Annotated in this window: 109 protein-coding genes (2 of these 109 only partly in view); 26 read left to right on the top strand and 83 right to left on the bottom strand. The window is 44.3% G+C overall.

Going from position 1 to position 115,343, the window contains the following annotated elements:
* The 4 genes from LT679_RS14535 to LT679_RS14520 all read right to left on the bottom strand — a co-directional run.
* Positions 1 to 314 carry the 5' end (the start) of an MFS transporter gene (locus LT679_RS14535; protein ID WP_232178330.1) on the bottom strand. 838 nt of this gene lie to the left of the window's left edge, so the window shows 314 of its 1,152 coding nt (coding positions 1-314); it begins with the start codon at positions 312 to 314; the stop codon falls past the left edge of the window.
* Between the two features lie 92 nt (positions 315 to 406).
* On the bottom strand, positions 407 to 1,891 hold the full coding sequence (locus tag LT679_RS14530; protein ID WP_232178329.1) for an amino acid permease: 1,485 nt from the start codon (positions 1,889 to 1,891) through the stop codon (positions 407 to 409).
* 138 nt (positions 1,892 to 2,029) lie between these two features.
* Positions 2,030 to 2,428: a response regulator gene (locus LT679_RS14525; RefSeq protein WP_232178328.1), complete on the bottom strand. Its 399-nt coding sequence runs from the start codon at positions 2,426 to 2,428 to the stop codon at positions 2,030 to 2,032.
* Positions 2,429 to 2,628: 200 nt separating this feature from the next.
* Positions 2,629 to 4,863, bottom strand: a complete 2,235-nt coding sequence (locus tag LT679_RS14520; RefSeq protein ID WP_232178327.1) for a sodium-translocating pyrophosphatase — start codon at positions 4,861 to 4,863, stop codon at positions 2,629 to 2,631.
* Between the two features lie 253 nt (positions 4,864 to 5,116).
* Here LT679_RS14520 and LT679_RS14515 point away from each other — a divergent pair, with 253 nt between their 5' ends.
* Positions 5,117 to 6,571 (top strand): APC family permease, encoded by a 1,455-nt coding sequence (locus tag LT679_RS14515; protein ID WP_232178326.1) that lies wholly within the window; start codon positions 5,117 to 5,119, stop codon positions 6,569 to 6,571.
* Positions 6,543 to 7,955 carry a D-alanyl-D-alanine carboxypeptidase/D-alanyl-D-alanine endopeptidase gene (gene dacB / locus LT679_RS14510; RefSeq protein ID WP_232178325.1) on the top strand — a complete coding sequence of 471 codons (1,413 nt, stop codon included), beginning with the start codon at positions 6,543 to 6,545 and terminating at the stop codon, positions 7,953 to 7,955. Before LT679_RS14515 ends, dacB begins: the two co-directional genes overlap by 29 nt.
* Before the next feature lie 3 nt (positions 7,956 to 7,958).
* Here the strand turns inward: dacB and LT679_RS14505 are convergent, their stop codons facing one another.
* From LT679_RS14505 to atpD, 16 genes are all read right to left on the bottom strand, one after another.
* On the bottom strand, positions 7,959 to 8,546 hold the full coding sequence (locus tag LT679_RS14505) for a DUF4230 domain-containing protein (protein ID WP_232178324.1): 588 nt from the start codon (positions 8,544 to 8,546) through the stop codon (positions 7,959 to 7,961).
* A gap of 174 nt (positions 8,547 to 8,720) precedes the next feature.
* A complete protein-coding gene (locus tag LT679_RS14500; RefSeq protein ID WP_232178323.1) occupies positions 8,721 to 9,140 on the bottom strand; it encodes an OsmC family peroxiredoxin in 420 nt (139 codons plus the stop codon).
* Between the two features lie 166 nt (positions 9,141 to 9,306).
* Positions 9,307 to 10,377, bottom strand: coding sequence for an NADPH dehydrogenase NamA (gene namA / locus LT679_RS14495; RefSeq protein ID WP_232178322.1), 1,071 nt, complete (start codon positions 10,375 to 10,377; stop codon positions 9,307 to 9,309).
* Positions 10,378 to 10,507: 130 nt separating this feature from the next.
* A complete protein-coding gene (gene ilvA / locus LT679_RS14490; RefSeq protein ID WP_232178321.1) occupies positions 10,508 to 11,758 on the bottom strand; it encodes a threonine ammonia-lyase IlvA in 1,251 nt (416 codons plus the stop codon).
* Positions 11,759 to 11,764: 6 nt separating this feature from the next.
* The gene (locus LT679_RS14485) at positions 11,765 to 12,928 is read right to left on the bottom strand and encodes a 2-isopropylmalate synthase (protein WP_232178320.1); all 1,164 of its coding nucleotides are present in this window, start codon (positions 12,926 to 12,928) and stop codon (positions 11,765 to 11,767) included.
* A 136-nt stretch (positions 12,929 to 13,064) separates the two neighbouring features.
* Positions 13,065 to 13,823 carry a methyltransferase domain-containing protein gene (locus LT679_RS14480; protein WP_232178319.1) on the bottom strand — a complete coding sequence of 253 codons (759 nt, stop codon included), beginning with the start codon at positions 13,821 to 13,823 and terminating at the stop codon, positions 13,065 to 13,067.
* A 100-nt stretch (positions 13,824 to 13,923) separates the two neighbouring features.
* Positions 13,924 to 14,994 (bottom strand): 3-isopropylmalate dehydrogenase, encoded by a 1,071-nt coding sequence (leuB, locus tag LT679_RS14475; protein ID WP_232178318.1) that lies wholly within the window; start codon positions 14,992 to 14,994, stop codon positions 13,924 to 13,926.
* Between the two features lie 80 nt (positions 14,995 to 15,074).
* Entirely contained in the window at positions 15,075 to 15,668 is a 594-nt protein-coding gene (gene leuD / locus LT679_RS14470; RefSeq protein ID WP_232178317.1) for a 3-isopropylmalate dehydratase small subunit, read from the bottom strand.
* Between the two features lie 19 nt (positions 15,669 to 15,687).
* Positions 15,688 to 16,125, bottom strand: a complete 438-nt coding sequence (locus LT679_RS14465) for a GxxExxY protein (RefSeq protein ID WP_232178316.1) — start codon at positions 16,123 to 16,125, stop codon at positions 15,688 to 15,690.
* Positions 16,126 to 16,139: 14 nt separating this feature from the next.
* Positions 16,140 to 17,558: a 3-isopropylmalate dehydratase large subunit gene (gene leuC, locus LT679_RS14460; RefSeq protein ID WP_232178315.1), complete on the bottom strand. Its 1,419-nt coding sequence runs from the start codon at positions 17,556 to 17,558 to the stop codon at positions 16,140 to 16,142.
* A gap of 162 nt (positions 17,559 to 17,720) precedes the next feature.
* Positions 17,721 to 18,779 (bottom strand): ketol-acid reductoisomerase, encoded by a 1,059-nt coding sequence (gene ilvC, locus LT679_RS14455; RefSeq protein ID WP_232178314.1) that lies wholly within the window; start codon positions 18,777 to 18,779, stop codon positions 17,721 to 17,723.
* A 181-nt stretch (positions 18,780 to 18,960) separates the two neighbouring features.
* Positions 18,961 to 19,608, bottom strand: coding sequence for an acetolactate synthase small subunit (gene ilvN / locus LT679_RS14450; protein WP_232178313.1), 648 nt, complete (start codon positions 19,606 to 19,608; stop codon positions 18,961 to 18,963).
* Positions 19,609 to 19,668: 60 nt separating this feature from the next.
* Positions 19,669 to 21,408 (bottom strand): biosynthetic-type acetolactate synthase large subunit, encoded by a 1,740-nt coding sequence (gene ilvB, locus LT679_RS14445; RefSeq protein WP_232178312.1) that lies wholly within the window; start codon positions 21,406 to 21,408, stop codon positions 19,669 to 19,671.
* A gap of 111 nt (positions 21,409 to 21,519) precedes the next feature.
* Positions 21,520 to 23,226 (bottom strand): dihydroxy-acid dehydratase, encoded by a 1,707-nt coding sequence (gene ilvD / locus LT679_RS14440; RefSeq protein ID WP_232178311.1) that lies wholly within the window; start codon positions 23,224 to 23,226, stop codon positions 21,520 to 21,522.
* A gap of 341 nt (positions 23,227 to 23,567) precedes the next feature.
* Complete coding sequence (gene atpC / locus LT679_RS14435) at positions 23,568 to 23,816, bottom strand: ATP synthase F1 subunit epsilon (protein WP_228950203.1); 249 nt, start codon at positions 23,814 to 23,816, stop codon at positions 23,568 to 23,570.
* Positions 23,817 to 23,903: 87 nt separating this feature from the next.
* Positions 23,904 to 25,409, bottom strand: coding sequence for a F0F1 ATP synthase subunit beta (atpD, locus tag LT679_RS14430; RefSeq protein WP_232178310.1), 1,506 nt, complete (start codon positions 25,407 to 25,409; stop codon positions 23,904 to 23,906).
* Positions 25,410 to 25,856: 447 nt separating this feature from the next.
* Here atpD and dapA point away from each other — a divergent pair, with 447 nt between their 5' ends.
* On the top strand, positions 25,857 to 26,738 hold the full coding sequence (gene dapA, locus LT679_RS14425) for a 4-hydroxy-tetrahydrodipicolinate synthase (RefSeq protein ID WP_232178480.1): 882 nt from the start codon (positions 25,857 to 25,859) through the stop codon (positions 26,736 to 26,738).
* Positions 26,739 to 26,799: 61 nt separating this feature from the next.
* On the opposite strand, the gene LT679_RS14420 is transcribed toward dapA, so the two are convergent.
* The 14 genes from LT679_RS14420 to mraZ all read right to left on the bottom strand — a co-directional run bounded on the left by LT679_RS14420 (position 26,800) and on the right by mraZ (position 43,153).
* Complete coding sequence (locus LT679_RS14420; RefSeq protein ID WP_194101056.1) at positions 26,800 to 26,976, bottom strand: histone H1; 177 nt, start codon at positions 26,974 to 26,976, stop codon at positions 26,800 to 26,802.
* A 320-nt stretch (positions 26,977 to 27,296) separates the two neighbouring features.
* Complete coding sequence (ftsZ, locus tag LT679_RS14415) at positions 27,297 to 28,892, bottom strand: cell division protein FtsZ (RefSeq protein WP_232178309.1); 1,596 nt, start codon at positions 28,890 to 28,892, stop codon at positions 27,297 to 27,299.
* Between the two features lie 126 nt (positions 28,893 to 29,018).
* Complete coding sequence (gene ftsA, locus LT679_RS14410; protein WP_232178308.1) at positions 29,019 to 30,374, bottom strand: cell division protein FtsA; 1,356 nt, start codon at positions 30,372 to 30,374, stop codon at positions 29,019 to 29,021.
* A 1-nt stretch (position 30,375) separates the two neighbouring features.
* Positions 30,376 to 31,248: a cell division protein FtsQ/DivIB gene (locus LT679_RS14405; protein WP_232178307.1), complete on the bottom strand. Its 873-nt coding sequence runs from the start codon at positions 31,246 to 31,248 to the stop codon at positions 30,376 to 30,378.
* Positions 31,238 to 32,596 (bottom strand): UDP-N-acetylmuramate--L-alanine ligase, encoded by a 1,359-nt coding sequence (gene murC, locus LT679_RS14400; RefSeq protein ID WP_232178479.1) that lies wholly within the window; start codon positions 32,594 to 32,596, stop codon positions 31,238 to 31,240. Before murC ends, LT679_RS14405 begins: the two co-directional genes overlap by 11 nt.
* A 49-nt stretch (positions 32,597 to 32,645) precedes the next feature.
* A complete protein-coding gene (gene murG / locus LT679_RS14395; protein WP_232178478.1) occupies positions 32,646 to 33,800 on the bottom strand; it encodes an undecaprenyldiphospho-muramoylpentapeptide beta-N-acetylglucosaminyltransferase in 1,155 nt (384 codons plus the stop codon).
* Positions 33,801 to 33,842: 42 nt separating this feature from the next.
* Positions 33,843 to 34,994: an FtsW/RodA/SpoVE family cell cycle protein gene (locus LT679_RS14390; RefSeq protein ID WP_232178306.1), complete on the bottom strand. Its 1,152-nt coding sequence runs from the start codon at positions 34,992 to 34,994 to the stop codon at positions 33,843 to 33,845.
* 85 nt (positions 34,995 to 35,079) lie between these two features.
* Positions 35,080 to 36,450 (bottom strand): UDP-N-acetylmuramoyl-L-alanine--D-glutamate ligase, encoded by a 1,371-nt coding sequence (gene murD / locus LT679_RS14385; protein WP_232178305.1) that lies wholly within the window; start codon positions 36,448 to 36,450, stop codon positions 35,080 to 35,082.
* A 131-nt stretch (positions 36,451 to 36,581) separates the two neighbouring features.
* Positions 36,582 to 37,823 (bottom strand): phospho-N-acetylmuramoyl-pentapeptide-transferase, encoded by a 1,242-nt coding sequence (mraY, locus tag LT679_RS14380; protein ID WP_232178304.1) that lies wholly within the window; start codon positions 37,821 to 37,823, stop codon positions 36,582 to 36,584.
* Between the two features lie 11 nt (positions 37,824 to 37,834).
* Positions 37,835 to 39,295 (bottom strand): UDP-N-acetylmuramoyl-L-alanyl-D-glutamate--2,6-diaminopimelate ligase, encoded by a 1,461-nt coding sequence (locus tag LT679_RS14375; RefSeq protein WP_232178303.1) that lies wholly within the window; start codon positions 39,293 to 39,295, stop codon positions 37,835 to 37,837.
* Positions 39,292 to 41,394: a penicillin-binding protein gene (locus LT679_RS14370; protein ID WP_232178302.1), complete on the bottom strand. Its 2,103-nt coding sequence runs from the start codon at positions 41,392 to 41,394 to the stop codon at positions 39,292 to 39,294. The genes LT679_RS14375 and LT679_RS14370 overlap by 4 nt, the downstream gene beginning before the upstream one ends.
* A complete protein-coding gene (locus tag LT679_RS14365) occupies positions 41,384 to 41,794 on the bottom strand; it encodes an FtsL-like putative cell division protein (RefSeq protein WP_232178301.1) in 411 nt (136 codons plus the stop codon). The genes LT679_RS14370 and LT679_RS14365 overlap by 11 nt, the downstream gene beginning before the upstream one ends.
* Entirely contained in the window at positions 41,791 to 42,696 is a 906-nt protein-coding gene (rsmH, locus tag LT679_RS14360) for a 16S rRNA (cytosine(1402)-N(4))-methyltransferase RsmH (protein WP_232178300.1), read from the bottom strand. The genes LT679_RS14365 and rsmH overlap by 4 nt, the downstream gene beginning before the upstream one ends.
* The gene (gene mraZ, locus LT679_RS14355; RefSeq protein ID WP_232178299.1) at positions 42,689 to 43,153 is read right to left on the bottom strand and encodes a division/cell wall cluster transcriptional repressor MraZ; all 465 of its coding nucleotides are present in this window, start codon (positions 43,151 to 43,153) and stop codon (positions 42,689 to 42,691) included. Before mraZ ends, rsmH begins: the two co-directional genes overlap by 8 nt.
* Before the next feature lie 333 nt (positions 43,154 to 43,486).
* On the opposite strand from mraZ, the gene LT679_RS14350 reads away from it, so the two are divergent.
* The 3 genes from LT679_RS14350 to LT679_RS14340 all read left to right on the top strand — a co-directional run bounded on the left by LT679_RS14350 (position 43,487) and on the right by LT679_RS14340 (position 45,128).
* Positions 43,487 to 44,029 (top strand): glycosyl-4,4'-diaponeurosporenoate acyltransferase CrtO family protein, encoded by a 543-nt coding sequence (locus LT679_RS14350; RefSeq protein WP_232178298.1) that lies wholly within the window; start codon positions 43,487 to 43,489, stop codon positions 44,027 to 44,029.
* Positions 44,030 to 44,112: 83 nt separating this feature from the next.
* Complete coding sequence (locus LT679_RS14345; RefSeq protein WP_232178297.1) at positions 44,113 to 44,367, top strand: hypothetical protein; 255 nt, start codon at positions 44,113 to 44,115, stop codon at positions 44,365 to 44,367.
* Positions 44,368 to 44,393: 26 nt separating this feature from the next.
* A complete protein-coding gene (locus tag LT679_RS14340) occupies positions 44,394 to 45,128 on the top strand; it encodes a DUF3667 domain-containing protein (protein ID WP_232178296.1) in 735 nt (244 codons plus the stop codon).
* Positions 45,129 to 45,179: 51 nt separating this feature from the next.
* Here the strand turns inward: LT679_RS14340 and LT679_RS14335 are convergent, their stop codons facing one another.
* The 8 genes from LT679_RS14335 to gcvH all read right to left on the bottom strand — a co-directional run bounded on the left by LT679_RS14335 (position 45,180) and on the right by gcvH (position 51,383).
* A complete protein-coding gene (locus LT679_RS14335) occupies positions 45,180 to 46,349 on the bottom strand; it encodes a glycoside hydrolase family 172 protein (protein ID WP_232178295.1) in 1,170 nt (389 codons plus the stop codon).
* 100 nt (positions 46,350 to 46,449) lie between these two features.
* On the bottom strand, positions 46,450 to 46,833 hold the full coding sequence (locus tag LT679_RS14330; RefSeq protein WP_232178294.1) for a hypothetical protein: 384 nt from the start codon (positions 46,831 to 46,833) through the stop codon (positions 46,450 to 46,452).
* Between the two features lie 87 nt (positions 46,834 to 46,920).
* Positions 46,921 to 47,340, bottom strand: a complete 420-nt coding sequence (locus tag LT679_RS14325; protein ID WP_232178293.1) for a hypothetical protein — start codon at positions 47,338 to 47,340, stop codon at positions 46,921 to 46,923.
* 60 nt (positions 47,341 to 47,400) lie between these two features.
* The gene (locus tag LT679_RS14320) at positions 47,401 to 48,018 is read right to left on the bottom strand and encodes a SprT-like domain-containing protein (protein ID WP_232178292.1); all 618 of its coding nucleotides are present in this window, start codon (positions 48,016 to 48,018) and stop codon (positions 47,401 to 47,403) included.
* A gap of 36 nt (positions 48,019 to 48,054) precedes the next feature.
* Complete coding sequence (gene feoB / locus LT679_RS14315; RefSeq protein WP_232178291.1) at positions 48,055 to 50,169, bottom strand: ferrous iron transport protein B; 2,115 nt, start codon at positions 50,167 to 50,169, stop codon at positions 48,055 to 48,057.
* Positions 50,170 to 50,178: 9 nt separating this feature from the next.
* Positions 50,179 to 50,394, bottom strand: coding sequence for a FeoA family protein (locus LT679_RS14310; RefSeq protein WP_232178477.1), 216 nt, complete (start codon positions 50,392 to 50,394; stop codon positions 50,179 to 50,181).
* Positions 50,395 to 50,607: 213 nt separating this feature from the next.
* Complete coding sequence (locus tag LT679_RS14305) at positions 50,608 to 51,003, bottom strand: VanZ family protein (RefSeq protein ID WP_232178290.1); 396 nt, start codon at positions 51,001 to 51,003, stop codon at positions 50,608 to 50,610.
* Positions 51,003 to 51,383 carry a glycine cleavage system protein GcvH gene (gene gcvH / locus LT679_RS14300; RefSeq protein ID WP_232178289.1) on the bottom strand — a complete coding sequence of 127 codons (381 nt, stop codon included), beginning with the start codon at positions 51,381 to 51,383 and terminating at the stop codon, positions 51,003 to 51,005. The genes LT679_RS14305 and gcvH overlap by 1 nt, the downstream gene beginning before the upstream one ends.
* A gap of 144 nt (positions 51,384 to 51,527) precedes the next feature.
* On the opposite strand from gcvH, the gene LT679_RS14295 reads away from it, so the two are divergent.
* From LT679_RS14295 to LT679_RS14285, 3 genes are all read left to right on the top strand, one after another.
* Positions 51,528 to 52,118 carry a DUF4142 domain-containing protein gene (locus LT679_RS14295; RefSeq protein ID WP_232178288.1) on the top strand — a complete coding sequence of 197 codons (591 nt, stop codon included), beginning with the start codon at positions 51,528 to 51,530 and terminating at the stop codon, positions 52,116 to 52,118.
* Positions 52,119 to 52,223: 105 nt separating this feature from the next.
* Positions 52,224 to 53,240, top strand: coding sequence for a Gfo/Idh/MocA family oxidoreductase (locus LT679_RS14290; protein ID WP_232178287.1), 1,017 nt, complete (start codon positions 52,224 to 52,226; stop codon positions 53,238 to 53,240).
* A gap of 15 nt (positions 53,241 to 53,255) precedes the next feature.
* Entirely contained in the window at positions 53,256 to 53,789 is a 534-nt protein-coding gene (locus LT679_RS14285; RefSeq protein WP_232178286.1) for a TlpA family protein disulfide reductase, read from the top strand.
* A 13-nt stretch (positions 53,790 to 53,802) separates the two neighbouring features.
* Here LT679_RS14285 and LT679_RS14280 read toward each other — a convergent pair whose 3' ends face one another.
* From LT679_RS14280 to LT679_RS14250, 7 genes are all read right to left on the bottom strand, one after another.
* Positions 53,803 to 54,798, bottom strand: a complete 996-nt coding sequence (locus LT679_RS14280) for a transglutaminase family protein (RefSeq protein ID WP_232178285.1) — start codon at positions 54,796 to 54,798, stop codon at positions 53,803 to 53,805.
* Between the two features lie 11 nt (positions 54,799 to 54,809).
* A complete protein-coding gene (locus LT679_RS14275; protein WP_232178284.1) occupies positions 54,810 to 55,745 on the bottom strand; it encodes an alpha-E domain-containing protein in 936 nt (311 codons plus the stop codon).
* Between the two features lie 77 nt (positions 55,746 to 55,822).
* Positions 55,823 to 57,283 carry a circularly permuted type 2 ATP-grasp protein gene (locus tag LT679_RS14270; protein WP_232178283.1) on the bottom strand — a complete coding sequence of 487 codons (1,461 nt, stop codon included), beginning with the start codon at positions 57,281 to 57,283 and terminating at the stop codon, positions 55,823 to 55,825.
* 205 nt (positions 57,284 to 57,488) lie between these two features.
* Positions 57,489 to 58,127, bottom strand: a complete 639-nt coding sequence (locus LT679_RS14265) for a DUF4397 domain-containing protein (RefSeq protein ID WP_232178282.1) — start codon at positions 58,125 to 58,127, stop codon at positions 57,489 to 57,491.
* Between the two features lie 287 nt (positions 58,128 to 58,414).
* Positions 58,415 to 59,200: a succinate dehydrogenase/fumarate reductase iron-sulfur subunit gene (locus tag LT679_RS14260; RefSeq protein ID WP_232178281.1), complete on the bottom strand. Its 786-nt coding sequence runs from the start codon at positions 59,198 to 59,200 to the stop codon at positions 58,415 to 58,417.
* Positions 59,201 to 59,288: 88 nt separating this feature from the next.
* Entirely contained in the window at positions 59,289 to 61,223 is a 1,935-nt protein-coding gene (locus LT679_RS14255; protein ID WP_232178280.1) for a fumarate reductase/succinate dehydrogenase flavoprotein subunit, read from the bottom strand.
* Positions 61,224 to 61,279: 56 nt separating this feature from the next.
* Positions 61,280 to 62,074 (bottom strand): succinate dehydrogenase cytochrome b subunit, encoded by a 795-nt coding sequence (locus LT679_RS14250; protein WP_232178279.1) that lies wholly within the window; start codon positions 62,072 to 62,074, stop codon positions 61,280 to 61,282.
* Positions 62,075 to 62,241: 167 nt separating this feature from the next.
* On the opposite strand from LT679_RS14250, the gene LT679_RS14245 reads away from it, so the two are divergent.
* Together LT679_RS14245 and LT679_RS14240 are read left to right on the top strand one after the other, a co-directional pair.
* Positions 62,242 to 63,387, top strand: a complete 1,146-nt coding sequence (locus LT679_RS14245; protein WP_232178278.1) for a TlpA family protein disulfide reductase — start codon at positions 62,242 to 62,244, stop codon at positions 63,385 to 63,387.
* 1 nt (position 63,388) lies between these two features.
* The gene (locus LT679_RS14240) at positions 63,389 to 63,883 is read left to right on the top strand and encodes a GNAT family N-acetyltransferase (RefSeq protein WP_232178277.1); all 495 of its coding nucleotides are present in this window, start codon (positions 63,389 to 63,391) and stop codon (positions 63,881 to 63,883) included.
* 77 nt (positions 63,884 to 63,960) lie between these two features.
* On the opposite strand, the gene LT679_RS14235 is transcribed toward LT679_RS14240, so the two are convergent.
* A complete protein-coding gene (locus tag LT679_RS14235; protein WP_232178276.1) occupies positions 63,961 to 66,393 on the bottom strand; it encodes an ABC transporter permease in 2,433 nt (810 codons plus the stop codon).
* 270 nt (positions 66,394 to 66,663) lie between these two features.
* Between LT679_RS14235 and LT679_RS14230 the strand changes: the two genes are divergently transcribed.
* Positions 66,664 to 67,218, top strand: a complete 555-nt coding sequence (locus LT679_RS14230) for a hypothetical protein (RefSeq protein ID WP_232178275.1) — start codon at positions 66,664 to 66,666, stop codon at positions 67,216 to 67,218.
* Here LT679_RS14230 and LT679_RS14225 read toward each other — a convergent pair whose 3' ends face one another.
* The 3 genes from LT679_RS14225 to LT679_RS14215 form a co-directional block, all read right to left on the bottom strand.
* Complete coding sequence (locus LT679_RS14225; protein ID WP_232178274.1) at positions 67,219 to 68,175, bottom strand: MBL fold metallo-hydrolase; 957 nt, start codon at positions 68,173 to 68,175, stop codon at positions 67,219 to 67,221. It lies immediately after the preceding gene.
* A gap of 44 nt (positions 68,176 to 68,219) precedes the next feature.
* Positions 68,220 to 69,311, bottom strand: coding sequence for an AI-2E family transporter (locus LT679_RS14220; protein WP_232178273.1), 1,092 nt, complete (start codon positions 69,309 to 69,311; stop codon positions 68,220 to 68,222).
* Between the two features lie 91 nt (positions 69,312 to 69,402).
* The gene (locus LT679_RS14215; protein ID WP_232178272.1) at positions 69,403 to 70,107 is read right to left on the bottom strand and encodes an SGNH/GDSL hydrolase family protein; all 705 of its coding nucleotides are present in this window, start codon (positions 70,105 to 70,107) and stop codon (positions 69,403 to 69,405) included.
* Between the two features lie 46 nt (positions 70,108 to 70,153).
* Here LT679_RS14215 and LT679_RS14210 point away from each other — a divergent pair, with 46 nt between their 5' ends.
* The 3 genes from LT679_RS14210 to LT679_RS14200 all read left to right on the top strand — a co-directional run bounded on the left by LT679_RS14210 (position 70,154) and on the right by LT679_RS14200 (position 75,339).
* Positions 70,154 to 70,324, top strand: a complete 171-nt coding sequence (locus LT679_RS14210) for a DUF6496 domain-containing protein (RefSeq protein WP_232178271.1) — start codon at positions 70,154 to 70,156, stop codon at positions 70,322 to 70,324.
* 398 nt (positions 70,325 to 70,722) lie between these two features.
* Positions 70,723 to 73,665, top strand: a complete 2,943-nt coding sequence (locus tag LT679_RS14205) for a SusC/RagA family TonB-linked outer membrane protein (protein WP_232178270.1) — start codon at positions 70,723 to 70,725, stop codon at positions 73,663 to 73,665.
* Between the two features lie 12 nt (positions 73,666 to 73,677).
* Positions 73,678 to 75,339 (top strand): RagB/SusD family nutrient uptake outer membrane protein, encoded by a 1,662-nt coding sequence (locus tag LT679_RS14200; RefSeq protein ID WP_232178269.1) that lies wholly within the window; start codon positions 73,678 to 73,680, stop codon positions 75,337 to 75,339.
* Between the two features lie 30 nt (positions 75,340 to 75,369).
* Here the strand turns inward: LT679_RS14200 and LT679_RS14195 are convergent, their stop codons facing one another.
* From LT679_RS14195 to LT679_RS14130, 14 genes are all read right to left on the bottom strand, one after another.
* Entirely contained in the window at positions 75,370 to 77,466 is a 2,097-nt protein-coding gene (locus LT679_RS14195) for a M48 family metalloprotease (protein ID WP_232178268.1), read from the bottom strand.
* 103 nt (positions 77,467 to 77,569) lie between these two features.
* A complete protein-coding gene (gene mgrA, locus LT679_RS14190) occupies positions 77,570 to 78,559 on the bottom strand; it encodes an L-glyceraldehyde 3-phosphate reductase (RefSeq protein ID WP_232178267.1) in 990 nt (329 codons plus the stop codon).
* 68 nt (positions 78,560 to 78,627) lie between these two features.
* A complete protein-coding gene (locus LT679_RS14185) occupies positions 78,628 to 79,923 on the bottom strand; it encodes a bifunctional folylpolyglutamate synthase/dihydrofolate synthase (RefSeq protein WP_232178266.1) in 1,296 nt (431 codons plus the stop codon).
* A gap of 173 nt (positions 79,924 to 80,096) precedes the next feature.
* Positions 80,097 to 80,906, bottom strand: coding sequence for an energy transducer TonB family protein (locus LT679_RS14180; protein ID WP_232178265.1), 810 nt, complete (start codon positions 80,904 to 80,906; stop codon positions 80,097 to 80,099).
* 134 nt (positions 80,907 to 81,040) lie between these two features.
* The gene (locus LT679_RS14175) at positions 81,041 to 81,442 is read right to left on the bottom strand and encodes an ExbD/TolR family protein (protein ID WP_232178264.1); all 402 of its coding nucleotides are present in this window, start codon (positions 81,440 to 81,442) and stop codon (positions 81,041 to 81,043) included.
* Complete coding sequence (locus tag LT679_RS14170) at positions 81,439 to 82,143, bottom strand: MotA/TolQ/ExbB proton channel family protein (RefSeq protein ID WP_232178263.1); 705 nt, start codon at positions 82,141 to 82,143, stop codon at positions 81,439 to 81,441. The genes LT679_RS14175 and LT679_RS14170 overlap by 4 nt, the downstream gene beginning before the upstream one ends.
* Positions 82,140 to 83,420, bottom strand: coding sequence for an HU domain-containing protein (locus LT679_RS14165; RefSeq protein WP_232178262.1), 1,281 nt, complete (start codon positions 83,418 to 83,420; stop codon positions 82,140 to 82,142). The genes LT679_RS14170 and LT679_RS14165 overlap by 4 nt, the downstream gene beginning before the upstream one ends.
* 21 nt (positions 83,421 to 83,441) lie before the next feature.
* Positions 83,442 to 85,235: a porin family protein gene (locus LT679_RS14160; protein WP_232178261.1), complete on the bottom strand. Its 1,794-nt coding sequence runs from the start codon at positions 85,233 to 85,235 to the stop codon at positions 83,442 to 83,444.
* 37 nt (positions 85,236 to 85,272) lie between these two features.
* Positions 85,273 to 88,377, bottom strand: coding sequence for a tetratricopeptide repeat protein (locus LT679_RS14155; RefSeq protein WP_232178260.1), 3,105 nt, complete (start codon positions 88,375 to 88,377; stop codon positions 85,273 to 85,275).
* Between the two features lie 148 nt (positions 88,378 to 88,525).
* Complete coding sequence (locus LT679_RS14150) at positions 88,526 to 88,894, bottom strand: response regulator (RefSeq protein WP_232178259.1); 369 nt, start codon at positions 88,892 to 88,894, stop codon at positions 88,526 to 88,528.
* Between the two features lie 816 nt (positions 88,895 to 89,710).
* Complete coding sequence (locus LT679_RS14145) at positions 89,711 to 90,064, bottom strand: response regulator (RefSeq protein ID WP_232178258.1); 354 nt, start codon at positions 90,062 to 90,064, stop codon at positions 89,711 to 89,713.
* A gap of 220 nt (positions 90,065 to 90,284) precedes the next feature.
* Positions 90,285 to 91,502: a BamA/TamA family outer membrane protein gene (locus tag LT679_RS14140; RefSeq protein ID WP_232178257.1), complete on the bottom strand. Its 1,218-nt coding sequence runs from the start codon at positions 91,500 to 91,502 to the stop codon at positions 90,285 to 90,287.
* A gap of 113 nt (positions 91,503 to 91,615) precedes the next feature.
* Positions 91,616 to 91,915, bottom strand: a complete 300-nt coding sequence (locus LT679_RS14135) for a YMGG-like glycine zipper-containing protein (RefSeq protein ID WP_228950259.1) — start codon at positions 91,913 to 91,915, stop codon at positions 91,616 to 91,618.
* A 56-nt stretch (positions 91,916 to 91,971) separates the two neighbouring features.
* The gene (locus tag LT679_RS14130; RefSeq protein ID WP_232178256.1) at positions 91,972 to 92,946 is read right to left on the bottom strand and encodes a GlxA family transcriptional regulator; all 975 of its coding nucleotides are present in this window, start codon (positions 92,944 to 92,946) and stop codon (positions 91,972 to 91,974) included.
* Positions 92,947 to 93,089: 143 nt separating this feature from the next.
* Here LT679_RS14130 and LT679_RS14125 point away from each other — a divergent pair, with 143 nt between their 5' ends.
* Complete coding sequence (locus LT679_RS14125; protein WP_232178255.1) at positions 93,090 to 93,518, top strand: nuclear transport factor 2 family protein; 429 nt, start codon at positions 93,090 to 93,092, stop codon at positions 93,516 to 93,518.
* 77 nt (positions 93,519 to 93,595) lie between these two features.
* The gene (locus LT679_RS14120; RefSeq protein ID WP_232178254.1) at positions 93,596 to 94,825 is read left to right on the top strand and encodes a multidrug effflux MFS transporter; all 1,230 of its coding nucleotides are present in this window, start codon (positions 93,596 to 93,598) and stop codon (positions 94,823 to 94,825) included.
* 106 nt (positions 94,826 to 94,931) lie between these two features.
* Here LT679_RS14120 and LT679_RS14115 read toward each other — a convergent pair whose 3' ends face one another.
* A complete protein-coding gene (locus LT679_RS14115; protein ID WP_232178253.1) occupies positions 94,932 to 95,333 on the bottom strand; it encodes a hypothetical protein in 402 nt (133 codons plus the stop codon).
* A 249-nt stretch (positions 95,334 to 95,582) separates the two neighbouring features.
* On the opposite strand from LT679_RS14115, the gene LT679_RS14110 reads away from it, so the two are divergent.
* On the top strand, positions 95,583 to 97,457 hold the full coding sequence (locus tag LT679_RS14110) for an SPFH domain-containing protein (protein ID WP_232178252.1): 1,875 nt from the start codon (positions 95,583 to 95,585) through the stop codon (positions 97,455 to 97,457).
* Between the two features lie 61 nt (positions 97,458 to 97,518).
* On the opposite strand, the gene LT679_RS14105 is transcribed toward LT679_RS14110, so the two are convergent.
* The 4 genes from LT679_RS14105 to LT679_RS14090 form a co-directional block, all read right to left on the bottom strand.
* Positions 97,519 to 98,013, bottom strand: coding sequence for a hypothetical protein (locus LT679_RS14105; RefSeq protein ID WP_232178251.1), 495 nt, complete (start codon positions 98,011 to 98,013; stop codon positions 97,519 to 97,521).
* Positions 98,014 to 98,015: 2 nt separating this feature from the next.
* Complete coding sequence (locus LT679_RS14100; protein WP_232178250.1) at positions 98,016 to 98,483, bottom strand: sigma-70 RNA polymerase sigma factor region 4 domain-containing protein; 468 nt, start codon at positions 98,481 to 98,483, stop codon at positions 98,016 to 98,018.
* A gap of 78 nt (positions 98,484 to 98,561) precedes the next feature.
* Positions 98,562 to 99,449 carry a DUF6263 family protein gene (locus LT679_RS14095; RefSeq protein ID WP_232178249.1) on the bottom strand — a complete coding sequence of 296 codons (888 nt, stop codon included), beginning with the start codon at positions 99,447 to 99,449 and terminating at the stop codon, positions 98,562 to 98,564.
* Between the two features lie 70 nt (positions 99,450 to 99,519).
* A complete protein-coding gene (locus LT679_RS14090) occupies positions 99,520 to 99,987 on the bottom strand; it encodes a DUF4126 family protein (RefSeq protein ID WP_232178248.1) in 468 nt (155 codons plus the stop codon).
* Positions 99,988 to 100,325: 338 nt separating this feature from the next.
* Here LT679_RS14090 and LT679_RS14085 point away from each other — a divergent pair, with 338 nt between their 5' ends.
* Positions 100,326 to 100,799, top strand: coding sequence for a hypothetical protein (locus tag LT679_RS14085; RefSeq protein ID WP_232178247.1), 474 nt, complete (start codon positions 100,326 to 100,328; stop codon positions 100,797 to 100,799).
* Between the two features lie 73 nt (positions 100,800 to 100,872).
* On the opposite strand, the gene LT679_RS14080 is transcribed toward LT679_RS14085, so the two are convergent.
* The 3 genes from LT679_RS14080 to LT679_RS14070 are packed head-to-tail and all read right to left on the bottom strand — an operon-like array spanning position 100,873 to position 103,456.
* Positions 100,873 to 101,859, bottom strand: coding sequence for an MlaD family protein (locus tag LT679_RS14080; protein ID WP_232178246.1), 987 nt, complete (start codon positions 101,857 to 101,859; stop codon positions 100,873 to 100,875).
* 15 nt (positions 101,860 to 101,874) lie between these two features.
* On the bottom strand, positions 101,875 to 102,648 hold the full coding sequence (locus tag LT679_RS14075) for an ABC transporter ATP-binding protein (RefSeq protein WP_232178245.1): 774 nt from the start codon (positions 102,646 to 102,648) through the stop codon (positions 101,875 to 101,877).
* 1 nt (position 102,649) lies between these two features.
* Positions 102,650 to 103,456 carry an MlaE family ABC transporter permease gene (locus LT679_RS14070; RefSeq protein WP_232178244.1) on the bottom strand — a complete coding sequence of 269 codons (807 nt, stop codon included), beginning with the start codon at positions 103,454 to 103,456 and terminating at the stop codon, positions 102,650 to 102,652.
* A gap of 191 nt (positions 103,457 to 103,647) precedes the next feature.
* On the opposite strand from LT679_RS14070, the gene LT679_RS14065 reads away from it, so the two are divergent.
* A complete protein-coding gene (locus LT679_RS14065; protein WP_232178243.1) occupies positions 103,648 to 103,917 on the top strand; it encodes a hypothetical protein in 270 nt (89 codons plus the stop codon).
* Here LT679_RS14065 and LT679_RS14060 read toward each other — a convergent pair.
* From LT679_RS14060 to LT679_RS14050, 3 genes are all read right to left on the bottom strand, one after another.
* On the bottom strand, positions 103,914 to 104,822 hold the full coding sequence (locus LT679_RS14060; protein ID WP_232178242.1) for a hypothetical protein: 909 nt from the start codon (positions 104,820 to 104,822) through the stop codon (positions 103,914 to 103,916). The two genes, LT679_RS14065 and LT679_RS14060, sit on opposite strands and share 4 nt — an antisense overlap.
* A 45-nt stretch (positions 104,823 to 104,867) precedes the next feature.
* Entirely contained in the window at positions 104,868 to 105,338 is a 471-nt protein-coding gene (locus tag LT679_RS14055) for a hypothetical protein (protein WP_232178241.1), read from the bottom strand.
* A gap of 99 nt (positions 105,339 to 105,437) precedes the next feature.
* A complete protein-coding gene (locus LT679_RS14050) occupies positions 105,438 to 106,457 on the bottom strand; it encodes a fatty acid desaturase (protein ID WP_232178240.1) in 1,020 nt (339 codons plus the stop codon).
* A gap of 199 nt (positions 106,458 to 106,656) precedes the next feature.
* Here LT679_RS14050 and LT679_RS14045 point away from each other — a divergent pair, with 199 nt between their 5' ends.
* The 5 genes from LT679_RS14045 (at position 106,657) to LT679_RS14025 (ending at position 109,485) form a co-directional block, all read left to right on the top strand.
* Positions 106,657 to 106,905: a hypothetical protein gene (locus LT679_RS14045; RefSeq protein WP_232178239.1), complete on the top strand. Its 249-nt coding sequence runs from the start codon at positions 106,657 to 106,659 to the stop codon at positions 106,903 to 106,905.
* 48 nt (positions 106,906 to 106,953) lie between these two features.
* Positions 106,954 to 107,145, top strand: a complete 192-nt coding sequence (locus LT679_RS14040; RefSeq protein ID WP_232178238.1) for a hypothetical protein — start codon at positions 106,954 to 106,956, stop codon at positions 107,143 to 107,145.
* A gap of 98 nt (positions 107,146 to 107,243) precedes the next feature.
* Entirely contained in the window at positions 107,244 to 107,765 is a 522-nt protein-coding gene (locus LT679_RS14035; protein ID WP_232178237.1) for a DUF2911 domain-containing protein, read from the top strand.
* Positions 107,766 to 107,849: 84 nt separating this feature from the next.
* Entirely contained in the window at positions 107,850 to 108,941 is a 1,092-nt protein-coding gene (locus LT679_RS14030) for a DUF3810 domain-containing protein (RefSeq protein WP_232178236.1), read from the top strand.
* A gap of 58 nt (positions 108,942 to 108,999) precedes the next feature.
* On the top strand, positions 109,000 to 109,485 hold the full coding sequence (locus tag LT679_RS14025; protein WP_232178235.1) for a hypothetical protein: 486 nt from the start codon (positions 109,000 to 109,002) through the stop codon (positions 109,483 to 109,485).
* 4 nt (positions 109,486 to 109,489) lie between these two features.
* Here LT679_RS14025 and LT679_RS14020 read toward each other — a convergent pair whose 3' ends face one another.
* Positions 109,490 to 110,299, bottom strand: a complete 810-nt coding sequence (locus LT679_RS14020) for an alpha/beta hydrolase (RefSeq protein WP_232178234.1) — start codon at positions 110,297 to 110,299, stop codon at positions 109,490 to 109,492.
* Between the two features lie 103 nt (positions 110,300 to 110,402).
* Between LT679_RS14020 and LT679_RS14015 the strand changes: the two genes are divergently transcribed.
* Entirely contained in the window at positions 110,403 to 112,073 is a 1,671-nt protein-coding gene (locus LT679_RS14015) for an ArnT family glycosyltransferase (RefSeq protein ID WP_232178233.1), read from the top strand.
* A 78-nt stretch (positions 112,074 to 112,151) separates the two neighbouring features.
* On the opposite strand, the gene rfbA is transcribed toward LT679_RS14015, so the two are convergent.
* The 4 genes in view from rfbA to rfbB are tightly spaced (at most 44 nt apart) and all read right to left on the bottom strand, a layout consistent with a single transcriptional unit that may run on beyond the window.
* Positions 112,152 to 113,012, bottom strand: a complete 861-nt coding sequence (gene rfbA, locus LT679_RS14010) for a glucose-1-phosphate thymidylyltransferase RfbA (protein WP_232178232.1) — start codon at positions 113,010 to 113,012, stop codon at positions 112,152 to 112,154.
* Between the two features lie 44 nt (positions 113,013 to 113,056).
* Positions 113,057 to 113,917: a dTDP-4-dehydrorhamnose reductase gene (rfbD, locus tag LT679_RS14005; protein WP_232178231.1), complete on the bottom strand. Its 861-nt coding sequence runs from the start codon at positions 113,915 to 113,917 to the stop codon at positions 113,057 to 113,059.
* 16 nt (positions 113,918 to 113,933) lie between these two features.
* On the bottom strand, positions 113,934 to 114,488 hold the full coding sequence (gene rfbC / locus LT679_RS14000) for a dTDP-4-dehydrorhamnose 3,5-epimerase (RefSeq protein WP_232178230.1): 555 nt from the start codon (positions 114,486 to 114,488) through the stop codon (positions 113,934 to 113,936).
* A 9-nt stretch (positions 114,489 to 114,497) separates the two neighbouring features.
* Positions 114,498 to 115,343 carry the 3' portion of a dTDP-glucose 4,6-dehydratase gene (gene rfbB / locus LT679_RS13995; protein ID WP_232178229.1) on the bottom strand. Its footprint extends 207 nt past the window's final position, so 846 of the gene's 1,053 nt are visible here — the last part of the coding sequence; its start codon lies off the right edge, out of view; its stop codon occupies positions 114,498 to 114,500.

Raw genomic sequence — 115,343 nt, 5'->3', positions numbered from 1 at the left:
CCGGTTAAACCATCCAATATCCGCGCGGCAAAAAGCATGATAACGCTGCGCGCCTGGGCAAACAATATGAAGGATATACAAGTGCCTATTAAGCTGATGACTAATACCGGCTTGCGGCCCCACTTGTCAGACAGGGAACCAAGCAACGGCGTGGCGAAGAACTGCGCAATGGAAAATGCCGCCGTAAGCAAACCCAAAGTTTCGCTGGTGATGCCAAACTTTTTACCGTAGCTGTACAGCAATGGCACCACAATGCCAAAGCCCATGGAGTTGATAACGCAAATAACGGCCAGTATCCACAGGCTTTTCTTCATTCAGTTTAGTTTATGGTTAATGTACAAGCATTTAAAAACAAAAAAGGTTCTGAAATTTTTCAGAACCTTTTTATATAAGCTTTTAATAAAAATTATTCGGTGTAATGTGGGTTTGGCGGATCGTTAGGGATACTTACTTTACCGTTACGGATAAGCGAATGCTTTTTACCGTAAACTGCATAAATAATTAAGCCTAACAACATCCAGATTGCTAAACGTAACCATGTATCGCCAGGTAATGAAACCATCATGGAAATACAGATCAAAATACCTGCGATTGGTACAAAGGGAACCCAAGGCGTACGGAACGGACGCGGAGTATTAGGGTCGCTTTTACGCATCACCATAACACCAACGCAAACCAGTACGAACGCGAACAGGGTACCGATTGATACCATTTCGCCCACAACGTGTACCGGTACAAATGCAGCGAATAAGCTCACAAACACCGCGAATAGTAAGTTTGATTTGTACGGAGTTTGGAACTTTTTATGAACCTGACCAAATACCTGCGGAATAAGACCGTCTTTTGACATGGTATAAAATATGCGCGACTGGCCCATCAGCATCACCAGGATAACTGAGGTATAACCAGCAAGGATAGCCAGGATGATAGCTTTTTGCAACCAGGCGTAAGGGGTTTTAGCAATAGCTACTGCAACCGGTGCAGCGCTGTCTTTAAACTCCTTATAGTTGGCAACACCTGTCATTACGTGCGAGAACAATACATATAATAAAGTACAGGCCAATAATGAACCGATGATACCGATTGGCATACCGCGTTTAGGATCTTTAGCTTCCTGAGCGGCGGTTGATACGGCATCAAAACCGATGAAGGCGAAGAATACTACACCTGCTCCGCGCAATACGCCCGACCAGCCGAACTCGCCGAATTTGCCGGTGTTTTCAGGAATGTAAGGAACGTGGTTTGATGGGTTGATATAGCTCCAGCCCACTGCGATGAATACCAATACTACAGCTACTTTTAATATTACCAGGATGTTGTTTACAAAAGCTGATTCTTTAGTACCCCTGATAAGGAGCAAAGAAAGGCAAACGATAATAAATACCGCAGGTAAGTTGAAATAGCCGTTAACTATGCTGCCATCAGCAAGGGTTACGCTTTCCCATGGCGACATGGTAAACTGCGGCGGTATATGTATATCATATAAATGGAGAAACTTTGTAAGGTATTGCGACCAACTGATAGATACTGTTGCCGCGCCGAGGGCATACTCCAACACCAAATCCCAACCGATTATCCATGCCATAAATTCGCCCATTGTTGCGTATGAATATGTATACGCCGAACCCGCAATGGGGATCATACTGGCAAATTCTGCATAGCACAAACCGGCAAAAGCACAGCCAATAGCGCCAATAACAAATGAAATGGTTACCGCGGGGCCTGCGTTATTAGCAGCGGCTAAACCGGTTAGCGAGAATAGGCCCGCGCCGATAATAGCACCAATACCCATGGTTACCAGGTTGAAGCTGCTAAGTGTTCGGCGTAATGTGCCTTCGCCGCTTGCTGATGCTTCTTTTAGTAATACATCAAGTGGTTTTTTAAATCTCATATATAATGTCAGTTAATATATCAAGTCCAAACCTACTTAATTTTATTGATATGATAAAGTGCTGATTATATCATCAAAACAAAACATTAATTTTTGTGTATGTTGATGCAAATATTTCAAAATTGTTACCGCAAAGTGTTAGGCTTTGGCGCGGTCGTTATAAATTTTGATCAGGATATCGGTGCTCAATGGCTTCACCAGGTACGATTTTACAAATGGGTATTTTTTTGAACGTAGCATATCATCCGCATCAATTGATGAGCTTACAATATAGATATCTATAGGTTTGCCGATTCTTTGATGCATTTGCTTATACTGATCTAAAAAACCCCAGGCATTAATATCAGGCATGTTAATATCGAGTAGGATCACGTCGGGCAATTCTTCGGTATTAGTGAGGTTTTGCTCAAGAAATTTTAAGGTTTCCAGTCCGTTGGTTACGTGCTTGGTATTATCAAAAAGGCCGGTATTTTTAAGCAGCTTCAACGCGATGAAGTGCTCCATCGGGTTATCATCTATCATTAATATTCTGTTCATGTTATCGTAATTAATATAAGTATTAATCCAATTACCATACCCGCCTTGTTAATATCACCGTTTGAAGCTAAAACTTGCTATCTGACATCCTGATTACAAAAAACAATGGGGAAACAGCTATACCCATTGTGGGGAATGCAGCAAACATTGCCTCGTAAAAAAATTGGCACAACCGTTTGCAGTTGTGCCAATTCATGTATTTAAAGCCGGTGCTTTTGCGGGCTGGTTATCGTTTTTTCTAATGATTGTTCTTTAATTTGTTTTTGTATGCGTTCATTGGTGTTTACTTCGTGATGCAGGTGCGGCGCGATAACCAGGGACACGATAGACATCAGCTTGATCAGGATGTTCATGGATGGGCCAGAGGTGTCCTTGAACGGATCACCTACGGTATCGCCGGTAACGGATGCCTTATGCGGTTCTGATTTTTTGTAATGCACCTCGCCGTTGATCTCCACACCTTTTTCAAATGATTTTTTAGCATTATCCCATGCGCCGCCCGCGTTGCTTTGAAAGATGCCCATCAGCACACCAGATACGGTAACACCCGCCAGCAGGCCACCCAATACTTCGGGGCCAAAAGCAAAACCGATGATAATAGGTGTGATTAGGGCGATAAGGCCGGGGGCAACCATCTCACGGATGGATGCTTTGGTGGATATAGCTACGCACTTCTCGTATTCTGGTTTCGCTTTATATTCCATAATACCCGGTATCTCCCTAAACTGACGGCGAACTTCCTCAACCATTGACATAGCCGCCCGCCCTACAGCCGATATAGCTAATGCCGAAAATATAAAAGGGATCATGCCACCTACAAACAAACCTGCCAGTACGTCGGCCTTATAAATATCAATATGCTCAATGCCCGCTACACCCACAAATGCCGCAAACAACGCCAGCGAGGTAAGCGCTGCCGATGCTATGGCGAAGCCTTTACCTGTGGCAGCTGTAGTGTTACCTACCGCGTCGAGGTTATCGGTTCGGTGCCGTACTTCTTCAGGCAGGCGGCTCATTTCGGCAATACCACCGGCATTATCGGCAATTGGCCCGAACGCGTCAATAGCCAGCTGCATGGCTGTAGTAGCCATCATGCCGGCCGCGGCGATAGCTACGCCGTATAACCCAGCAAAATGATAGGAGCCAAATATACCAGCTGCCAGTACGATTATCGGCAATACGGTTGATTCCATCCCGATAGCTAAACCGCCAATGATGTTGGTGGCATGCCCGGTTGATGATTGTTTAATAATGCTCAATACGGGGCGTTTGCCCATGGCGGTATAGTATTCGGTGATGATTGACATCAGCGTGCCTACTATTAAACCGACTATAATTGAAAGGAACACACCGGTTTTATCAAATACCTTAGCCCCCTCTTTAATGGTTTCGGTACCGGGTACCAAATCGCGTGTGAGGTGCAGGTTACCGTCGGGCAGCATCCAGTTCACTATAAAAAAAGTGGCTATAGCAGTAAGTATGATAGATGCCCAGTTGCCTATGTTAAGCGCGCTTTGTACGCTATCGTTTTCATTTTTAATTTTTACAAATGATGCTCCCACGATGGAGAAGATGAGGCCTAGACCTGCGATCACCATTGGTAGCAGTACCGGGGCAATGCCACCAAATGCGTCAATAGATACAATCTCTCTTCCCAATACCATTGTTGCCAGCATGGTGGCCACGTATGATCCAAACAAATCGGCGCCCATACCGGCTACGTCGCCCACGTTGTCGCCTACGTTGTCGGCAATAGTGGCAGGGTTACGTACATCATCCTCAGGAATACCCGCTTCAACCTTGCCCACCAGGTCGGCACCCACATCGGCAGCCTTAGTATATATACCGCCACCTACACGGGCAAATAAAGCGATAGACTCGGCACCCAGCGAAAAACCGGCAAGCACTTCAAGCGCTTTTTCCATATCCTCGCCGTTAACTTGGGTGCCAACGTACATTTTATAAAATACGATGAACAGCGATCCTAAACCTAAAATAGCTAAACCGGCAACGCCAAGGCCCATCACGGTGCCGCCGGTAAATGATACTTTAAGTGCTTTTGCCAAGCTGGTGCGCGCTGCTTCGGTAGTGCGCACGTTGGCTTTGGTGGCAATGCGCATACCAATGTAACCCGCAAAGGCTGAAAGCAACGCGCCGATAACAAATGAAATAGCGATTACCGGGCTTGAGGTACTAACCGTAGTGCCCGACCATGCCAGCAATATTACCGCGATGATTACAAAATAGCTGAGCACCTTCCACTCGGCACGTAAAAACGCCATGGCGCCCTGGGCAATGTAACCGGCAAGTTCAGTCATGTTGGCATCGCCGGTAGGTTGCTTGCTAACCCAGGCCGCTTTTCCGGCCATTACTATTATACCCACAATGCCTAATAGTGGGATCAGATAGATCAAGTAATTGTTTAAGAACTCCATAAAAAATTGGTTATAATTTGGTTTATAATACCCCGTAGAAGAAGAAGTGGGGTTAAATGCAAATTAGTAAAAATTATATTACAAAGGCATGATATTAAACTTTTTAAAAAGTGGATTCAGGCACTTGTTATCAATAATATAGTCGATGATCATCGGGTTAATTTCGGGGATTAAATGGCTAATTTAGGTGCTTTTGGTTACTGAAATTTATACTTATCTTAACCCACATATTAACTAACCTCAAAACAATTGTATGAAAGAAAACACTTCTTCCTCCGGAATGAAGCACGAACTTGGCCTGCTTGACGGCACCATGCTGGTTGCCGGTTCCATGATCGGGTCGGGCATTTTTATTGTAAGCGCTGACATTATACGTAATGTTGGCTCGGCAGGCTGGCTGATCGCCGTATGGCTGATAACCGGCTTTATGACGCTTACCGCCGCCGTGAGCTACGGCGAGCTGAGCGCCATGTTCCCGAAAGCGGGCGGGCAATATGTTTACCTTAAAGAGGCATACAATAAGCTGATCGGTTTTTTATATGGATGGAGCTTTTTTGCCGTGATACAAACCGGAACCATTGCAGCGGTTGGGGTTGCGTTCTCCAAATTCTTTGCCTATCTGTGGCCTGCAGTTAGTGAGGATAATATATTGTTCAGCTTTAATTACTGGGGCGATAAAACGTTCAACTTTAGCGCAGCGCAACTGGTATCTATCATACTCATAATCTTACTTACCTACATCAACACTAAAGGGGTTAAGGGCGGGAAGATCATACAAACTACCTTTACTATCACCAAGCTGGTGAGCTTATTCGGCTTAATCATCTTCGGTTTTATTATGGCCAAAGGCGATGTGTGGACGGCTAACTGGACTAACGCCTGGGATTTGCATAACCTGAATAAGGATGGATCTACCGTTAACCTGACTATGGTTGCCGGTTTAGGTGCAATTGCGGCATCGCTTGTAGGCTCCATATTCAGCAGCGACTCGTGGAACAGCGTAACCTTTATTGCCGGGGAGATGAAAAATCCGCAGCGTAATGTAGGATTAAGTTTGTTTTTAGGTACGCTGATAGTAACTATTATATATGTTGCGGCGAATGTGATGTACACATCTGTATTGCCACTGCAGGAAATTGCTAATGCCGAAAAAGACCGTGTGGCTGTGGCGGCCTCTACTGTAATTTTTGGTAACATAGGCACGCTGCTTATAGCGCTTATGATTATGATATCAACCTTCGGCTGCAATAACGGATTGATCCTGGCCGGTGCGCGTGTATATTATACCATGGCTAAGGATGGGTTATTCTTTAAAAAAACAGGTACGCTTAATAAGTTTTCGGTGCCTGAATATGGCCTGTGGCTGCAATGCGGTTTAGCTTGTATATTGTGTTTGAGTGGCACTTATGGTAACCTGCTGGATATGATATCGCTGGTGGTTGTAATATTTTATGTACTAACCATTATTGGGATTTATATTCTTCGCGTAAAACGCCCGGAAGCGCCTCGCCCATACAAAGCTTTTGGTTATCCGGTGTTGCCTGCTATTTATGTGGTGATGGGTATTGCGTTTTGTGTATTACTATTGATATATAAACCTGAGTATTCATTACCCGGGCTTATTATAGTTTTAATTGGCATACCTATCTACTATATTGCGAAGCGAAACATAAAAGAGGATGATGAGAAAACGGAGCTGGTTAGTTAGCTTTTTATTAATAACAGGATATGCCCATGCCCAAACGCTACAGCAGCAATTGCAAACAGCGTTTGGTAAGTTACAGCAGGACAGCCAATGTCGCTATGCATCGGTATCATTAACCGTACTGGATGCTAAAACCGGCGAACAGGTTTTCACCGCCAACCCAAACATGGGGCTGGCTACAGCGTCAACCTTAAAAACCATTACCTCGATAACTGCCTTTAACCTGTTAGGAGCCGATTATCAGTACCAAACCACTATTGGTTATACGGGCAGCATTACCACAGATGGAACACTTAACGGCAACATCATTATAAAAGGCGGCGGCGACCCAACCCTCGGTAGCTGGCGCTGGAATACTACTAAAGAAAATTATATTCTCAACCTACTGGTGGCCGCCGTGCAAAAGGCGGGCATAAAAAAAATAAGTGGTAGCGTTATTGGCGATGACAGCGCCTACGGCACACAAGCCATACCCGATGGTTGGATATGGCAGGATGTCGGCAACTATTACGGCGCCGGTATTAACGCCCTATGCTGGCACGAAAACCAGTTTGACATTAAGCTGAAAACAGGTGCAGTAGGTTCGGCTATCTCGGTTGACCGTACCATACCGCTGATGCCTTACCTCAACTTTAAAAGTGAATTAACTAATGCCCCTGCCGGTACCGGCGACCGCGCCTTTATTTATTTGCCCGTAGGCGGTAAGCTGATGTACCTGCGCGGTACTTACGCGGTCGATCAAACCAAGAAAACCGTATCCGGCGCTATGCCCGATCCAGCTTTTGATGTAGCTTTGAGATTAACCGATACCATGAACCGCCTCGGCTTAAAGGTAAGCGGCGAACCGCAATCAACCCTGACGCTTGCTGTTAAAGGGGAAACCGCACCTGCAATAGCTAAAACGCTGACCGTTATTGAATCGCCGGAGCTGAACAAAATCATTTACTGGCTCAATCAAAAAAGCCTTAACCTTTACGCAGAGCAACTACTGAAAACCATTGCCTTCAAGGCAGGCAAAGAGCCGACCACACCCAATGGTATTACTGTACTGCAGGATTTTTGGAAAGCTAAAGGTATCGACATAAAAACACTGAATATTTATGATGGCAGCGGCCTGTCGCCGGGGAACCGGGTAACTACGCTAACTATGGCGCGCATACTGCAATCGGCCAAAGGCCAAGCCTGGTACAAGTATTTTTATGACAGCTTGCCGATATATAACGATATGAAAATGAAAAGCGGCAGCATTGCCGATGTGCTGGCATACACCGGTTATCAAACCTATAAAGGTCGCGAGCTATGCTTTTCTATTATTGTAAATAATTACAACGGCACCACTAAGGGCATTAAGGAAAAGATGTTCCGGGTGCTGAATGTAATGAAATAACGTCTATTTGAATTTAAGTACCACCTTTTTGCCGGAGATACCTTCGAGCAAGGGTTTAAATATGAGTTGGGCATTATCGCGCGCTTTGCCGGTAATGTTCATCTTTTTGCTTTCGTCAAGTATCTTTTTCTCGGCTATCTTATAAACATCCTCCACCATATCCCTCGCGTTGCTCGGGAACCAGGCTCCGGTAATATCATACACCTTTGATTGCTGATGATCTAATTTGGCATAGCAGATCTCAGGTTGGGGTAGTGTTACTGTAACACTGTCCTTACTCTGGATAATATCACTTTCTTTTACTTTGGTCAGGTCGATACAAGCAGTAACCTCGCCAACAGCCAGGAACAATACTTTCTCGTCGGGCAAAAAAGTATGTACTTCTTTCTTCTCCACAATATCTTTCATGGCGTATTTAACCAGTTCGAGCTTACCCATGCTGGTAATTTTTTGCACCATTACCACTTGGCTTACCTCGGTTTTGGTTTCGGTAAACTGGCGCTTGATGTAGAAGAAAAGGTAAGCCAAAAAGCCAACGATCACTAAAAGGATAATCAGGCTAATGGATACACGACTGCGGGTACTTGACATTTTTTTATTGTTTTATACTAACGTGAATTCGGGTGCCCACCCAAACCTCCCGAGGGGAAGGCTTCAAAAAAAGTCCTTCCCTTCGGGGAGGATTTAGGAGGGGTTCCAAACTTTTGTTAAACTAAAAGAGCAGACCTGAATCTGCTCCTTTAGTTTAATTACGGTATTCAAAGATTACGCGTAAGTTACATTCAGGCTGATAGGCACGCTCAAAGCTTTTGAGATGATACAGTTTGCTTTGGCACCTTCGGCAACTTCTTTAAATTGCTCTTCAGATACACCCTCAATTACTGATGCTTTCAACTCCAGGTGGATGGCGGTAACTTCAAGTTTAGCCATATCCAGCTCAAGGATTGCCTCAGTGTTCAGGTCACCGGCGGTGATGCCTTGCTGGGTTAAGGTAGCGCTAACAGCCATGGTGAAGCAGCCAGCATGAGCGGCAGCTAAAAGTTCCTCCGGGTTGGTACCCACGCCACTCTCAAAACGGGTTTTAAATGAATATTGGGTTTGGCTTAGGGTAGTGCTTTGGGTGCTTAATTCACCTTTGCCTTCTTTTAAATTTCCGGCCCAATGGGCGGTTGCTGTACGTTTCATAGTAATTGATTTATGTTTAGTTTGTATGTAAAGTTAGATATTTTAGACCATAGACGATAGTCCATAGGCCATAGTATTTGTTTTAAGTTTTGATAGTTTATAGTCCATTGTCGATGGTAAGAAATAATTTTCACAATAAACTATGGACCATGGACAATCGACTAAATCAACTCCATTTCGCGCGCTCATATTGCAGTGGCCATGTTATCTCCTGGCCAAGCTCGTGGGCGGCACGTAGCGGGAAATGCGGATCGCGTAGTAATTCGCGTGCTAAAAGTACAATATCGGCCTGTCCGCTTTCAATAATAGCGTTTGCCTGTGCCGGTTCGGTTATCATACCTACGGCACCGGTAAGTATGCCGGCTTCTTTTTTAATGGCTTGGGCAAACTCAACCTGGTAGCCGGGCTTTACCGGTATTGACGCGCGCGGCACATTACCGCCGGTTGAGGTATCGATCAGGTCGACACCGGCTTCTTTTAATTTTTTAGCCAGCGCTACAGAGTCCTCAATTGTCCAGCCGCCATCGGTCCAGTCGGTAGCCGAAATGCGTACAAATAGGGGCAGGCTGGCAGGCCAAACCTCCTTAACAGCCTCAACCACTTCAATTAACAAGCGAATGCGGTTTTCAAAGCTGCCGCCGTATTCATCGGTACGGTGATTACTTAATGGGGAGTAAAATTGGTGCAGCAGGTAGCCGTGTGCGGCGTGTATCTCTACCACTTTAAATCCCGCGTTCAATGCCCGCACCGTAGCTGCTTTAAAATCAGCTTTTACTTTTTCGATACCTGCTTTATCCAGTTCGGTAGGGGCTTCGGTACCCTCAGCAAAAGGCAGGGCACTGGGCGCTACCGTTGGCCAGCCGTTAGGCTGATCGGAAGGAATAAGCTTACCGCCTTCCCAGGGGCGCTGATGGCTTGCCTTACGGCCGGCGTGTGCCAGTTGTATACCGGTTACCGTGCCTTGCTCATGTATAAAGTCAGTGATTTCTTTTAGTTTTTCGATGTGTTCATCTTTCCAGATGCCCAGGTCGGCAGGGGAGATGCGGCCTTCTGGCGATACCGCCGTAGCCTCGGTGATCAGCAGGCCTGCGCCGCCAATAGCACGGCTGCCCAAGTGTACCAGGTGCCAGTTATTGGCAAAGCCATCGGTGCTTGAATACTCGCACATTGGCGATACGGCGATGCGGTTACGCAGGGTAACCTCTTTTATAGTTATAGGTGAAAAAAGTGTGCTCATTATTTAAATGTTTCAACAAATATGAACACTCAGGTTTTGGTATTGTTCAGCGGATTGTAAAATGCAAAGCCGGATCATGGCAGTGATCCGGCTTAAAATGTATACTTTAATTAAGGTTGACTAAAAATGCTTACACCAAATACTCAAACAAAGTTCGATCGCGGTTTATCTCAATAACATCAAAACGATGAGCCGCCATACGTTGCAGCAGGGCAGGGTAGTCTTCGGCAGCTTTTAGTTCGATACCTACCAGCGCCGGACCATTCTCCTTAGCGGTTTTTTTGATGAACTCGAAACGGGTAATATCATCACCTGGGCCAAGCACATTGTTTACAAACAATTTTAGCGCGCCCGGGCGTTGCGGAAAGCGAACGATGAAGTAATGTTTAAGCCCTTCGTACAGCAGCGATTTTTCCTTGATCTCGGCCATGCGGTCAATATCATTATTACCACCACTGATAACGCAAACTACCTTTTTACCTTTTATCTGCTCCTTACACAAATCAAGCACAGCGACAGACAGCGCACCCGCCGGTTCAACCACAATCGCATCCTCGTTATATAATTTCAGGATGGTGGTACATACCTTACCTTCAGGTACAAGCAGCATATCATCCAGTACTTCGCGGCAGATCTGATAAGTCAGTGCACCCACACGTTTTACCGCGGCGCCATCCACAAAACGATCAATTTCGTCCAGTGTTACCGGCTCGTTGTGTGTAAAAGCCCCTACCATTGAGGGGGCACCTTCCGGTTCAACACCTATAAGGGTGATGCCGGGCTTTTGCTGTTTCAAGTAAGTGCCTACACCGGCAGCTAAACCGCCGCCGCCAACGGGCATTATTACCGCCTCAACATCGGGTAGTTTATCCAGTATCTCAACGCCTACGGTACCCTGTCCCTCAATAACCCGTTGGGTATCAAAAGGGGGGATGAAGGTCATGTTATTGGCCTCGGTGTAGGCTAATGCTTCGCGCAAGCAATCATCAAAGGTATCGCCGGTAAGCACGATCTCTACATTGTCGCCGCCAAACATTTGGGTTTGTTTAACCTTTTGCTTGGGGGTAATTTCGGGCATAAAAATAACGCCCTTGGTGCCCAGCTTACTGCATGAAAATGCTACACCCTGCGCATGGTTACCCGCGCTGGCGCAAACTACGCCACGGCTTAACTGCTCAGCATTTAACTGGCTGATCATGTTATAAGCGCCACGCAGTTTGTATGAGCGTACTACTTGCAGGTCCTCACGTTTGAGGTATATCTCACACTCGTATTTTGCCGACAAGCCGGCATTGTATTGCAGAGGGGTATGGTTAACCACCCCGTCAAGCCGTTGGTAGGCTTGTTCAAAATCAAGCTGATGTTCGGTTTCCGTACTCATCAATAATTATTTTACTAAGCGATAAGCCATCAAACCTTGCAGGTCGGTATCATTTATATCCAGTTTGCTATCCGCCAGCGTTAAAAAGTTTTTGTAAACATCGGCCAGTTCTTCTTTATCTAACTGGAAACCCAAGCGCTCCAGGTGGAATTTCAACGCGTGCCTGCCGCTGCGAGCTGTTAATACGATGCTCGCGCTCGGGAAACCTACATCTTCCGGACGTATGATCTCGTAATTCTCACGCATTTTCAGAAAACCATCCTGATGTATGCCTGAGCTGTGCGCAAAGGCATTAGCGCCAACAATCGCCTTATTTGGCTGAACCGGCATGCGCATTTGAGTGCTCACCATGCGGCTCATTTCATAGAACTTGGTGCTGTTGATATTGGTATGCAAGCCCAGCGTTTGGTGCGTTTTCAGGATCATTACCACTTCCTCGATAGAAGTGTTACCTGCACGCTCGCCAATACCGTTAATGGTACCCTCAATTTGGCGGGCACCGTTTTGCAAACCGGCGATGGAGTTAGCCGTTGCCAAACCTAAGTCGTTATGGCAATGTACGGATATAATGGCTTGATCAATGTTACGTACATTTTCTTTCAGGAAACGGATCTTGCTGCCGTACTGATCGGGCAGGCAATAGCCGTTAGTATCGGGGATGTTTACTACCGTTGCACCGGCAGCAATAACGGCCTCAACCATTTTGGCCAGGTACTCAATATCAGCACGACCGGCATCCTCGGCATAAAACTCAATATCTTCAACAGATTTTTTGGCGTATTTAACGGCTTCAACAGCGCGTTCTAAAATCTCTTCGCGCGTGCTGTTAAATTTATGCTTGATGTGCATATCACTTGAGCCGATGCCTGTATGTATACGTGGGCGTTTGGCATATTTAAGCGACTCGACCGCTGCATCAATATCACCTTTATTGGCGCGGGTAAGTGCGCACACGGTAGGCTCTTTTACGGCTTTTGATATTTCAACAACGCTTTGAAAATCGCCTGGGCTCGAGATAGGGAAGCCCGCTTCAATAACATCCACGCCGAGCGCTTCCAGTTCGCGTGCTATCTCAATTTTTTCGGGGGTTGTTAACTGGCAACCCGGTACCTGCTCGCCATCGCGCAGCGTGGTATCAAAGATGTAGACTCGGTTGGGATCGTGTAACATGTTTTCTTTAGATTTTAGATGTCAGATCTGAGATGTGAGAGCCTTTCACTTACATATCCCATTCTTACACCGGTTTTATTCTATATTTTTATTAATCTCTGTGAGATAGATCATTTCACGTCTCACATTTCAATACTCAAATCTCTTTTACCGCTATAAACCTTAAACGCTTATAGTCAGCATACCATTGGCCGCCTTCGTTGTAATGCGGTTCAAGCAGGGCGGTAACTTCCTGCAACATTTGTTTTTTCTCGTCTTCAGGCACGCCAACTAAATACAGCGGCGCAAACATGGTAATCCATTTGGCTACACCCTGGTCGCCATCCTGCAATGGAGTCTTTCGGTCAAAATGCGCCGCGAACGATACCCTGAAACCATGTGCTTCCAGTTTTGATGTGTATTCACCTAACGATGGGAAATACCATATCTCGCTTTTGGCCTGCTGGTGATATCCGTGCTGCTGCAATACCTGTTTGGTAGCGGCAATCAGGTGCTGTACGTTGCCTTTACCACCCATTTCGGCTACGAAACGACCGCCGGGTTTGAGGCTTTTGTAAACGCAATCCATCATGGCATCGGCATTTTTTACCCAGTGCAAAACGGCATTGCTAAAAACGGCATCATACTTTTCGGTAGACTTGAATTTAGTGGCATCCTCAACCGCGAAATCAACATCAGGGTAATTGGCTTTTGCCTGGCGGATCATTTCCACCGAGCTGTCTGTACCCTTAACTATAGCGCCCAGATCATGCAGTTGTTGCGTAAGATAGCCGGTACCGCAGCCCAGGTCGAGTATATGCTCACCGGGTTGGGCATCAAGCAGTTCCAATACATTTTCTCCGTATTGAAATACGAAGGCGTGTTTCTGGTCGTATAATTCAGCGTTCCATTTCATTGGTACCCCTCTCTTATCTCCCCAAAGGGGAGAGGTCTTTTTTAATTTTTAACAATAACCCTTCTCAATATCTCCTCCCCAGTGGGGAGGCCGGGAGGGGTTACAAATATTCCAGCACCTTTTGCCCCATGGCGGTGGTGCCTAATATTTTGGCTTTGTCGGTATTGGCATCGGCAATGTCGCCGGTGCGGTAGCCGTCTTTTAATACTTTGTCGATAGCGTCGGTTATCTTTGTGGCTTCCTCTTTCAGGCCGAAGCTGATCTCGAACATCAGGGCAACGGATAAGATAGAGGCCAGCGGGTTGGCTTTGTCCTGCCCGGCAATATCATGCGCCGAACCATGGATAGGCTCAAAAAAGCCGGTACCATCACCCACAGAGGCCGAAGCCAGCATACCCATTGAGCCTGCGATTTGCGAAGCCTCGTCGGTTAGGATATCACCAAAAAGGTTAGCGGTAAGTACCACATCAAACTTTTTAGGGTTTTTAACCAATTGCATGGCGGCATTATCAATAAACATGTGTTCGGTTTCAACGTCGGGGTAGTTTTTGGCTACTTCCTGCACTACCTCACGCCACAGGCGCGATGCCTCTAACACGTTAGCCTTGTCAACAGAGCACAGGCGTTTACCGCGTGCGCTTGCAGCTTCATAAGCCTTGGTGGCAATGCGCTCTACCTCATAACGGTGATAGATCATCAGATCCGATGCGGTGTTACGGTCTTCGCTACGTTTTTTCTCGCCGAAGTAAACATCGCCGGTCAGTTCGCGGAAGAATAAGATATCCGTTCCCCTTAAAATCTCAGGCTTCAGGCTCGAAGCGTCCAGCAGCTCATCAAACAGCATGATAGGGCGCAGGTTGGCATACAGGCCAAGCTCCTTGCGTATCTTCAGCAATCCCTGCTCCGGGCGTACCTTTGCCGATGGATCGTTATCATATTTTATATGGCCGATAGCGCCAAACAGGATGGCATCACTGGCTTTAGCTTTTTCTAAAGTTTCATCAGGCAGCGGGTTGCCGGTTGCCTCAATGGCAGCATGGCCCATCAGCGCTTCGTCAAACGTAAATTCATGACCGCCTGCAGCGCCAACCTTCTCCAATACCGCCTTACCCCAGGTAGTAACCTCCGGCCCGATGCCGTCGCCTGGTATTACTAAAATGTGTTTTTTCATTTGCCCCCTAACCCCCTAAAGGGGGAATAAGTGTTTATTATGTATGTTGTAATTAATTGAATCGGCTCTTTGGTTCCCCTTTAGGGGTTAGGGGCCTTTTCGTATTCCTCTACTGCTTGCCTGTTGCTCAGTATATAATCAATGTCATCGTACCCGTTTATTAAGCAGGCCTTTTTGTATGGATTGATCTCAAAATTTTCCTTTTCGCCGGTTGATGATATGCGGATAAACTGATTCTCCAGGTCAATCTCCACCTCAGTGGTGTGATCGGCAAAAACAGCATCGAATATTTTTTTCAGGAAATCGTCGCTCACCTGTACCGGCAATAAGCCATTGTTTAGGGCGTTGCCTTTAAATATATCAGCAAAAAAACTGCTTACTACGGCATCAAAACCATAATCAGATATGGCCCACGCCGCATGCTCGCGACTGCTGCCGCAACCAAAGTTTTTACCCGCAACCAATACCTTGCCGCTATAGGTAGGGTGGTTGAGTACGAAATCGGCTTTCGGCTGATCGTTCTCGTCAAAGCGCCAATCGCGAAACAGATTATTGCCAAATCCCTCGCGGGTAGTGGCCTTTAAAAAACGCGCGGGAATGATCTGATCCGTATCAATATTCTCGATAGGCAGAGGCACCACGCTGGTTTGTATATGTTTGAATATTTTTGTCATGGACTCGATTTTTTAGAATTTAAGAATTCACAGAATTTTGGTACTGCGAACTACTCAGTAAATTGTATTTCTTGTTTAACAAGCGCTTAAATTGCAAGCTTTTGCTGCCAAAATTTATCAGTAATCCTGTTTTTAAATTATAGGCTTCCAGGTAATTTATTCCTTGAGCAAGATGAACATCCTCCAGGTTGATCAGTGCCTTTAATTCGACCATGATCTCATTGTTAACAAAAAAGTCAACGCGCCTGCTGCCGATCAGGATACCTTTATAAAAAATCGGCATATCCATCTCTCTTTTATGATCAAGCCCTGCTTCGCGCAGCTCTATTTCTAACGCTCGTTGATAAATTACTTCCTGAAAACCATTACCCAAAGCTGAATGCACGCGCATAGCACATCCAATAATGCTACTTGTAGCATCATTAAATTCTTCGGACGTGCGCTTGGTTACATTCATTCGGGTAATTCTAATTATTCCTGAAATTCGAGTTCTGACAACATTTCCCTCACATCCGTTACCCTACCCGTAATGGCTGCCGCTGCGGCGGTTAAGGGGCTGGCTAAAAAGGTGCGGGAATTTGGTCCCTGGCGGCCTTCAAAGTTGCGGTTTGAGGTGGATACGCAGTATTTACCTGCCGGTATCTTGTCCTCGTTCATGCCCAGGCACGCGCTGCAACCCGGTTCGCGCAGTGGGAAGCCTGCCGACTCAAATATCTTATCCAAGCCTTCGGCTATAGCTTGCTGCTCTACCTGTTTTGAGCCGGGTACTACCCAAACCACTACGTTATCTGCCTTGTGTTTGCCTTTTACAAATGCTGCCACCTGGCGCAGATCCTCAATACGTGAGTTGGTGCAACTGCCGATGAATACATAGTCGATAGGTTTGCCTAACAATTGCTCATTATCATGCAGGCCCATATAATCAAGGGCTTTTTTGTATGAACCCTGTTCTTTGGCCTCAAAATCCTCAGTAGCAGGTACGTGTTGCGTAACACCGATGCCCATACCCGGGTTAGTACCGTAGGTGATCATCGGCTCAATATCTTCAGCCTTAAAGCTCAATACCGAATCGAATTCAGCATCTTCGTCAGAGTAAAGCGTTTCCCAGTAGGCTACGGCTTTATCCCATTCTTCGCCTTTAGGAGCAAATTCACGACCTTTTACATAGTCGATAGTAGTTTGGTCGGGCGCTATTAAACCACCACGGGCACCCATTTCGATGCTCATATTACAGATGGTCATGCGGCCTTCCATGCTCAGCGAACGGATGGTATCGCCGGCATACTCAACAAAGTAACCGGTACCGCCGGCGGCCGATATTTTGCTGATGATGTATAGTATTATATCTTTTGCACCTACACCTTGCTGTAGTGTGCCGTTAACTTCAATTTTCATGCGTTTAGGGCGCGATTGCAGTAAGCACTGGGTGGCCAGTACCTGCTCAACCTGTGAGGTGCCAATACCAAACGCTATCGATCCGAAGGCGCCGTGGGTAGAGGTATGGCTGTCGCCGCAAACATAAGTGCTGCCCGGGCGGGTTATGCCCAGTTCAGGGCCAATTACGTGCACAATGCCCTGGTATGGATGGCCAAGGCCATAAAGCTCAACGCCAAATTCGGCGCAGTTTTTTGTGAGCATATCCACCTGGTAGCGCGATAGCTCCTCCTTTATCGGCAGGTGCTGATCCCAGGTAGGTACGTTATGGTCGGCCGTGGCTACGGTTTGCTTTGGCCTGAAAACAGGTAATCCACGCTGGCGCAATCCGTCAAATGCCTGCGGACTGGTAACCTCGTGGATGAAGTGTGTATCGATGTACAAAATATCCGGGAATCCCTCCTTGCTGCTCACAACGTGCGCATCCCAAATCTTATCAAATAATGTCTTTGCCATTTTTCTTTTGTCCTATTGTGTATGTAATGTGCTTTAGTCAGTTAGTTTGCACATTACATGGTTAACTCTTAATTGCTTAGCAATATATCCCCCTTTGCACAGGCAAAGGGGGATGAGTTATTTTGTGGCTGTCGCCTTTGTGCTTTAGCTTTTGCTTAAAACTTACGCTTCTACCGCCTGGTTCTCAGGGCGAAGGCTGCGTACAGTTTTACCTGCCTGCCATAATTCGCTGTCGCGTAGTTCGGCAAGTTCGGCGTTAAGTTTTTCGCGGTAATCAGGCTGGCTGTTCGAGTCGATAGAACGTTGTGACTCTTTACCGGTAGCAACGCTGTTATATAATTCTTCAAATACCGGTTTAGTAGCGTCACGGAATTTCTTCCACCAGTCAAGCGCGCCGCGTTGTGCAGTGGTTGAACAATTGGCATACATCCAGTCCATACCGTTTTCAGCAACCAGTGGCATTAATGATTGAGTTAATTCTTCAACAGTTTCGTTAAATGCCTCAGATGGTGTGTGTCCGTTGCTGCGCAATACATCGTACTGAGCGGCAAAGATGCCTTGGATACAACCCATCAAAGTACCACGCTCGCCGGTAAGGTCACTGAATACTTCTTTCTTGAAATCAGTTTCAAACAGGTAACCGCTACCTACAGCGATACCTAAGGCAATAACACGCTCCCAAGCTTTACCGGTTGCATCCTGGAAGATAGCGAAGCTTGAGTTTAAGCCACGGCCTTGCAAAAACATGCGGCGCAATGAAGTGCCTGAACCTTTAGGGGCAACCAGGAATACGTCAACATCAGCTGGAGGCACGATGCCGGTTTGCTCGTTAAAAGTGATACCGAAACCGTGAGAGAAATATAGTGCTTTACCAGGGGTTAAGTGTTTTTTAACAGTTGGCCAAAGCTCAATCTGCGCTGCATCGCTAAGCAAGTAGCAAATGATGGTACCTTTTTCAAGGGCTTCTTCAATTTCAAAAAGAGTTTCGCCGGGTACAAAGCCGTCGGCAATTGCTTTATCCCAGGTTTTTGAGTTTTTACGCTGACCAACAATTACGTTAATGCCATTGTCTTTTTGGTTTAAAGCCTGGCCCGGACCTTGAACACCATAACCAATAACGGCTACAGTTTCGTTTTTTAGGACGTCCTGAGCTTTTGATAAAGGGAACTCTTCGCGGGTAACTACATTTTCTTCAGTACCGCCGAAATTTAATTTTGCCATGATTCTTTGTTTTTGTTGTGTGATGCACCTACCGGCGCTTCACCTTGGTTTTATTGTTTTTAGTTCTTAGTTACTTATTATTTTGAACCTGAATTATCAGAATTTAAGAATGAACAGAATTTATATTGCTTGATGATTATTCTGTTAATTCTCTAATTCCTTAAATTCCGGTTCTGAATTATTACATCGTAAACACCTTTTGCCCCTGGTTCAAATATTCATTTTCGATAACATCCTCACCTGGCTCAAGCCTTTCAAATTCGCGTAGCTTGGCATTGAAGCCTTCGCTGTTTTTTATGATGGCTACACGCGCGCTGCGTACAAACTCTATCAGGCCGTAAGGCTGCAATATCCTGATCAGCGATTCGGTTTCCTCACGGTGGCCGGTGGTTTCAAACACCGTGTAATCCTTACGGATCACTACCGCGCGGGCACCATTTTCACGCAGTAAACGCTCAACGCTAACCTGCTCGGCAATAACGTTGGTTGATACCTTGTAAAGCGCCATTTCCTGCCAGATCACATCAGCATTGGTATGATAGTACACTTTTAGTACCTCAACCTGTTTCTCTATCTGACGGCACAGCTTACGCACTACTTCTTCCGTTTCGTTTATCACGATAGTGAAGCGGTGTATGCTGTCAATTTCAGACGGCGATGTGTTCAGGCTGTCGATATTGATCTTACGGCGTGTAAATATAATAGCAATTCGGTTTAAAAGACCAATTTGGTTTTCGGTATATACCGTTATGTTGAATTCCTGTTTAGCCCCACCTAAATCCTCCCCTGCAGGGAGGACTTTTTTATTTTCAGTTGATAAGTTTGTCATGATCTAAATTCTGTTGAAAGTTTTATCTCACCTCCCCTTCAGGGGAGGTCGGGAGGGGCCTTATTTAAGCCTTATTTCAGATACGCTGCAACCTTGTGGTACCATCGGGAATACATTGTTCTCCTTGGTAACCATTACTTCCAGCAGGAATGAGCCATCTTGGTTGAGCATCTGCTCTAACGCAGAGGTTAGTTCAGCGCGGTCGTTTACAGATTTACCCGCAATGCCGTAGCCACTTGCCACACGAACAAAGTCGGGGCTTTGAATATCTACAAACGAGTAACGGCGCTCGTTGAACAGCTCCTGCCACTGGCGCACCATGCCTAAAAAGCGGTTGTTCAGAATGATGATCTTTACGTTAATTCCGGTTTGCATAATGGTACCCAGCTCTTGCAAGGTCATCTGGAAACCGCCATCGCCAATAATGGCAACCACCGGACGATCCTGCGCACCAAATTTAGCACCTATGGCAGCAGGCAGGGCAAAGCCCATGGTACCTAAGCCGCCGCTGGTAACATTGCTGCGGGTTTTGTTGAATTTAGCATAACGGCAGCCCACCATCTGGTGCTGGCCAACGTCGGTTACAATAACGGCATCACCGCCGGTAAGCTCATTCAGAACCTTTACTACTTCACCCATCGTCATTTCTTCAGTTGATGGGTTTAGTTCGTTATGAATAACAGCCTCTACTTCCTGGCGGGTATAATCATTAAATTTTGCCAGCCATTCGGTATGCTGTTTAGCCTCTACCAGTTCGGTAAGCAGGGGTAGGGTTTCTTTACAGTCGCCCCATACTGGTACCGTAGTTTGTACGTTCTTATCGATCTCTGCCGGGTCAATATCCAGGTGGATCACCTTGGCTTGTTTGGCATATTTATCTAAACGGCCGGTTACACGGTCGTCAAAGCGCATACCAATAGCGATCAATACATCGCACTCATTGGTTAAAACGTTAGGGCCATAGTTGCCGTGCATACCCAGCATACCCACGTTCAGCGGATGATCCGTCGGGATAGCACCCACACCTAAAATTGTCCATGCTGATGGAATGCCTGCCTTTTCAATAAAAGCCTTGAATTCCTGCTCGGCGCTACCTAAAATTACACCCTGTCCAAACAGCACAAATGGTTTTTTAGCCTGGTTGATCAGCGCGGCAGCTTCTTCAATATATTGTTTACGAACAATAGGTTTCGGCCTGTAGCTGCGGATATGGTTGCAGGCAGTATAGCCCTCAAAGTTGAATTTCTGTATCTGGGCGTTCTTGGTAATGTCGATCAATACAGGGCCCGGGCGACCGCTGCGGGCAATATAGAAGGCCTTGGCAATAACTTCCGGTATCTCGTTAGCATCCGTTACCTGGTAATTCCATTTGGTAACCGGTGTGGTGATGTTGATCACGTCTGTTTCCTGGAAGGCATCGGTACCCAACAGGTGCGCGAATACCTGGCCGGTGATACAAACCAATGGTGTGCTGTCTATCTGCGCATCGGCCAAACCGGTAACCAGGTTAGTAGCGCCGGGGCCGCTGGTAGCGAACACTACGCCAACCTTGCCCGATGTACGTGCATAACCCTGTCCGGCATGAATACCGCCTTGCTCATGGCGCACCAACACGTGGTTCAGTTTTTCGTTATAATCATACAAAGCATCATAAATAGGCATGATGGCCCCGCCCGGATAGCCAAAAATGGTATCGGTACCCTCGGCAATCAACGCCTCAAGCAATGCTACTGAACCCGAAACTTCTACAGTTTCCTTTTTCGTGGTTGGTGCAGGTAATTCCTGTTGTGCAACTTCCATGGTTTAACCCCCTTAATCCCCCTGAAGGGGGAATTTTTTATTAGTTATTTCTTTTTGTTATAATCTCTTTGTGAGTAAAATTTCCTACTCCCCTTTAGGGGCTGGGGGCTCTTACTCATCCGTAACACAACCCTCAGCGGCTGTGCTTACGGTTTTGGCATATTTGTAAAGCAGGCCTTTGGTTACTTTAAGCGGCGGTTGTTGCCATTGTGCCCTGCGGGCAGCAATTTCCTCGTCGCTCAGTTTTACGTTCATGGTGTTGTTGATGGCGTCAATCTCTATACGGTCATCATCTTTAACCATGGCTATCAGGCCCCCCTCAAATGCTTCGGGGGTGATGTGGCCAACCACAAAGCCATGTGTACCGCCCGAGAAACGCCCGTCGGTTATCAAGGCTACTGAGCTGCCCAAACCCGCGCCAAATATGGCTGATGTTGGTTTAAGCATCTCCGGCATACCGGGAGCGCCCTTAGGGCCCACGTTGCGGATCACTACCACATCACCCGGTTTGACTCGCCCTGACATTATACCGTTTATCAATTCAAATTCACCGTCGAACACGCGGGCTGGGCCTTCAAAGCGCTCACCCTCTTTGCCGGTAATTTTAGCTACGCTGCCACCCTCGGCAAGATTGCCGTATAAAATTTGCAAGTGGCCGGTCGCTTTTATCGCCTGATCAACTGGAAGGATAATCTTTTGCGTATCGAAATCCAGTTCAGGGACTTCGGCAAGGTTTTCAGCCAGGGTTTTACCGGTTACGGTTAAACACTCGCCATGCAGCCAGCCTAATTTTAATAGGTACTTCATTACAGCCGGTACGCCTCCAACCTTGTGCAGGTCTTCCATCATATACTTGCCGCTTGGCTTCATGTCGGCCAGTAGCGGGGTACGGTTGGTCAGTTCCTGGAAATCATCCTGCGTTAATTTTACACCTACGCTTTTCGCTATCGCGATAAGGTGTAACACGGCATTGGTTGAGCCACCCATTACCATGATGGTGATTATAGCGTTCTCGAAAGCCTTGCGCGTCATGATGTCGCTTGGCTTAATATCTTTTTCAAGCAATACCTTTATAGCTTTACCGGCCGCGCGGCATTCTGCTTGTTTTTCTTCGCTCAATGCAGGGTTTGATGATGAGTAGGGTAAGCTCATGCCCATTGCCTCAATAGCAGCGGCCATGGTGTTGGCGGTATATATACCACCGCAGGCACCAGCGCTTGGGCAGGCGTTTTTCACCACGCCCATAAAATCCACATCATCTATCTGGCCGGCTATTTTTTTGCCTAAAGCCTCAAAAGCCGACACAATGTTCAGGTCCTCGCCCTTCCAATGGCCCGGTTTGATAGTGCCGCCGTACACCATGATTGACGGGCGGTTAAGGCGCCCCATGGCGATCAGTGAGCCCGGCATGTTTTTATCGCAGCCCGGCAGTGTAATCAAGCCATCATAATATTGCGCGCCGCAAACTGCCTCAATTGAATCGGCAATTACATCACGGCTTACAAGCGAGTAACGCATACCTTCGGTACCATTGCTCATACCATCGCTAACGCCAATGGTGTTAAATATCAGGCCTACCAGGTCTTCATCCCAAATACCTTGCTTAACAACTTTAGCCAGATCGTTCAGATGCATGTTACAGGTATTGCCTTCATAACCCATACTGGCTACGCCCACCTGCGCCTTCTTCATATCATCGTCGGTAAGGCCAATGCCGTAAAGCATGGCTTGTGCCGCCGGTTGGGTAGGGTCCTGCGTTAGGGTTTTGCTGTATTTGTTTAATTCAACAGCCTGTAAAGTATCTGTAGTATCGCTCATTATCTTTGTATATTTTATAACCGATGTTAGGGTTCGTAATCGATATTGTAATGTAGAAAGACAGGCTTTTTATCGCAATAGTGGCGGATAAAAATTTAAAACAATATTTAATTCGTTTTTTTTCTAAATTTTAGAATTATATTTTAAAAAAGATCATATTTATAAAATTAATAATTTAGCTTATTATACCAAAGTGTAAATTGGTATTCGGTACATATTCTATGCGTGCATAGTAAAGTGCTCAAATTCTGCCTGAAATTGCCAAAACCGTAAACTGGGTGCAAAAAAAACGCCCCGGTAAACTTGTTACCGGGGCGTTAGCTTTTTTATTCTTTTAAAGGTTAGTGCGAAATACCTTCAGCCAGTACGGTAACTTTATTATTGGCAGCTTCAACAACCCCGCCTTTAATAATAAAAGTTTCTTTTTGTACCGAACCACCGCGCACGATCAATTTGCCATCCTGCAGGATAGAAATAATAGGAGCGTGGTTATTAAGTATTTCAAAAGCACCCAGTATGCCTGGTACGGTAACCGAAGTGGCCTCGCCCTCAAATACTGTTTTATCTGGTGTAAGAATTTCTAAAGTCATTTATTGTTTAGATTTTAGAGTTAAGAAGCAAGAATTAAGAGTAATTTTGGTCTTAACTCTTACTTCTTAACTCTCGACTCTTATATATTAAGCGTTAGCTTCGGCTAACAATTTTTTACCTTTTTCAATAGCGTCCTCAATGTTACCTACAAGGTTAAAGGCTGCTTCAGGGTATTCGTCAACTTCACCGTCCATAATCATGTTGAAACCTTTGATGGTTTCTTTAATGTCAACCAGAACACCTTTTAAGCCTGTAAATTGCTCGGCAACGTGGAACGGCTGAGAAAGGAAACGCTGAACACGACGGGCGCGTGACACAACCAGTTTATCTTCTTCAGACAGCTCGTCCATACCTAAGATGGCGATAATATCCTGAAGCTCTTTGTAACGTTGCAGGGTTTCTTTAACGCGTTGAGCGGTGTTGTAGTGCTCATCGCCTAAAATAGCCGGGCTAAGGATACGTGAGGTTGAATCCAGAGGGTCAACCGCTGGATAGATACCTAACTCAGCAATTTTACGAGAAAGTACGGTAGTAGCATCCAGGTGGGCGAAGGTTGTAGCCGGCGCAGGGTCGGTCAAGTCATCCGCAGGTACATATACTGCCTGTACTGAGGTAATTGAACCACGTTTGGTTGATGTGATACGCTCCTGCATCAAACCCATCTCGGTAGCCAGAGTTGGCTGGTAACCTACCGCTGATGGCATACGGCCTAATAATGCCGATACTTCAGAACCTGCCTGGGTGAAACGGAAAATGTTGTCGATAAAGAACAGGATATCACGGCCTTTACCACCTTCTTCATCACCATCGCGGAAGTATTCAGCAATAGTTAAACCTGAAAGTGCCACACGTGCACGTGCACCAGGAGGTTCGTTCATCTGACCGAACACGAAAGTAGCTTTTGAATCTTTCAAAGCTTCGGCGTCAACCTTGCTCAGGTCCCAGCCACCTTCTTCCATAGAGTGCATAAATTCATCACCATATTTTATAATGCCTGATTCAAGCATCTCACGTAAAAGGTCGTTACCTTCACGTGTACGCTCGCCCACACCAGCAAATACTGATAAACCTGAATATGCTTTCGCGATGTTGTTGATCAGCTCCTGGATCAATACCGTTTTACCTACACCGGCACCACCAAACAAACCAATTTTACCACCTTTAGCATAAGGCTCCAACAAATCGATAACCTTGATACCGGTAAACAATACTTCGGTTTCGGTTGATAGGTCGTCAAACTTTGGTGGGTTGTTGTGGATAGCACGGCCGTTAGTTTTGTCAAGCGCGGCAATACCGTCAATCGGGTCACCAACTACGTTAAATACACGACCTTTGATAGCATCACCAATTGGCATTTTAATAGCTGCGCCTAAATCGGTAACAGGCATACCGCGTAATAAACCGTCGGTTGAATCCATAGCTATGGCACGTACCCTGTCTTCGCCAAGGTGTTGTTGTACCTCAAGCACAATTTTCTGACCGTTTTGTTTAGTGATCTCTAAAGCGCTGTAAATTTTAGGAAGAGTGCCCTCGCTAAAGCTTACGTCAACTACGGGACCGATGATCCGCGATATTTTTCCAGTGTTTGGCATATTATAACCTGATATTAAAATATTTTAGTGTTTGTCGAGTGTATTGTTACAATGATACTATTCGAGGCGCAAAGTTATGATTTATAACGAAATATTTATACCCTGTTAATAAGATTTTTCCATTGTTAATTAGTTGACAGGAATGGTGATAATTCATATATAACAGTTATAGCAGAAGCAATCAATAGCACTGATAATTAATGGTGGTACATGGTACTATATGATTTACGCCTCGTCATGCTAAGCCTGTCGGGCATTAATACATTGTTCAGGCCTTCTGCGCATACCCTTCGACAAGCTCAGGGTGACAGGCTTGCTTATGATTGCCGCCTTGTCATGCTGAGCTTGTCCAAGCATTAGTACACTAATAAAGCGGCTAAATAAAATCTCTACCAATCTGCTCAACAATTTTCAATTTTGCTATCTTAGCAGGCTCTAAATATAATGATGAATAAATTCTTCGGAACAGGAGTAGCGATGGTGACTCCTTTTCAGCCAGATGGCCAGGTAGACTTCGACGGATTAAATAATCTGATCGAACATTTGATTGACGGCGGGGTGGAATACCTCGTAGTTTTAGGTACAACCGGCGAAAGCGCCACCCTGAGCAAGGAAGAGAAGAAGAAGATATTTAAGTTTGTTGAAGAGAAGAACAACGGCCGCTTACCATTGGTTGCCGGTATCGGCGGTAATGATACCCGTGAGGTTGTTGAGTTGATAAAAGGTTTTGACAGTGCCGGCTATGATGCTATCCTGTCAGTAAGCCCATATTACAACAAACCAACACAAGAGGGTATATACCAGCATTACAAAGCGGTTGCCGAGGCATCGCCATTGCCGGTAATATTATACAATGTACCCGGCCGTACAGGCAGCAACATAGCGCCTGAAACTACCGTACGTTTAGCTAATGATTTTGATAATATTATCGGCATAAAAGAAGCTGCGGGCAATTTTGACCAGTTTAACCAGATACTGCGCGACATGCCTGAGGGTTTCCTGTTCATATCAGGTGATGACCCGGTAACGCTGCCGTTGATTGCCATGGGTGGGGCAGGGTTGATCTCAGTAGTAGGCAACGCCTTGCCGCGCGAACTGAGCGACATGGTGCGCCAGTGCCTTGCCGGTGATTTTAAAACTGCCCGTAAAGCACATTTTGATTTGATAGAATTTACCCGCCTGATGTTTGTTGAGGGTAATCCAGCCGGCGTTAAGTCGGCCCTTAAGCAGTTAGGTATATGTGCTGATATCTTACGCCTGCCGCTTGTGCAGGTAAGCAGCGCTACTGAACAGGCTATAGCAACTGAAATTAAAAAGATAAAAGCATAAAAACACAAAAACCGGCTTCGGCCGGTTTTTAATTGGTCAGTGCTTTAGAAAATCCTAATACTTACTCTTTGTTCTTGGTGTCCTGAACTTCCAAACGGATAGTTTGAGCTAAGTTTTTAAGATCCTGCAAACCTTTGCGTAAACGGGTGCCCGCGGCGCTATTGCCTTTACTGTAGAATTTTTCGGCATCAGTCTCCAGCGAAGACACGAGCTCTTTCAGTTCGCTAAATTTTTTCATTTTAGGTTACTCCTTTTTAGATAATTGAGTTTAATTGTTTTACTGAAGCTAATCTAAAATTGTTTTTATTGAAAACGAAATTTTCCTAAGCAAAATCTAATCTCAAAAGGTTGATTTTTTCCACATTTTCATTGATTAGCAGTTATTTAGACTGTTTCTTGCTAAAATATCATATAACAAAGGCTTAACACGCTGTTTATAAGCGATTATTTAAAGTATCGGCCTCCTGGAGTTACTGCCGCCCATGTTACACTCTGTAATCAAAATAAAAGCCCCTGCAAGGGGGATGCAGGGGCTTAAGAAATATGTTTGGGTAATAGTTAATCTACATTATCGTGCAGAAACGAATTGTTGTTCCTGATCTCCGTTTTACCTTCGTCATCAGGTAATAAGGAGAAGCGTGAGATCTGGCTTTCGTTTGATGCAGGAGTTTGCTGCAACGCGATCTCCTTACGTTTGTAAGCCGGAACGTTTTCCATTTCCTGCAGATTGCCTGAGCGCAGTTTCATGCTCAAGTCTTTCAATCGCATAATGCGCTCGCGAGATTTTCGCAATTGCTCTTCCATTGACTCCTCGGTCTTGTCATCATCAGCACCGGCAACTGGCTCAGGAGTAGGTTCCGGCTCGGGTTGTACAGGCTCAACGGCATGGTATTGCATTACCGATTCTGTTACTTTAAAAGTAAAATCGGTAGCTTCTGGTTCTGCAGCAGCTTTAGGCTCTTCGGGCGTTAGCTGGTGCCTAACTACAGGCGCGTTAGCATCTTCAGTTGAGCGTGAGGCAAACAGATCAAATAAACCGGTTTGTTTAATCTCTTCCTTGGCCTTCATGTAAGGCTCGGCCACCGCGTCGGGCTTAACCGGGTTAATAAATTCGTTAACCGGTTTAACCATCGGCGCGTCCTCAGGTATCAGCATAGAAACTACTTTCTTGTTGCTGATCTCTTTCTCGCGTTCATCCTTGGTTTGGAAACCTGTAGCAATAATAGTAACCGATATTTTATCACCTAAATTCTCGTCGCGGCAATTACCCCATATAAGGTCGGCAGCAAGTCCTGCTTCTTCCTGTATATAATCAGTAATTACGCTAACCTCATCCATGGTAACCTCTTTATCACCTGAGGTGATGTTAAGCAGGATGTAGCGTGCGCCTTCAATCTCGTTATCTTTTAACAATGGCGATGCCAGGGCACCTTCAACCGCTTTTAGGGCACGGTTTTCACCATCGGCAGCACTGCTACCCATTATGGCTACGCCGCTATCTTTCATTACGGTGCGCACATCTTTAAAGTCGACGTTGATATAGCCTGGTAGCGTAATAATTTCTGCGATGCCCTTAGCGGCAGTCGTCAAAATATTATCGGCCTGGCCAAAAGCTGAACCCAGGGTAAGGTTGCCGAATATCTGGCGTAATCTGTCGTTTGAAATTACCAGGTACGAGTCAACATATTTCTTAAGTTCTTCCAAACCTTCCTCAGCCTGCATTTTACGGCGTTTGCCTTCAAATGAGAATGGGGTAGTTATAATGCCTACGGTAAGTATATCCAGTTCGCGGGCTGCTTTGGCAATAATAGGGCTTGCACCAGTACCGGTGCCACCGCCCATACCTGCTGTAATAAACAGCATTTTGGTATTAGTGCCAAGCATTTGCTTAATATCGTCAATATTCTCGATAGCTGAGTTTTTTCCAACCTCGGGTATTGAACCTGCGCCCATACCTTCGGTAAGGCTGGCACCTAACTGCACTTTATTCGGGATTGGGCTAAGCTCTAAAGCCTGCGCATCGGTATTACAAATTATGAAGTCGACACCGGTAATTCCCTGCCTGTACATGTGGTTTACAGCGTTGCCACCACCACCGCCAACACCAATTACTTTGATGATTGACGATTTTTCTTTTAACATCTCAAACTGCATATCTCTTGTTTTCAGCTAAATGTATTTTGACGATCAGTCAGAATTCTCTATCGTAATATTATAACTTTTTCCACAATGTTTTTCCACAATTGTCGATATTGTGGAAAAGTTTTCGTTTGTGAATAATTACTTCAGGAAATCCTCATCCTTTATATCATCCTTAATAAACTTTTTACCGCTTTCTAATATTTTACTTAGCAGGCCATATTTTTTCTCTTCGCCACCTGTGCTGTACTTCACTTTTTCCGGTTTGGCAACCGCAGGCGCCGTTAGGGTAAGCGTATCATACTCCATTTTCTGAATACCTTTTATCAGCAGGCCAATGCCTGTGGCAAACGTAGGGCTTTGCAGCTCTTCATAAATACCTTTTGGTAAAACCTCGTTTTTAGCCAGGTGCTCGTTAGGGTAGCCCACGCGGCAATCCAGGCCGGTTACATATTCAACCAGTTGGGTTAGGTGTTTAAGTTGTGCGCCACCACCGGTTATCACGATACCGGCGATCAGTTTTTTCTCGTATCCGGATGATTTGATCTCGTAGTACACGTGCTCGATTATTTCTTCCATGCGGGCCTGGATAACGAATGCCAGGTTTTTAACCGAGATCTCTTTTGGCTCACGACCGCGCAAACCCGGTACGCAAACAATTTCGTTCTCTTTGTTCTCGTCAGCCAAGGCCGAACCGAAACGCACTTTCAGTTGCTCTGCAATGTTGCGCATAACTGAACAGCCCTCACGGATATCCTCTGTCACACTGTTACCGCCAAATGGAATAACGGCTGTGTGGCGAATGATGCCCTCGTGGAAGATGGCTACGTCGGTAGTGCCACCACCAATATCAACCAATACAACACCCGCTTCTTTCTCTTCGTCGCTTAATACCGACTCTGATGACGCCAGTGGCTCCAAAATCAGTTCAGAGCTTTCCAAGTGTGCTTTATTAACGCATTTAACAATATTTTTAATAGCGGTAACCTGGCCTGATATGATATGAAAGTTGGCCTCCAAGCGTACGCCTGCCATACCAATTGGGTCCTTAACGCCGGGTTCGTTGTCAACAGTAAACTCCTGCGGCAATACATGAATAATCTCCTCACCCGGAGGCATCACCAAGTTATACATATCTTCAATCAGCTTATCAATATCCTTGCGGGATATTTCGCTTTGCAGATCGCGACGGGTTATCAGGCCGCGGTGCTGTAAGCTTTTAATATGCTGTCCCGCAATACCCACGTTCACTACCTTAATTTCAACGTTTGATTGTGTACCGGCCACATCAACAGCCTGCGATATGCCCTGTACAGTTTTATCAATGTTTGACACCATACCACGGGTAACACCGGCCGATTCCGCCTTGCCTATACCCAATACCTCTATCTTTCCGTTTTTGCTGCGGCGGCCAACAATGGCGCATATTTTTGTAGTCCCGATATCCAATCCTACAATGATTGGTGAACTTTTCTCCTGTGATAAACCCTTGTCCATTTTACTGTTGTTTTATTTGCGATGTGTCGTTATTCAGTTCAGTTGTTGTATCCTTTTTTACGGGATTGCTTTTCTTTCTGGTCGTGTCTGTTTTGCTGTCCTCATTCTTGATGCCTATCACCTGGTTGGTGTACTTAACATTAAGCGCTTTATACTTATCCCACCCAACCTTTGGCAAAGCCTGTGTATAAAAGGCTTTAAGGTTGCGGAATTTAACATCCAGCGAATCAGCATTACCTAACAATATTTTTTGATTACCCACACGTGGTATCAGCTCAATTTCGCGCGCCTGGTTTACATATATCTGCGCTACCTGCGCATCCCACAACGAATCTTTACGGATATAACCGGCTGTTTGGTATAACGATGCCGCCAGCTTGGTATGCAGTGTATCAACCCGGTTTGCAAACAGTTCATCAATGTACCCGTTGGCAACAACCACACGGGCAGTAAAGTTGTTTGACAGCGGCATCTTTAATCCGTGCTGATCCACGTAAAAATCCTGATCGAACCGGTTGATAATGCGTAGTATAGGCTGGCGCTGAATGATCTCAACTTTAATCATGCCGTCCATATCGGTATATACCTTGGCAAACTCTACAAAAGGGTTGGCCTTAAGCTGGTTTTCCAATTCGTGAATGTTGATATTTTCCAACCGGCGGCCTTCGAGCGTATGGCTGGTGGTATGCAAAATATTATCTACCTCCTGCCTGTCAATAAAATACTGGTTGCCGGGTATGTATACCTTAATGCCCTTGCATACCACTTCGGCCTTTTTTATTTCGATAAAACTCATGAGCGCAACCAGGCCACCCAGGCAAATTACCCAGGCCGAGCCAACAAGTATGCGGTTCCATATGCGTTTAGCCGACATTTTCAAACACCTTTTTTAATGGTTGCACCAACTGGTCAATATCACCTGCGCCTACCGTTAAAAGTAGCTCAGGTTTTTCATTTTCTATTATTTGTATAGCCTCTTGTTTTCCACATTTACGCTTATTCCACATTTTCATCTTACTGAGTATCAGCTCGGAATTTACACCCTCAATCGGCAGTTCGCGGGCGGGGTAGATGTCGAGCATCAACAGTTCGTCGCTCATGTCAAGCACCTCGGCAAAGCCATCGGCAAAATCGCGGGTGCGGGTGTACAGGTGCGGTTGGAATATGGTAGTCAGCTTTTTATCCGGATATAAAGTTTTTACAGATGATATAGCCGCGCGCAACTCCTCAGGGTGGTGGGCGTAATCATCAATAAAAATGTGTTTGTCGCTTTTTACGATATACTCAAAGCGGCGTTTTACCCCCCTGAATGATTCAAGGGCGCTTTTGATGGCTTCGGCAGATACATCCAATCGCAACGCCACCTCAATCGAGGCAACAGCGTTTTCGATGTTATGCAACCCGGCAATACCCAGGCAAATGTTGCTTATGGTAACCGCGTTGTTTTTAAAGTCGAAGTAAAAGTTACCGTTCTCTACCCGGATGTTTTCAGCCACAGCATCGGCCTCACCGTTTATGGTATAGGTTGTGCCGTTTGCCAGTGGCAGACCTTGTTTATGTATCAGTTGTCCGCCTTGCTTTATCTGTGAGGCAAACAGCGTGAACGATTCTGTTAAATGTGAGTGATCGCCATATATATCCAGGTGATCGGCATCCATTGAGGTTACCACGGCAACATCAGGGTGCAGGGTAAGGAAAGAGCGATCGTACTCATCGGCCTCAACCACCACAATATCGTTTTTACCGAACAATACATTGCTTTGGTAGTTGGATGAGATGCCACCGAGAAATGCCGAGCAATCCGTGCCTGAATCTTTCAGGATATGAGCGATCATGCTGGAAGTAGTGGTTTTGCCATGCGTACCGGCCACCGCAATGGTGAACCTGTTGGCACTGATGAGTCCTAATACTTGTGAACGTTTATATAATGTAAAACCTTTATTGGTAAAATAATTCAGTATTGCCGAATCCTTAGGAATAGCGGGAGTATAGATGATGAGCGTGCTATCATCCGGTTGCTGAAAGCTCATTTGTATCTCAGCAGGTTTATCCTCAAATATAATGCAGATACCCTCGTTACGCAGGCTATCAGTTAAATCGGTCGGCGTTTTGTCGTACCCGCAAACAACACAACCCAGCTGATGGAAATAGCGCGCAAGGCCACTCATGCCGATGCCGCCTATGCCCACCAGGTAAACCCTCTTTATGTTGCTTAATTCCATCATCACTTAAAATAAGGCCCCTCTACTTGCAAAGAGGGAGCCTTATGTTTTAATTGTTAATTGTTATTTGGATAACTTCTTTCGCAATTACTTCATCGGCATTAGGCATAGCCAGTTTGCCAATGTTATTGCATAATATTTTTTGTTTTTCTTTGTCTTTTAATAACTCCAGTGTCTTGTCAACCAGTTTGGCTTCGGCGTCTCGATCGGCTACAAAAATGGCTGCATTTTCCTGCACCAGTGCCAGCGCGTTTTTGGTTTGATGATCCTCGGCTACGTTTGGCGATGGTACCAGTATCACCGGTTTTTTGATCTCGCACAATTCGGCAATGGTGCCTGCGCCTGCACGTGAAATAATTACATCGGCAGCAGCATAAGCCAGATCCATCCGGTTTAAAAACTCGCGTACCTGTATGTTGGGATGTATATTTTCACCCAGTTGTTCTATAATGCTTTTATAATAGTACTTACCTGTTTGCCAAATAACCTGCACATCGGCGTTAATAAACTTTTGTAAACCGGCCTGTATGCTGTGGTTAAGCGTACGTGCACCTAAACTTCCACCTAAAACCAGTACCGTTTTTTTATGTGCAGACAGGCTGTACAACTCTAAAGCCTGCATTTGTTTGCCGGCAATGCTTACCGACTCCTTACGCACCGGGTTGCCGGTTTTGATGATGCGCTCGGCGGGGAAGAATTTGTCCATCCCATCAAACGCGACACATATTTTTTTTGCCTTTTTGCCCAGCCATTTGTTAGTTACACCAGCATAGGAATTTTGCTCCTGTATAAGGGTTGGTATGCCTTTTAATGATGCCGCGTACAATAAAGGCCCAGAGGCATAACCGCCAACACCAACAGCGGCATCGGGTTTAAAATCTTTAATGATCTTTAATGCCGCACGTACACTACCAATCAGCTTAAAGGGGAACATCAGGTTCTTAATGATAGAACCACGCTGAATACCCTGTATGTTCAGGCCGATGATTTTGTATCCCGCCGCCGGAACTTTTTCCATTTCCATACGGCCATTAGCGCCTACAAACAATATTTCCGTTGATGGATCGAGCTTTTTCAAGGCATTGGCAATGGATACCGCCGGAAAAATATGTCCGCCCGTTCCGCCGCCGCTGATGATGATACGCCGCCCCCCGGCCCCCTGAAGGGGGGGATTAGCGTTGGGTATATTTTTAGTTTGATCCATCATTTAATTCTTTTTCATTACTCCCCCTTCAGGGTTTGTGGGTTATACCGCCACTTCTCTTATTTCGCCAACCACTACCTTTTTAGGTTCTTCAATATCCCTGCTTACTGATAGTATGATGCCAAAGGCCACGCTGGTAAACAAAATGGATGTACCACCCATACTTACCAGCGGCAACGGTACACCGGTTACCGGGCCTAAACCAACAGCTACGGCCATGTTAGCAAACGCCTGTATGGTTAGGCTGAAGCTCAGACCCGCAGCAAGCAATGCCCCGAACGCTTTAGGCGCCCTGGTTACTATTTTTATACACCGATAAAGCAAAAACAAGTAGATGCCTACGAGCGCTATGCCGCCTATCATGCCGTATTCTTCAATAATGGTTGCGTATATAAAATCCGAATAGGGGTGAGGCAGGTAATTACGCTCGGTACTATTGCCGGGTCCTTTACCTACGAAACCGCCGGTTGCAATGGCGATTTTGGCGTGGTCAGACTGGAAGGATTTATCGGGATCAGCCTTCTCCGGGTGCATAAAAGCGTTGATACGTGATACGTAGGTATCGCGACGACCGCCAAACATCATTACTCCGGCCAGCAGCACAACACCCGCTAAACATACCAGCGAAATTTGCTTAATACTGATACGCCCAACAATAAGTAACAGGATGCTTACGCCGAACAACATGATAGCTGTTGAAAGACCTGCCGGCGCAATCAGCACAAACACTACACATACCGAACCCATAATAGGTACGAATGATTGCTTAACATCTTTTATATTTTCCTGCTTGCGCGATAGTGTACGGGCCAAATAAGTTATCAGCGATAGCTTGGCTAAATCCGAAGTCTGGAATGTTAAGCCACCGGGTAGGGCAATCCATCTGCTGGCATCATTTACGTGGTTACCAAACAGCAGTGTGTACAGCAATAGCGGGATAGTAACGATCATCAGCAACTTTGATATACCGGCATAATAGCGGTAATCGAGCTTGTGCGATATGTACATGAGGGCGATACCAGCCACAATCATGGCAAGGTGCTTCATCAGGTACGATTCAGCACCTGTGCCATGTTTATAAGCGATGGTACCGGTTGAGCTGTACACCGCCATTAACGATATTACCGAAAGCACGATCACGATCAGCCAGATCCAGCGGTCGCCTTTGGTATTGTTTAGTATCGCGTTTAACATATTTACCTCTCCCAACCCTCTCCAAAGGAGAGGGCATTTTTTATTTTTTCGTCCATGGACCATTGTCTATAGTCCATGGTATTACCTATAATTCCCTTACTGCATCCTTAAATTGCTGGCCGCGGTCTTCGTAGTTCTTAAACAGGTCGAAGCTTGCGCAAGCCGGTGATAATAAAACGGTGTCGCCTTTTTTAGCTAAATGAAAGGCGATCTGCGCCGCTTCCTGTGCCGAAAAGGTATTTACTATAACCTCAACATCATCTTCAAAGGCATCATGTATGCGTTTGTTATCTTTACCCAGGCATACAATGGCTTTTACCTTTTGCTTTACAAGGTCTTTAAGCATGCCGTAATCATTACCCTTGTCAACACCGCCCAATATCAGTACTACATCGCTGGTCATGCTCTCTAAAGCGTACCAGGTTGAGTTAACGTTGGTAGCTTTTGAGTCGTTAATAAAGCTGATGCCCGATATTTTGGCAACAAACTCAAGCCTGTGCTCAATGTTCTTAAAGTTGCCCATGCTCTCCCTCATACTCTCGTTCCGTAATTCAAGCACCTTGGCCACAATGCCCGATGCCATTGAATTGTAGATGTTGTGCTTTCCCTGCAGGGCCAGATCTTTAATTGACATTGTAAAATGTTCTTGATGAATGTTGATGACAATATTGTCGTTCTCCAGGTATGCACCCGGATGTATTTCTTTCTCTATTGAAAAAGGCAGTAGTTGCGCACCAAACGTGCGGCTTTGCAAGCCTTTCAGGGTTTCGGCATCATCGGCACAGTATATAAAATAGTCGTGCTCCGTTTGGTTCTGCGTAATGCGGAACTTTGATGCCGCGTAGTTTTCCAGTTTATAATCGTACCTGTCCAGATGATCGGGTGTTATGTTGAGCAACACGGCTATATCAGCCTTAAACTCATACATATCATCCAGCATAAAGCTGCTGATCTCGAGTACATAATGATCAAAACTTTCGGTAGCCACCTGGTAGGCAAAACTGTTACCTATGTTGCCGGCCAGGCCCACGTTCAACCCCGCGTTTTTCAGGATGTGGTAGGTAAGGCTGGTAGTAGTGGTTTTTCCGTTTGAGCCGGTGATGCAGATCATTTTAGCTTCGGTATATCTGCCCGCGAATTCAATCTCGGATATTACCGGCGTTTTTTGCTCACGCAGTTTTTTGATGATCGGCGCTTTCTCCGGTATTCCCGGGCTTTTCACCACTTCTGTCGCGGCCAATATCTCCGCTTCGGTATGCTGCTGCTCTTCAAAGCGTATGTTCCACTGCTTTAGTTGCGCTTTGTATTTATCGGCAATCGGGCCAAAGTCTGAAACAAAAACATCAAAACCCTTTTGCTGCGCAAGGTATGCAGCGCCCACGCCGCTTTCGCCCGCGCCAAGCACCACAAGCTTTGCCTGTGTGTTAGGTGTTGATATGTTTTGTTGTGATTCCACTGATTTTGTTTATTATGATTTCACCGATTGCTTTATGATTTCACCGATTTTTTTTTATATCTATTCTTAATTACTAATCTCTAATCACCAATCACTATTAACTATTCACAACTCACCATTCACCCCGCTCACTATCTCAGCTTCAACGTTATGATGGCCATTATAGCCAGCATGATGCCTAAGATCCAGAAACGGGTAACGATCTTGGATTCGTGGTAGCCCTTTTTTTGGTAATGGTGGTGCAGGGGCGACATCAGGAATATCCGGCGGCCCTCGCCGTACTTTCTTTTCGTGTATTTAAAGTAGGATACCTGCATAATTACCGACATGTTCTCTACGATGAAGATGCCGCACAGAATAGGTAGCATCAGTTCCTTGCGTATCATGATGGCGAATACCGCGATAATACCGCCGATGGCCAAACTGCCGGTATCGCCCATAAAAACCTGGGCCGGGTAGGAGTTGTACCACAAAAAGCCAACACACGCGCCCACAAAGGCACCGGCAAAAATTACCAGCTCACCGGAATTAGGAATGTACATAATATTCAGGTAATCGGCTATTACCGTATTGCCTGATACATAGGCCAGCAGCGCCAGCGTAATACCTATAATGGCCGATGTGCCTGTTGCCAGTCCGTCAATACCATCCGTTATGTTGGCTCCGTTGGATATGCCGGTTATGATGATGATCACAAAGAACAGGAAAACCACCAGCGCGTATTGCTCATAGCCTTCGCCTGTGAATTTTAAAACCTTGCTGTAATCAAACTCATTGTTTTTATAAAAAGGCAGAGTGGTAATGGTCGACTTAATATCCTGCGTATATACCGGCACGTTATCGCGCATGTGGAACGATACAGGTGCGTCATAAGTAACAGGTAGTTTTACTTCCTGGCGGATGATGATGCTGTCGTTAAAGTACATGGTCCAGCCAATGAATAGGGAAAGTATAACCTGACCGGTGATCTTAAACCTGCCCGCCAAACCTTCTTTATTCTTTTTAAATACCTTGATGTAATCATCCAGAAAGCCGATGGCTCCCAACCAGATAGTGGTTACCAGCATCATGATGATGTATATGTTTTCTAAGCGTGCGAACAATAGGGTAGGCACCACAATACCTAATATGATGATGATACCACCCATGGTAGGCGTACCCTGCTTTTGCATCTGGCCTTCCAGGCCAAGGTTGCGCACGGTTTCGCCAACCTGCTTGTAGCGCAGGTAATCGATCAGCCTGCGGCCATATACCGTGGTGATAATTAACGACGTAATTACCGACATTGCCGTACGAAACGTGATGTATTGAAACACCCCCGCTCCCGGAATGTGGAATTTTTCGTTTAAATATTGAAAAAGGTAGTATAGCATCTGCCTTTGTTTTAATTCATTTCTTTAAATAGCGCTACCAACTCTTCCATATCGTCAAAATGGTTGCGTACGCCGTTTATTTCCTGGTACTTTTCGTGGCCTTTGCCGGCAAGCAGTATCACATCGCCGGGTTTAGCCAGGGTACACGCTGTTTTTATAGCCTCGCGCCTGTCGGTAATGCTTAGCACATGGCGCTTAAAGGCTGGATCAACACCTGCTTTCATATCCTCGATGATCTGTGCCGGATCTTCGCTGCGCGGATTGTCTGACGTGAGTATTACATTGTCGCTCCATTCGCAGGCTACCTTAGCCATCACCGGGCGTTTAGTTTTGTCACGGTCGCCGCCGCAGCCAATTACGGTTATTACCTTTTCATCGCCTTTACGTATTTCGTGAATAGTGCTCAGCACATTTTGCACTGCATCGGGCGTATGCGCGTAGTCAACAATACCGATTACCTTGTTAGGCGCTACTATATAATCAAAGCGACCTTCGGCACCTGGCAGTTTGCTCAGGCTGGTTAGTACCTTCGCTTTGTCCTGATCGAGCAACATGGCGGTGGCATAAACGGCCAGCAGGTTGTAAGCGTTAAACTTACCTACCATCCTGAACCATACTTCTTCATTGTCAATATTCAGCAACAGGCCGTCAAACTCGCTTTCCAGTATTTTCGCTTTATAATCGGCCATGCTTTTGAGTGCATAGCTTTTTTTATGCGCCTTGGTGTTTTGCAACATTACGCTGCCGTTTTTATCATCAGCATTGGTAAGCGCAAAAGCGTTTTTTGGCAGGCCATCAAAAAAAGCTTTTTTTGCATCACGATAAGCCAGGAATGTTTTGTGATAATCCAGGTGATCGTGAGTAAGATTAGTGAAAATACCTCCTGCGAAAGTCAGTCCTTGTATACGGTGCTGCGCTACTGCGTGCGAGCTTACTTCCATAAAGCAATAATCGCAGCCCTGGCCTACCACGTCCGCCAGTAAACTGTTAAGCGCTACCGGATCAGGTGTGGTATGTGTTGATGGTATGATAGTGCCGTTGATCTGATTTTCAACTGTTGATAGCAATCCGCATTTATAACCCAAATCGCGAAATAACTGATATAGCAGTGTAGCGATAGTAGTTTTACCATTAGTACCCGTTACACCAACCAGTTTCAAGTTTGAGGATGGGTTCTCGTAAAAGTTAGCCGCAACAATACCCAATGCAACAGCCGAGTCGGCCACCATTAAAAAGTCGACTTCCCCGGTTACATGAGCCGGAAGTTCTTCGCAAATAACTGCTGCAGCGCCTTGCCTAACGGCCTGCTCAATATAATCGTGCCCGTCAACCACGGTGCCCCTAACGGCAACGAACAACGAGCCGGGTACCACCTTGCGCGAATCAAAAACAACCGCCGTTATTTCAACGTCGGCACTGCCTTGCAATTCGGTAAAGGCAAGCCCCTCAATTATATCGCTCAAATATCTCATTGCAGTTCCAGTATTATTTTTGAACCTTTTGGTATCAGGCTGCCGCCAGTTACCGATTGTTTTTTTACCGAGCCGCTGCCGCGCGCTACCACTTTGTAACCTGCATTGCCCATTACATAAAGCGCATCACTCAGGCCCATGCCGGTAACATTAGGTACCGAGCCCTTTTTAACCTTGGTATCTTCAAACGCAATACCGCTGCTGGTATCAATACCGTTTTCAAGGGCATTTACAGAGGCATAAAGCGGTTTTAGGCCAAGTTTATTATAAACCTGTTTAAGCGCTTTTACGTTACCCTGTTTAACATCGGGCATGCTAGTGTTACCCACAAAATGCTCGGTTTTGTTTTGATTGATGTGCATATCGGCAGCATAAACCTTGTCGGCAATCTCCCTAAACGCCGGGCCGGATACAGCCGCGCCGTAGTAGCCATTTTTCGGATCGTTGATTACCACTATCAGCGAGTATTTCGGGTTATCAGCAGGGAAGTAGCCGCAAAAAGATGCCTGGTACTTACGATTGGCGCGGTATCCCAGATTAGCGTCGGCCACCTGTGCCGTGCCGGATTTACCGGCAACCTTGTATACCGGGTTGTTGATGATGCTTTTACCTGTACCCTCTGTAATTACACCCTCAAGCATGGCTTTCATTTTGCTTAGCGTAACGTCTGAGCATATTTTAGGGTTTACAACTTTGGCGTTAAAGCGCTCAACGGTATTACCTAAACGTCGAATCTCACGCACAAAAATCGGGGAGACGTATTTACCGTTATTGGCTATCGCGTTGTAGAACGATAGCATTTTTAAAGGCGTGAGCTGCATCTCGTAGCCGTAGGCCATTTGTGGCAAACTCATGTTCTTGTTCCAACTGCGGTTTTTAGGGTTTTTTACAACCGGTTGTGCTTCGCCAGGAATTTGCAAGCCCATTTTTTCATTCAATTTCCAATCATATAGGTGATCAGTAAATTGAGATTGATTATCATGGTAAGCCGTGTTTACCAAATAGGCAACTGCAGCGTTTGATGACTCCTCGAATGCTTTTTTAACCGTTACGCGGCCGATACTGCCGTGCGAATCCTTAATGGTATGGCCCTTAATAGGATAGTTGCCGGTGTTCACCATGGTATTGGTGTCCACTTTGTTGTCTTCTAACAAAGCCATATACGAGGCTACCTTAAAAGTTGATCCAGGATCCTGGTTGCCGGCAATAGCATAGTTAAATTTCTCTTTATAAACACCATCTTCAACCTTGGTAAAGTTGGCCACAGCACGCACTTCGCCGGTGTTTACTTCCATCAATATGGCGGTGCCATGATGCGCATCGCTTTTTATCAATTGTTTTTCAAGCGCGGTTTGTACCACATCCTGAAAGTTTACATCAATGGTTGAAATAATATCCGCGCCCTCTTTAGGTGCTATATCATACTCGCCGTCGTTCACCGGCATCCATATGCCACCGGCAATGCGCTGCATCAGCCTGCGCCCTTTTTCGCCGTTAATATAGCTGGCGTAAGCGCCCTCTAAGCCAACCGGGTTTTGTACGTTATCGTTTTTATAACCGATAGTACGTGCCGCCAGGGTTTGGAAAGGCATAATACGCTTGTTCTTTTGCACAGCGATCAGTCCGCCGCGGTATTTGCCCATGTTGAAAATAGGGAACTGGCGTACTTTTTTCAGTTGCTGATAAGTTACCTTGCGTTTCAGCAAAAAGTAACGGGCTTTTTCATGCCTCGCCTCGCGTAAGATGCGTGTATACTGCCGTGCCGATTTATCGCCAAATAACCCCGACAGCTTGTAAGCCAGCGAATCTACTTTTTCATAAAATATCTTATCATTCTCAATAGCACCGGCGAGCATATCCATGCGCAGCTCATACTCCGGTACAGAGGTAGCCAGCAGGCTGCCATCAACCGAGAATATGTTACCGCGACCAGCCTCCACATCCATGTTACGTACCGAAAGGCTATCAGCCATGGAGCGCCACTTTTTACCCTGTACCATCTGTACTCGGCCAAGCTGAAAAACAACGGCGATGGCGAAAAGCAGAATCAACCCGAAAGCAAGGTAAACCCTGAGCAGTATGTTGGTCCTAATTCCCATTTTGATCCTCCTTAACGGTTATTTTTTGAGGTGGTTCAATAGATTGTTTTATGCCGATGGTATCGGTACGTTTAGCTACTTCAGTTAAGGTGCTTTTATAAGCCAGCTCAGCCTTTGCCGATTTATAATCCCAGGTAAGCTCTTTAACTTCTTTGCTCACCTTGTCTATATCACGCAGGTTACGCTCGGCCAAATGGCGGTTGGCTATATAAAGCATACATAAAAACGCCACGTATAAAATAAAAGGCAGGGCTTTTGTAGCCTCCTCGGTAGTTACAAAGCCTTTATTTAAAAATTGCGTAAAAAGGTTGTCCGGTATTTCACGTACCGGCTTTTCTTCTACAATAAGTTCCTTTTCAGCTACTTCTTCCTCAATTTCACTGCGTAAACGATTCGTCATTTCTTTACAGCTATTCTAAGTTTCGCGCTGCGCGCCCTGTTATTATTTTTTATCTCGTCCTCGGTTGCGGTTATAGCGCCGCGGCTAACTGCATCCAAAGGTTTTTTATCATTACCATAAAGGTCTTTCTCCACCTCGCCGCTGAATTTGCCTTTGGCGATGAAATTTTTTACCAGCCTGTCTTCCAGCGAATGGTATGACATTACCACCAGCCTGCCGCCGGTGCCTAAAACTTCGGCCGATTGGTTCAGGAAATCTTTTAACGCCTCCAACTCCTGGTTTACCTCGATACGTAGCGCCTGGAAAACCTGTGCCAAATATTTATTTTCTTTGCCACGCGGAATCAGGCTGCTGATGGCGTTCTTTAAATCGGCAATGGTATTCAATGGTGTATTTAGTCTTGCTGTCGCGATGGTTTTGGCCAGCGATTTTGCATTTTGTATTTCACCGTACACGCCAAAAATGCGATGCAGATCGGTCTCGCTACAGGTATTTACCACTTCCTTAGCGGTAAGCGTATCGGCCTGGTTCATGCGCATATCCAGTTCGGCATCAAAGCGGATAGAAAAACCGCGGTCAGCCTGGTCAAACTGGTAGGACGATACCCCCAGATCAGCTAAAATGCCATCCACCGGGATAGCATCATGCAGGCGGCAAAAATTTTTTAAGTACCTGAAGTTCTGATCAACAAAAGTGAAGCGGTCGTCATCAGGTATGTTGCGCTGGGCGTCGGCATCCTGATCAAAAGCTATCAGGCGACCATCAGGGCCAAGATGTTTGAGTATCTCGCGCGAGTGGCCGCCGCCGCCAAAGGTTACGTCAACGTAAGTGCCGTTTGGCTTTATAGCCAGCGCATCAATACACTCCTCAAGCATTACAGGAACGTGGTAATTGTTATTCATTGTCCCTCCTTCCTGCGCTGCCCATTACCTGCTCGGCCATTGCGGCAAAATCATCCGGGATGCTGTTCATCAGATCGTCATAAGCGGCAGGAGCCCATAGCTCAATTTTGTTAAGCTGGCAAGCCACAATTACTTCGTTGCCGATACCGGCATAGTCAAGCAATGCTTTTGGCAACAGTACACGCCCGGCAGCATCTAACGACAAGCCCATGGCTCCACGGGTGAAAAAGCGCACAAAGTCGCGGCTTTTTCTGTCGTATTGATTAAGTTTGCTCAGGTCGTTCACCGTATTTTCCCACTCCGTTTTAGTGTATATCGTCAACTGTTTTTCAAAGCCGCGCAAAATCACAAGACCCTCTCCTTCAACTCCGGGGAGTTGTTTCTTGAGGTCCGAAGGGATCATTAAGCGCCCCTTGGCATCCAGCTTGCAATCATATTCACCTAACAGGAATGACATCTATGGTATATCGGCAAATTTTGTAACGTAAAAGTAAATCACTTTTCCCACTTTCTACCACTTTCCCCCACTAAAAGTTTTCAACATTTTTAGTGCGTATTTTGTTGCGATTTTTTTATGAATAATTTAACTGTAGATCAGCTATTTATAAGGGTTATTAAAGTGGTGGGAAAAAGTGGAGCAGAAATGCGGCCAGTAGAGGATATAAAAGCAATTTTTAAGCTGATAGCTCTGTTATGCCGATTTCATCCTGCATTACTTACGTGCTAACCGAAGGCTGTTGCTATATTTGAAAAACCAGACTGATTCTACAATCATCTAACCAAGTAATCTATGCCCAAGCCATTTGCTTTAGCTTTAATATCATTAATTACACTTGGGCTGGTTTATGCTGTCGCCAGGTATATCAGGATGGATGGATTCGCGTTCGCGTGGATTTTGAACTTCCTGTTAATGACGGGTGTGCTCGCTTTTACTGAAAACCTAAAAAGCCAACTCAAGTCATCATACTATAATGAAAAGGGATGGGAGCGCAAGGGCAAAATATACGAGCGTGTGGGAATAAACTTTTTCAGAAAACTTTTAGTTTGGATAGGTTGGGAAAAACTCAACAAGAAAAATAACCCTGTAGCAAAAGATACCGATGCTTTGATTTACTTACACTATCAAACCAAGAAGTCGGAATTAGGCCACATAATTATCCTGTTTATTGTGATGGGGTTCAATATTTACGTAGCATTCAAATTTGGTATTCTTAAATCCTTGTGGTTACTGGTATTAAATGTATTACTAAACCTTTACCCGGTTTTTCTGCAACGCTTTAATCGCCCGCGCATAGCCAGGGCCATTAACATCAGCAAGCGCGTTAGGGGATAGCTGTAACAGACCGCATTAAAGTGCAGTATAAGGTTGTATGCCTTTTTGATTTTTGCATATATTGCGGCTTATCACAATTAAATATGGAGCAACTATCCGCACTTACCACCGAAGAGCTAATTAAACGCAAGCAAAGATTAAAAGGGATACTTATTGGTTTTATCACACTTGCCGGTATGTTAATAGGGGTTTATGCCTACATGTACTTCGTTAAATCAAAACCGATGTCGCCAGCGACATTTGTACCGCTCATCGTACTGCCAATAACCTGGCTGCCGATGATTAGTTCTCTAAGTTCCATAAACGCCGAGCTCAAATTGCGCAACAAGGTAATTTAATAAACAACCAATCTTATACAATTAACATGGTAAACTGCGTCAATTGCAATACGGAGGTTAACTACAAATACTGCCCTGAGTGCGGGCAACCTGCCACGCTCAAAAGGATAGACAGGCATTATATACAGCACGAGTTGCTGCATATTTTCCATTTTGAAAAGGGTATATTGTATACTATTAAAGAGCTGTTATTAAGGCCGGGTAAAACTGTGCAAGCGTTCATCTCTCAAAACAGGAGCCGGTTGGTTAAGCCTATCGTATTCATTATTGTAACCTCATTAATATATACTATCATCAGTCATTTCTTTCATATTGAAGAGGGATATATCAATATAAAGGGTGATGAAGATTCTGTAACCTATTCCATTAATTCATGGGTACAAAACCATTACGGTTACTCCAATATTATGATGGGTATTTTTATAGCCCTATGGCTTAAGTTGTTTTTTAGGATGAGCACCTATAATTTTTATGAGATATTAATACTGCTATGCTTTGTAATTGGTGTTGGTATGCTAATGTTTACTGTTTTTGCAATTATTGAAGGCGTAACGCATCATAAATTGATGGCTGTTTCAAGCGCGATCTATATCATTTATGCCTCATGGGCTATCGGGCAATTTTTCAATAGCGGTAATACAGAAAAAACATTTGAACGCTATATCAGAGCTTTTGTAGCTTACCTATTAGGGATGGCAAGTTTTACTATAATTACTTTGAGTATAGGCATAGCCGCTGACCTTTATTATCTTTATAATTAGCCAATAAAGTAGTTTCAAAGGCTCCAAATGCGGAGGCTTTGTGCTTTAATATTAATTCACTTCCAGCAGATCCTTCTCCGGCAGTTTCGGGAACTTTCCGTGCGGTTCGCGCTGGTACCAGTAGGCTACCGTTATAATGTCCGACTTTTGCGGCAAGTACCTGCCGCCGTCGCGCCAGCCTAAATCCTGTATGGTTACTTTCAAATCCTTGTCAAACCTTATCGGGTCCATAATATGCCAGCGGTACATGCCGAAGCGCTGTTGCGCCTTGTATACACCGTCAGGACGGATCACCTGGTGCAAACCGGCGTATGGTGTGGTAAACTCGGTGTACTTACCGCCGCGGTCAAAGTTGTATGATCCGCAAAAGTAGTCCTCCGTGCCGGTGCCTGCTATGGTTGGGTATTCCTTATCGCCATCCATAAAAAACTTAATCTCGCCCTCGCCCCACCAGCCGTTGTTATTTACACCGATGCCCATATATGTACCCACGTATTGGCCTTTTCCCTTAACGCCATCCAATATGGTATGCAACGATGTGGTGTTAGGGTTTGAGCGTCGGTATTGCGCGTGAAAATAGGCTTCATCATCGCCTACATTAGTGAGCGTATAATTGATTTGGTAATACAAGCGCATGGGTTCCGCTTTGTTGATGTTCTCCAGCGTTACGCGGCATTTTTTGCGGAAAGGCATCTTCCAGTAGCAATTAAAGGCGCTACCAGGGTTTACGGTTACCGGCAACGAGTTTAGCGGCGCATACTCGTTACCCCAACCCATCCCGAAAAATGCGCCAACCGGCGATTCAACCGATGGTTCGGTCTCGTCATCCCAATAAAAGCGGAGTATAGAGAATTGCCAGTTACCGGTAGGAGTCATCCATATTTGCTGTATGGCGCCGGGGCCTTCCATTTCGGCAATGGTAATGGTTTCGCCGGGATTAACGATGATGAAGGGATTCACCTTCCAACCTATACCCAGGTCGCGGGCCTCGTTGGCGGCATTGGCCACATTACGTTGTCCTTTGTTCTTGACCGGATCGGCCATAGCACCCTTACCTTTGCCGCCGGTAAAATTCTCTGGACTGATAGATCTTGTCTTCGCGTCGGATAGGCGCGACAAATTACCCAAGTTCATGTCTAACCCATTAAACTTTTCGGGTTGCTGGGCTTTGGTGGTTATAAAGGCAGCGGTAGCCCATAAGGCTAAGAGCAGTTTTTTCATAAGCGGTATCTGTTAAGTATAATTGGTAAGCCGGAACCGAGCAGCGGCTTACTTCAAATTAACGCATATTGAAAAACTTTAGCAACCCTTAACGCCGATGTTACTTAAAGCTGATCTCGGCAGGGCCGGATAAACGCTCTACATGGCAGGCGCATTTACCGCCCGATATTTTCACAGTATCCTTACGGGTAACGTTGGAGGCGCTGTCAGTTGCGGTAAGCTCAATATCATCGCCAGCTTCTGAAAGTTTTTTGAGGTCGCTATCATCAACTACGGTAAAAGTGTTGCCGGCTGTTTGATCTTTATGAGTAAGGTTTTCACCGGTGCGTAAGTTGATGGCCTTAAAATCTTTCACCGGTTTGTTATAGCTCACAGGCACGCTGGCAAACATCATGGTGCAGGCCTTGTCGGGGCATTTTTCTTCGGCTTGATTACAGGTGTTTATGGCTAACACAGCCAGCAGCATTACGGATAACTTGGTCATGATTGAAACATGTAACTGAAAAAATCGCCCGGCTTTTTAGGGCCGGGCTTCACAACAATTAAACGCTATTTTGAGAGAATAGTTCTTTTAGTCGAACTGAACTTCGTCCGGACCTGATAGTTTTTTAATATGGCAGGCACATGCGCCGCCAGCAACTTTTATAGTGGCAGTTTTGGTTTTTGTGCCGGCACTGTCAGTCGCGGTGATCAATATATCGTCTCCGCTTTCCGATAATGTTTTGGTAGACCGGTCATCTATGATGAGGTAATAGCCCGGCGTTGTATTTATGGCAGCAGCCGTGCCACGATCAATAGGTTGATTGGTACGTTTATTTATCACGGATAACTTACTGAGAGATTTTACCGGCCCATTCTGATCTTTAAACAACATCAGGATCATAGCGAATTCCTCGGTACAAACCCTGTCCGGACAGGTGGACACATTCTTTTTACCACATGATAAAATAGAAACAGCTACAAAGACAATTAGTAAGGCTCTCTTAAACATAATAGCAGGTTTATTATCCTTACGCAAGGATAAGAGATAACGCTACAGTTTTATGAGAATTTATTGATTAGATGAAATTACTTCTACTTCGGCTACCGGACTAAACAGGTAAACGCGTTTTGTAGCTACCTCGATACATTTGTAACGCTTACGCAGCTTTTCGCCTTTTTGAAATACACGGCCGTCTTTTAGTTTGAACATGGCGTTAGCGGGTATTTTCTCAACGGTATGTATGGCTTCCTGCGGCGCATCATACATGCGTAACGAACGGTACAGGTTAAGATCAGAACAGCTTGACGCGGCCGGATTATTCAGGTACCTTACAATAGCCTGCTTTACATCCGGCGGAAATACATCCTTCTCAAAAAAAGGTTGCATCATCTTTTTAAAATTGTTCTTCCACTCGGTGCCATGGGGCTTGGCCTTGTGCTTATGCTCGTTCCAGGTATGCAGGTGCGCAAACTCGTGCACGGTGGTTACCAAAAAAGCGTAGGGGTTTAAATTAAAGTTTACCGATATGCGGTGCCCCTTACCCTCAAACGGCGGGCGGTAATCGCCAAATTTACTGCTGCGGCCACGCGATATTTTAAACTCGCATTTAAAATAATCTATCCACCTGCCAATAAGCGGCGCGGCATCGGGCGGCATGTAACGGGCAAGAATTTGTACTTTATCCAAAGGGAACCTCTGCGGACAAAGATACTAACCAACTGCCTATTTTAAAAGCTGATAGGTAACGAAGGCTACGCCGTATGCCAGCACCGTCATGTAGGCAAACTGTATGGCAGGCCATTTCCAGCTTTTGGTTTCGCGGTAAACCACGGCAACCGTACTGGCGCACTGCATCGCGAAAGCGTAAAACATCATGAGTGAGAACGCCGTGGCTAAATTAAAAACCGGCAGCCCTGTTTCGGGATTGCGGGCATTAGCCATTTTTTGCTGTACCGATTGTATGTCGTCTGTATCGCCCTCTACACTATAGATGGTGGCCATGGTTCCCACAAATACTTCGCGAGCGGCAAATGAGGTAATGATGGCAATGCCGATCTTCCAATCGTAACCCAAAGGTTTTATAACGGGCTCAATGGCATGGCCAAGCATACCGGCGTATGAGTTCTCCAGTTTTTCGGATGCGATGATGCGGTTAAGCTCTTCCGGGCTGTTGGTTTTTATATTTTCGGTAACACGGTATTTCTGGTCAATGCGCTCAAACCGGTCACCGGGCCCGTATGATGCCAGCACCCATAACACGATGGATACAGCGATGATCACCTTCCCCGCCTGGATAACAAAGGCTTTTGACCGATCGTACATGGCGAAGATCACGTTCTTCCACCTTGGCATACGGTAAACGGGCAGTTCCATAATAAAGTAACCGCGCTCGCGCACCTTCAGGATGAACTTGAGCACAAACGCCACAATGATGGCTGATACCAGACTGAACACATAGATGGCGGTAAGCACCAGGCCTTGCATATTAAATATGCCCCAAACCGACTTATCGGGTACCACTAAAGCAATCAGCAGGGTATAAACCGGCAAACGGGCGGAGCAGGCCACAAGTGGCGTAACCATAATAGTGATCATCCTGTCCTTCCAGTTCTCGATGGTGCGGGTACCCATAATAGAGGGCACAGCGCAGGCAAAACCGCCAATTAACGGTACTACTGATTTGCCGTTGAGGCCAACCTTGCGCATCAGTTTATCCATCATAAACGTAACGCGCGACATGTAGCCCGTATCTTCCAATATGGATATAAAAGCGAAAAGGATGGCGATTTGCGGAATGAACACCAGTACGCCGCTCAGTCCGGCTAAAACGCCATCGATAAGCAGGCTGGCCAGCGGTCCTTCAGGCAATACATTACGTAGCGCATCCTCAGCCCAAACAAACGAGGCCTCGATAAGGTCCATAGGGTAGGATGACCAGGCGAATATAGATTGGAATATAAACAGCAATATCGCCATGAATATTACAAAGCCCCATACCTTGTGCGTCAGTATATGATCTATGCGGTTGCTAAATGTTTCGTGCTGCGCGGCTTCGGGCGTTTTCACTGTATCGTACAGCAAATCATTTATAAAATTATAGCGGGCAACCGTTTCAGCCGCCTGTGCTTTTTGCGAATGGAAACTGTGTGCGTGCTCCAGGCTCTCGATTCGGTCGCTTTGCTCATTGCTCAAAAAGCGCAGGTGTTCATGCTGGTGCGCTAATTGCAGAGCGAAGTAGGGGTTATCAACCTGCATTTCTTCGCTAATCTGGCCTATTAATTCAGGCGCAAATACATTAACATCAATAGTATCGGGCTGCAGGGCAACTTTATTGGCGTGTGCTATGGCTTGCTTAAGTTGAGCTACGCCTTCTCCTTTGCGAATGGCCATGGGCACCACCGGTACGCCAAGCTTTTTTGAAAAAAGATCGACATCAATTTTTATAGATGACGAACGGGCAAGGTCCATCATGTTCAGCGCCACAATAACCGGTATCTTTAAATCAGCTATCTGGGTATATAGTAATAAATTACGCTTAAGATTGGTGGCATCAAGCACTACAACCACCAAGTCGGGTTTAGCGGTATCTGCCTTATCGGCCAGTACTGAAAATACAATAGATTCGTCTTTACTTTTAGGATATAAACTATACGTTCCGGGCAAGTCAACCACCTCAGCCTGGCGCCCATCAGGCAGCTGCATGTAACCGGTTTTTTTATCAACTGTAACGCCAGGAAAGTTACCTATTTTTTGGTTTAAGCCGGTAAGTACGTTAAAAAGGCTCGATTTGCCTGTGTTTGGGTTTCCGGCTAATGCTACGCGTATGTCGGCTTTCAAATCAAATACTTATTGTAAAATGATGGTTGACGCCTCGAATTTACGAAGGCTGAGCTGGTAGCCTGAAACGCTGATCGCAATAGGGTCGCCAAGCGGGGCAACACGGGTAACCTTTACGGTTTCACCGGGCAGGCAGCCCATCTCCATCAACTTTACCGACATTTCCAGATCGGTAAACTCCTTTACAACGCCGGTTTGGCCTACTTCAAGCTGCGATAGATCCATCATCAGTTATAAATTAACCTTGCAAATATAGGCTTATTTATACCCAATCCAAATAAGCATGTGCTTTATACACGTAAATGTTTTATAATGATTTATGAATGACGGACTGCCTTACCTTGCACATACCCAAAATGCGGGCAATTACAATCCTTTTTAAATATTCCGCAAGATGATAGCAGAAGTGCGCTGCAGGCCAGGGCTACAATGTATAACTTATTTATTTGCATATTTTACGGCGTTGCTGGTAATTAACACGCTGAACATCCCCATGCAAATGCCAACGGTGTCGGCAAAAAGGTCATTCCAATCGGCACTGCGCCAGGTGAAAAAGTATTTTTGCAACAGTTCAATGGCACCGCCAAAGGCAACCATGCACAAAATGATCAGCACTGCTGTTAATACGGATAAACAACGCTTTTTGTTGTGCCGCAAGTATCCGCCACTGTATAAAACGGTCATGGTAAAAAACAGGCCGCAATGTACCAGCTTATCAAAGCCCTCAAAAAATGCTGGCGAGTGGCTTACTCCGCCCATCTTAATATCGCAGATGATTAAAATAAAAAAGGCCCACAAAATAGCGGGCCAGTAGTTTTTTAGCATAATGCTCATTAAGCGCCTACTAAGCTTTTATATTCATCGGCTGATAAAAGGCCATCAACATCGGCCAGGTCAGCAGGAGTGATCTTAACGATCCAGCCTTCACCATACGGATCTGAGTTAACCAATTCCGGTTGGCTGTCTAAAGCGGCGTTAACCTCCTTTACAGTGCCGGTAACCGGTATAAACAGGTCTGACACGGTTTTAACCGCCTCAATGGTACCAAAAACTTCTTCTTTTGCTACTTCCTGGCCAACGGTGTTAATGTCAACATAAACAATGTCGCCCAGTTCGCCCTGTGCAAATTCGGTGATGCCGATAATAGCCTGGTCACCTTCAATTTTGATCCACTCGTGGTCCTTAGTGTATTTTAATTCGGCCGGAAATTCCATTTCAGTTAATATTTTAATATGTGCTCAAAAATAAAAAAACTTTGGCTTTAACAAACATAAAAAGGCTTATAATGAATTTAGCCCTTTAATTAAAACGCAATGGTACAAACTTTGTTAACTCATACAAAACAACTTAATACTACCATGAAAAAACTAAGTTTAGTAATGATGATGGCGCTTGGCGCTTTCACTTTCCAGGCCTGTCAAAACTCGGGCAGCAAAGATGCAGTTGAAACAGCCGACAGCCTGAACACTAACACCGACACCAGCACCAGCGCAGCAGCTACAGATAGCGGAACTATCGCTGACGAAGATTCAAAATTTTCAACCGAAGCAGCTAATGCAGGTATGGCTGAGGTTGCCTTGTCAGAACTGGCGTTAAAAAAATCAACCAATGCTGATGTTAAGGCATTTGCTGAGGCGATGATCAAAGATCACAAAGCTGCTAACGAAAAATTAAAAGCTTTAGCTACTGCTAAAAACATTACTTTACCTGCCGTAGTAGGTGAGGAAGAGCAAAAAGTAGCTGCCGAACTTTCAGCCAAAGCGGGCGCTGAGTTTGATAAAGCTTATGTAGATCAAATGGTGAAAGACCACGACAAAGCGGTATCGTTATTTGAAGATGGTTCAAAAAATGCAAAAGATGCCGACCTGAAAGCTTTCGCTACCGAAACATTGCCAAAGCTTAAAGCACACCAGGAGCACATTAAAACCATTAAAGATAAAATGAAATAAGCCACCGCAGAATTTTCTGCAAGGTAGAAAGCGGCAAGCAGTATGTTTGCCGCTTTTTTGCTTTTTACAGACCCAACAGCAGCGCTAAAATTGTAATATTGCATTATGTCATCACCTATAGTAGCCGGTTTAATGGCTTTCGGCATGTCGGGCAGGGTATTCCACGCGCCGTTTTTAAGTACAAGCGAAAATTTCAGATTAAAAGCAGTTGTAGAGCGTAATCAGAAAAAAGCACATGAATATTATCCGGAGATAATCAGTTACGATGCTATTGATGAATTGTTGAATGACGATGAAATAGAACTCATCGTAATTAACACGCCTAATTATACTCATTATGACCTTGCTAAACAGGCGTTAAACGCAGGTAAACACGTGTTACTTGAAAAACCTGCCGCGGCAACTACGGCCGAAGTAAAGGAGCTGTTTGATCTCGCCCGTTCAGTTAACAAACACCTGCTGGTATACCAAAACCGACGTTGGGATAGTGGTTTTCTATCGGTGAAAGAGGTTATTGAGAGTGGCCGTTTGGGCAATCTTGTTGAGGTGCACTTCAGGTTTGACCGTTACCGCCCGGCTATCGGCCCAAAAACATTTAAAGAAAGTAAGGACATGGCGGCCAATGGTATATCTTACGATCTTGGCCCGCACCTGATTGACAATGCCATAGCCCTTTTTGGCAGGCCGGTTGGCTGGCACAAAACTACAGGTAGTTACCGCGAGGGTTCGCAGGTTGATGATTATATTAATTTACACCTTAAATATCCTAACCAGGTGAACGTGTACCTCACTGCCGGGTTACTGATTGCCGAGCATTTGCCCGCGTTTGTGGTGCATGGCACGCTGGGTAGCTTCGTAAAAACCCGTACCGATGTACAGGAAGATCAATTGAACACCGGCATGATGCCTGTTGACGCGGCTTATGGTGTTGAGCCCGAAGGTAGTGAAGGTAAGCTGGTTACCTTTGACGAAAACGGAGAAAAGGTGGCCGAGTGGGTGCCATCAAAGAAGGGCGATTATAAAAATTTATTTAAAGCCGTATATCATACCATACGCGAAGGCGCGTTATTCCCGGTAACTGAAGAGCATATTGCCTGGCAGATTGAAATACTGGAGGCTTAAATTTTTTAAGTGATTATGAAAAAACTAATATACGCCGCACTGATACTGGTTACAGCTATCGGGTGCATTCAGGCCAAAAATAATAAAGACAATAGCGCTGAAAATGCCAATACCGAGCAAGCACCCATCCGTAATACCGAAAAGCTTGCACCTTTTAAGATACTTACTACTGACAGCACTTACTTTAGTAATAAAAATCTGAAGCCCGGCAAACCGGTAATGCTGATATACTTTGCACCGGATTGCGGCCATTGCCATGATCTGATGAAAGAGCTTAAGCCTCAGTTTAAACAACTTGCTAAAGTGCAGGTGGTGCTGGTTACCTGGACAAAGTATGAGTCGTTAAAACCATTTTACAAGGAATTTGAATTAGCCAGGCAGCCGAATTTTGTTGTTGGGACTGAAGGTTATGACATGGCAGTGCAAAAGTACTACCAAATAGCGCAAACACCTTTTACTATCTTGTATGACAAGAACGGTAAATTAGTTAAAGCTTTCCCTAAAGCGCCAAAGGCGGATGAGCTTTTAGCAGAAGTGAAAAAAGTATAAACTTAGTATAACCTTATTGCTGCAATTGCTTTTCCTGCTGTTGCTGCTGTTGTTGCTGCTGCATCTGTATCATTTCCATATAACGCTGGTAACTGTTTTTGGAAAATTCGGTCACCTGGTCGGCAATAGGAACCTCAATAACCTGGTGCTGGTTATCCGGCAAAGCTTCCTGATCAACGGATACGGTAACAATAAGTTTATGGTTTGATGAACCTTTGTATACCCCCTTAACCGGCGAACAGTCTGAAAAGTTACGGCCAACCGCCAGCCGCACGTGCGTATCATTGGCAATGCAATTATTCGTCGGGTCAATGCCCAACCAGCCATAATCAGGAATGTAAGCTTCTACCCAGGCATGCGTAGCGCCCTCGCCTCGCATACCGTTGCTGTTGGTGCAGATGTAGCCGCTTACGTAGCGCGCGGGTATCTGTAATATGCGCAGCATCTCTATTAGTATATGGGCGAAATCCTGGCAAACGCCCTGTTTCATTTTCCAAATCTGGTCGAGCTTGGTATCAACAGTGGTTACGCCTTTTATATATTCAAAATTATCAAACACGTACTGGCAAAAACGCAGCACAATCTGGTAGGGTGTATCATCGCTTTTACGTTCGGTGTTTACCACTTGCTGTAGCTCATTCAGCCCGTCAAAATATTCCTGCTTCAAAAAATCAATATAGGGCACCACGCTTTGCAGCCGCTTAAGATCTTCCCACTGGTGTGAAGGAAAAATATCGTTAACGGGCAGTGTGCGATGTTTAGTAGCTACCAAAACCCGCGAATTGATCACCATAACGTTATGCTTTTCTGTGTAGGTAAAGCTGCCTATGCGGTTACCAAAATAGTCGGTATGCACGTCAACGTTTGGGTTGCCGGTGATGGTAATTTCCTGGCGTATTACTTCCTGGAATTCATCAACAATAGGGTAGAGGATGATCTGGTTGGCGCTGTCACGAACTGTTCCTTCGTAACTATATTTTGTGGTATGTTGTATCTCAAATTCGGGCATGGCGTAGGGTGTTAAGCGTTGGCAAAATAGTACTCGTTCATGGCGTTGCCGATGCCATAAAGCTCGCTGCGTATCTGGCTCAAAAAGGTGTGCAGCCCTTCCTGCCTTATGCTGCGTACGGAATTATATTTTATGCGGCTCTGTAAGCGGCCAATTTGGAAAGACATCTCCCGGAAGTTTTCGAGGTTATTGTCATTCTTTAACCGGTCAAAATACCGCTGTATGTTGTTAACCGAATAGATAACCGAGCGCGGAAAGTCGTTATTTAAAACTACCTGCTCCAATACGTTTTCGGCCTCGAAGCCTTCACGGTAGGTTTTCAGGTAAAGTTCATAGCCACCTAACGATAACAACAGATGCTTCCAGTAACTGGTATCTGTCAGCAAATCGGGGTTATCGTTAATAGAAACGAATTTCATATCCAGAATATCCACCGATTGTATGGCTCGCTCCAGGTATTTGCCTATATTCATGAAACTGCGGCCTTCGCCGCGCTCCATCGTGATCTCTACCGTGCCGTAATACAGCATAATTTGCTTGATCAGTACATCAAGTACACCAATTGGATCTTCGCGTTGTAATGCACGTTCCAGCCTGCTGTCCTTAACAGCGTGGTAGTACTCGTTGAGGCATTGCCATAAATCCTTTGTGATATGCTCCTGTACGCTGCGCGCATTCTCCCGTGCGTGGGTAATAATGTTAAGGATGCTGTTCGGATTGGTTTTGCCCGTAACCATATATTTCAACACGGCACGGGTGTCATTTTCCAGCTTCTGTGCTTCCTCGTCATCAAGGCCGGCAAAGATACGAACCACCGGCTCCCAGGTAAATTCCTGGATGGCATCCTGCGACGATGCGTAATTAATTTTAAGCATGCGTAAAATACCATCGCTACGCTCAATATATCTGCTTAACCAGTAAAAACTTGCTGCTACTCTGCTTAACATTTTCGGCCCCCAAGGCCCCCTAAAGGGGGTATATATTTTATCTGTTATAATTTTAATTAATTTTCAAAAACAACCCTTTAGGGGGTCGGGGGGCTCAATACCCATGTATCCTTACTGCCACCACCCTGTGAGCTGTTTACTACCAGCGAGCCTTCTTTTAGGGCTACTCGGGTTAAACCTCCCGGAACTATCTCAATACCGCCCGGACCGTAAAGCGCGTATGGCCTAAGGTCTATACGCCTCGGTGTTAACTCACCCTGCATATAGCATGGCGCTGCCGACAGGTTGATGGTAGGTTGGGCTATAAAGTCGCGCGGGTTTTTGATAATCTCCTGTTTGTACTCATCAATCTCCTGCTCGCTCGAGGCATGGCCCATCAGCATACCATAGCCACCGCTACCGTTGGTGCGTTTAACTACCATGTTATTAATGTTTTTAAACACATGCTCGTGCTCGTCCCGATCACCTAACTGATAGGTAGGTACATTTTTAAGTATAGGTTCCTCGTTGAGGTAATACTTAATCATTTGCGGCACGTAGGCGTAAACGGCCTTGTCATCGGCCACACCATTGCCTATGGCGTTAACTATAGCCACATTGCCTTTACGATAAGCGCCCATAATGCCGGCTACACCCAGCATACTCGCCGGATTAAACACCAGCGGATCGAGATAATCATCGTCCACGCGGCGGTAAATAACATCTACCTGTTGCAAGCCGGTGGTGGTTTTCATGTAAACTTTATGATTGTTCACCACCAGGTCACGCCCTTCAACCAGCTCAACCCCCATCAAACGCGCAAGGGTGGTATGCTCGAAGTAGGCCGAGTTATAAATTCCCGGACTTAACAACACAATGGTAGGATTGTGTATTTGCCGTGGCGATAACGCCAGCAGGTTTTTATATAAGATGGATGGATACTCGGTAACGCTGCGCACTCCGCATTGCGGTAGCAGGTCGGGAAATAAGCGTTTGGTAATCTCCCGGTTTTCCAGCATATAACTTACGCCTGAAGGTGTACGCAGATTGTCTTCGAGTACGTAAAAAGTACCGTCGTAATCGCGTATCAAATCGATGCCCGAAATATGAATATAAATATCATGCGGAACCTGCAGGTTATACATCTCGCGTAAAAAATGCGGGCAGGAGTAAATGATATCTATTGGTATGATACCATCCTTGATGATGAACTGATTACTGTAAACATCCTTTAAAAAAAGGTTAAGCGCAGTGAGGCGCTGCTTGATACCGCGCTCAACAAAAGCCCATTCCTGCGCGGTAATTATGCGGGGTATGATGTCAAACGGAAAAATCTTTTCGATACCCTCGCCGCTATTATAAACCGTAAAGGTTATACCCTGACTCATGAAGAGGCGTTTAGCCAAATCCTCTTTTTTGTTAAGGTCATCAGCAGATTCGCGTGAAATGTAGTCGATTACTTTGCGGTAGTGATCTCTCACTTCGGAATTTTCACCATACATCTCGTCCCAAACGCCATTTATGGGATTGTATTTATTAAAATAAGTTGATTCAACCATAAAAATGCTCAAAGACGAATGTTGTATTAATATATTTTCAATATTGAATGTAATTTATAAATCAATTTCAATAAAATGGAATAAAGATTTATATAATTTATAAAAACTACCTCACTTTGATTTGAATTAGGCGGTGTAAGATAATCATCAATAAAAAACGCCGACCAATTGGCCGGCGTTTTTTATTGATGAAGTGCTTTAACTGTTAGTTTTCAGCAATTACACGATATCTTAAAGAAATAGCTGTTGAGCCTGATACGTAAATAGTATATATTTTACCTGCTTGTACTTTAGTGTCCAAATCCAGAACCGCATTGGCCTGACCTGCTGCATATAAGAACAATTGTGTGTTGGCATCAACCTCTTTATAAGCTGTTACCGCTTTGTAGGCTACATCAGTAAATAGTTTGCTGGTAGCGCTAAAGCCAAGGTCAACGTTGTTTTGCACGGCCGATGCTAAGTGAATAAAACGAACTTTTGCTTTACCTGCTGCTGGCGCTTTGCGGTCATCCTCGGCTACTACATAGGTTTTGGCATCGGCGTTTCCGGCATAGTACAAGCTGTAATATTTGTCATCGTCCAGATCTACATTAAATGACACGTTGGCTGATGATGAACCTACATTGCGGAATTGTACCGTTTTGTTATCGCCTGATGCGGTTTGGATATAATTTGACGTTTCACCATAGGCTACAGCTGAAGTGTTAAGCTTGGTGCCACCTACGTAAACTTCTTGCGAAAGTGAGCCTTCAACAGCGTTGGTTATGCGTACGGATGCGCTGTCAGTATCTACATTCTCGTCGTCGTTTTTATCGCATGAGGTAAACGATACCGCCGCAAGCATAACAAAGGACAGAGATAAGATTTTGGTGTTTTTAAGTTGATTAAACATTTTCATAGTTGTAAAGATGTATTTATAAGTAATAATTATTTAACACCACGGCTATTGCAATCGTTATTCCATTATGATAATATGCTTGTTTTAGAGGTAATTATATATTTTAATAATTAAACGCTTGTACGTTTAAGTGAACAACCTGTAGGTGTAACTGAACTTTTTCATCAAATTTTCACATAAAAAAAGCGCCCCTTTTCTGAAGAGGCGCTTTGTATGATTTATAAAAAATAATATTATTCTGCGTGATCGTGCACTCGTTCTTCGCGGAACAACTTGGCGCTAAAATAGTCATTATTCATACGGCCTATGTTTGTAAGGCTGATCTCTTTAGGGCATTCCGCTTCGCAGGCGCCGGTGTTGGTACAATTACCAAATCCTTCTTCGTCCATTTGTGCAACCATTGATTGTACACGGCTCCAACGCTCAGGCTGGCCTTGCGGCAGCATACCCAGCTGAGAGATTTTAGCCGATACGAACAACATAGCCGAGGCATTTTTACAGGCCGCAACGCAAGCACCGCAACCGATGCAAGTTGCTGAGTTGAACGCTTCATCAGCTATAACTTTTGGGATAGGTATTTCATTAGCATCAGGCACACCACCCGTGTTGATAGATACGTAACCACCGGCTTGCTGTATACGGTCAAATGCTGAACGGTCAACCGCTAAATCCTTAACAACCGGGAAAGCAGCGGCGCGCCATGGCTCAATGGTAATGGTTTCACCATCTTTAAACGAGCGCATGTGCAGCTGGCAGGTGGTAATAGCACGCTTAGGGCCATGCGGGCGGCCGTTAATATAAAGCGAACACATACCGCAAATGCCCTCGCGGCAATCATGATCAAAATATATAGGCTCTTCGCCTTTTTTGGTAAGGCTTTCATTCACCACGTCAAGCATTTCAAGGAATGACATGTCGGGTGAAATACCCTCGGCCTTATAGGTCACAAACTTACCTGATGTTTGTGCATTTTTTTGGCGCCAAACTTTAAGCGTCAGGTTCATATTTCCGTTACTCATTATTATTGAGATTATAGAATTAAGATTCAAGAATCAGGATTGAGAGATTAATCTTGTCTCTTACCTCTCGATTCTTGATTCTTAATCCTTACTTATAGCTCCTCTGTGTTAACTTAACATTTTCAAATACCAACTCTTCTTTATGCAGCTCTTCCGGCTGATTCTCACCCTTAAACTCCCAGGCTGCTGCAAAAGCAAAGTTTTCGTCATCGCGTAAAGCTTCGCCTTCTTCAGTTTGCGATTCAAGGCGGAAGTGGCCACCGCATGATTCCCTGCGCATCAATGCGTCATCAATCATCAGTTCGCCAAGTTCAATAAAGTCGGCAACGCGGCCCGCTCTTTCAAGTGCGGCGTTGATCTCTTCATTTTCGCCGGTTACGATCGCGTTCTTCCAAAAATCGGCTTTAAGTGCCTGTATCAGGGCTTTAGCTTTAGTTAGGCCTTCTTCGGTACGCGCCATGCCGCAATACTCCCACATAATGTGGCCAAGCTCGCGGTGGTACTCAACCACGGTTTTATTGCCTTTTAACGATAGCAGCTTATTTACATACGCAAGTACATCTTGCTTGGTTTGCTCAAATGCAGGGTGGCTTTTATCAACCGGTTTAGGGCCGATGGTTGCCAGGTAATCACCTAAAGTATAAGGGATAACGAAGTAACCGTCAGACAGGCCTTGCATCAATGCAGATGCACCCAGGCGGTTAGCGCCGTGATCAGAGAAGTTACACTCGCCCAAAGCGTATAAACCAGGTACAGTAGTGCTCAGGTTATAATCAACCCAAAGGCCACCCATGGTATAGTGAACAGCCGGGTAAATACGCATTGGCTGGCTGTAAGGATCTTCTGCGGTGATCTGCGCGTACATGTCAAACAAGTTACCGTACTTGGCGGCAACTGTTTCCTGGCCTAAGCGTTTAATGGCGTCGGCAAAGTCAAGGAATACTGCAAAGCCCGAAGCTCCTACACCTTTACCCTCGTCGGCCATTTCTTTGGCGTTACGTGATGCCACGTCGCGCGGTACAAGGTTACCAAATGCAGGGTATTTTCTTTCGAGGAAGTAATCGCGGTCATCTTCCTTAACATCACTCGCTTTCAACTTGCCTGAGCGTAACTGCTCAGCAATTTCAACCGTTTTTGGTGCCCATACACGTCCGTCGTTACGTAACGATTCAGACATCAGCGTAAGTTTTGACTGGTGATCGCCGCTTACCGGGATGCAGGTAGGGTGAATTTGCGTGTAGCAAGGGTTAGCAAAGTAAGCGCCACGTTTGTGTGCTCTCCAGGCCGCGGTTACGTTTGAACCGATAGCGTTGGTTGACAGGAAAAACACGTTGCTATAGCCACCGGTACATAATAATACCGCATGGCCTGCGTGGGTATCAATCTGGCCGGTTTTTAAGTTACGGGTAACAATACCCTTCGCATGGCCATCAACCTTAACCACGTCAAGCATCTCGTGGCGGGTATACATTTTAACCTTGCCGTTATGTATCTGGCGGTTAAGTGCCGAATAAGCGCCTAAAAGCAATTGCTGTCCGGTTTGACCACGGGCGTAAAAGGTACGCGATACCTGCGCGCCACCAAATGAACGGTTATCCAGCAAACCGCCGTACTCGCGGGCAAAAGGTACACCCTGCGCCACGCACTGGTCAATGATATTTACTGATACCTCTGCCAAACGGTAAACGTTGGCTTCACGGGCACGATAGTCGCCACCTTTTATGGTATCATAAAATAAGCGGTAAACACTGTCACCGTCATTCTGGTAATTTTTTGCCGCGTTTATACCGCCCTGTGCTGCAATAGAGTGCGCACGGCGTGGGCTATCCTGAAAGCAGAATGCGGTAACGTTGTAGCCAAGCTCGGCCAAAGTAGCCGCTGCTGAGGCGCCGGCCAAACCTGTACCTACAACAATGATGTCGTATTTACGCTTGTTGGCAGGGTTAACCAGCTTCAGGTTAAATTTATGCTTGCTCCATTTTTCGGCCAGTGGGCCCTGGGGAATCTTAGCATCTAAAATCATCTCTTACAATTATATTTTTGATTGGCCTTACGGCCTTCTCATATCAACAATAAACCTTATCCAAAGAAAAAATAGTATACCGGCATTGCCGCGAAACCAAGCGGAATAATAACCGCAAAAAACCAGGTACCTATAAAATAGATGATCGGCTTGTATTTACGATGAATCCAGCCCAGCGTATGGAACGCGCTTTGAAAGCCGTGCAGCAAGTGGAATGATAATGCGCCTAATGCTATTACATAAAAGGCAACATACCACCATTGCTTAAAGGCAATTTCAACGGTTTGGTTAAGATCTTTAGCTACCATGGTTTCAATACCACCCTCGGTAAATACCGCGTAGTTGTAATCGCCCGGAGGCAGGTCGCGTGCCGAAATCTGTTTACCGGTTACCAGGTCTGTTTTGTATTCCTTAAACGGAATAACGTGCGTGCTTTTACCGGTAAAATCATCCTGGTGGTATTTAAACCAAAAATCTTTCATGTGTATCACGATGAAAAGAAATAGGATTGAACCCAGCAGGCCCATGTTTTTTGATGACCATGATACCGGGGATTTTGGCGCCGAAGCATAGCCGATTGGGCGGGCTTTACGGTTGTTTACCGTTAAAATAATAGCATAAATTGTATGCACCAGGATAGATAGGTACAACAGGTAAGACACCACCCTGATTGGCGGAAAGTGCGTCATGAAATTAGCGTAGGCATTGAAAGCCTGGCCGTTATCATGTTTAAACAACGCAAGGTTACCGCTAAGGTGAACAATTAGGAAAGTACACAAAAACAAGCCTGTTAAAGCCATGATTAGCTTCTTGCCCAGCGACGAGTTAAAGGTTTGTTTAAATTCGCTCATTATGAAGTTTTAATTATTTCGGCAAAAGTATCTATTAAATAACAAAACCATGTAAATGGTTCTGACATTATAGGGGTTTATGAGTTATTTAGAAACAATCTAAGAACCTATTTAGTTACAATGAATTTACATGCAGAAAGGTATATTCGCGCTTTACATAAAAAGTTATGAAATATTTATACCTATTACTTATTACAGTGCTGCTTGCCGGTTGTAACCGTGTTGAACGAATTGAAATTGAAGGTACCGCCCCCGGTATTAAAAACGGTGTTTTTGGTATTGTTGACGTAGTAAATAAACCTGTTTACGGTGAAAACATCGTAGACGGTAAATTTAAGATTAACGAGATTTTAGAATACCCAGGTTATTATCAGATCAAGGTGACCAATATGCTCAATAATAAATTAACGCATATACCTTACGAGGTGTACCTGGAAAACGGTAAGTACGACATTGAGATCAATGGTAACGATTTGACCAAATACCCGAAGATCAAATCAGAGTCAAAAATACAGAACGAACTGAATGCTTATTATACCCTGGCTGATGAGTTGGTAGCTGATGTTGCGCAAAAAGTAAAGGATGAGCGTGCCTTTTTAAAAAGCAGTGCCGGTAAAAGCCTTGAAGGTACGGCTTACCTTGCGCGGGTTGATAAGCTGAAAGATTTGCAGCAACAGCAAACCGAGGTAGAGGCTAACGTTATTGAAAAATTCATTGAGAGATACCCTAAAAGTGTTATTGCCGCACACTTCATAAAAAATGTTGATTACAAAGAGGACCCGGCAAGGTATTACGCGCTTTACAATAAGCTGAGCGATGAAGCCAAAAACACTGAAGAAGGCAAGGAGATAGGTGGTAAGCTTTCGGGCCTGGCTAAATTGGTACCCGGCCAAACCGCGCCTGATATTTACGGAACAGATGCAAAAGGTAAAGCTTTTGATCGTGGCGCGTTTAAAAACAAAAAGATCATCCTGATTGATTTTTGGCGTGCAGGTAATGAGGTTAGCAGGCAAAACCACCTGCAAATGAATAGCAAGCTGCTTTTCCAGGTAAATAACGATCAGGCTTTTGGTATCATCAGTATTGATTTGGATGAGAATAAAGAGTACTGGCTGAAGGCCATTAAAGAAGATGGCATGAAATGGCCGCAATTTTCTGACTTGAAGGGCAACGAATCTAAAAACGCTGAAGCCTGGGGTATTAGCCGAGTACCAACTTATTATTTGCTTGATGGTAACTGGAAGATTTTGAAGCGCGATATTCCGTATAACGATATATCATTTGAGATAACCGATTACCTGGAAAAAAAATAGTATGGTAAAATTATGGGGCTTTGATGATGTACAGGCAGAGCGTTTACAGCAGCTTGCCGATAATTATAATATAGCCCGTAACCTGCGCGATGTTTTTCCGCATCCGTATTCTATTGACGATGCCAATGACTTTATTGAGAACGCTATACAGGGCAGTATACCGCATGTATTTAGTATTTTTAATGATGATGAATTTATTGGCGTTGGCGGCATTACACTTAAAACGGATATTCACCGTAACAGTGCCGAGGTAGGTTATTGGTTGGGCGAGCCATATTGGGGTAAGGGCTACGCTACTGAAGCGTTAAGGTTATTAACTGATTACGCTTTTAATATCGGCAAGATCCGTGTTTTTGCAGGCGTGTTCGCGCACAACAAGGCATCACAGCGGGTGCTTGAAAAAGCCGGATACCAACTGGAAGCCATACACCGCTCGGCTATAACCAAATATGGTGAAATAATGGATGAACATCTTTACGCCGTAATCAAAACATAAAAAATACCTGATAAAACAAAAGGCATTTACCTTTAATGATAAATGCCTTTTGGTTTGTTAAGGGGTTTAGATAAATTTTATTCTGACCGCAGATTTTTTATTGGATTTACCAGTGCGGCACTTACGGCCTGCCAGCACACGGTAACCAAGGCAATAATGATAACAATTACGCCTGATACCGCGAATATATCCCAGCTGAGCTTAATGCGGTATACGTAATCTTCAAGCCATTTGCTCATGGCCAGCCAGCCTATTGGTATAGCGATAACCAGTGAAATTAATACCAGTTTCAGGAAATTGCCCGTAAGCAAAGCGAACAGGTTACTTACCGATGCGCCAAGCACCTTACGAATGCTCACCTCTTTGCTGCGCTGCTCTGCCATAAAGGCGGCAAGGGCAAACAGGCCAAGGCATGCCACCACAATGGCCAGTATGGAAAAGCCTGTAAATATATATTGCGTGCTTTGCACATCGCTGTACATGGCGGCGTAACGCTCATCCAAAAAGTTATACCGCATAGCCTGGTTTGGTTGAAATTTTTTCCAGGTGCCGTTTATGGCAGCAAGCGCAGCCTGCATATCAGCGCTCTTTACTTTGACGGATACCATGCTGTTGCTATTACCCAGTATCATCACCATCGGGTCAACCTGCTGCTTTATTGATTCGTAGTTGAAATTATCAATAACTCCAATAATGGTTAGATGCTCAGGCCCATTGGTAATCACCTTTCCCAATGGATTTTTATAGCCCAACTGGCTGATCATAGCTTTATTTACGATGGTAGCCTGCGAGTCGGTAGGCATATCGGTACGGAAATTACGGCCGGCTATCAGCTTCATGCCCATAGTAGCGAGGTAATTCTCATCAATAACCCAGTGCTGCGTGCGTATCGGCGGATCTTCCTTTTCACGGCCTTCTTTAAAAAAGGAGTTTCCGTTTCGCTTGGTTCCGCTTACAGGCAAAAAGTCGCTAACGGTTACATTCTTTACAAAAGGCAGGTTGAGCAGTTCACTTTTAAAAGATGCCATTTGCGGGCCTAAGGCATCGGCTCCTTCAATAGTTAATACCTGTTCCTTGTCAAAACCGATCTTGGAGTTAAGGATGTACTGCATTTGCTTGTAGATAACTGCCGTGCCGATAATCAAAACAATAGACACCGTGAACTGGAATATTACAAGTCCGCTGCGTAAGCCCGAATTACGGCTGCCCATGCTAAGTGCGCCTTTCAGCGTAGTGGCGGGTTTAAAGTAGGAGAGGTAGAAGGCAGGATAAATGCCTGCAATTAAGCCGATTATAAAGGCGCTTGTTACCAATACGGGAAGTAACCACCACTCAGTCCAGGGCAGGGTAAGCTGCGTCCCCGCTACTTTATTAAAGGCAGGTAGTGCTATTGCTGTGAGCGCTAAACCTAACACGAACGAGAAAAAGCTGTAAAGTAGAGATTCCGTTAAAAACTGCCTGATCAGGTTAGCGCGTGTTGAACCGATAACTTTGCGCACACCTACCTCGCGCGCACGGTTGGCAGACCGCGCGGTTGAAAGGTTCAGGAAGTTGATACAAGCCAGCACCAGTATAAATCCGGCTATCCCGGCAAAAAGCCATATAAAACGGACATCGCCGTGTTTAATATCGTTTTCATCAATATTGTATGAATTAAGATGAATATCGGTTACCGCTTGCAGGGAGAGTTTAGCATTTTTCCTGATCTCTTCAACATTGCTGCGGCCTCTTTCCTTCATGGTCGGGATAATATATTTATCGAGGATGCCGGCGGTCATTTTTTTATTGAATGCGGCAACGTTAACACCCGGATTCATTTGCACATAAATACCATAGTTGCTCGCATACCAGCTTTCCTGCTCGCCATCCCAGAATTTTAGTCCGGCTAATGATATAAAACCTTTAAACTGCATATGCGCGTTTTCCGGAAAATCGCGCATAACGCCCCCAATAGTTAATGGTACTTTAGTATTGTTATTAAAGATCAATGTTTTGCCCACTGGATTCTGGCCGGGAAAATACTTATCAGCTAAGCTTTTATTTATTACCACAGAGTTTGGATTACTTAAGGCTGTAAGCTTGTTGCCGTAAACCATTTTTATATCCAGTATGTCGATCACCGATGTATCGGCAAAGCAAAATCCATCCTCGTAGGTATTATTAACCTGGTCTGCGCGGCGTATCTGATTTTCGGTGCCGCCAAAAAGTTTGCTATGCAATATGCGGCCTGCCTTTTTTACTTCCGGAAAATCGTTCACAAGTGCCTTGGCCATTGGCGGCTGAAAGCTTATACCTCTAAAAGTAGTGCCCGCTACTTTAAGTTCGCCAACTATGCGGTAAACGTTGTCTTTATTGGCGATATCCTGGTCGTAACTGGTTTCGTTGCGTATATACAATGATATTAATATACAGGCGGCAATGCCAATAGCAAAACCGCCGATATTGATAGCGGCATACATTTTTTGCTTTTGCATATTGCGAAAAGCGATCTTCAGGTAATGTGTTATCATGGTAATGACTGATGATTGTTCAATTTATTAAATCAGAAGGTCAGCTTACCGGAAAATATCCAATGCCGTGCCATGAGTGTAAATTTCTGTTTTTCAATTTGTTGTGTGGGTGTAATTATGTTCGTGCGTTCGGTTTCGTTACACCTGGTGTTCGCTAATGTTGATTAATTGTTTTAGGATGATAATGCTGATATCAGGTAAATAGCACTATATTTAAATATAAACCGTTAATAATTTACTGTGCTTAAAAAAACAATATTTTTTATAACGATGCTGTTGTGCGCTGTTTTAGCTAAGGCGCAAACGGTTGATACTGCCGCTGTATTTGATAAGTACCTCGACTTGAATGTGGCTATGTTTGAGGGTAATACCGACAACGCCGAGCGTGTTGCTGAAGATATAATGGCCGATACCGTTGCCCTTCCAATAAAGGCACGCATTAACTATTATAATATATTAGGCAAGCTTTACGAAGAACGTCATCCGGCCGATGCTAAGGTTTATTACGAGCGGGTTTTGGCACACGTGCCCGATTTTTATGTGGCACACCTGGCGTTGGGTTATATTTATTTAAAAGAAGCAGGGGATGCTGACAAGAAAAAACTTTCTGCCCCTACAACTGCTAATAAATGGGCTTATATCAATTTGGTAAAGAAATCTATCGCGCATCTGGAAAAGGCACAAGCTTGTGATCCTAATCAGGATACTTTGGATACCATTACATCGCTTTATAAAAAGATAAATGACACCAATGGCTTGGCTAACTTAAACACAAGGCTGGCTTCGCTATCAAAAAGCTGTATTGACCTGCTCGAAACACAATAATTAAAGGCGTATAGCTTTGCCCTGTTGCGGGAATATCAGGTTTAAGCCAAGGGTATTTTGCTGTTTAAGCTGCTGCTTTAATTTGTTGATATTTTGTTGAGGCGGCTTTACATGCGTTATCACCAGGTTGAAGTTTTTTAGCTTACCTATACCGGTGTAACTCTCCAATACTTTCATTTCCTTCATCAGCCAGTTAGGGGTAAGGTGCCCGAACAGGCTTTTGTCCGGCTGTTCATTCGGGTATGAAACCTCGATCAAGATAGCTTTTAATTGCCCTTTGCTGATTAGCGGACCGACAGCTTGCCAGAGTTCCCTTAACTTGTCACTTTTCTCTACTTCATCCGGGCCGGTATCGCCAAGGTAAAGTACATAGGCATTATTGTTTTTTATCAGGTAAGCCGCCCCCGTAAGATTTGAATGGCTTAACGGGAAAACCTGCACTGTGAGCCCTGTACCGTCAACTGTTACCGGCTTTCCCGGCTCCATTGGCTTGTAACTGTACTTTTTTAGCTGCGGCTTTTCGCCCTCATCGGTAAAATTAGCCCAGCTCGCCCACGTAAAATAGTGCGTTTTCAACGTTTCGAGGCATGATGCCAAACCGTATATGCTTTTCAGGCTGTCTTCCGGTGAATTGATGATCAATCCAGAAACATGATCCAAGTGCGCGTGTGAAATAAAATATCCTTTGATGTATCGCTTCAAAACTTGTTCGGTAGATACCTTAAAGGTATGTTTACTAACAGCTTTTTCAATGCCATAGTGTAAGGTGCCAGCATCTAAACAAATATAGTCTTCGCTGCCTGCTGCGCCAACCATGTAGGCAGAAAGGTTGCTTTCATCAATACCGCCTTTTACGCCCAAGGGTACAATGTTGAAAGACGGCTTGGTTGTTTGCGCAGTAGCCGGAATTGTAATGGCAAGGTACAAGGTAATAAACCTTAAAAATCTACAGGGCATAACACTATTGTTAATGCGCAAAATTACCTTAAAGTATTCAGGATTTATTCAGTCTTCATCTCTTTTTGCGCCTGGGTATTGTATTCGTAATCGCCGCCTAACAGGTAACCCCATGGTTTAAGGCTCGGTATACGATCAAAAATTATCTTAAAAATAGCAATAACCGGTATTGACAGGAACATGCCCGAAAGTCCCCAAATCATTTCGCCGATGATAATGCCGATGAATGTTATCAGCGCATTCAGCCTTACTTTTGAGCCTACAATGATGGGCAGCAACACGTTGGCATCCAAAGCATGTATACCTACTACTGAAATGGCAACGGTTACCGTTTGTTCAATACTGCCGGTAGCGAAAGTTACGATGGTGCTTAATAACAAGGCTGTAAAAATGCCGATATAAGGGATGATATTAAACAGACCAACCAAAATGCCAAGTAACACAGCGTATTTTATGTTAAATATCCAGAATACAGCACAGGATATCCCGGCTACAACAATCATTTCCAGTATGAGGCCTACGATGTATTGGCGTAGAATCAATTGAATGTTCTCCACAATATCGGTCACTACACGAGAGTTATCTTCACTGAAAACGTGAACCACGAAGCGGAAAAGCAATCTGCGATAGAAAAGAATAAAAAAGGTGAAGATCAATATAAATACGTAGAAAAGGAGTAAGGAGGATACCGCCCCAAAGGTTGTACCTAATACTACTGTGCCCGATTCCATTATTTTTTGCGTGGTATCGTGCACGTAATTCATTTGTTTATCGGTATTGATGTGAAACGAGGTTTCTATCCATCCTTGTATATTAGCTATGGACTGGGTGATCTGCGTTTTCAGCATGGGCCAGTCTGACGCTAATGATGAAATTTGTGAACCTACAAGATAGCCTACCAGGCTGATAAAGCCGACAAATAAAATAATGGCGGCAAATGATGATATACTGCGTGGAAACCTGAGCTTACGCTCCATAAAGTTGGCAACAGGCAACAGTAATACGGCGAACAAGAAGCCGAACATTAAAGGGTCAAGTATTTCTTTACCCAGAATAATCAAATAGCTTAAGGCAATCAAGCCTATAAGCACCAGTGCAAGGTGCTCATAAAAAGGGGGGATTTGTTTGCGTGTCATTTCGGCAATAAACTAACACCCTAACACGTGTTTTCAAAGTAATGTTTTAAATTTAACCAAGCTTAATGCATATACAACAATCAGCTCTAAATCAGTTGTTAAGTAATCTGCTCAGTGTACGCGGATAACCAATTTCTTCACCAGCAGTAAGGCTGTCGCCTATGCAAACCACTACGTCGTAACTATTTTCCGGAAAAGTTTTTTGTATAAATTCATAAACTGTTTTAGCAACAAACGCAACACCGGAGCGGGTAAGGTGTATTCCGTCTGGCCTCGAGGGATTGTTAGCGCGGTTAAATATTAAGCTGCCCGAAGTTGCGTTGGGTGATCCGGCATCTCTGAAGGCTTTATTCAGGTTTAGATAATAACAATTATTCGCGATGCTCAATCGCTCGTTGATCAGCGCAAGTGTATCGTTATGCCCGTTACGATAATATTCGGGCAGGGAACTGGTATCAATGCCACGCGGAGGCGGGCTCATTAATATGAGTTTTATATTGTGCGCCTGCACAGCGCTGATAATTTGCTGAAGATTTTGGGTGTATTCAGTAACAGGCCTGCGCGCAGTAACATCATTAGTACCGATAAGCAACACGGCTATATCCGGGTTAAGTTTTAAAATCGGGTCAAGCCGCTTCAATACATCGCCCGATTGATTGCCCGTTACGCCTTTATTTATTACAGCGATTTTTGTTTTAGGAAGTATGTGGTTGGATGACTTACCGCAAGAGATAAAGAAGTATGCTGATAAGATTATCAAAAGCAGGCGTAAATGTTGTGATTTGATGAAAGGCATATGGCAGCTGTTTTGCTTGATTAGGTTTTATTAATATAAAAAAGTTATGGCAAAATATTCGGAAAAAGCGCAAAAGAAAGTTGGCGAAACCTTACATGAAATGAAGGAAGGGAAACTAAAGTCCGGAAGCGGAAAAAGGGTAACCAGTAAAAAACAGGCAATCGCAATTGGCCTGTCGGAGGCTCGTAAATCAGGAGCTAAAGTGCCTAAAAAATAGATCATATTTTACAAATTCATTCCTGTTTCGTTTGACATGCCCTTATACGTATTCTTTAATTATAAGTTTACCTCAGCTTTTTTTACCCATCACAAGCTAAAAGGGTTTATTTGTAACCAAAAATTTACAAAACGGCTATTTTATTGTAAATAAAACGGTTTACCAATTTTTATCACTTATTACTACTTGATTTCGGGCTCAAAATATGCAACGTAAAAAATATTCTTTGTACTTAAATAAATAAAGCTTTAGGTTAGAGGCGATTTAAGCTATACTTAGCATACTCACTACCGGTATGCACCTTTTTTACCTTGTAAATTTAATTTATGAAAGCCATTTTTAACCGAGCGGAAGTGCGTCCGCATGTAAAAAATTGCACTACCAACCAAGGGCCTCCTATGCGGAAATTAGCCCTTTTCCTAACACTTTTTATCAGCAGCATTTTATGGTTACCAGCGTTTGCACAAAAGCAGGTAACCGGTACCGTTGTTGATAAACAAAATTTACCGTTACCCGGTGCCACGGTAAAAATTAAAGGTACCACTACGGCCGTAGCGTCTGACATGAATGGTAAGTTTACCATCAGTGTACCGGGCGACAATGCAGTTCTTACAGTTTCGTCAATCGGTTTTACAACTAAAGATGTAACTGTTGGCAATCAAACCAGTATTACGGTTTCATTATTAGAAGAGTCACGTGGCCTTAATACCGTCGTAGTAGTAGGTTACGGCGCACAAAAGAAAGGCGAGATTACCTCGGCTACCGGGCATGCCGACAGCTCTGACTTCAGGCAAAGCGGTTCGCGCAATGCGCTCGATCTTGTCCAGGGGAAAATTGCCGGTTTGCAAATTACCCGTGCAGGCGGCTCTAACCCTAACTCAGGCGTAAATATACAGCTACGTGGAGTTACGTCTATAAACGCTCCGCAAACACCGCTTATTGTTATTGACGGTATTCCGGGCGGTAACTTGGATCTGTTACAACAGGACGACATTGAGTCGATAGACGTATTAAAAGACGGATCAGGTGCAGCAATTTACGGTACTAACGCCAGTGCAGGTGTAATTTTGGTAACCACCAAAAAAGGCAAAGCCGGCCCCCCTCAATTTACCTATTCAAGTTACTTGCGTAAAGAATACCTGGCGCGTATCCCTAAATTTCTGAACGCCGACGAGTTTAGGCAAAAGCTTGCTTCGGGAGAGATAAAAGGTACGGATTATGGAAATTCTAACGATTTCTTCGATCAGTTGGTAAATCACGGTAACCTTTCTCAAAACCATAACCTTTCGTTACAAGGCGGAACCGATAAAAGCAATTACCGCGCAAGTTTGAATTACAGAAACCTGGACGGCTTTGCAAAAGAGAACACCCGTACAGAGTACACCATACGTTTAAGTTTAAACCAAAAGGGTTTTAACAATCGTTTAAATACTCAGGTTAACCTTGCTACCAACTTTAACCGTGCTAATTTACTTGGCGGCGGCGGCTGGGAAGATCAGCTGATGAGAAATCCTACGCTATCAAACTATAATCCTGACGGAACTTGGTACTTTGAGAACACAAGTACAAACCAATTGGCACGGTTGAGCCAGGAAACAAACAAGCGTCAGCAACAAACCACTTCAGCCGATGCTAAAGCCGAGTTTGAATTTATTAAAGGTCTAACTGGTGCAGCGTTTATTTCTTACCAGCGCAATAGTTACATCGATGGTATTTACAGAACCCTGGCCAGCGAGTTTTCATTAGAGAATGACGTTTTCAAAAATGGCGGTTATGCACAACGCTCAACCTTTTTAGAGCAAAATTTAGCCTTTGAGCCTACTATTAACTATGCACGCTCATTTGGTGATCACTCCATCAAAGGTGTAGCAGGCTACAGCTACCGTTATAATCAAACCGAAAACTTCAGCGCGTTTAATTACGGTTTCCTGAATGACAATTTTGAGGAGAATAACCTTGGAGCCGGTAACCAGTTAGCGGCGGGCAAAGCAGGGATGTCGAGCAACAAAGAATCTGATAAACTTATCGCTTTTTTTGGCAGGGTGAATTACTCTTATAAGGATAAATACTTATTGCAATTTATACTTCGCCGGGAAGGCTCAACCAAATTCGGCAGGCTTAACAAATGGGGAAATTTTCCGGCGGTTTCTGCAGGCTGGGCAATCAGCCAGGAAAGTTTTATGGAGAACGTAAAGTTTGTAAATTACTTAAAGCTTAGAGCCGGTTATGGCCAAACGGGTAACTCGGGTGTTAACAGGTATACCAGTGACGTTTACTTAGGTACAGGTGGCGTATACCTTTATCCTGACGGGCAATACCGCGAAACTTACGGTCCTAACAACAACCCCAACCCTTACCTGCGTTTTGAGCGAAAAAAAGAATTGAACATTGGTGCTGACTTTACCTTATTTAATAACAGATTGAGCGGTAGCTTGGATTTATTTAATAGGGTAACGGATGGCTTGCTGGATACTTACACCACACCTCAGCCGCCATATGTACGTAGTTCAATCTACGCAAACATCGGTCAGATGTCTGCAAAAGGCGTGGAGCTTGCCTTAAGTTTTGCAGCTGTTAAGTACAAAGATTTTAGCTGGAATATTGACGCAACAGCGAGTACCACCAGAAACAAAATGGATAAGTACTCCGATGATATTTTTGCTATTGATTACCGTTCTTTTGGTGATATTGGTGGTTATGGCGCGCTTGGCCAGGCTATACGCACGTACGCGGGCGGGGCCATCGGTGAATTTTGGGGTAAAAAGTTTGCCGGATTTACCGAAGACGGCAAATGGTTGTTTTACAACCGTAACGGCGAAAAAGTACGCAATGATCAAATAAATAACTCATTTGATAAAAACGTAACGGATTACCAAAAACTTGGTAACGGTATACCAAAATATTATGCGTCATTAACTAATACCTTTAGGTATAAGGGTTTTGACATGCGGGTTTTCATGCGTGGAAAATTCGACTATCAAATATTAAATACCACAGCTATTTCATATGGTAACAAAGTTACCGGATCAAACTTGCTGGCAGACGCGTTTACTAAATACGCTGAAATCAATGATACCTATATGTACTCCGATTATTATCTGGAAAACGGATCGTATTTAAAAATTGATGAAGTAACGCTTGGTTATACGTTTAAACTTAAATCAAAACAAATACGTTCATTAAGAGCTTACCTAACCGGCCAAAACCTGGTAACCTTTACCAGCTATAGCGGTAACGATCCGGATTTCGTTAACGATGCTGGCCTTGGCCCAAGCATTGATGCTCGTGGCCCATATCCAAGTACGCGTTCGTTCATATTAGGTGTAAACTTTGGATTTTAATTAAGAAGTAACATGAAAACATTATACAAAAAACTAGCGCAGGCTTCATGCCTTACTGTATTGCTGAGCGCTGCCGCCTGTACAAAACTTGATGAAACGGCTTACAGTCAGATTCGGAGTGATGATTTTTTTAACAATAAGAATGAAGTAATATCAGCAGTTTTAAGACCTTATACACATGCTAATGCATGGGCCACTCCCTCGGGGCAGGACGGTTGGTGGAGGCCTTCGGAGCTTTCTGCCGATCAGTTAGCCTGGCCAACCAAGGGCCGCCATGGCGAAGATGGTGGTAAATGGAAACGTCTGCATTATCACACCTGGACAAATGATGAGGGGGGATTGAATAATGCTTGGTCGTTGATGTACTGGGGCGTGGGTTTATGCAATATAGCGATACAATCAATTGAAAAGGTAAATGGCCCTGCTATAGGATTAACCGAAGCGGAAAAAGCGGGTTACCTGGCCGAGTTGAAGTTGCTGCGCGCTTATCATTATTTAAAACTGATGGATTTATTCGGTAACATCCCGCTGGCAACAGTTGTACCTGATGGCCCTACAACTGATTATCCGACCAATCTTTCGCAAAAAGAGGTTTTTGATTTTATTGAAAAGGAGATTAAGGATAATATTGATCAGGCGCCAAAGCTATCAAAAACTATGCTGGGCCGTATGTCTCAGGCCGGTGGTTACGCCATGTTGACGGAGTTATATTTAAATGCTCAGGTTTGGAGCGGTACCCCGCGTTGGGACGACTGTATAGCGGCGGCAAACAAACTTATTGATAACCAAGCGGGTGGCCTTAACGGCGCTATGGCGCTTGACGCAAACATTACAGATGCTTTTAAGCCAAACAATGATCTTTCAAAAGAAGCGATTTTTTCTATCGCCTACGAATTTCAGCGTGCTAATTTCCAGCCTTCGTGGACAGGTGAATTCTTTCACTTCCAGCAGCAGTTCATCTACGGCGGTAGTCGTAATGGTAATGATGGGGTAGTTGTTGTACCCGGTAACTACACGAAGTTTGATAATGAAGATCTTCGTAAAAAAGAGTGGATATTGGAAGGGCCGATGACGCGCTTTGATAATGGCCAGCCTGTTATAGCTACCGGTGGTAACGAGTATGACGGTAAACCGCTTGTATTTGTTGATAACATTCGCCGTAACAGCCAGGGCGGTACATCGTCAACCATGAGTGACGGTGAAGAAAACAGTGGTGTGCGTTTTAATAAATATAAATTAGGTAACAACGTTGCAGGTTTTAAAGGTGAATTGCCTAACCCTAATTACAACAGTACCGACTGGCATTTATACCGCTTATCATGGATTTACTTTGCCAAGGCAGAAGCCATAATGCGTAAAAATGGCGGTGCTGCAAATGCCGAAGCTGTACAGCTTATAAATGATTGCAAGAAACGAGCTTACAGCAGTGCTGATTGGGCAAGCAACGCTTATACAACGGCTACTTTAACTATGGATGAGTTGTTGGACGAACGCGGGCGTGAATTTATATTTGAAGGTTTCCGCAGAGATGACCTGATTCGTTTTGGCAAGTTTACTACCGGTAGCTGGTGGGATCATCAGCCAAGTCAGGACTTTAGAAAGCTATATGCTATACCACAGCAACAAATCGCATTAAATAGAAACCTAAAACAAAACCCGGGTTATCCTAATTAATTGATGTGTATTAACAATAAAAAAGCAGGCCTACAAGCCTGCTTTTTTATTGTTAAGTATTTTTAGTTGCAAATCGAGCAGTTGTTTCTTGTGTTTAAAGGTACGCTCGTTAATTACCGCAATAAAAGTTGATAGGGCGATTTCGAGTGTGGCAATAGCTTCGTTGTCATAGTCGGGGTAAGCGAAATACGTCCAGTTGTTGGAGATGTATTTTTCTATCGCTTCTGTTTGCGCTGTAGTCATTACCGCTTGGTAACTATTTCCGGTAGCGATATCCTGCAGGCGTGTTTTCAGGCGCTTTTCAACATTATATAATTGCGCTACGGCACGTTCAATTTCTGCATAAGGCATAGTGTTAAACAGCGGTGAAAACGCTGCCCATACATTGTTGTAAATTTCGTAATCGCCGTTATCCTGTTGCTGGTAACTAAACAAAAGTGTGTAGCCATCTTTCAACTTTTGTTGATCATCGGCACCGGCATTTGCATACGCAGTAATAAATAGCTGTCTGTCCAGTTCCTTTACACTTGTTTCTGCATCCTGTAATTCCTGGTTGAGGAGTTCCTTAACTGCTGGGGCTTCTCTATTTGAATATTTGGTGCCCTTAAAGTCAAACGTTTTTACGCCGCTTTCTATCCGTTTTTCAATAATGTCATCCAGTTTGGCAATATCAACAGCAAGATAGTCGATCCTTTTAGGCAGGTTGCTTTTCTCATCTGTAAACAAATCAGCAAAACTGCTATTGTTATTCTCCTTTTGTGCTTCTTGTATCGCGTCGTCAATATTAAATGCATTTATGTGCCGAGCGTTGTAATAACCCCGGTACTCGGGATGATAACTGTTTTCCTCCACATCCTTATAATATTTTGCTTTAAAGGCGGCGAGGTCGAGTTTTTCAAACTTATTTATTTCATTAACCGACGAATACATGTCATCCGTAAACCTGCATTGCAATCGTTCGGCATTGTTAAATAACGACCAGGCGCTTTCCGGCTCAACGGATTTCAGAATGTTGAGTGCTTCCATTGCGGCCTCACGATCCTTACTTGAAGGGTGCGAAGCCCACTGATCTTCAATAGCCACCTGCTCGTTATCAAGCGCGGCAACACGATGGCTTACTACTGGCAAGCCGTTATCATCTAAACTGAGCTGATTAAGTTCCGAAAATTGGCGGATGATCTCCCTGTGCTGCGGATAAAAATTGTCTGCGCGCTTTTTGTCCTTTATCTCCGAATTCCAGTAATTTAAAACAGTGGTGTAGCACATGCCACCAATATCCAGTCGCCTCGATGCGGTGATGGCGTTGTTTGAGCCGGCAACGTAAGCTGATATCGCGTCAGCATGAAATTCCATTTGCCGCGAAAGGCTCATCTGGTTCTTATTCAAAAACACATACACCTTACGCAAAATGAATTGTATACCCTCTATAATTTTCAGGTTAATCCATGCTGTACCCCTTAAAAATGAGTGAAAGCTTGCCCACTTATCAATAATATTTTGATAGTTGTCATTATCATACAGCATATTGTATATCACCTTGTTCATGTTATACACATAGCTGCCAAACTTCATGCTGCGCTGTGAGAAATGCCCGAACTCGTGAGCCAGTACCGATTTAAATTCCGACCGGTTAAGGCTATTCACCAAACCCAAGCCAATGGTCAGGTTTTTTTTAACCGGTAAAAACATGCTCCAGAAAGTAGAATCGTAGTTTACGTATGCGTTTACTTCGGGCGAAAGATAGACGTGTTTCGGAAAGTCAGTACCCGTTTCAGTGGTAAGCTCGCGGATAAAGCTGAACAGTTCGGGTTGATCAGTTTCAAATATTTCGATGCGGTCGCCATAATCTTCCTTATGTCTTTTAAAAATGAACTTGATAACAAAAAACACCAGCATCAGCCCTGAAAAAATAAGCCCGAGGCCAAAAACGAGTGTTACCCAATGTGCTTTAAGGTATATGATGCCTACACCTAATGCGCCAAAAATTATAGCGCAGGCAATAACGCCTAACAAAAGAAACAGGTAAACGATGATAAATAATACAACAGCGTTTACCGAACGTGTTATCTGTTGTTTGAAAGCCTTTGAGGGTTGTATTGCCGATTTATCGGGTTGCGAAGTTTGCATTTTGGTATAAAGGTTTAGCGGCTTAAAGTAAAATATTTATGTTAACAAATGCAAAAGGCGATGTAATTATTACATCGCCTTCAAATGTTTAACAGCATTAATGCTATTGTAATATGTTCTCTATGTTTTTTAGTTCCTCTGTTGAAAATTGAATATTGTCCAACGCTTTTAGCGAGTCCGCTAATTGCTCGGGTTTACTTGCGCCTATTAATACCGATGTTACCCGTTCATCCTTTAGCAACCAGGCAAGGGCCATTTGCGCCAGGCTTTGGCCACGTTGCTGGGCAATGTCATTCAACTGCCTGATCTGGCTGATGCGTGCATCTGTAACCTGATCTTTTTGCAGGAATCCGGTTGATTTTGCTGCCCTTGAATCTTCAGGAATGCCATTCAGATATTTGTTGGTAAGCAGCCCCTGCGCCAATGGTGAGAATGGAATGCAGCCAACGCCGTTATCTTCCAAAACTTCCAGCAAACCACCCTCTACCCAACGCTCAAACATCGAGTATTTAGGCTGGTGTATAAGGCATGGTGTGCCTAATTGCTTCAATATTGTAATCGCTTCTTCTGCCTTATCGGCCGGGTAGTTAGATATACCAGCGTATAATGCTTTACCCTGGCGAACGATCAGGTCAAGTGCCTGCATGGATTCCTCCAGCGGTGTATCAGGGTCGGGACGATGGTGGTAAAAAATATCTATGTAGTCAAGCTCCATACGTTTCAGACTTTGGTCTAAACTGGAAACTAAATATTTTTTTGATCCCCAGTCGCCATAGGGGCCATCCCACATGGTATAGCCCGCCTTACTCGAGATAATCATTTCATCGCGATAGCCTCGAAAATCAGATTTCAGTATCTTGCCAAAGTTTTCCTCGGCCGATCCGGGAGGCGGGCCGTAGTTGTTAGCGAGATCAAAGTGGGTGATGCCGCTGTCAAATGCCAGATGCAATATTTTTTGGTAGTTATCGTAAACATCTACATGCCCAAAGTTATGCCATAGTCCCAATGATATAGCCGGGAGTTTTATGCCGCTTTTTCCGCAGCGGCGGTATTGCATGTTTTGATATCTGTTTTTTGCAGGTTGATATGTCATTCTGTTTAATGAGTTGGTTAACGGTAAAAATATGTTTTTACAGCATACCCTCATGTAAAAAATGCGTGCTATTCTACTATTTCGGCAACAACAAATGTACTGCCTCCGGCAAATACCAGGTCGCCGGTATCTGCTGCGGTTTGCGCGGCTTCAAGTGCTGCTTTTACCGACGGGTAAGTAGCACCTTTTAAATCATAGGTGTTGGCGGTTGCCTGCAATTCTTCGGCAGCAAGGCCGCGGGGTATGTTAGGTTTGCAGAAATAATAAATAGCATCCGGTGGCAGCATGGCCAGTACCTTGCTGATGTCCTTATCATTTACCATTCCTATCACAAAGTGCAGTTGATGATAATTAACGTTAGCGATATTCTTTAATACTTCCTGTACACCATCCGGGTTATGTCCGGTATCGCAAATGGTGAGGGGAGAGGTGCTGAGTACTTCCCACCGGCCATGCAGGCCGGTGAGTATTTTAACTTGCTTGAGCGCCCGTTCAATATGCTCGTTAGTTATGATAAAGCCCTGCTCACGCAATTGCTCAACGGCCTCTAAAACGCCTTTTATATTTTTTTGTTGATAGGTGCCGGTAAGGTCAACATCCAGTTTGTAAGTCTGTTGTTCTTTTTTTGCAATTACGGTTTTATGTGTTAAAGCATCATGCTGATGGTCGGGAACTTCTACCTGCCAACAATCTGCAGCAAATGTGATTGGAGCGTTTACCTCCGCAGCTTTTTTTATGAATACACCGGCAACCTCATCCTGCCGTTCGCTGATGATTACAGGGATATTCGGTTTAATGATACCGGCCTTTTCTCCGGCTATCTCGGGCAGGGTATTCCCCAGCATGTTCATGTGGTCCCAGCCGATATTGGTAATGAGCGATAGCAGCGGAGTTATTACGTTAGTGCTATCAAGCCGCCCACCCAGGCCAACTTCAATAATGGCTATATCAACCTGCTCTTTAGCGAAAACATCAAAAGCCAGGGCAACCGTCATTTCAAAAAAAGAGGGTTGTATACGCTCAAAGTCGACTTTGTAATGCTCAACAAAATCAATAACTGTTTGCTCGGTTATCATTTGTCCGTTTATGCGGATTCGTTCCCTGAAATCCTTAAGGTGGGGGGAGGTGTACAGTCCGGTTTTATAGCCCGCGGTTTGTAGTATAGCCGCCAACATGTGCGAGGTAGAACCCTTGCCATTAGTGCCGGCAATATGTACACTCTTGAATTTTTTATGCGGATTGCCCAGCAGATCGCAAAGCGCAATGGTATTATCCAGGTTATTTTTTATGGCCGATGCCCCGATGCGTGTAAACATAGGCAACTGGCTGAAGAGATAGTCGAGCGTTTCAGCGTAATTAGTCATTTGTCAATGGTCATTAGTCATTGGGCAATGGTGGGGTAGTGATTAGTCATTGGACAATAGTCATTGTAAATTGAATATTTAACTAAGCAACTATGGTTGCCAATCACTGTTCATCGCTGTAAATACATATCGATCAGATCAATGACTAACGACCAATCCCTAATGACAAAATCTTATTTCGCTTTGAATACAAATACTTGGGTGTACTTGCGGCCGTCGGCAGTGCTTGATGATGGCGTTACCTTGGCGTTGCGTACAGCTTGTATACATTTTTCAACTAAAGGGCCATCAATAAGTTGAGAGCCTCTTCCAACGCCGGCGCTAACAACATTGCCGTTATTGTCAACCGTAAATTCAATAACTACCTTACCGTTATAACGATTACCTACATCCGGTTTTGCGGGTGCTCTGTCCCAGCCGGGCGCTGATGTTGCACCGCCGCCACCGCCGGAGCCTGTACCATCGTAGCTGTTAGTTAATGTAGTACCGGTGGTTTTACCCTGGTTGCCAGGAGTACTGCCTGTACCATCACCGCTGCCTGTGCCGTTATTAGGCTTACCTTTAAATAGCGCATTCTGATTGATCACAGGCTTAGTTTCGGTTTTATTAGGCTTGGTAGCTACCGTTGGACTTGGTGTTTTGGTGTTGGCCGCCACTTCGGGCGCGTCCTCGTTATTTTGGGTAACTACGTTTTTGTCGCTGTTATCAGCCTGTACCTTTTCTTCGGTCGGCGGTTCAGGCGTAACTTTATCCGGCCGGGTGTTGTTGGCCTTTTCAGCTACTGAAGGCTCTTCCATGCTCATATAAGCATCACCCATACCTTCGTCAACCGTACCATAATTTACTAAAATACCCCCGGTGCCGTCGGCCTGCTTAGGCAGCGAGTGCAGCACTATAAAATAGCTTAGCGCAAGCACCACAGCCAGTATAATGCCCGTTGCCAGGAATGCCTTAGGGTAATTATTTTCTTCGCGGTAATCCATTTTTTTCAGTGTGCAGTATTCAGTTTGCAGTTACCAGTTCGCAGTTATCAGTTTGCGGTTCTCAGTGTACAAATTTCAGTAATATTTGCCAACTGCAAACCGCCCACCGCAAACTGAGCAAACTTCTAACTGAATTAACCTTTCTTCTCGGTAGCTAATACCAGTTTAATATTCAGTTTTTGCGCTATGTCCATCACTTGTACCACATCCTGTATGGCTACGGTACGGTCAACGTATAAAACAATGGTCAATTCTGTTGCCAGATTTTTATAGCCGCCCAGCGTAGCTTCCAGTTGATCTACCGGTGTTTCTTTCTTATCAATATAATACTTCAGATCCTTAGTTACCGATACCGTGATGGTTTTTTTAGAAACCGATTGGCCCGATGATGATTTAGGCAGCATTAGCTTAATCACGTTCGGGTTAGTAACGGTGGATGCGATCAGGAAGAACAGCAGCAGGAAGAACATGATGTCGTTCAGCGCCGAGGTATGCACCTCGGCAGTTACGCGTCCGTGTCTTTTTCTCAGGTTCATTTGCTTGGCTCCTCTAACAGGTCAATAAATTCAATGGCGTCAGTTTCCAGCTTAAGTATTACTTTGTCAACCATCATGTTCAGCACGTGGTGGCAAACGTAAGCTACGATACCCACAAACAAACCTGCCGCCGAGGTTACCATCTTTACATATAAACCGCCTGATATTACACCCATGCTGATGTTATCAGTTTTTGAGATGTTATAAAAGATCTGGATTACACCGGCGATAGTACCCAGGAACCCGAACATGGGCGCTATACCCGCTACAATACCAATAATGCCGATGTTTTTTTCGAGCTTGGCTACTTCCAGTTTGCCCACGTTTTCAATAGCGCCTTCAATATCCTTAATTGGTCGGCCGATACGTAACAGGCCCTTTTGCAGCATACGGCCCAGCGGTGTATTGCTGTTGCGGCATAAAGCTACTGCCGATTGCAGGTTGCCCGACATAATACTGGCACGCACCTGCGCCATCAGGCTCGATTCATCCTTAGCGGCTTTGCGTATGGTAAAATATCTTTCGAAAAATATAACTAAACCCAGTACAGCTAAAATACCAATGGGAATCATCACCCAGCCGCCCTTAAGCAACAGGTCGCCGAAGCGTAAATCATCTGCCGGAACGGTGGGTACCGCCGCGTTGTTCACTGTGTCAGCCATTTGTGCAGCCGTATCTGCAATCTGTAGTAATAGTGTCATCGTTTTTTAATTTCCAGGGTATATGCATCTCCCCTGAGCTTTTTTGATTTAATGAGTTTGTTTTTTTCTTTTAATGCTTCTGCAAGCGTTTTGTAGGTGCCTACCACAACCTTACGCTTTTTACCATAACCCTTCTCAGCCAAAATATGGGCATCAAGGCCTATCTTTTCATAGTTGATAATGCATCTCTCCGCTTCCTCAACCGTAGCGAACGATCCGCCTATGATCACCGTATAAGGATAACCCATCGCAGGCGGCACTACCGCCGTGGTTGGAGTAGCTTTGGTTTGTGTTGGTTTAGTCGCTTTATCAGTTACCGGTTGTTTTTCTGTTTCCGGCTGCGGATTGATAACGGTAGTTTTTACCGTATCACTCAAGCTCATATTAGCTTGAGGGTCCTGCTGTGCAACCGTATCCACAGCCTTAGCAGCAGGTGTTACCTTAGCGGTTTCTGTTTCCTGCTCCGGTGTGTCCGCCTCGTTAGCTAAAGAGTCATCTACAGCAGGTACGGTCGCTTCAGCCTTATTTTTATCCATACCCAGTAGTTCCGGGTTATACATGTATAAACTAATACCCGCAATAGCCAGCAAAGCAATTACAATAGCCGTAATTACCCAAACGTTTAAACCGCGTTTTTCGTCTTCAATAAAATCAGCCTGTGGAGTTTCAATAACCTGTGCTACTTGCTGCACGGCGGGCTGCGGTTCAGGTGCAACTTTAGCAGGTACAGCGACAGCTTCAGGTACCAGTGGTTCAGTAGTAGGCACTGTAATTTGAGGCTGCTGAATAACCGGAGCATGTTCAACTGTTTGCAGTACCTCAACAGGTGGGGGCGGGGTTAAAACAACGGTAGTAGTTTTAACAAAAATTTGCGATTTTTTCGGCAGAAATAATGCCGGTAAGCCAAAGCCTATGCTACCTTCAGTTTGGTCGGCGCTCCTGAAAACTAATTTAAACCCATCATTGCGCAGCCAGCCTTTAGTACCCACTGCAAAATCCCGGATGGCGGTTTCCTGTATAATATCATTTACATAGCGGTCAACAAAATACTTTGCTGATGCCATGGATATGTTTTTCTTCTGCGAGATAAATCCGGCAAAGCTATCGCTGTTATCCGCTTGCTGGTCAAATTGTAACGTTTGTCCGGGTGGGTAAATGCGACCCTCAGCCGCGTTGTAGAACGCGCTTTTCTTCGCGTAATAAAAACGCCCCAAGCCCGGTATGCTCACCTCGCCACGCTGCCCAAGTAGTTCTATTAAGTAGTTGGCTAAGTCCATTCCCGTAAAAGTACAAAAAAACTAAAACGCGTAACCAACGCCGCCAAAAATATTAAACCCGTAATTATTGTAATATAAAAAGGTTGGGTTAGTATTATTCAAGATGTTGTTTACCTGTACAAAAATAGACAGTTGTTTGGTGGCTTTATATTCAGCCCCGCCATTCAGGTCAACATACGATTTTACTTCAACCGCGCGTGGCTCCGTAAATGTTGTGCTCAGCGGATCAAATATCCTGTCGTAAGCGTTACCGCGTATTAATAGTGAGCCGTTGATGTTCACTTTATCGCTTATGCGGATGATGGTACCGGCGGTAAGTTTAAACTTAGGCATGTTCCATGCCTGCTCCTCGGTGTCCATTTTGTAATCCTTAAATTCGGCACGGCCAAAAATATTCAGGTCATCCGTCGCTTTAAAATCCAGTTCGCCGGTAAAGCCGCTAACAGTTGCGGTACCGTCATCATAAATAACGCCGAATTTGTTGTTAGTGCTGTTGGTATTAAAATTGGCGATGAACAGCGGCATATCCTTAACCCGGTTACGGAAGAAGGTAGCTTTAAAGCCTAAGCCCGGTGCAAGTGTACCCTTTAAACCGGCGCTCAACGCTAAACGGTCGGCAGAGTTTTTAAGGGTGATGTTTTCGGCGATGAATGGGGTGGTTTCTGCAAAGTCACGGATTGAAGCTTTGTTGATATCGCCCTTGGCTTCGGCGAACAAACGCACGTATTTTGGTATCACCTGGAACTCCAGCTTAGCAGCCGGGAAGATAGAGAAGCGGCTGCTCAAACCAAACTCCTTAGTAATATTTACACCTGCGTCAATTTTATACTTTTCGCCCTGAAACTTGATGTACGGGTTTAAGCGGATGATGCTATTATTGTAGGAGTACAGGCTATCTTTTTGCGTACCCAGATCAAGCGATGCAGCTAATCCTGCGTAAAACTGTTTAACCGTTTGGTTTAAAAAGCCCGATAAAACCAGGTTGCTCTCCTTAGCATTAAAGGAGTTATTGAACGAGTAACCGTTAACTTTTACGGCATAAGTAAAATCGTTCTCTACATCGCGGTAGTTTTTGGCCAGTTCGCCTTCGGCAGCAATGGTGTTAAAGGTTTGCTTTTGAGGTTCAAACTGCAGTTGTGGCTCAATATCACGGTTATAACCGTAAAAATTAACGCCACGGCGTTTATAGGTTATGGTACCGCGTAAGGTATGCTCATCGGTAATGCTCTTGCCAAAAATGCCCAATTCGTTACGGCTCTCGTTTTGTTTCGGGAATATTGATGCACCCTGCGAAAAATGTTTAATGTAACCGCCCACCTGCAAAGCCTCATCAGCACCGTTGGAGAAATAGCCTTCGCCAAAAGTAGTTTTCATACTGCCTAAACCACCTTTTACAAAATTATTGGTCGGGATGGAGTCGCGCTCAGGCGGGCGTTTCATGGCCTCAAGCTGCTGAATTTCGTTGTCTTTAGTAAGGCGTTTATCAATCGCGCTGTAACTTAGCGGGGCCTTAAACGGCGTTTTATCTTCCAGGTCGGGGTTGCGGCGAATTTTAACCGCATCAGCCAACACTGGTTTGTATGAAGTGGTTACTACAATCTCTTCAGATATGGCACCTGCTTCATTTGGGTTCGCTTTCTTAGTTGTATCCTGGGTAGTTTTTGATGCCGCATCGCCCAGCTTCTTGGCGTTGTTTTGCGATGCCGGTGTACTTTTCTGACCTTTTTTGGTGTTGTTTTTAACCTGCGCGCTTGCCGGTAAATAATAACAGGCAGTTAACGCGGTAAACAATATATAGGTGTATCTTAATTTCATTTGTCTGTTGCTCGTTGGTTCTCGTTGATGGTTCCTGTTATTGCTGGGTGGTGTCCTGCACGGCAGTTCCGGTTGTACCGGTACTGTCAGTATTTGTTGTTTCAGGTGTTATCTTGATACCTTTAAGTTTAGCCAGTTTTTGTTTTGCTTCAGGTAATATGTCATCCTTCGCGGTATAGTTATCAATTATACTTTGCAGGGTAGCGGTAGCCTGGTAGTTATCCTTTAGTTTGATGTAGTTGTCAGCTAACAGAATAAATGTTTTGGCCGACCAATATTCGTAGTTCTGGAAATCCTTGGCTATCTCAAAACATGTTTTTTGCGACGCTTTGTACTTACCCTGATTGTATTCAATTAAAGCGATGTTATACTTAGCCTCGGCAGCTGCAACCGTTTTGGTGTTGCTTAGCGTATAGTTAAACTCTTTAAGCGCCGCTTCGGTGTTGCCCATTTCCAGGTAAGCCTTACCAGCGTATAAGCCTGTACGGAATTTATCTTCCTGGCCGGTTTTCTCGTTAGCGCGAACAATGGCAACGTATTTCAATACATCGTCAGACATCTGCATCTGATCGTAGCAGTATAATAGCGTATTAACCGCGTAGGTGTAGTCAGCTTTATATTCCGAGTTGGTCTCCAGGCGTTTCAGGAATACAACGGCATCGTTATATTTTTTCTGCGCCATGTACAGCTTAGCCATGCTGATCAATGATTTCTCGGTGTAAGCGCTGGTCCAGTCGTTCAGTATGTAGTTGTAATCAACCACAGCTTCCTGCGTACGGCCTAAATTAGCTAAACCTTGTGCACGCAGGTAACGGGCTTGCTTGTCGTAGATTTGTTTGGCCGGGAATTTATCCAGGTAAGCGTTAACCGCATTAACAGTTCCCTGCCAGTCGCCTTTTAAGTAAAGATTGTTGGCAGCGGTTATCATAATACTTTCCTGCTCAGCAGTGGTATAGTTACCGATAGACGTGGTGCCGGCGTAGTTAATAAACGTTTGAGCGTCGCCTTTATCCGTGTAGATCTTCTCCACCTGCTTTAAGGCTTGCTTAGCCTCATCGCTTGATGGGTAATCAGATACTACTTTTTTAAACGATTCAACCGCCGCGTCATCCTGATTGCTATTGTAATCTATCAAGCCAATAGTTGTTATGGCTCGTGGCACATAACTGCTGCGCGGATACTTTTGTATCATGGCCTGCAAATCTGTTTTGGCACGAGGCCCGTCATTTTTCAGGAAGTAGGTATATGCAATTTCAAAAGAAGCATCATCCGCGTAATCTGAATTAGGGAACTGCTGCAATACATCATTCAGGGTTGATATCTTGGTATCATAGTTACCCTGTAAGCCCTGTATCACACCACGCTGAAACAGCGCGTAATCCTCGCCTTTAGTTTTTTGTGCTATAATGCGGTTATAATATTCCAGTGCTTTGCCATAGCTCTTCAGTACAAAGTAGCTATCGCCAATACGAGTAATTGCATCGTTAACGGTGTTCGGGTCTTTTTCGGTGCCTTGTAAAAAGCGTTCAAAATACTTAGCTGCTTTTCCATACTGATTGTCGTAAAACGCGGCATAGGCAAGGGCATAGTTAGCGTAGTTGCTCAGGTTGGTTTGCTTAGCCTCGGGCATGGCCAAAAACTTCTCGAAATTTTCAACCGATTCGCCGTATTTACGCACCTCATACATAGCCTCGGCCATCCAATAGGTGGTTAGCGCTTCAATCTGCGGGTCAACTGGTGTACTTAGCGAGCGCAGAAAAATACCAATAGCGTTTTCGAAAGCGCGCTCGTTGTAAAATTCCAAGCCTCTGTAGTAAGTTACCTTTTGGTATGCAGTACGCGCGCTTACCGATTTGTTAGGTATCGGCTCTAAAATTTCAACGGCTTCGCGATAGTTGCGCGCGTTAAGCAAGGCCTCACCCAGTAATATTTTTACCTCCTCGGTACGTGCCGAGCGTGGATAATTCTTTAAATAAGTTCGGGTAGCCTCAAGCGCAGCAGCGTTAAAATCAAGTTCGTAGGATAATTTTGCGTAGTTAAACAACGCGTCTTCCTGTATTTGCTTATCAAAATCGAGCTTAGATGCCGTTTGATAGGCTGTACGTGCACCCTGCTTATTGTTTTGCTTGATAAAGATATCGCCTAATGTATAATTACCGCTTTGGCTGTAAACGTCATTTTGGCCAACCAGTTTTTTAAGCTCTATGGCGGCCTTGTTCAGGTTGCCGGTTTTATAATGGGCGTAACCTATCTGGTAGCTATCCTGTGTATTTTGAGTTTTGCCCTGATCGCGATCCTGGAAACGGTTATAGTAACTAACCGCCTGCGGATAGTTGGCCTTAGCAAAATATGAAGCGGCGATAATGCGAAGCATTTCCGTTTCGTTTTGCTGCCTGGTGTTATTTACAATCGGGATGGCATAGCTCAAAACATCGTCGTAACGCTTGTCTAAGAAATAAACAGCCGTTATGTAGTATGGGTAGCTGGCTTCGTATTTTTTTGAGTTTTTTAGCTTCTCAAAGTTAGCCAGCGCCAAATGATAGTCTTTATTCAGGTATGCTATGTACGCAAAGTAGTAGGTAGCATCTTCGGTATAAGGCGAGCGTTTGTTCTTTACATCGCTGAAAAGCTTTTGGGCATTCGAATAATCGCCCAGCGCAAAATAAGCGTAACCTTTTCTGAATTTATACTCCGTGTTATCCCTTCCGCTTAGTTCGCCGGCTTCAACCTTGTCAAACCATTCAAGGGCTTCTTTATATTTACCTTGCTTGAAATACGATTTACCAACCTGGAAAAAAGCGAGTTTAGCGAACGGGTTTTCAGGGTGTTCTTTTATAAAACGCTGAAACATGCTTTTGGCATCATCGCTGCCCGATTCAAGGGCGCAAAGCGCTTCGTAGTAGTGTGAGTTTTCTTTTATTAACGAAATTTCTGACTCAAAGCCTGGTTGATTACTGGTGCGGATCTTCGAGGCTTCAACAAGCTTAAATTGTTCGGCTGCCGCAACATACTTCCCTTTGTCCAACAAATCAAGTGCGGTGTGATATGTTTTATATATATGGAACGACGGATTTTGTTGTGCCTGAGCTTGTGATACTAAAAATGCTGCTGTAGGCAGCACAATATATTTAAGTTTTATCATACGGTACGTACTTACGTTGCGCTAAATTAGCTAAATGGCAAAGATGCAATCCACCTTAGTAATTAACAAGTGTGGAAAACACTTTTTTAAACGAAGCTATAACCGGTATGTTGTTAGTGTGGAAAAAAATAAAGGAGGGGGTAATAGGTTAGGCCGCGGTATGAGATGCTACGGTATCAATCAGGTCATTTATATCAAACGGTTTTGCTATAAAGGCATTAGGTGCACCTTTTTGCTTTTGCGCTACGCTATCTGCCATGTTATGGCTTGCAGAAATTAAAATAACCGGAATAGTACTGGTTTCAGGGCGCATTTTTACTTGCTCACATAGTTCGCGTCCGTCCAAATCGCCTAACATAATGTCAAGTAGTATAATATCAGGATTAGTTTCCTTTATTTTTTCAAAAAGGCCATGCCCTGTGGTTAGCGTTTCAACTTCAAAACCGTTATCTTCAAGTATCAGCTCAATAACTTCTAATATATCTCTGTTGTCGTCAACAGCAAGTACTCGTCTCATATTTTTATCCCTGCCTATCTCACGCTCGGTATAAGTGTGTTTTTATTATCGTAGCAAAATTTATACCATAACAGTTATCACCAATTGTGGAAAAGGCATGCGAGGGGAAGAGAGGGGCTATTTGTCTTTTTTTAGAACGTAGTAGGAACGCTGGCAACGTGCACAAAAATATTTTCTAAAAGGTTTTACCATTGACAATAACCTTTCAAAAAAATTTCGATGTTGTTGAAAATGATAAATTGTACCGCATTTACTACAGCGGTACTCTTTTTTTACGACTGTATTATCCAATTATGTATAGATTTAGGATTGCAAATTTCTAAATCACATTGGATAAATCATAAATTATTCATCAAAAATTAACAACTATTTAATTGTAATATTAAATAGTTAATAGTGTATAATATTAGTTAACCCACAGGTAGAGTTTGCGGCTACATCTGTAGCACATGTAGCGTTTTATAGGCAGCCAAAATAAAAAATTTCTAACGAAAAAACCTCGGTGTACCCTTTCACCTGATAGCTTATTATGGCAGTGCGGGCATGATAATACTTTTTTTGAGGACTGATTTTCATTTAACTCCCCGGTAACTTGCTTTTCCATAACATACAATTTAGTGGGTGATACTTGTATAATTGCAGATAAATCAAATATACAATTATAATTGTATTAATTATATTAACACTTGGTTAATATAATTATTGTAGTTGTGGATTTTAATTTTACTTATTGTAATAAAAGATATTATTTATTAGGATATTCTCAATGGTAGTATGAGAAGCAGCTCGGATATTGTGATTTTAACAATAAGGGTATTAAATCAGGTTATTTACTTTTTCAACCAATTCACCCAAATCAAAAGGTTTATTAATGATGGCATCACAGCCATAAGCATTTAGTTCGCCGCTGTTATTAATGTAGGCCGAAAAAATGATTACAGGGATATCTCCATAGTCCGGATGATTTTTAATTTGCCGGCAGATCTCGCCACCGTTCATGCCCGACACCCTGTAATCCAAAATTACCAGGTCTGGTTTAAAATCATTGATAAGCGGTAACACGTGTTCACCTTCAGCAGTGCTCTTTACCTCAAACTGTTCGTAAGATAATGTTTCCTGAACAATGTCCAGAATATCCTCATTATCATCTAATACTAAAATACGTTTCAAATTATATACTTACTGCTGATTTTCCGAGAGATACAAAAACGTGATATCTAAAAAATTAAAGGTAGCGGCTACGTCTGTCGGTTAAATTTTTACTGGGGCAAAAATACTAAAATTTATTTAAAGCGATTTTGTTTGTTGCATACGCCGTTAAAATGAGTTTCGCGTTATAGTTAATCAAATGAGCGACGCTATTGAGATTCCTCATAAACGTGCAGATTGATCAGAAGGCCTCGCCCAGGTTAAGCATGATGGTTGAAAAACCCTTGCTAAAACCATAATCAACACCAATATTAGTGCCTGAATTTTTATTGAATTTAACGCGTAACCCGCCGCCTGCCGCTGGGTGCCAATATTGAAAGCTGCGCGTGCCCTGTTGGGTAACTGAATTAATGTTGGCGAATAATACATAGCCTATCAAGCCATTGCGCGTCAAATCGCGGCGGTATTCTCCTTCGAGATAAAAAAGCGCGTCGCCACGATAACGGTTTTGCTCAATACCACGGCCCGAGCGGTTATAGGGGTCCCAGCCTATGCTGGGCAGGTTTAGGTAAGGCGTGCCTGGCGTTAAAGTAGTCCAGTAATATGCCCACAATGCCAGTACATTTTTTTTACGTGATTGCGGCGTAAGCGAAATATACTTACGCATATCAAAATATAACGATTGCCAATGGTTGTTACTGCCAAATACCGGGCTGCTAAAGCGGTAAACGAAATTGGCGTAACAGCCGGGGAGTGGATTTATGGAGTTATTGCGTGTATCGTACAACAGGTTAATGCTCGGTCCGGACGAAAAGGAGTTCTGGCTATCTTCCGTACCATACTCATATCCCGTAAAAGTTTTGAGCGCGTTGGTTTTGTTGGTTTCGATGTTGATGTAATAATCCAGGTTGTAACCTATACCGGCAAAAAAGTAAGGCTTTATTTGTTTAAGTGCGCTTTGGTAAAAGCGGAAGTACCGGTAATCGAGCAGTAATTTATTATCGTTATCCCTGCCACCTCCAATTCCCCAGGTATACTGCGGGTACTTTAGTACGCGCGTATCGCCCATAATATTCCAGGAGTTATTTTTGAGCCAGATGTTAGAGCGTATAGGCAAGCCGTATCGCCCCTTAAAGTTGAAGTATGGCGCAAAGGTGACGTTGGATAAATAGGTGGTGCTGCGGTCGCCCATGTAAAAGCCTGCCGTAGTTGAAGTAAACAAGGCTTTGCCGCCGCCGGGAACGGTAGATGATGCCGGCAAAAACGAAAAGTAAAGGTCTTTATCCTCCTCAGCCTCTACTTTTTTAGGCTTGATGTTGAACAGGTCTTTTGCTATATCAATCAGATCGCGCTGCCCTTCGGTATTGATCACTGCCGCCGTATCCTTGTACATGCGCGGCTGCGCTAATGCGAAGCACGGTATAAGCAGGGCAAGAAAAACGGCTACAAATCTGGTCATTTAATACACTGAACGGAAATATACTAAAAAGCGATACTATTTGGCTTACTATTTTATACAAAACAGCCCCGGCATAATAAATAACGGGGCTGTTTGTTCACGCTTGCCTAAGCTTATTTGTTTTTGGCTGCGCTGTCTCTTTTAGCTTGAGCTTTTTTCTCTTTACTTTTTTGCTTTTCGTTACCGATGATGTAACCACCACCTGCACCTAATGCTCCACCTATCAACGCGCCTTTTACGTCTCCGCCAATAAGGCCGCCTGCTACGGCGCCACCGGCACCGCCAATAATGGCACCTTTACCTTGTGAGCTCATTTTTTTCTTCTTGGTCGTGTCCTGCTGCGCATGCGCGGCATCGCCCGCCGATATAATAGTAGCCATCGCCAGGCTTAAACATATTGCTAACTTTTTCATAGGTTAAACTATTTGTTAGCCTGATAAAGCAAATCGTAAGCCAAAGTGGTTAACAATTAGTTAGCTCTTATTACATTGAACTTGTCGCGATACTCCTTGGGCGTTAACCCTACTCCTTTTTTAAACAACTGTCTGAAGGATTTTACATCATTGTAGCCGGAGTTGTACATCACCTCGGAAATACTCTGGTTGGTTTTTTCAAGCAGTTTTTTAGCGCCCTCCAGGCGGGTGCGTTGCAGATATTCGATAGGAGTGATGCCGGTTGCCTGTTTAAAGCGCCGCACAAAGTTTCTACGGCTGGATGGTATATCACCTATAATCTCCTCAATGGTTGCTGATTTATTATACTTTTCTTCCATACGCTGTTGGGCATTGGCCACCAGTGGGTCGGTATGATCTTTTGAAGGCAAAAACGTTGCAAAGTAGCTCTGCCTGTCCCTGTCCATGTCTATAGCGAAAAGTTTGGCTATCTGTACAGCTACCTCACGGCTGCAATATTTTTCAACCAGGTAAAGCAACAGGTGAAAGGTGTTGGTAGCGCCGCCACTGGTATAAATGCCGCCGTCATGGGTAACCACCTCTTCGGGCTGCACATCAATCAGCGGAAAGTTGCGGGCCAGATCGTACGTCGCCAAAACATGCGTAGTAGCTTTGCGGCCGTTTAACAAACCTGTGGCTGCCAGCAGAAATGCCCCGGTACAAAAACTGGCAACTTCAGCGCCTTGCTGGTATTGTTTCATTACCCAGGGTATGAGCCCGGTATTAGCGCCGATGGCCTCCTTTATATCAGTATATTCTGAATTGAACGCGGGTATCAATATCAGGCGTGTATCTTTGGCGTTGCCTGCGTCCCGTGTATGGTATCTATTATTAACCACCTGTTCAGCGTCATGGCCAACCAACTGGATATCAAAAGCGGGGTTATCGCCTCTGCGAAGTAACGCACTATTAACACTTTCAAATACATCTAATATAGCCGCCATGCTTAAAGGGCGGCATTGCCGGGTATACAATACGGTTAACTGTATCATGGTATAATTGGTGATTGTTATTACTAATGTATATAAAAATGTCCGATACGCCCCCTTGTCTTGTCAAATTTCCACGCAGAAATTACGGGCATGTAATGCTATATTAGTAACGGTGTAATTAAGCCACCTTAAACCATTACATAATGAAACTCAAAACCTTAATTATAGTGGCCGTTGCCATGAGCGCCTGCGTTGCGCCTGACAACAACAACGAAACCAATATTTCGGCAGCTAAAAGCATGTTTGCCGCCTTTAACCGGCACGACTGGAAAACCATGGCAGGCCATTATGCCGATACCGCCCGTTTCCTCGACCCGTCACTGGGCCAAAGCTATGTGAAGATGACTCACGCCGAAACCGCCGCTAAATATGCGGCCATGCAAAAAATGTTTCCGGATATTAAAGATGATGTTACCGCGATGCATGCCAGTGATAGTGTAGTGGTGGTGGAATTTACCTCAAGCGGAATGCCTTCAGGCGGAGAGAAATGGCATTTGCCGATATGTTCGGTATTAACCTTTAATAAGGATGGCAAAATAGTAAAGGATGCGACTTATTACGATAATGAATAGCCGATTTTACACTGGGCTTATTATTTATTTAAAACGTTGAAGCATCTTTGCAGCCTGTTAAAAACAGGACAAATAGCATGACAAGGAAACGTTACATCTCACTCATATTAATATTAGGTACGCTCACGGCTTTGGGGCCGTTTTCTATTGATATGTATTTGCCCGGATTTCCGGCCATCGCCAAATACATGCATACTGATGTAGCGGGAGTAGCGTTATCGCTTTCGAGCTTTTTTATTGGCCTCGCCGCGGGTCAGTTATTATATGGGCCGCTGTTAGATAAATTCGGTCGGCGTAAGCCACTGTTGTTCGGTTTAAGTTTTTACATCGTCGCGTCTATTGGCTGTGCCATGGCAACCTCGCTTAATGCGCTGATCATCCTGCGGATCATCCAGGCTATAGGTAGTTGTGCAGCCGCAGTAGCATCCATGGCTATGGTGCGCGATCTGTTCCCGGTGAATGAGAATGCTAAAGTATTTGCCTTATTAATGCTGGTTGTGGGAGCATCGCCCATGGTAGCGCCAACAATAGGCGGTTATGTAACCGCCGGGCCAGGCTGGCAATGGGTATTTATTGTGCTGGCTGGTATGGCCGTATTAATATTGTTGGCTGTAATATTTGTTTTGCCGGATAGTTATAAGCCTGACCCAACTATATCGCTAAAACCGAGACCTATCATAACCGGCTTTCATAATGTATTAAAGGTGCCGCAATTTTATACCTATACGCTTACCGGTTCCTTCGCCTTTTCGGGCTTATTTGCCTATGTAGCTGGGTCGCCGCTGGTATTTATGGAAGTATATGGCGTGAGCGACAAAGTTTATGGCTGGATATTCGCCGGGCTGTCAGTCGGTTTCATCGGCTCCAGCCAGGTAAACAGCCTGCTCTTGCGTTACTTTAGCAGCGAGCAAATTGTAAAGGTGTCGTTACCGGCGCAGGCATTGATAGGAGTGTTGTTCCTGATCGGGTCTGTTTTGGGTGTACTCGGCTTTTGGGGAACTATTGTGATGATCTTTCTGTTCCTGTGCTGCCTCGGCATGACAAACCCTAACGCTGCCGCATTAACCCTTGCGCCGTTCTCTAAAAACGCAGGCACGGCATCGTCACTATTTGGTGCTTTGCAATTAGGCATCGGCGCGTTGGTATCTACCAGCGTAAGTTTGTTTGACAGTCTTTCCGTAGTGCCTTTAGCCGCCGTAATGTGTGCCACCGCGCTCATTGCTTTTGTAATACTATTCACCAGCCTGCGCCTTAACCGTGGTAAATTTACCGGCGTAACCGGGGATGCCGTGGTTGTTGGGCATTAAATTGTCGATAGTCCATTGTTCATAGTCCATAGTTAACACGATATAAGTCTTGTCGTTGATAGTAAGTGCTTACTATCAACTATCGACCATCGTCTATGGACTATAACTACTCCTTCACCGCTGTTACCTTTGATGCATCGGCTCCTACGGTTTCAAAAACGATCTGCTTATCGCTGAGGCTGGAGACGTAAAAAGGGAACTCCCTCGTTTGGCCGTTCCCGAGATCTTCCTTAAAATAGATATTATCCGCCTCAATGCGGTAAGTGCCTTTTGACAATACTTTACCGCCCCAGATAATCTGCAACTTATTATCACCTGTAAACTCAATATAAGGTTTGAGTTCCTGCAATTCCATGGTCGAGATACTGTCCGGCGGGAATGCTTCCGGATTAAAAACTTTTACGTACTTCCATTTTCCGCGCAGTTTTTCGGGTTTCAGGTTACCTGAGCATCCCGAAATCAAAAAAAGCAACGTGATATTTATTAACAGAATGATATTTTTTGCCATTTCAAGAGGCGAATAATTAATAAGTGAATTGTAAAAATATCACTTTATTACAACTTAACTAAATATTTAAAAACCCTTGACGCAGGTTTAAAACTGTGCAATATTTGGTCAGTAATTTTTATACAAATGCGACCGTAATTCTACTCAAATCCTAAACAGCTATACAGCTAAGGTTTTGAAAATAAAGCTGTAAGCTTTTCAAAAAGGCCCCAACCTTATGGGCTTATCATTTTAAAATTCATTTAAAAAATGTCTGATTTATTTATCAACCTGTGGTGGGTTATGCCCATCGTAGTAGGCCTTGTTATGTACAAATTTGTGCTCAGGGTGTTTTGTGGGATGGTTATCGTACCTGATGACCGTATTGGTTTAGTAATCAAAAAATTTACGCTGAACAGTAGCAAGCGCATGCCCGACGGGCGCATCATCGCTACACATGGTGAAGCCGGTATGCAGGCCAAAACGCTTGCGCCGGGTTTGTACTGGCGTTTGTGGCCGTGGCAGTACGAGGTGATTATGGCGCCTTTTACCATTATTGAGCAGGATAAGCTCGGACTGGTAAAGGCTAAGGACGGTGCCTCGTTAGATACCGGGCGGGTGCTGGGCAAACCTGTTAATTGCGACAAGTTTCAGGATGCTATTGCCTTTTTGGATAATAACGGGCAAAAAGGCCCGCAAGCGGCTTTCTTAACACCGGGTAGCTACCGTATCAATACGTTTTTGTTTGAAATACAAATGGTACCCATTACTCATATCAATGATAACAAAGTGGGCATCATTACCACACTGGACGGCGAGCCGCTTGACAAGGGTGAGATAGCCGGTGAATCTGTACATGGTCATAAAAACTACCAGGATCCTATTGCCTTTATAAACGCAGGCGGGCGCAAAGGTTTGCAGGAGGATGTTATTCTATCAGGTACCTACTATCTTAACCCATGGTTTGTAAGTGTGGAGCAGGTGGATATGGTTTATATACCTATCGGCTACGTAGGCGTGGTAAACTCCTTTGTTGGCCCTGAAGGTAAGGATACCAGCGGCGACAGTTTTAAGCACGGCAACATCGTAAAACGTAACCAGAAAGGCGTATGGGAAGAGCCGCTTGACCCAGGCAAGCACCCGGTAAACATATATACCCATGCAGTCGAAATTGTGCCTACTACCAACATTGTACTTAACTGGGCCGATAGCCGTACCGAAGCGCATGAGCTGGATAAGAACCTCTGCACGATCACTGTCCGCTCGTCTGATGGGTTTACGTTTAACCTCGATGTTTCGCAGATCATCCACGTACCGCGTAACGAGGCGCCGAAAGTTATTGCCCGCTTTGGTAAAATGAAAAACCTGGTATCGCAGGTGCTGGAGCCAACCATTGCCAACTACTTCCGCAATTCAGCACAGCGCAGTGATGTTATCGGGTTTCTGGCCAACCGTATCCAACGGCAAAATGATGCTAAGGAGCATATCAGTACCGTATTGGCAGGCTATAACGTGGTAGGGGTGGATACCCTGATCGGCGACATAGTTCCGCCCGCCGCATTGATGAAAACCCTGACCGACCGTAAAATAGCCGAACAGGAAAAGGTGACTTATGAGATTCAGCGCCATGCGCAAATTGAGCGTAAAGAGTTTGAAAGCGCCAAGGCCGGTGCCGATATGCAGCCCGAGGTAGTTAAGTCAACCCGGCAGGTAGAGATCAATACCCAAATGGCAGCATCAAAAGTAGCCGCTGCCAAAGGTGAGGCCGAATCAAAAACCATTAACGCCAAGGCCGATGCCGAGGTTAAAACCATCAATGCTAAAGCGGACGCCGAAGTAAAAACAGTAAATGCCGCTGCCGATGCTAACGCTACAGAAGTGAATGGCGTTGCCGAAGCGGGTAAGATCAAAGCCATAGGCTTAGCCGAAGCTGAAGTTACCAAGCAGAAAACAGAAGCGATGGGTACCGAACAGTATGCTGTAGTACGGGTAGCCGAAGCGCTGGCCAGCAACAACATCAAACTGGTGCCGGAGATACTGGTGAGCGGCAAGGACGGTGGCTCAGGCGGAATGATCGACGCTTTGATCGGCAACGAGATGCTTAAAAAAATACAGAAAGAAAACGCGGCCCCGGCAGCTGAATAAACGATACCTTACCTAAAACCCTTATCACATCAAGCAAAAAGCGCCCGGGAGGGCGCTTTTTTTATTTGGTTGATTTTATTTGTTTAAGTTCTGTTTTAAGCTCGTTAACTTGCTCATTCATCTGCCTGTTCTCCAGGTAGTAATAAATGGCGAAGCCTAAAAATATCTTACCTAACACAAACACCGCTGCAAATACCCATCGCCATACCTTATGTATACGCATATGGGTCGCTTCCGATTCAACATCAATATATTGTGGTTTACCCCCGGTATTTTCTTCCTTGCCGGTATTGATGCCTTCGCGGTATATTTGCGGTTGATTATGCTCGCGTAAAACGATCTCGTTTATTTCATGCGCAATTTGCGGCCATAAGTTATGAGGAGGCTCAATTGCCATTGATGCAGCCAGCCTTTCCATATCGTTTTCCAGTTCAATTAAAGCATTTTTAACCTCAGGATATTTCTCCTTCATGCTGAGCACTTCACGCGCTTCCTGTTCTGAGGCGCAGCCCATTACATAGGTTTCAAGTATGCCGCTGTTAATATACTCCTGCATTGTTACCTTGTTCTAATTATTACAAACGCCTCTCTTAATAATCTTCTCACTACGTCTTCTTCCTCATTCATTTCGGCAGCAATGGTTGATATATTCTTACCATGATAATGCACGCCGCAAAAAACAGTTTGTTGCCTTGCATTCATTTTATTTAAAAAAGAATTAGGCCGGGTTTTAACAACTTCGTTAACCTCACAATTTCCAACCGATTCAAAGTAGTTTGTAAGCTTTTTTCGCGCTATTAATTGCAGCTTGCAGTATACGTTATCGTTTGGATTGTTAAATAATTCAGGAACTGCAGCCACGGCAATAAAAGTATCAGTAAGATACTGCTCCGCCAGTGCTTTATCCTTCACTACATCATATATGTAACCTAACAGCATGCCTGCATAGCGGTTATAAATATGCTGTACATCATAAACCTTAGGGTGCAATGATGTTTCTGCAGAAGTTTGTAAACGTGTATTCAAATGATATTGGTCTGTTATAGCTTCTCAAATATCAATATTTTTTACAACAGATTAAATATGGACAAATTCATTATTCTTTTAAGGAATATCCACTGTAACAATATTGTTAATATTAACGGGGATTGCAAGTCCTCCGGGCAGTTTTGAGTTGTCTTGAATTATCATGAAGCCGCTTAGCTTTTCCATAACTTCAGCTTTTAACGGCCAGCCACTCACTTTGTCTGCCGAGATATTTACGTAAGTGTCCCCGGCAAGGTTACGTTCAACAGGCATGCCGTTTAATAATGCAGGTTCAGTAGGAGAGAGTGATCGTATTGTTCCGTTGCCTTGAATGATAATGTTTTTAGGTAAAATATTTTTAATAACGTAATAATTACGGGTGGCAAGGTCGGGCTCTCCTTCACTTTTTGTGTCGATAACCCACTTTTCATTACTGTTCACAGGTACTTCCGGGTAAACATTAAATACCTTTTGCAGTAAATTAACAACAGCGTTGCTGCCTATTGACTGTTGCAATTCTGTAAAGGCTTGTTCGCGTTGCGCTGCATTGGCTTTAGTCAGTTGAGCTATCACTGATAAGTATTGATCAGCTTCATCTGCTGATATTATTTGTCCTGATCTTGACAGTCTGACCAGGAAAGCTTTGTTTTTAAATGCGGCAAGTATTTGTGAGTATATATTAGTAGTGTCGGAATTTTCAGAGCTGTATTGCAAATTGCCGTTTGGCATATCCATATGCAGGTTTATGGAATCGTACTTTGCATATATTCTATAATGATCTTTCCGAACGTCCGCAATCTTAAAACTCATTCTTACCAAAAGTGTCATGCGGGTTTCAAGCGAACGTTGCCTGATAGTTTGACTGGTAGTAGTAGTTTGTTTTACAACAAATGAATAGGTGGAGTCTTTTTTTAGCTTAAGTGCAATGCTCCGCTTTTGTGCAAAAGCGGAGCATGTTAAAAACATGAACAAGGTATATAAACCGAATTTAATCATAGTTAATCGCCCATATACCGGCGACGAGTGAATATACAACTTATTTGGCTACCAAGGCTGAAAGCCCTAAAGCCACAGCGTCCTCGGCAGCGCCGGTAAAGTAATCCTTTACCTTAGGGTTACGGCTTATATATCGCCTTAAATAAAAAAATGCATACGTAGATGCTGCTGCAACGCCTGCGCCAATAAGTACGCCGGCAACAACATTTTTATTGTTGGCCTTGCTGATTGATGCAGCAGCGAGCCCCCCGGTAACAATGCGGCCTATCAAGCCCGGAGCCGCAATGCGATTAGGTGCGGTTGGTAATTTATCGCCGACAAGCTCTCCGGCTGCCAAGGTGTTAAGCACTTTTAAACCGGTTGATGATGTGAAAATTTTATCGAGCACTGTGTTGCCGGGCATTATACGTTTACGCTGTAAAAAGGTTGCCGCCGCAGCCGGGGCCATCATGCTGCGCATGCCTGCAATTATACCAACGCTTACTATTTGTTTTAGGTGATTTTGCATAATGTGTTTTTTTTAATACACAACAGCTGCGTTGAAACGAAGTTTTACTTAATAAAAACTGCTATAATGAAAATACTTTTTTTCGTAAAATGAAAGTTTGAACATGTTTTATGAAAATTTGTATAAAAAACTACACAAAGACTGTCTTTTTAAAAAATTTATAAAGTGTTTAGGTAGTCACTCACAATAGTGTGGAAAAAAATTCCCGAGTAACAAACGTGTTATTTAAACACTATGATAAAACATATGGGAGTAATGCGCCTATAATAAGGAATAAGTTTTACACAAAACGGAATTGTGGCAACATGTTTGGCTATAACATGCCAAATACCACAACAATGAAAACAAACTTCGTATTCAACAGATATAAAGCATGTATTTATACGGCGAGCTGGACTTTCAACCACTACTATAAATACCGCAATTGTTATTCAATACGTTCTGTTGATGAGGAGATGCAGTCTATACTACGCAAGGTAGGTATAGCTTATGCCCGGTTGATCAGCTTTGTAGAGCTGCGCAAAAGGGGCGATAATTCTGAACCGATGATTACCGACATAATTGATGAATGCGAATCGCTGATGAGCAACAGCAGTTCATTCTTCTTAAAGATTTTGCACTTTTTAAACACCAATTATGAGTGGCTGCTTAAGATATTCGATAGCGAATATTTTATAAAAGTAATCAGCAAGGAAATTGAAGCCCTTGAACAAAACCTGGATTATGCTAATAAGCTGGTTAATAAAATGGATATCATGCTTAAAACATCACAGCATGTTTACGATACTACATTAAAACTGAGAATTGCCTAATTAAGTAATAGTTTTAAAAGCAAAGGGGGCGTTACTTCAAAAGTAACGCCCCCTTTGCTTTGTATATCTTTTATTATTTTCCTTTCAAACTATCGGCACGTGCTTTTTCCCTTTTCTTAAAAAAACCTCTAAGTAAAAAGTTATGCTGCACGGCTTCAAGATCATCATTCAATTTGATTGAACTTTGCTCCAGGTAGTTCAATGTATTCTGCATTTGCGACGCGGTTTTACGATCATTAAGTAAAATGCCTAATGCATTGTCAGTAGTATTCAGTTTTGATGAAGCCTTATTCAGATTATCAGTAAGCATACTGGCGTTAGCTGCCGTTTGCTGCAATTGCGCTACTGACTGACGGATCTGCCCAAAGGTTGCCGTATCAGTAAGCAATTTATCGGCAAGGCCACCTTTGGTATTCATTTTTTGGCTAAAGTTATCCAGTTGCACAGCCATACGCGAAGCGCTTTCAGTTGTTGCCTGCAGGTTCTTCATGGAGTTGCGTAATTGCACGCCCATGCTGCTATCAGCCAGTAATGCGCCTACTGTACCCTTACCCTGCAATATCTGGCTGCTGAGTTGTTTAAAGTCTTTAGTGATTGATAGCAGGTTGCGGTTGTTTTCCTGCAAAGTGCTCATCATCTCGTCAGTCGACAGCATTTTTTCTGATTGTATCCTGTCGCCGTCCTCAATAACCGGCGCTTGCGGGCTACCGCCATCAAGTACAATAATCTTGTTGCCGATCAAACCATCCGAACCGATTTTAGCCTGTGTGTTACGGTGTATGTAAGGCTGCACAGCCGCGTCTATAGACATAACAACATCAACCTGCGAGTTATTGCTGAACGCGATTTCCTTAATTGTGCCTATTTTAACGCCTGAAAACCAAACGTTACCGCCTTTTTTCAGGCCAGCTACATCACCAAATGTTGAGCGTATGTGTATGCTTTTTACAAATGTTTTTGAAGAGCTACCTAAGGTAAGTACTCCAACCACAAATATAATTACACCAAGGGCTATGAATATCCCTACTACTACTGCATTTTTTCTTTCCGAAGCATCCATTGTTATGGTATGTTTTTATTGAACAAAGTTATAATCATAAAAAGGTTTCACCCGGGCATCATCCGTTTCAAAAATCTGATCGAATGAGCCAACCCGCTGAAACTGACCGTCGAGCAACATGGCTATACGGTCGCCCGTGGTTTTAGCACAGGTTAAATCGTGTGTAATGATGATAGACGAAGTATGATAACGTTGCTGCACCTCATTAATAAGGTCGTTGATCTCGATACACGTGATGGGGTCCAAACCGGCCGTAGGCTCATCATACATCATTATTTCAGGGTTGAGTATCAGTGTGCGTGCTATGCCAATACGCTTGCGCTGTCCGCCTGATAGTTCTGATGGCATTTGGTTAATAGCCTGCACCAGGCCAACGCCATCCAGCACTTCTTCAACAGCCTTGTCAATTTCTTTACGGGTAATACCCTTACGGTTACGCACCAGCGGAAATTCAAGGTTTTTACGCACCGTCATGCTATCGTACAGAGCGCTGTTTTGAAAAGAGAAACCTATACGGATGCGCAGCTGCTGTAATTCCTTGTCGGTTAAAGTAAGTACATCGTTACCCAGCACGTCAATGCTGCCCTCATCCGGCCTTAATAAACCCGAAATCAGTTTGATCAACACCGATTTACCGGTACCCGAGCGGCCAAGTACTACAAGGTTTTCGCCCTGAAAAATATCCAGATCAATACCGCGCAGTACATGGTAATCACCAAATGATTTTTGGAGGCCCCTGATGCTGATAACCGGGTTGTTATAGTCGATATGTGCTTTTGCCTTTTCCATATTACCTGAACCAGCCGGTTATCTGAACGATCAGTATCTCCTCAATAAATATTAAAAACATGGCAATAACCACCGCGTTATTTGCCGCTTTACCTACACCCTCGGTGCCTTTGTTGGAGTGGTAGCCCTGATAGCAACCTACTAAACCAATAGTAAAACCAAATACAATTGCCTTTACTAACGACTGGTTGATGTCTATAAAATCAATCGGCTCAAATACCTCGCCCATAAAGGCGCTGTAGCTAATACCTTCGTTAGCACTTATATTAAGGTAAGCGCCCAATAACGCTATAAGTGCTGTATAGGTTGCCAGAATTGGTATTGTAACCGTAGTAGCCAACACCCGCGTAACAACCAGGTATTTAAAGGGGTTAGTGCCCGAAACTTCCATAGCGTCAATCTGCTCGGTAACCCGCATAGAGCCAAGCTCGGCACCAATGCCCGACCCTACTTTGCCTGAGGCAATAATTGCTGTAACCATAGGGGCAAGCGCTTTCAAAATAGCGATAGATACCAGCGACGGCAACCACGAGGTAGCGCCAAATTCCAATAATGATGGCCTTGATTGCTTGGTGAAGATAATACCTATAATAAAACCGGTTAATGATATAAGTGGTAAAGAGCGCACGCCCACCTGGTAACACTGGCGTATCAGTTCCTGAAACTCAAAGGGGGCCACAAAAGCCTCTTTGAAAAAGCGCATGGTGAAGCCACCTATACGGTACAGGTCAACAAAAAAATCGGCAACACGTTTCTTTAGCTTTGAACCGGGATTTTGTTGCGGAGATGATGTATTTACTGAATCCATTAATGCGCGCAAAGGTATTATTTATGCCTTATATATAGGCAACGCATTACGAACAAATTGGATACCACAATGTGTATTAGTTGTAAATATTAAATTATACTGACAGAGGTTATTACATATCAGCACTAAAATTAAGTTACACTCAAACTTTAGCTGGCTGTTTTTGCTTTATTTACCAAAACTATATAACAATGGGCGCTTACAAGCAAAAGTGGATGCAGATACTACAAAGGGCAAACCTGCAGGGGTGGACAATAGAGGAAACAGAGGACGCCATACAGATACACATGCCCAACGTAACCGATTTAAAATTGATAAAAGATAACATACCCAATACTATAGCTGCTCTTACACTTGATATAGATGTGCCCAAAGAGCGCTTAAAGTTTGTTTTTCATAACGGTTACGAAACTTTTGATTACATACTCAATCCTAATGAGCAGGATAGGGAAGGCGATTAAAAATAACCGGGAGTTTTGTAGTAATAGATAGGCGCATAAACGCCCTCACTGGTGGTGAGGTATCCCTTGCCGCCGGCGGTAAAGCCAATGGCCTCGCCAAGCTTTTCCTGTTGGTAGGGGAGTTCACGTGGTTTACGTTGAAGGGTTTGCCACAAAGCCTCGCCGGTTTCGCGTTGCCAGTAAAAAACCTTCTGGTAGTTTTTAACCAGCACGTGCTGACCATCTTTTGATACATCGGCAGCGGTAATCCATTTTAAAGGTTTCAACCCTTGAAAAAACAGGCGGCAGCGTTTAGTGAGCTTAAGCGTATCATTAGCTTTAAATGCTAACGGAGCCGTGTAAACCGTTACGCTGTCATAGCGCTTGGATATAATATACATCAGGCGATCAACCGGATCAACCATAAAAGCCTCGGCATCCTTGGGTCCATCGGGATAGACAAGATGAACGGCGGTTGCTTTTGTAGTAACTGTTTTTTTGGCGACAAGTGAAGGCCTGTCCTTAATACGATAGATATTCACAAACGTTCGGGATGCGGAGTTGTCGCCAATGTCGGCAACATAAATGTATGAAGCCCCTTTTACCGGACCGGGGCCGGTGCTTATGTCTTCACAATCGTGCTGCGGTATTCCGCCGTTCCCCCAGTTGTAAAAAATAGTGGAAAGTAACTCGCCTTTGTTGTTGATAGCGAAAATGCGGCTGGTATCGCCACTGTCATTGTGCATATAAAAAACATCCTGGTTAACGGCTGATGCTGCTATGCCCGAGATCTCTTTGGCCTCCTTGCTTTGCAAGCGGCCGGATATTTCAAACTTACCCGCAAGGTACCGGTGCCAGGCATAAGCACAGGTAAAAGTTATCATAACAATAACTATCAGCGAGAATAATTTTTTTTGCCTGCTCATTTCTATTTCGGCAGGCAAGGTAGGTTTTAATTACCATATTTTTAACTAAACGTGAACTTTGTTAGGTACTTGATTGGTTTTAGGCATTTTTTGATGCTGATAGTTACTTTCTTCGATCTCGCCTATAGTACGATAGTCAGCCAGGCCGAGTTCATATACATATTTGCAGTTATGGTTACTGCCGGGTGCAACAAACACCGGCATGTCAAACCCCAGTTGTTGGTAATAGGGCGTGATAAAGGCCTGAACCGGTAAGTTATTAGCGGTATCAATAATTTTTGGCGTGAGCTTTTTAAGCGGCTTGAGCAACAACCGGATATCATTAAGCAAAATATCGTCAGACAGCGGTACCCAGCGGTTAACACCCTTTATCTCGATTAGCAGGGAATTGCTGCGTACACCCTGTAAACTGCCAATTGTATCGCGCTCATTGCTAAGTAGCCTGTTAATCACTACTAACTGGCCAATGTAACGGCTAAATATGGTTATCCTGTCCTGTACGCTCACTGCAATCATATTTGCTAATTTTATTAGCAAATATGCAATTAATAAACATTCGATGCAAGTTTGTGGAAACAAAAAATCCCCTCTTGAACCAAGAGGGGGATCTTTGTATTAAGCCATTACAGTAGGCTTTTCTATTTGAATTTCCGCATCTGGGCGGGCCTGGTCTTTCAGTGGCACTTTGCCTCTGTCCTTACGCACGATACGGCTGAACAGTGATATTTCCCTATCAAATAAAAAGCGAAAGAAAAGAACCGTCCATGATTTATGTGATATCAATGTATCATAATATACAGGAGCCGTCTGTTTAATTTTTGGCAGGCGATTCCATGGTATTGATGGGAAATCATGATGCTCGTTATGAAAACCTACATTGAATGATACCGTATTTAAACGGCCGTAGTAGCTGTAAGTCTCCTGCTCCTCGTTATGGGTAAGGTAATGCTCCTGTATCCAGCGGGCACCAAGCGGGTGTAAGCCTACCGAGAACATAAAGCTCAGGAACAAATAACCAACTGCTGCGCCACCAAAAAAGTACCATATAGCTGCTGTAAATACAACCTGCACGGCTACGTTGGCCACTATCCACGAGTCGAAATTCTGAATTTCCTTCAACCTTGATATACGGAATACCTGGAACAGCGGAAAGAAAAGCAACCAGATAGCTTTGCCTAAAAATGAGTTGTTGATGAGTTTAGCTTCCCAACGGTTTGGCAAATCGGCATCAAGCTCATGTATACCCTGAAAAGAGTGGTGCTTGATATGATAACGCTCAAATGATACCGAGCTCGGGAATATTTGCGGCATGTTAGCCAGCATACCAGCCCAACGGTTAAGCTTTTTATTTTTGAATATTAAATGGTGCGCGCACTCGTGTATCATTACAAACAGCGAGTGATCGGCAAATGCTCCTAATAAATAAGCTGCGCCAACAATAACCCACCATGCCTGATCGCGGACAAGCCATGCCATTACCACTTGAAACGCTACCAGGCCCAATATGGCAAATATGGTATTCGAGTTCCTGCCAATAAGGTGACGCACCTCAGGATGCTCTTTCAATATCTTCTTCGTCCGTATACGATGCGGCTCCGAATATTCGGAATAAATGAAGTCAGTTTTTTTTGTCATGTGTTTGTAAATATACTCATAACGCAGATATTTCCTAATGTGTATTCAAGAAAGTGATTATTCTTTTTTGAAATATTTATAAATGAGGGTTAAATAGCGCTGCTGGTCTTCGCCAGCATTATTTTAATGTTAAGTTGGTTGTTGAGGGTTAACAAAATGTTAATTAATACTGCTTTAACATTGATGTTACATTTGCATCATGTCCACACCGTCCGTTCCGGCCTACGCCATTGTAGAATTATTGATGAGGCTTTCAGTTATAAACAAACAAATAGGCGATTACAAAGGGCATATTGTTAAAAGTGATTATGTGGACGTAAAAACCACCGGCGGTATCCTGACGCTATCAACCGAGCTGATTATGCAACAGTTTGAAAAACCCGAACAAATTACTGCGAATGATTTGGCGCTTACTGCCGATACGTTTCACCCGCAGCGTAAACGCTAACAAACTATTCTACTATCTGCCCGTTATTAGTTGTAAAATCCAGGTAAGATGAAAGCCGATAAACATTATAAGTTTATAAACAGCACCACTGGCTATTGTATATATCACTACTCCTTAAGCAGTGCCCTGCCACCCGAACAAATTAAAACAGAACTGGAAAAAATTAAGGCACAGGTGGCCTCAAAAAACGGGTTGTTGCTGAATACGGTTTACTGGGAAGAAGTGCGCGACGGGCGATGACTTTCTTACCGTCAGCAAAGGTTGTTTTATTTTTTTAGATACAATTTGCTAAATCAAACCGTTAATTACCTTTGCAGTAACTAATTTGAAATACCACCATGAACAAAGCATTAAAATTAAAGGCATTTGCAGTTGTGCTTATCGCCATGTTCTTTTCAATTACTACCAAAGCACAGGATGCAAAACCGGTAGCCAGCCCGCGCGATAGTGTTAGCGGTAAAGCCGGTAAGGCCAACATTTCTATCAACTACGGCAGCCCGTCAGTGAAAGATCGTAAAATATGGGGTTCGCTTGTACCTTACGGCCAGGTTTGGCGTGCTGGTGCTAATGAGGCCACCGTTTTTACAACGGATAAAGCCATTAAAGTTGAAGGTAAAACCCTGCCCGCAGGTACCTACAGCTTATTCACCATTCCAACAGAAGGCGACTGGACTATCATATTTAACAAGGTACCTAAACAATGGGGCGCCTACAAATACCAACAGGCTGATGATGCTTTGCGTGTAACGGTAAAGCCGGTAAAGGCTGACGCTAAGAAAGAACGCCTGGTTTACGCTATAAATCCTAAAGGCTTTACTTTAAGCTGGGACGAATTAACCGTTCCGGTATCAGTAAAATAAGCTTGGCATAAAATGTGAAGAAGCCTCTGCAATTGCAGGGGCTTTTTTGTTGCAGCATTGTTAGGGTTATGTATATTTACGGCAATGCTTAAAGCCAATAATCCCCTGATTAAACCTTTTGCCACTGTTCTAACATCAGCCCTGGTTATTTACCTGTTGATGGTATTTGCCGACCACCCGCAAGCGGTAGAGCAGTACTATTCGCAAGGTTTGTATCGTGGAGTATGTTTGGTTTTGCATGGCTTATTCAATTGGTTGCCGTTCAGCCTTGGCGATTTGGTGTACATTGCGACATCCCTGTTACTGGCTTATATTGTATTCCGCATAATTAAACAGTTGTTTCAAAGGCGCTTTAAAGGTGCGCTTTTAACTACGTTACGGTTGGTTGCAGGCATAGAGATCGGCATAATTGTTTTCTACCTTTTTTGGGGATTAAATTATTTTCGCCCCCCTGCCAGCGTTAGGTTGGGCCTTACCGATACGGCCTATACTGTAGTTGATTTAAAAGCGGTAACGCTCGAACTTATTGATAGTGCAAACCATTCACGCCAAAGACTATCGTCAGCCGATCTTGCGAAGTCAAATGACAGCATATATGCGTCAGCAGTAAATGCTGTAAAACACCTGTCCGATTCATCGGCACAGTTTAAAACCTATATTCCGGGTGTAAAGCCGGCCATGCTTACCTTTGTAATTAATTATTTGGGTACTTCAGGTTATTACAATCCATTTACCGCTGAGGCGCAAATTAACTACCAGATGCCGGTGTTTGTGCGGCCGTTTGTGGCCTGTCATGAACTATCGCACCAGGTGGGCTTCGCACCCGAGGACGAAGCCAACTTCGCGGGGTTTTTAGCGGGTATAAAATCAAAGGACAAATTACTACGCTATTCCGCATACTACAGCGGTATGACCGAATTTATGTACGCCCTGCGCGACGCGGATACAACGGCCTTTAAGCTGTTTAAAAAACGCATCAGTAAAAGTGTAATGGCCGATTTAAAGGCCGAACGTAAATATTGGGAATACTATTCGGGCAGGCTCGAAGCGGTGAGCAGCATTTTTTATGATAAATTTTTAAAGGTTAACAACCAGCCCCAGGGCTTGCTTACCTATAACCAGATGATCACGTTAGCAATGGCCTGGTATAAAAAGCAACAGCCGGTAAGGCGCTGATTACACTGCGTAACAAATAAGTAACAAATGCTTATATTTGAGGGAGTTTAATGTTGAAATGAAGAGAGCGCTCCTTATCATGTTGCTTTTTACCTGCGGATACGTGCAGGCGCAAAGCTTAACCCTTAATGACCTGACCAACCTTGCCCAGCTAAGCAACGGCGAAGCGCATGATTATCTGGTGCTATCGCGTAAGTTTAAACGTGATTATATCCAAAAGATAAATGGCAAGCAGGTGGAAAACTACAAGGGCCTTGCTGATACCACCAAACGCGAGACCGTTATTATAGGCGATGGCCAAAAGCTTGACAATGGCGCGCTGCTGCGCAACGTTTACTATGCTACCAACAACCGTAAATTTTTACTGAACATGATTGCGCAGGCCAAGCAATCAAACTTTAAGCAGAGCTTTACCGGTATGGATGCCAATAATAACATCTTTATGTTTGATGACGATCTGTATCATATCATCATCAACGTAGGGCGGGGTAAAGGCACCGGTTCAGTAAGTGTTAAGCAGAAAGAATATTCGGGCGTTTATTAACCGCTTAGTTTAGTAAGGCAGGCAGTCGCTTTATATACTCCGGGTTTTTATCAATGCCGTTATGTTTTTGTCCGTTGAGGATGATAAGCTGATCCGCCTTTTTAAAATGCTTTTTCAATTTGAATGAGGATTGATAGTATATAGTTTCATCAGCATTGCCATGAAAAATGATTACCGGTGCCTTAACCCTTTTAATATAACTGTAGGTATTTAGCTGATATTTAGAGATAAATGCCGGCAGGTAAGGGTACAAGTGTTTAGCCAGATCGGTAAAACTGTAATACGGAGCAAGTAATATCAACTTATTTGGCTTATTATGAGCAGCTAACCATGCCGACGGGCCGGTACCTATGGAGAAACCCATGATAATGATGCGCTTGCCTTGGTATTTGATTTTCAAAGTATCATAAGCTGTTTGTACGGCGGTTAGCAATTCTGCTTCGCTATTAATGTGCCCGGTACTTTTGCCAAACCCCGGATAATCCAACACAAACATATCATACCCTTCGGCAGTATGTTCGGGTGTTATATCGCCCCAGTCGGCCGCATTACCCGCGTTGCCATGCAAAAAAAATATCAATCCTTTTGCAGCAGTGGTATCCGTTTTAAATAACACGCCGCTTAAAGTATCCTCGCCGTTTTTTATGGCGTACTCCTCAAAAGGATAGGCATAGCTGAATTTATAATTCTGCGGAAGTTTAGCTTCATGAAAGATCATCTTATCCTGCTCAAAATAAAAGTAGAAGCAAACGGCTATGTAAATAGATATCGCGATGCCTGCCAGCCAGGCAAGCGTTTTTAAAAGCTTGTTCATAAATAATGCGGTTAAGTTATGTAAATGCAGTCTTTAAATCAACGCTGCTTGTGCCGTTCTATAGCCAAAAAACTACTTATCTTTACCGCCAAGCGTTTTTACTATGCCCCAAACACCGGCACTTAACAAGTGGCTCTATTTATTTTTAGGTTTAGCGGTAGCTATAAATTTCAGCGGGTTATTTGTTCCGTTGATGAACCCCGATGCAACCCTTTACGCCACCATTGCCAAAACAATGGTGCTGCGTAATGATTATGTAAACATTTACGTTCGCGGTACCGATTGGCTGGATAAACCCCATTTCCCATTCTGGATTGCCGCTTTGTTCTTCAAAATTTTCGGCATTAACACCTGGGCTTATAAACTATCGGGTATTGTGTTTATGCTTATGGGAGCCTTATATACCTGGCTTTTCGCCAAAGCATTGTATAATAAACAAGTAGCTATTTGGTCGGTACTGATATTACTGACCGCCCAGCACATCGTACTATCAGATAATGACGTACGTGCTGAGCCCTACCTTACCGGTTTGATCATCGCCTCGGTGTACCACTTCTACCGGTCATACACCAAACCCTCGTTTTGGCATTTGCTGATTGGCTGCGCGTTCGCTGGTTGCGCGGTAATGACCAAGGGCATATTTGTGCTTATTACAATCGGCGGCGCTATAGCCGGGCACCTCATCATTACCAAACAATGGCAACAGTTATTTAACCTGCGTTGGTTACTGGCGGCGGTATTGGTATTCATTTTTATGCTGCCCGAGGTATATTGCTTGTACCAACAGTTTGACGCGAATCCCGAAAAGATAGTATTCGGTCAGCAAGGTGTATCAGGCATAAAATTCTTTTTTTGGGATAGCCAGTTCGGCAGGTTTTTTAACACCGGCCCCATCAAAGGCAGCGGCGATCCGTTCTTTTTTGTGCATACCACATTGTGGGCGTTTTTGCCATGGTCGCTATTATTATTCGCTGCAATTTATCAATTCATTAAAAAAGGTATTAAGAATGCACAAGCTCACGAATGGTTTAATATCTGCGGTGCCATGCTTACGTTCCTGATGTTTTCGGCTTCAAAATTCCAGTTGCCGCATTATATCAATATCGTGTTCCCCTTCTTCGCCATTATTACTTCGCAATACATCTGTAGCGTTCAATCCGCGAAAAGTATAAAAGCTATCAATATTACGCAATGGATAGTTATAGCGTTACTTTTTGGGGTTTTAGTAGCCTTACATCTATTTTATCAGCCTGAAATAAATATTGCGTTACTGGTCACGTTAGTACTTACGTTAATGCCTACGCTTTTTATTTTACCGGATAAGATTGGTAACAGTTGGTTTGAGCGAGTTGGTTATCGCAGCGTTATAATTTGCGTTATGGTCAACCTGTACCTTAACTTGGCGTTTTATCCGGATTTGTTAAAGTACCAGGCCGGGAGCGAAGCAGGGATGTACATCAGCCAAAGTGATATCCCGTTAAACATACCTGTGCTGCAAAGCGGTGACGACGTGAATTTTGCGATGGAGTTTTACCTCGACAGGCCAATGATTACCATCCCTGCCGATGGCTCCGCTCAATTACCTGATAAAGTGTTTATGCTTTATGCCCCGGCTAACGCGGTGAACACTATTCTGAACGGAAGAAATTTGAAAGTTATAAAGAAATTCGAGCGTTATGCGATTACACGCTTGAAACCATCCTTTTTAAACAAAGCTACGCGTAGCGAGCAAACTACACGTATGCAGTTGGTGCTGGTTTCGCCAGTTAAGTAAATCAATTTAAAAGGAGCTAAAAAGCAAAGCCCCTTTCTACAATTATGTAGAAAGGGGCTGTATAATAATTGGGGTGAGTTAGCTAAGCAGCTTTTGCAAATACTTACCGTAACCGCTTTTAATATATCGTTGTGCAAGGTTGCTTAATTGCTCGGCATCAATAAAGCCCATGCGGTAAGCTACCTCTTCAATACAACCAATTTTGGTATCCTGGCGTTTTTCAATTACACGCACAAACTCGGTCGCATCGCTTAATGAGTCGAAAGTACCAGTATCCAGCCATGCGGTGCCACGGTCCATAACACCAACCTGTAGGGTGCCTTGTTCCAGGTAAACCTTGTTTACGTCGGTTATTTCGTATTCGCCGCGAGGTGATGGCTCAAGTTCGGCGGCTATCTTAATTACACTATTATCGTAAAAATAGAGGCCCGGTACCGCGTAGTTTGATTTTGGTTTCTCCGGTTTTTCTTCGATAGAAAGGGCCTTGAAATCTTTATCAAATTCTACCACACCGTAACGCTCCGGATCAGCTACCGGGTAGGCAAATACCGCTGCGCCTTCTACATTGTTAAAGCTTTGTATCAGTTTGCTAAAGCCCGAACCGTAGAAGATGTTATCACCCAGGATAAGGGCGGCTTTATCATCGCCAATAAAATCCTTACCAATTACAAAGGCTTGCGCAAGCCCGTTCGGTTTTTCCTGAATGGCATATTCAAAGCGGCAACCCAGTTCACTGCCATCACCCAGCAGGCGTTTAAAACCTTCGTTATCCTCGGGTGTAGTGATAATCAATATCTCCTTAATATCAGCCAGCATTAAAACAGAAAGCGGGTAATAGATCATCGGCTTATCGTAAATAGGCATAAGTTGTTTACTGATGGCCTTGGTTATAGGATATAGCCTGGTGCCTGATCCGCCTGCTAAAATAATACCTTTCATATATATGCGTGGTTAGTGTTGGTTAACGGTTTGTGATTGTTTAGTTAGTTGTTTTTTAGCCTGTTGATGCATATAGCCAAGCTGTCGCGCCAGTATGGGATCTCGATATTTAACACATTTTTGATCTTGCTTTTATCCATTACCGAATAAGCCGGGCGTACGGCTCTTGTTTTGTATGCGCTGGTTGGTATCGGCAGGGTTTTTACATGCGTTTCTGACAGGTCGAAAATAGCTTTCGCAAAATCATACCATGATGCTACACCCTCATTGCTGTAATGGTACAGACCATAGGCGGTGCTTTCTGTATTGATGATCTCCATGATAGCATAAGCCAGGTCAATGCCATAAGTAGGTGTTCCTACCTGGTCGGCAATAATGGTCAGTTGCTCACGCTCTGCGCCAAACTTCAGCATGGTTTTAACGAAGTTATTACCATACTCCGAGTAAAGCCAACTTGTACGCAAGATAAAATATTTTTCTAACACGCTGCTAATTGCCAGCTCGCCATCCAGTTTGGTTTGTCCGTAAGCGTTTATTGGCGCTGCAATATCATCTTCGGTACGTGGAGTAGGTGCGTTACCTTCAAAAACAAAATCCGTTGATACGTGTATAAGCGTTGATCCATATTCAGCACAAAATTTCGCCAGGTTGGCGGCACCTACTTTGTTTACTTTATCGGCAGTTTCGTAATCATCCTCGGCTTTATCAACAGCGGTATAAGCGGCGCAATTTATGGCGTAGGTTGGGCGTTGTGCTTCAAAAATATTTTTAAGCGCCTCCTCATCCAGGATGTTCGCTTCGGTTTCGCCCGGGAAATAAATATCGGTTCTCCCTTCATTTTCGGCTATTTGTTTAAAACAACTGCCTAACTGACCGGATGCACCAAATATTACTATGTTTTTCATGTTATGTATGTAGATGTTAAAAGAAAGGCTCCTGAACGTCGGCAAGATAAGGCAATATTCTGTCCTTTTCTGATGTTTGCAAGCTATCGGCAGGTAATATCCAATCTATATTCAATGAAGGATCGGCATAATGCAAACCACCTTCTGAAGCTTTGTTATAAAAATTATCGCATTTATAGGCAAAAATGGCGGTGTCACTTAATACTACAAAGCCATGCGCAAAACCACGCGGAACAAACAACTGGTGCTGGTTCTCTTCACTTAAACGTGCCCCATAATACTGGCCGTAAGTAGCAGAACCGGGACGAAGATCAACGGCAACATCCAGCACCTCGCCTTTAACCACACGTACCAGTTTGGCCTGGGCGTGCTCCCCTTTTTGTAGGTGAAGCCCACGTAAGGTGCCTTTTGATGAATAGGATTGATTATCCTGCACAAACGTAGTGTTAGTGCCGGTTAGCTCGTTAAATGTTTGCTGGTTATAGCTCTCAAAAAAGTAGCCGCGATCGTCATTAAAAACACGCGGTTTTAGCAATACGCAACCCTCAAGCGGAGTAAGTTCAATAGTCATATCTGGTGGTTAGCGTTTGTCGTATTGTGTTTCGTAATAATCAGCGTAAGCCCCGCTGGTAACATGCTCAATCCATGCTTTGTTATTCAGGTACCAGTCAATAGTTTCTGACAGGCCTTGCTCAAACGTTACTGAAGGCTCCCAACCAAGCTCTTTATTCAGTTTGGTTGCATCAATAGCGTAACGGGCGTCATGACCCGGACGGTCTTTTACAAACGTGATCAGTTTTTCATTTGTTCCCGGCTCGCGACCAAGTTTTTCATCCATCTGGCGGCAAAGTACGCGAACAAGATCAATGTTAGCCCACTCGTTAAAGCCGCCAATGTTATAGGTGTCGCCGTTGTTGCCTTTATGGAATATCAGGTCGATAGCGCGGGCATGGTCAATTACATACAACCAATCGCGTACGTTTTTACCATCACCGTAAACAGGCAGTGGTTTGCTGTTTAATATATTATTGATCAGCAGCGGTATCAGCTTCTCCGGGAAGTGATTAGGCCCGTAGTTGTTCGAGCAGTTTGATACGATTGCCGGTATGCCGTAAGTATCGTGGTAAGCGCGTACAAAGTGATCGCTTGATGCCTTGCTGGCGCTGTATGGAGAATGCGGATCGTATTTTGTAGTTTCGGTAAAGAAACCTTCGGTACCTAATGAGCCGTACACTTCATCGGTTGATATGTGATAGAAAAGGTGTTTTGAATAATCCTCTTTCCAGTATTTTTTTGCCGCTTCCAACAAAGTAACCGTGCCTATTACGTTGGTATAAACAAAATCAAGCGGATGGGTGATCGAACGGTCAACATGCGATTCTGCTGCAAGGTGCACTACATCAGTAACCCCATATTTCTCAAAAAT

Origin of the sequence: Mucilaginibacter roseus, assembly GCF_021215455.1 — a bacterium.
GTDB lineage: Bacteria > Bacteroidota > Bacteroidia > Sphingobacteriales > Sphingobacteriaceae > Mucilaginibacter > Mucilaginibacter roseus.
This window is presented reverse-complemented; position numbering and strand designations above follow the sequence as displayed.

What these genes read in the sequence shown, in the direction of transcription:
- LT679_RS14530 (WP_232178329.1), bottom strand. Translation starts at nt 1,891, where the DNA reads ATGAGATTTAAAAAACCACTTGATGTATTACTAAAAGAAGCATCAGCA.
- LT679_RS14525 (WP_232178328.1), bottom strand. Translation starts at nt 2,428, where the DNA reads ATGAACAGAATATTAATGATAGATGATAACCCGATGGAGCACTTCATC.
- LT679_RS14520 (WP_232178327.1), bottom strand. Translation starts at nt 4,863, where the DNA reads ATGGAGTTCTTAAACAATTACTTGATCTATCTGATCCCACTATTAGGC.
- LT679_RS14515 (WP_232178326.1), top strand. Translation starts at nt 5,117, where the DNA reads ATGAAAGAAAACACTTCTTCCTCCGGAATGAAGCACGAACTTGGCCTG.
- dacB (WP_232178325.1), top strand. Translation starts at nt 6,543, where the DNA reads ATGATGAGAAAACGGAGCTGGTTAGTTAGCTTTTTATTAATAACAGGA.
- LT679_RS14505 (WP_232178324.1), bottom strand. Translation starts at nt 8,546, where the DNA reads ATGTCAAGTACCCGCAGTCGTGTATCCATTAGCCTGATTATCCTTTTA.
- LT679_RS14500 (WP_232178323.1), bottom strand. Translation starts at nt 9,140, where the DNA reads ATGAAACGTACAGCAACCGCCCATTGGGCCGGAAATTTAAAAGAAGGC.
- namA (WP_232178322.1), bottom strand. Translation starts at nt 10,377, where the DNA reads ATGAGCACACTTTTTTCACCTATAACTATAAAAGAGGTTACCCTGCGT.
- ilvA (WP_232178321.1), bottom strand. Translation starts at nt 11,758, where the DNA reads ATGAGTACGGAAACCGAACATCAGCTTGATTTTGAACAAGCCTACCAA.
- LT679_RS14485 (WP_232178320.1), bottom strand. Translation starts at nt 12,928, where the DNA reads ATGTTACACGATCCCAACCGAGTCTACATCTTTGATACCACGCTGCGC.
- LT679_RS14480 (WP_232178319.1), bottom strand. Translation starts at nt 13,823, where the DNA reads ATGAAATGGAACGCTGAATTATACGACCAGAAACACGCCTTCGTATTT.
- leuB (WP_232178318.1), bottom strand. Translation starts at nt 14,994, where the DNA reads ATGAAAAAACACATTTTAGTAATACCAGGCGACGGCATCGGGCCGGAG.
- leuD (WP_232178317.1), bottom strand. Translation starts at nt 15,668, where the DNA reads ATGACAAAAATATTCAAACATATACAAACCAGCGTGGTGCCTCTGCCT.
- LT679_RS14465 (WP_232178316.1), bottom strand. Translation starts at nt 16,125, where the DNA reads ATGAATGTAACCAAGCGCACGTCCGAAGAATTTAATGATGCTACAAGT.
- leuC (WP_232178315.1), bottom strand. Translation starts at nt 17,558, where the DNA reads ATGGCAAAGACATTATTTGATAAGATTTGGGATGCGCACGTTGTGAGC.
- ilvC (WP_232178314.1), bottom strand. Translation starts at nt 18,779, where the DNA reads ATGGCAAAATTAAATTTCGGCGGTACTGAAGAAAATGTAGTTACCCGC.
- ilvN (WP_232178313.1), bottom strand. Translation starts at nt 19,608, where the DNA reads ATGACAAACTTATCAACTGAAAATAAAAAAGTCCTCCCTGCAGGGGAG.
- ilvB (WP_232178312.1), bottom strand. Translation starts at nt 21,408, where the DNA reads ATGGAAGTTGCACAACAGGAATTACCTGCACCAACCACGAAAAAGGAA.
- ilvD (WP_232178311.1), bottom strand. Translation starts at nt 23,226, where the DNA reads ATGAGCGATACTACAGATACTTTACAGGCTGTTGAATTAAACAAATAC.
- atpC (WP_228950203.1), bottom strand. Translation starts at nt 23,816, where the DNA reads ATGACTTTAGAAATTCTTACACCAGATAAAACAGTATTTGAGGGCGAG.
- atpD (WP_232178310.1), bottom strand. Translation starts at nt 25,409, where the DNA reads ATGCCAAACACTGGAAAAATATCGCGGATCATCGGTCCCGTAGTTGAC.
- dapA (WP_232178480.1), top strand. Translation starts at nt 25,857, where the DNA reads ATGAATAAATTCTTCGGAACAGGAGTAGCGATGGTGACTCCTTTTCAG.
- LT679_RS14420 (WP_194101056.1), bottom strand. Translation starts at nt 26,976, where the DNA reads ATGAAAAAATTTAGCGAACTGAAAGAGCTCGTGTCTTCGCTGGAGACT.
- ftsZ (WP_232178309.1), bottom strand. Translation starts at nt 28,892, where the DNA reads ATGCAGTTTGAGATGTTAAAAGAAAAATCGTCAATCATCAAAGTAATT.
- ftsA (WP_232178308.1), bottom strand. Translation starts at nt 30,374, where the DNA reads ATGGACAAGGGTTTATCACAGGAGAAAAGTTCACCAATCATTGTAGGA.
- LT679_RS14405 (WP_232178307.1), bottom strand. Translation starts at nt 31,248, where the DNA reads ATGTCGGCTAAACGCATATGGAACCGCATACTTGTTGGCTCGGCCTGG.
- murC (WP_232178479.1), bottom strand. Translation starts at nt 32,596, where the DNA reads ATGGAATTAAGCAACATAAAGAGGGTTTACCTGGTGGGCATAGGCGGC.
- murG (WP_232178478.1), bottom strand. Translation starts at nt 33,800, where the DNA reads ATGGATCAAACTAAAAATATACCCAACGCTAATCCCCCCCTTCAGGGG.
- LT679_RS14390 (WP_232178306.1), bottom strand. Translation starts at nt 34,994, where the DNA reads ATGTTAAACGCGATACTAAACAATACCAAAGGCGACCGCTGGATCTGG.
- mraY (WP_232178304.1), bottom strand. Translation starts at nt 37,823, where the DNA reads ATGCTATACTACCTTTTTCAATATTTAAACGAAAAATTCCACATTCCG.
- LT679_RS14375 (WP_232178303.1), bottom strand. Translation starts at nt 39,295, where the DNA reads ATGAGATATTTGAGCGATATAATTGAGGGGCTTGCCTTTACCGAATTG.
- LT679_RS14370 (WP_232178302.1), bottom strand. Translation starts at nt 41,394, where the DNA reads ATGGGAATTAGGACCAACATACTGCTCAGGGTTTACCTTGCTTTCGGG.
- LT679_RS14365 (WP_232178301.1), bottom strand. Translation starts at nt 41,794, where the DNA reads ATGACGAATCGTTTACGCAGTGAAATTGAGGAAGAAGTAGCTGAAAAG.
- rsmH (WP_232178300.1), bottom strand. Translation starts at nt 42,696, where the DNA reads ATGAATAACAATTACCACGTTCCTGTAATGCTTGAGGAGTGTATTGAT.
- mraZ (WP_232178299.1), bottom strand. Translation starts at nt 43,153, where the DNA reads ATGTCATTCCTGTTAGGTGAATATGATTGCAAGCTGGATGCCAAGGGG.
- LT679_RS14350 (WP_232178298.1), top strand. Translation starts at nt 43,487, where the DNA reads ATGCCCAAGCCATTTGCTTTAGCTTTAATATCATTAATTACACTTGGG.
- LT679_RS14345 (WP_232178297.1), top strand. Translation starts at nt 44,113, where the DNA reads ATGGAGCAACTATCCGCACTTACCACCGAAGAGCTAATTAAACGCAAG.
- LT679_RS14340 (WP_232178296.1), top strand. Translation starts at nt 44,394, where the DNA reads ATGGTAAACTGCGTCAATTGCAATACGGAGGTTAACTACAAATACTGC.
- LT679_RS14335 (WP_232178295.1), bottom strand. Translation starts at nt 46,349, where the DNA reads ATGAAAAAACTGCTCTTAGCCTTATGGGCTACCGCTGCCTTTATAACC.
- LT679_RS14330 (WP_232178294.1), bottom strand. Translation starts at nt 46,833, where the DNA reads ATGACCAAGTTATCCGTAATGCTGCTGGCTGTGTTAGCCATAAACACC.
- LT679_RS14325 (WP_232178293.1), bottom strand. Translation starts at nt 47,340, where the DNA reads ATGTTTAAGAGAGCCTTACTAATTGTCTTTGTAGCTGTTTCTATTTTA.
- LT679_RS14310 (WP_232178477.1), bottom strand. Translation starts at nt 50,394, where the DNA reads ATGGATCTATCGCAGCTTGAAGTAGGCCAAACCGGCGTTGTAAAGGAG.
- LT679_RS14305 (WP_232178290.1), bottom strand. Translation starts at nt 51,003, where the DNA reads ATGAGCATTATGCTAAAAAACTACTGGCCCGCTATTTTGTGGGCCTTT.
- gcvH (WP_232178289.1), bottom strand. Translation starts at nt 51,383, where the DNA reads ATGGAATTTCCGGCCGAATTAAAATACACTAAGGACCACGAGTGGATC.
- LT679_RS14295 (WP_232178288.1), top strand. Translation starts at nt 51,528, where the DNA reads ATGAAAAAACTAAGTTTAGTAATGATGATGGCGCTTGGCGCTTTCACT.
- LT679_RS14290 (WP_232178287.1), top strand. Translation starts at nt 52,224, where the DNA reads ATGTCATCACCTATAGTAGCCGGTTTAATGGCTTTCGGCATGTCGGGC.
- LT679_RS14285 (WP_232178286.1), top strand. Translation starts at nt 53,256, where the DNA reads ATGAAAAAACTAATATACGCCGCACTGATACTGGTTACAGCTATCGGG.
- LT679_RS14280 (WP_232178285.1), bottom strand. Translation starts at nt 54,798, where the DNA reads ATGCCCGAATTTGAGATACAACATACCACAAAATATAGTTACGAAGGA.
- LT679_RS14275 (WP_232178284.1), bottom strand. Translation starts at nt 55,745, where the DNA reads ATGTTAAGCAGAGTAGCAGCAAGTTTTTACTGGTTAAGCAGATATATT.
- LT679_RS14270 (WP_232178283.1), bottom strand. Translation starts at nt 57,283, where the DNA reads ATGGTTGAATCAACTTATTTTAATAAATACAATCCCATAAATGGCGTT.
- LT679_RS14265 (WP_232178282.1), bottom strand. Translation starts at nt 58,127, where the DNA reads ATGCTTGCGGCGGTATCGTTTACCTCATGCGATAAAAACGACGACGAG.
- LT679_RS14260 (WP_232178281.1), bottom strand. Translation starts at nt 59,200, where the DNA reads ATGAGTAACGGAAATATGAACCTGACGCTTAAAGTTTGGCGCCAAAAA.
- LT679_RS14255 (WP_232178280.1), bottom strand. Translation starts at nt 61,223, where the DNA reads ATGATTTTAGATGCTAAGATTCCCCAGGGCCCACTGGCCGAAAAATGG.
- LT679_RS14250 (WP_232178279.1), bottom strand. Translation starts at nt 62,074, where the DNA reads ATGAGCGAATTTAAACAAACCTTTAACTCGTCGCTGGGCAAGAAGCTA.
- LT679_RS14245 (WP_232178278.1), top strand. Translation starts at nt 62,242, where the DNA reads ATGAAATATTTATACCTATTACTTATTACAGTGCTGCTTGCCGGTTGT.
- LT679_RS14240 (WP_232178277.1), top strand. Translation starts at nt 63,389, where the DNA reads ATGGTAAAATTATGGGGCTTTGATGATGTACAGGCAGAGCGTTTACAG.
- LT679_RS14235 (WP_232178276.1), bottom strand. Translation starts at nt 66,393, where the DNA reads ATGATAACACATTACCTGAAGATCGCTTTTCGCAATATGCAAAAGCAA.
- LT679_RS14230 (WP_232178275.1), top strand. Translation starts at nt 66,664, where the DNA reads ATGCTGTTGTGCGCTGTTTTAGCTAAGGCGCAAACGGTTGATACTGCC.
- LT679_RS14225 (WP_232178274.1), bottom strand. Translation starts at nt 68,175, where the DNA reads ATGCCCTGTAGATTTTTAAGGTTTATTACCTTGTACCTTGCCATTACA.
- LT679_RS14220 (WP_232178273.1), bottom strand. Translation starts at nt 69,311, where the DNA reads ATGACACGCAAACAAATCCCCCCTTTTTATGAGCACCTTGCACTGGTG.
- LT679_RS14215 (WP_232178272.1), bottom strand. Translation starts at nt 70,107, where the DNA reads ATGCCTTTCATCAAATCACAACATTTACGCCTGCTTTTGATAATCTTA.
- LT679_RS14210 (WP_232178271.1), top strand. Translation starts at nt 70,154, where the DNA reads ATGGCAAAATATTCGGAAAAAGCGCAAAAGAAAGTTGGCGAAACCTTA.
- LT679_RS14205 (WP_232178270.1), top strand. Translation starts at nt 70,723, where the DNA reads ATGCGGAAATTAGCCCTTTTCCTAACACTTTTTATCAGCAGCATTTTA.
- LT679_RS14200 (WP_232178269.1), top strand. Translation starts at nt 73,678, where the DNA reads ATGAAAACATTATACAAAAAACTAGCGCAGGCTTCATGCCTTACTGTA.
- LT679_RS14195 (WP_232178268.1), bottom strand. Translation starts at nt 77,466, where the DNA reads ATGCAAACTTCGCAACCCGATAAATCGGCAATACAACCCTCAAAGGCT.
- mgrA (WP_232178267.1), bottom strand. Translation starts at nt 78,559, where the DNA reads ATGACATATCAACCTGCAAAAAACAGATATCAAAACATGCAATACCGC.
- LT679_RS14185 (WP_232178266.1), bottom strand. Translation starts at nt 79,923, where the DNA reads ATGACTAATTACGCTGAAACGCTCGACTATCTCTTCAGCCAGTTGCCT.
- LT679_RS14180 (WP_232178265.1), bottom strand. Translation starts at nt 80,906, where the DNA reads ATGGATTACCGCGAAGAAAATAATTACCCTAAGGCATTCCTGGCAACG.
- LT679_RS14175 (WP_232178264.1), bottom strand. Translation starts at nt 81,442, where the DNA reads ATGAACCTGAGAAAAAGACACGGACGCGTAACTGCCGAGGTGCATACC.
- LT679_RS14170 (WP_232178263.1), bottom strand. Translation starts at nt 82,143, where the DNA reads ATGACACTATTACTACAGATTGCAGATACGGCTGCACAAATGGCTGAC.
- LT679_RS14165 (WP_232178262.1), bottom strand. Translation starts at nt 83,420, where the DNA reads ATGGACTTAGCCAACTACTTAATAGAACTACTTGGGCAGCGTGGCGAG.
- LT679_RS14160 (WP_232178261.1), bottom strand. Translation starts at nt 85,235, where the DNA reads ATGAAATTAAGATACACCTATATATTGTTTACCGCGTTAACTGCCTGT.
- LT679_RS14155 (WP_232178260.1), bottom strand. Translation starts at nt 88,377, where the DNA reads ATGATAAAACTTAAATATATTGTGCTGCCTACAGCAGCATTTTTAGTA.
- LT679_RS14150 (WP_232178259.1), bottom strand. Translation starts at nt 88,894, where the DNA reads ATGAGACGAGTACTTGCTGTTGACGACAACAGAGATATATTAGAAGTT.
- LT679_RS14140 (WP_232178257.1), bottom strand. Translation starts at nt 91,502, where the DNA reads ATGACCAGATTTGTAGCCGTTTTTCTTGCCCTGCTTATACCGTGCTTC.
- LT679_RS14135 (WP_228950259.1), bottom strand. Translation starts at nt 91,915, where the DNA reads ATGAAAAAGTTAGCAATATGTTTAAGCCTGGCGATGGCTACTATTATA.
- LT679_RS14130 (WP_232178256.1), bottom strand. Translation starts at nt 92,946, where the DNA reads ATGATACAGTTAACCGTATTGTATACCCGGCAATGCCGCCCTTTAAGC.
- LT679_RS14125 (WP_232178255.1), top strand. Translation starts at nt 93,090, where the DNA reads ATGAAACTCAAAACCTTAATTATAGTGGCCGTTGCCATGAGCGCCTGC.
- LT679_RS14120 (WP_232178254.1), top strand. Translation starts at nt 93,596, where the DNA reads ATGACAAGGAAACGTTACATCTCACTCATATTAATATTAGGTACGCTC.
- LT679_RS14115 (WP_232178253.1), bottom strand. Translation starts at nt 95,333, where the DNA reads ATGGCAAAAAATATCATTCTGTTAATAAATATCACGTTGCTTTTTTTG.
- LT679_RS14110 (WP_232178252.1), top strand. Translation starts at nt 95,583, where the DNA reads ATGTCTGATTTATTTATCAACCTGTGGTGGGTTATGCCCATCGTAGTA.
- LT679_RS14105 (WP_232178251.1), bottom strand. Translation starts at nt 98,013, where the DNA reads ATGCAGGAGTATATTAACAGCGGCATACTTGAAACCTATGTAATGGGC.
- LT679_RS14095 (WP_232178249.1), bottom strand. Translation starts at nt 99,449, where the DNA reads ATGTTTTTAACATGCTCCGCTTTTGCACAAAAGCGGAGCATTGCACTT.
- LT679_RS14090 (WP_232178248.1), bottom strand. Translation starts at nt 99,987, where the DNA reads ATGCAAAATCACCTAAAACAAATAGTAAGCGTTGGTATAATTGCAGGC.
- LT679_RS14085 (WP_232178247.1), top strand. Translation starts at nt 100,326, where the DNA reads ATGAAAACAAACTTCGTATTCAACAGATATAAAGCATGTATTTATACG.
- LT679_RS14080 (WP_232178246.1), bottom strand. Translation starts at nt 101,859, where the DNA reads ATGGATGCTTCGGAAAGAAAAAATGCAGTAGTAGTAGGGATATTCATA.
- LT679_RS14075 (WP_232178245.1), bottom strand. Translation starts at nt 102,648, where the DNA reads ATGGAAAAGGCAAAAGCACATATCGACTATAACAACCCGGTTATCAGC.
- LT679_RS14070 (WP_232178244.1), bottom strand. Translation starts at nt 103,456, where the DNA reads ATGGATTCAGTAAATACATCATCTCCGCAACAAAATCCCGGTTCAAAG.
- LT679_RS14065 (WP_232178243.1), top strand. Translation starts at nt 103,648, where the DNA reads ATGGGCGCTTACAAGCAAAAGTGGATGCAGATACTACAAAGGGCAAAC.
- LT679_RS14060 (WP_232178242.1), bottom strand. Translation starts at nt 104,822, where the DNA reads ATGAGCAGGCAAAAAAAATTATTCTCGCTGATAGTTATTGTTATGATA.
- LT679_RS14055 (WP_232178241.1), bottom strand. Translation starts at nt 105,338, where the DNA reads ATGATTGCAGTGAGCGTACAGGACAGGATAACCATATTTAGCCGTTAC.
- LT679_RS14050 (WP_232178240.1), bottom strand. Translation starts at nt 106,457, where the DNA reads ATGACAAAAAAAACTGACTTCATTTATTCCGAATATTCGGAGCCGCAT.
- LT679_RS14045 (WP_232178239.1), top strand. Translation starts at nt 106,657, where the DNA reads ATGTCCACACCGTCCGTTCCGGCCTACGCCATTGTAGAATTATTGATG.
- LT679_RS14040 (WP_232178238.1), top strand. Translation starts at nt 106,954, where the DNA reads ATGAAAGCCGATAAACATTATAAGTTTATAAACAGCACCACTGGCTAT.
- LT679_RS14035 (WP_232178237.1), top strand. Translation starts at nt 107,244, where the DNA reads ATGAACAAAGCATTAAAATTAAAGGCATTTGCAGTTGTGCTTATCGCC.
- LT679_RS14030 (WP_232178236.1), top strand. Translation starts at nt 107,850, where the DNA reads ATGCTTAAAGCCAATAATCCCCTGATTAAACCTTTTGCCACTGTTCTA.
- LT679_RS14025 (WP_232178235.1), top strand. Translation starts at nt 109,000, where the DNA reads ATGAAGAGAGCGCTCCTTATCATGTTGCTTTTTACCTGCGGATACGTG.
- LT679_RS14020 (WP_232178234.1), bottom strand. Translation starts at nt 110,299, where the DNA reads ATGAACAAGCTTTTAAAAACGCTTGCCTGGCTGGCAGGCATCGCGATA.
- LT679_RS14015 (WP_232178233.1), top strand. Translation starts at nt 110,403, where the DNA reads ATGCCCCAAACACCGGCACTTAACAAGTGGCTCTATTTATTTTTAGGT.
- rfbA (WP_232178232.1), bottom strand. Translation starts at nt 113,012, where the DNA reads ATGAAAGGTATTATTTTAGCAGGCGGATCAGGCACCAGGCTATATCCT.
- rfbD (WP_232178231.1), bottom strand. Translation starts at nt 113,917, where the DNA reads ATGAAAAACATAGTAATATTTGGTGCATCCGGTCAGTTAGGCAGTTGT.
- rfbC (WP_232178230.1), bottom strand. Translation starts at nt 114,488, where the DNA reads ATGACTATTGAACTTACTCCGCTTGAGGGTTGCGTATTGCTAAAACCG.